Annotated in this window: 96 protein-coding genes, 5 tRNA genes and 2 pseudogenes; 61 read left to right on the top strand and 42 right to left on the bottom strand. The window is 66.1% G+C overall.

Annotation, left to right across the window (positions count from 1 at the left end; genetic code table 11):
- Nucleotides 1-115: 115 nt before the first annotated feature.
- The gene (locus ACFU4Z_RS23980; RefSeq protein WP_379066653.1) at nucleotides 116-883 is read right to left on the bottom strand and encodes a hypothetical protein; all 768 of its coding nucleotides are present in this window, start codon (nucleotides 881-883) and stop codon (nucleotides 116-118) included.
- 182 nt (nucleotides 884-1065) lie between these two features.
- On the opposite strand from ACFU4Z_RS23980, the gene ACFU4Z_RS23985 reads away from it, so the two are divergent.
- Nucleotides 1066-1677, top strand: coding sequence for a hypothetical protein (locus ACFU4Z_RS23985; protein WP_379066655.1), 612 nt, complete (start codon nucleotides 1066-1068; stop codon nucleotides 1675-1677).
- Between the two features lie 16 nt (nucleotides 1678-1693).
- Here the strand turns inward: ACFU4Z_RS23985 and ACFU4Z_RS23990 are convergent, their stop codons facing one another.
- The 3 genes from ACFU4Z_RS23990 to ACFU4Z_RS24000 all read right to left on the bottom strand — a co-directional run bounded on the left by ACFU4Z_RS23990 (nucleotide 1694) and on the right by ACFU4Z_RS24000 (nucleotide 2514).
- Nucleotides 1694-1960: a hypothetical protein gene (locus ACFU4Z_RS23990; protein WP_379066657.1), complete on the bottom strand. Its 267-nt coding sequence runs from the start codon at nucleotides 1958-1960 to the stop codon at nucleotides 1694-1696.
- Nucleotides 1960-2166, bottom strand: coding sequence for a hypothetical protein (locus ACFU4Z_RS23995; RefSeq protein ID WP_379066659.1), 207 nt, complete (start codon nucleotides 2164-2166; stop codon nucleotides 1960-1962). Before ACFU4Z_RS23995 ends, ACFU4Z_RS23990 begins: the two co-directional genes overlap by 1 nt.
- Nucleotides 2167-2289: 123 nt before the next feature.
- Complete coding sequence (locus tag ACFU4Z_RS24000) at nucleotides 2290-2514, bottom strand: BldC family transcriptional regulator (RefSeq protein WP_328406605.1); 225 nt, start codon at nucleotides 2512-2514, stop codon at nucleotides 2290-2292.
- A 181-nt stretch (nucleotides 2515-2695) separates the two neighbouring features.
- Between ACFU4Z_RS24000 and ACFU4Z_RS24005 the strand changes: the two genes are divergently transcribed.
- The 5 genes from ACFU4Z_RS24005 (at nucleotide 2696) to ACFU4Z_RS24025 (ending at nucleotide 5566) form a co-directional block, all read left to right on the top strand.
- Nucleotides 2696-3058 carry a DUF4229 domain-containing protein gene (locus ACFU4Z_RS24005; protein WP_379066661.1) on the top strand — a complete coding sequence of 121 codons (363 nt, stop codon included), beginning with the start codon at nucleotides 2696-2698 and terminating at the stop codon, nucleotides 3056-3058.
- Entirely contained in the window at nucleotides 3055-4140 is a 1086-nt protein-coding gene (locus tag ACFU4Z_RS24010) for a PLP-dependent cysteine synthase family protein (RefSeq protein WP_379066663.1), read from the top strand. The genes ACFU4Z_RS24005 and ACFU4Z_RS24010 overlap by 4 nt, the downstream gene beginning before the upstream one ends.
- A 159-nt stretch (nucleotides 4141-4299) precedes the next feature.
- Complete coding sequence (locus ACFU4Z_RS24015) at nucleotides 4300-4521, top strand: helix-turn-helix domain-containing protein (protein WP_379066666.1); 222 nt, start codon at nucleotides 4300-4302, stop codon at nucleotides 4519-4521.
- Complete coding sequence (locus ACFU4Z_RS24020) at nucleotides 4521-5105, top strand: Clp protease N-terminal domain-containing protein (protein WP_379066668.1); 585 nt, start codon at nucleotides 4521-4523, stop codon at nucleotides 5103-5105. Before ACFU4Z_RS24015 ends, ACFU4Z_RS24020 begins: the two co-directional genes overlap by 1 nt.
- 77 nt (nucleotides 5106-5182) lie before the next feature.
- The gene (locus ACFU4Z_RS24025; RefSeq protein WP_379066670.1) at nucleotides 5183-5566 is read left to right on the top strand and encodes a phage holin family protein; all 384 of its coding nucleotides are present in this window, start codon (nucleotides 5183-5185) and stop codon (nucleotides 5564-5566) included.
- A 95-nt stretch (nucleotides 5567-5661) separates the two neighbouring features.
- On the opposite strand, the gene ACFU4Z_RS24030 is transcribed toward ACFU4Z_RS24025, so the two are convergent.
- Nucleotides 5662-6534, bottom strand: a complete 873-nt coding sequence (locus ACFU4Z_RS24030) for a 1,4-dihydroxy-2-naphthoate polyprenyltransferase (RefSeq protein WP_379066672.1) — start codon at nucleotides 6532-6534, stop codon at nucleotides 5662-5664.
- 60 nt (nucleotides 6535-6594) lie between these two features.
- The gene (locus ACFU4Z_RS24035; protein WP_379066674.1) at nucleotides 6595-7050 is read right to left on the bottom strand and encodes an SRPBCC family protein; all 456 of its coding nucleotides are present in this window, start codon (nucleotides 7048-7050) and stop codon (nucleotides 6595-6597) included.
- A gap of 130 nt (nucleotides 7051-7180) precedes the next feature.
- On the opposite strand from ACFU4Z_RS24035, the gene ACFU4Z_RS24040 reads away from it, so the two are divergent.
- Nucleotides 7181-10642: a BTAD domain-containing putative transcriptional regulator gene (locus ACFU4Z_RS24040; RefSeq protein WP_379066676.1), complete on the top strand. Its 3462-nt coding sequence runs from the start codon at nucleotides 7181-7183 to the stop codon at nucleotides 10640-10642.
- A 134-nt stretch (nucleotides 10643-10776) separates the two neighbouring features.
- On the opposite strand, the gene ACFU4Z_RS24045 is transcribed toward ACFU4Z_RS24040, so the two are convergent.
- The 5 genes from ACFU4Z_RS24045 to ACFU4Z_RS24065 all read right to left on the bottom strand — a co-directional run bounded on the left by ACFU4Z_RS24045 (nucleotide 10777) and on the right by ACFU4Z_RS24065 (nucleotide 15530).
- On the bottom strand, nucleotides 10777-11613 hold the full coding sequence (locus ACFU4Z_RS24045; protein ID WP_379066894.1) for an ABC transporter permease: 837 nt from the start codon (nucleotides 11611-11613) through the stop codon (nucleotides 10777-10779).
- Nucleotides 11614-11618: 5 nt separating this feature from the next.
- On the bottom strand, nucleotides 11619-12608 hold the full coding sequence (locus tag ACFU4Z_RS24050; RefSeq protein WP_379066678.1) for an ATP-binding cassette domain-containing protein: 990 nt from the start codon (nucleotides 12606-12608) through the stop codon (nucleotides 11619-11621).
- Nucleotides 12609-12696: 88 nt separating this feature from the next.
- Nucleotides 12697-13833 (bottom strand): o-succinylbenzoate--CoA ligase, encoded by a 1137-nt coding sequence (gene menE / locus ACFU4Z_RS24055; protein ID WP_379066896.1) that lies wholly within the window; start codon nucleotides 13831-13833, stop codon nucleotides 12697-12699.
- 363 nt (nucleotides 13834-14196) lie between these two features.
- Nucleotides 14197-14589: a VOC family protein gene (locus ACFU4Z_RS24060; RefSeq protein WP_379066680.1), complete on the bottom strand. Its 393-nt coding sequence runs from the start codon at nucleotides 14587-14589 to the stop codon at nucleotides 14197-14199.
- A 47-nt stretch (nucleotides 14590-14636) separates the two neighbouring features.
- A complete protein-coding gene (locus tag ACFU4Z_RS24065) occupies nucleotides 14637-15530 on the bottom strand; it encodes a 1,4-dihydroxy-2-naphthoyl-CoA synthase (RefSeq protein ID WP_379066682.1) in 894 nt (297 codons plus the stop codon).
- Between the two features lie 114 nt (nucleotides 15531-15644).
- Here ACFU4Z_RS24065 and ACFU4Z_RS24070 point away from each other — a divergent pair, with 114 nt between their 5' ends.
- The 3 genes from ACFU4Z_RS24070 to menD all read left to right on the top strand — a co-directional run bounded on the left by ACFU4Z_RS24070 (nucleotide 15645) and on the right by menD (nucleotide 18651).
- Nucleotides 15645-16301: a PaaI family thioesterase gene (locus tag ACFU4Z_RS24070; protein ID WP_379066684.1), complete on the top strand. Its 657-nt coding sequence runs from the start codon at nucleotides 15645-15647 to the stop codon at nucleotides 16299-16301.
- A gap of 86 nt (nucleotides 16302-16387) precedes the next feature.
- Nucleotides 16388-16834, top strand: a complete 447-nt coding sequence (locus ACFU4Z_RS24075; protein ID WP_379066686.1) for a DUF6918 family protein — start codon at nucleotides 16388-16390, stop codon at nucleotides 16832-16834.
- Nucleotides 16835-17007: 173 nt separating this feature from the next.
- Nucleotides 17008-18651 (top strand): 2-succinyl-5-enolpyruvyl-6-hydroxy-3-cyclohexene-1-carboxylic-acid synthase, encoded by a 1644-nt coding sequence (menD, locus tag ACFU4Z_RS24080; RefSeq protein ID WP_379066688.1) that lies wholly within the window; start codon nucleotides 17008-17010, stop codon nucleotides 18649-18651.
- A gap of 4 nt (nucleotides 18652-18655) precedes the next feature.
- On the opposite strand, the gene ACFU4Z_RS24085 is transcribed toward menD, so the two are convergent.
- The 3 genes from ACFU4Z_RS24085 to ACFU4Z_RS24095 all read right to left on the bottom strand — a co-directional run bounded on the left by ACFU4Z_RS24085 (nucleotide 18656) and on the right by ACFU4Z_RS24095 (nucleotide 19938).
- Nucleotides 18656-18880, bottom strand: a complete 225-nt coding sequence (locus ACFU4Z_RS24085; RefSeq protein ID WP_379066690.1) for a hypothetical protein — start codon at nucleotides 18878-18880, stop codon at nucleotides 18656-18658.
- A gap of 113 nt (nucleotides 18881-18993) precedes the next feature.
- Nucleotides 18994-19230, bottom strand: coding sequence for a hypothetical protein (locus ACFU4Z_RS24090; protein WP_379066692.1), 237 nt, complete (start codon nucleotides 19228-19230; stop codon nucleotides 18994-18996).
- Between the two features lie 87 nt (nucleotides 19231-19317).
- Nucleotides 19318-19938 (bottom strand): TetR/AcrR family transcriptional regulator, encoded by a 621-nt coding sequence (locus ACFU4Z_RS24095; RefSeq protein WP_379066694.1) that lies wholly within the window; start codon nucleotides 19936-19938, stop codon nucleotides 19318-19320.
- 82 nt (nucleotides 19939-20020) lie between these two features.
- On the opposite strand from ACFU4Z_RS24095, the gene ACFU4Z_RS24100 reads away from it, so the two are divergent.
- A complete protein-coding gene (locus tag ACFU4Z_RS24100; RefSeq protein WP_379066696.1) occupies nucleotides 20021-21055 on the top strand; it encodes an aldo/keto reductase in 1035 nt (344 codons plus the stop codon).
- 49 nt (nucleotides 21056-21104) lie between these two features.
- Here ACFU4Z_RS24100 and ACFU4Z_RS24105 read toward each other — a convergent pair whose 3' ends face one another.
- The 4 genes from ACFU4Z_RS24105 to ACFU4Z_RS24120 form a co-directional block, all read right to left on the bottom strand.
- Nucleotides 21105-25352 (bottom strand): molybdopterin-dependent oxidoreductase, encoded by a 4248-nt coding sequence (locus ACFU4Z_RS24105; RefSeq protein WP_379066699.1) that lies wholly within the window; start codon nucleotides 25350-25352, stop codon nucleotides 21105-21107.
- 224 nt (nucleotides 25353-25576) lie between these two features.
- Nucleotides 25577-26287 (bottom strand): demethylmenaquinone methyltransferase, encoded by a 711-nt coding sequence (locus tag ACFU4Z_RS24110; protein ID WP_379066701.1) that lies wholly within the window; start codon nucleotides 26285-26287, stop codon nucleotides 25577-25579.
- Nucleotides 26288-26574: 287 nt separating this feature from the next.
- Nucleotides 26575-27717: a glycosyltransferase family 4 protein gene (locus tag ACFU4Z_RS24115; RefSeq protein WP_379066703.1), complete on the bottom strand. Its 1143-nt coding sequence runs from the start codon at nucleotides 27715-27717 to the stop codon at nucleotides 26575-26577.
- 90 nt (nucleotides 27718-27807) lie between these two features.
- Complete coding sequence (locus tag ACFU4Z_RS24120; RefSeq protein ID WP_379066898.1) at nucleotides 27808-28236, bottom strand: DUF3592 domain-containing protein; 429 nt, start codon at nucleotides 28234-28236, stop codon at nucleotides 27808-27810.
- 73 nt (nucleotides 28237-28309) lie between these two features.
- Here ACFU4Z_RS24120 and ACFU4Z_RS24125 point away from each other — a divergent pair, with 73 nt between their 5' ends.
- Nucleotides 28310-28816 carry a DUF2505 domain-containing protein gene (locus tag ACFU4Z_RS24125; protein WP_379066705.1) on the top strand — a complete coding sequence of 169 codons (507 nt, stop codon included), beginning with the start codon at nucleotides 28310-28312 and terminating at the stop codon, nucleotides 28814-28816.
- Nucleotides 28817-28883: 67 nt separating this feature from the next.
- On the opposite strand, the gene ACFU4Z_RS24130 is transcribed toward ACFU4Z_RS24125, so the two are convergent.
- The 3 genes from ACFU4Z_RS24130 to ACFU4Z_RS24140 are packed head-to-tail and all read right to left on the bottom strand — an operon-like array spanning nucleotide 28884 to nucleotide 31076.
- Nucleotides 28884-29321, bottom strand: a complete 438-nt coding sequence (locus tag ACFU4Z_RS24130) for a VOC family protein (protein WP_379066707.1) — start codon at nucleotides 29319-29321, stop codon at nucleotides 28884-28886.
- Nucleotides 29322-29377: 56 nt separating this feature from the next.
- Nucleotides 29378-29791: a helix-turn-helix domain-containing protein gene (locus ACFU4Z_RS24135; protein WP_379066710.1), complete on the bottom strand. Its 414-nt coding sequence runs from the start codon at nucleotides 29789-29791 to the stop codon at nucleotides 29378-29380.
- A gap of 4 nt (nucleotides 29792-29795) precedes the next feature.
- Nucleotides 29796-31076: a geranylgeranyl reductase family protein gene (locus ACFU4Z_RS24140; protein ID WP_379066712.1), complete on the bottom strand. Its 1281-nt coding sequence runs from the start codon at nucleotides 31074-31076 to the stop codon at nucleotides 29796-29798.
- 334 nt (nucleotides 31077-31410) lie between these two features.
- Here ACFU4Z_RS24140 and ACFU4Z_RS24145 point away from each other — a divergent pair, with 334 nt between their 5' ends.
- Together ACFU4Z_RS24145 and htpX are read left to right on the top strand one after the other, a co-directional pair.
- Entirely contained in the window at nucleotides 31411-32418 is a 1008-nt protein-coding gene (locus ACFU4Z_RS24145) for a polyprenyl synthetase family protein (RefSeq protein ID WP_379066714.1), read from the top strand.
- Between the two features lie 225 nt (nucleotides 32419-32643).
- On the top strand, nucleotides 32644-33525 hold the full coding sequence (gene htpX / locus ACFU4Z_RS24150; protein ID WP_379066716.1) for a zinc metalloprotease HtpX: 882 nt from the start codon (nucleotides 32644-32646) through the stop codon (nucleotides 33523-33525).
- Between the two features lie 12 nt (nucleotides 33526-33537).
- Here the strand turns inward: htpX and ACFU4Z_RS24155 are convergent, their stop codons facing one another.
- Nucleotides 33538-34023 (bottom strand): MarR family winged helix-turn-helix transcriptional regulator, encoded by a 486-nt coding sequence (locus ACFU4Z_RS24155; protein ID WP_379066718.1) that lies wholly within the window; start codon nucleotides 34021-34023, stop codon nucleotides 33538-33540.
- Nucleotides 34024-34148: 125 nt separating this feature from the next.
- Here ACFU4Z_RS24155 and ACFU4Z_RS24160 point away from each other — a divergent pair, with 125 nt between their 5' ends.
- Nucleotides 34149-35195, top strand: coding sequence for a nitroreductase/quinone reductase family protein (locus ACFU4Z_RS24160; RefSeq protein ID WP_379066720.1), 1047 nt, complete (start codon nucleotides 34149-34151; stop codon nucleotides 35193-35195).
- Nucleotides 35196-35273: 78 nt separating this feature from the next.
- Here ACFU4Z_RS24160 and ACFU4Z_RS24165 read toward each other — a convergent pair.
- A tRNA-Tyr gene (locus tag ACFU4Z_RS24165) sits at nucleotides 35274-35356 on the bottom strand.
- A 175-nt stretch (nucleotides 35357-35531) separates the two neighbouring features.
- On the opposite strand from ACFU4Z_RS24165, the gene ACFU4Z_RS24170 reads away from it, so the two are divergent.
- The 11 genes from ACFU4Z_RS24170 (at nucleotide 35532) to ACFU4Z_RS24220 (ending at nucleotide 41561) form a co-directional block, all read left to right on the top strand.
- Complete coding sequence (locus ACFU4Z_RS24170; RefSeq protein WP_379066722.1) at nucleotides 35532-36023, top strand: YajQ family cyclic di-GMP-binding protein; 492 nt, start codon at nucleotides 35532-35534, stop codon at nucleotides 36021-36023.
- 141 nt (nucleotides 36024-36164) lie between these two features.
- Nucleotides 36165-36237, top strand: a tRNA-Thr gene (locus tag ACFU4Z_RS24175).
- Nucleotides 36238-36308: 71 nt separating this feature from the next.
- A tRNA-Met gene (locus ACFU4Z_RS24180) sits at nucleotides 36309-36384 on the top strand.
- 42 nt (nucleotides 36385-36426) lie between these two features.
- Nucleotides 36427-36597: a 50S ribosomal protein L33 gene (gene rpmG, locus ACFU4Z_RS24185; RefSeq protein ID WP_014988500.1), complete on the top strand. Its 171-nt coding sequence runs from the start codon at nucleotides 36427-36429 to the stop codon at nucleotides 36595-36597.
- A 186-nt stretch (nucleotides 36598-36783) separates the two neighbouring features.
- The gene (locus ACFU4Z_RS24190; RefSeq protein WP_379066900.1) at nucleotides 36784-37851 is read left to right on the top strand and encodes a fused (3R)-hydroxyacyl-ACP dehydratase subunits HadA/HadB; all 1068 of its coding nucleotides are present in this window, start codon (nucleotides 36784-36786) and stop codon (nucleotides 37849-37851) included.
- A gap of 270 nt (nucleotides 37852-38121) precedes the next feature.
- Nucleotides 38122-38194, top strand: a tRNA-Trp gene (locus ACFU4Z_RS24195).
- 29 nt (nucleotides 38195-38223) lie between these two features.
- The gene (secE, locus tag ACFU4Z_RS24200; RefSeq protein WP_364905676.1) at nucleotides 38224-38613 is read left to right on the top strand and encodes a preprotein translocase subunit SecE; all 390 of its coding nucleotides are present in this window, start codon (nucleotides 38224-38226) and stop codon (nucleotides 38611-38613) included.
- Nucleotides 38614-38766: 153 nt separating this feature from the next.
- Nucleotides 38767-39561 (top strand): transcription termination/antitermination protein NusG, encoded by a 795-nt coding sequence (gene nusG / locus ACFU4Z_RS24205; protein ID WP_379066903.1) that lies wholly within the window; start codon nucleotides 38767-38769, stop codon nucleotides 39559-39561.
- 117 nt (nucleotides 39562-39678) lie between these two features.
- On the top strand, nucleotides 39679-40113 hold the full coding sequence (gene rplK, locus ACFU4Z_RS24210) for a 50S ribosomal protein L11 (protein WP_328406571.1): 435 nt from the start codon (nucleotides 39679-39681) through the stop codon (nucleotides 40111-40113).
- A gap of 80 nt (nucleotides 40114-40193) precedes the next feature.
- Complete coding sequence (gene rplA / locus ACFU4Z_RS24215) at nucleotides 40194-40907, top strand: 50S ribosomal protein L1 (RefSeq protein ID WP_328406570.1); 714 nt, start codon at nucleotides 40194-40196, stop codon at nucleotides 40905-40907.
- A 96-nt stretch (nucleotides 40908-41003) separates the two neighbouring features.
- Entirely contained in the window at nucleotides 41004-41561 is a 558-nt protein-coding gene (locus ACFU4Z_RS24220) for an NADPH-dependent FMN reductase (RefSeq protein WP_379066725.1), read from the top strand.
- An 83-nt stretch (nucleotides 41562-41644) separates the two neighbouring features.
- Here ACFU4Z_RS24220 and ACFU4Z_RS24225 read toward each other — a convergent pair whose 3' ends face one another.
- Nucleotides 41645-43267: an MFS transporter gene (locus ACFU4Z_RS24225; protein ID WP_379066727.1), complete on the bottom strand. Its 1623-nt coding sequence runs from the start codon at nucleotides 43265-43267 to the stop codon at nucleotides 41645-41647.
- Between the two features lie 441 nt (nucleotides 43268-43708).
- Between ACFU4Z_RS24225 and rplJ the strand changes: the two genes are divergently transcribed.
- The 16 genes from rplJ to ACFU4Z_RS24305 all read left to right on the top strand — a co-directional run bounded on the left by rplJ (nucleotide 43709) and on the right by ACFU4Z_RS24305 (nucleotide 65361).
- The gene (gene rplJ / locus ACFU4Z_RS24230; RefSeq protein ID WP_379066729.1) at nucleotides 43709-44254 is read left to right on the top strand and encodes a 50S ribosomal protein L10; all 546 of its coding nucleotides are present in this window, start codon (nucleotides 43709-43711) and stop codon (nucleotides 44252-44254) included.
- A 76-nt stretch (nucleotides 44255-44330) separates the two neighbouring features.
- The gene (gene rplL / locus ACFU4Z_RS24235; protein WP_378686325.1) at nucleotides 44331-44705 is read left to right on the top strand and encodes a 50S ribosomal protein L7/L12; all 375 of its coding nucleotides are present in this window, start codon (nucleotides 44331-44333) and stop codon (nucleotides 44703-44705) included.
- 276 nt (nucleotides 44706-44981) lie between these two features.
- Entirely contained in the window at nucleotides 44982-46058 is a 1077-nt protein-coding gene (locus tag ACFU4Z_RS24240; protein WP_379066731.1) for an ABC transporter ATP-binding protein, read from the top strand.
- A gap of 11 nt (nucleotides 46059-46069) precedes the next feature.
- The gene (locus ACFU4Z_RS24245) at nucleotides 46070-46864 is read left to right on the top strand and encodes an MlaE family ABC transporter permease (RefSeq protein ID WP_379066733.1); all 795 of its coding nucleotides are present in this window, start codon (nucleotides 46070-46072) and stop codon (nucleotides 46862-46864) included.
- 81 nt (nucleotides 46865-46945) lie between these two features.
- Nucleotides 46946-47734 carry an MlaE family ABC transporter permease gene (locus ACFU4Z_RS24250; RefSeq protein WP_379066905.1) on the top strand — a complete coding sequence of 263 codons (789 nt, stop codon included), beginning with the start codon at nucleotides 46946-46948 and terminating at the stop codon, nucleotides 47732-47734.
- 34 nt (nucleotides 47735-47768) lie between these two features.
- Nucleotides 47769-49118 carry an MCE family protein gene (locus ACFU4Z_RS24255; protein WP_379066735.1) on the top strand — a complete coding sequence of 450 codons (1350 nt, stop codon included), beginning with the start codon at nucleotides 47769-47771 and terminating at the stop codon, nucleotides 49116-49118.
- On the top strand, nucleotides 49115-50191 hold the full coding sequence (locus ACFU4Z_RS24260) for an MCE family protein (protein WP_379066737.1): 1077 nt from the start codon (nucleotides 49115-49117) through the stop codon (nucleotides 50189-50191). The genes ACFU4Z_RS24255 and ACFU4Z_RS24260 overlap by 4 nt, the downstream gene beginning before the upstream one ends.
- Complete coding sequence (locus ACFU4Z_RS24265; RefSeq protein WP_379066739.1) at nucleotides 50192-51211, top strand: MCE family protein; 1020 nt, start codon at nucleotides 50192-50194, stop codon at nucleotides 51209-51211.
- A 1-nt stretch (nucleotide 51212) separates the two neighbouring features.
- On the top strand, nucleotides 51213-52481 hold the full coding sequence (locus tag ACFU4Z_RS24270) for an MCE family protein (protein WP_379066741.1): 1269 nt from the start codon (nucleotides 51213-51215) through the stop codon (nucleotides 52479-52481).
- On the top strand, nucleotides 52481-53722 hold the full coding sequence (locus ACFU4Z_RS24275) for an MCE family protein (RefSeq protein WP_379066743.1): 1242 nt from the start codon (nucleotides 52481-52483) through the stop codon (nucleotides 53720-53722). The genes ACFU4Z_RS24270 and ACFU4Z_RS24275 overlap by 1 nt, the downstream gene beginning before the upstream one ends.
- Complete coding sequence (locus ACFU4Z_RS24280) at nucleotides 53719-54960, top strand: MCE family protein (RefSeq protein WP_379066745.1); 1242 nt, start codon at nucleotides 53719-53721, stop codon at nucleotides 54958-54960. The genes ACFU4Z_RS24275 and ACFU4Z_RS24280 overlap by 4 nt, the downstream gene beginning before the upstream one ends.
- A 130-nt stretch (nucleotides 54961-55090) precedes the next feature.
- Complete coding sequence (locus ACFU4Z_RS24285; protein WP_379066747.1) at nucleotides 55091-55864, top strand: hypothetical protein; 774 nt, start codon at nucleotides 55091-55093, stop codon at nucleotides 55862-55864.
- Between the two features lie 12 nt (nucleotides 55865-55876).
- A complete protein-coding gene (locus ACFU4Z_RS24290; RefSeq protein ID WP_379066749.1) occupies nucleotides 55877-56641 on the top strand; it encodes a hypothetical protein in 765 nt (254 codons plus the stop codon).
- A 428-nt stretch (nucleotides 56642-57069) separates the two neighbouring features.
- On the top strand, nucleotides 57070-60579 hold the full coding sequence (locus tag ACFU4Z_RS24295) for a DNA-directed RNA polymerase subunit beta (RefSeq protein WP_379066751.1): 3510 nt from the start codon (nucleotides 57070-57072) through the stop codon (nucleotides 60577-60579).
- A 105-nt stretch (nucleotides 60580-60684) separates the two neighbouring features.
- The gene (locus tag ACFU4Z_RS24300; RefSeq protein ID WP_379066753.1) at nucleotides 60685-64638 is read left to right on the top strand and encodes a DNA-directed RNA polymerase subunit beta'; all 3954 of its coding nucleotides are present in this window, start codon (nucleotides 60685-60687) and stop codon (nucleotides 64636-64638) included.
- A 252-nt stretch (nucleotides 64639-64890) separates the two neighbouring features.
- Nucleotides 64891-65361 (top strand): PaaI family thioesterase, encoded by a 471-nt coding sequence (locus ACFU4Z_RS24305; RefSeq protein ID WP_379066755.1) that lies wholly within the window; start codon nucleotides 64891-64893, stop codon nucleotides 65359-65361.
- Nucleotides 65362-65420: 59 nt separating this feature from the next.
- Here ACFU4Z_RS24305 and ACFU4Z_RS24310 read toward each other — a convergent pair whose 3' ends face one another.
- Complete coding sequence (locus tag ACFU4Z_RS24310; protein ID WP_379066757.1) at nucleotides 65421-66431, bottom strand: aldo/keto reductase; 1011 nt, start codon at nucleotides 66429-66431, stop codon at nucleotides 65421-65423.
- A 100-nt stretch (nucleotides 66432-66531) separates the two neighbouring features.
- Here ACFU4Z_RS24310 and ACFU4Z_RS24315 point away from each other — a divergent pair, with 100 nt between their 5' ends.
- The gene (locus tag ACFU4Z_RS24315; protein ID WP_379066759.1) at nucleotides 66532-67386 is read left to right on the top strand and encodes a helix-turn-helix transcriptional regulator; all 855 of its coding nucleotides are present in this window, start codon (nucleotides 66532-66534) and stop codon (nucleotides 67384-67386) included.
- 52 nt (nucleotides 67387-67438) lie between these two features.
- Here the strand turns inward: ACFU4Z_RS24315 and ACFU4Z_RS24320 are convergent.
- A tRNA-OTHER gene (locus ACFU4Z_RS24320) sits at nucleotides 67439-67557 on the bottom strand.
- Between the two features lie 131 nt (nucleotides 67558-67688).
- On the opposite strand from ACFU4Z_RS24320, the pseudogene ACFU4Z_RS24325 reads away from it, so the two are divergent.
- Nucleotides 67689-68009 (top strand): annotated as a pseudogene (locus tag ACFU4Z_RS24325) (ArsR/SmtB family transcription factor); the annotation flags it as partial.
- A gap of 183 nt (nucleotides 68010-68192) precedes the next feature.
- On the opposite strand, the gene ACFU4Z_RS24330 reads toward ACFU4Z_RS24325, so the two are convergent.
- The 6 genes and pseudogenes from ACFU4Z_RS24330 to ACFU4Z_RS24355 all read right to left on the bottom strand — a co-directional run bounded on the left by ACFU4Z_RS24330 (nucleotide 68193) and on the right by ACFU4Z_RS24355 (nucleotide 71335).
- Nucleotides 68193-69182 (bottom strand): pirin family protein, encoded by a 990-nt coding sequence (locus tag ACFU4Z_RS24330; protein ID WP_379066761.1) that lies wholly within the window; start codon nucleotides 69180-69182, stop codon nucleotides 68193-68195.
- On the bottom strand, nucleotides 69179-69526 hold the full coding sequence (locus ACFU4Z_RS24335) for a GNAT family N-acetyltransferase (RefSeq protein ID WP_379066907.1): 348 nt from the start codon (nucleotides 69524-69526) through the stop codon (nucleotides 69179-69181). The genes ACFU4Z_RS24330 and ACFU4Z_RS24335 overlap by 4 nt, the downstream gene beginning before the upstream one ends.
- Nucleotides 69503-69973 (bottom strand): annotated as a pseudogene (locus tag ACFU4Z_RS24340) (carboxymuconolactone decarboxylase family protein); the annotation flags it as partial. The gene ACFU4Z_RS24335 and the pseudogene ACFU4Z_RS24340, both read right to left, overlap by 24 nt.
- 77 nt (nucleotides 69974-70050) lie before the next feature.
- Nucleotides 70051-70344, bottom strand: a complete 294-nt coding sequence (locus tag ACFU4Z_RS24345) for a putative quinol monooxygenase (protein ID WP_379066763.1) — start codon at nucleotides 70342-70344, stop codon at nucleotides 70051-70053.
- 43 nt (nucleotides 70345-70387) lie between these two features.
- Nucleotides 70388-70846: a MerR family transcriptional regulator gene (locus ACFU4Z_RS24350; protein WP_379066765.1), complete on the bottom strand. Its 459-nt coding sequence runs from the start codon at nucleotides 70844-70846 to the stop codon at nucleotides 70388-70390.
- Nucleotides 70847-70966: 120 nt separating this feature from the next.
- On the bottom strand, nucleotides 70967-71335 hold the full coding sequence (locus tag ACFU4Z_RS24355; protein WP_379066767.1) for a VOC family protein: 369 nt from the start codon (nucleotides 71333-71335) through the stop codon (nucleotides 70967-70969).
- 58 nt (nucleotides 71336-71393) lie between these two features.
- On the opposite strand from ACFU4Z_RS24355, the gene ACFU4Z_RS24360 reads away from it, so the two are divergent.
- Complete coding sequence (locus tag ACFU4Z_RS24360; protein ID WP_379066769.1) at nucleotides 71394-71597, top strand: hypothetical protein; 204 nt, start codon at nucleotides 71394-71396, stop codon at nucleotides 71595-71597.
- A gap of 71 nt (nucleotides 71598-71668) precedes the next feature.
- Here ACFU4Z_RS24360 and ACFU4Z_RS24365 read toward each other — a convergent pair whose 3' ends face one another.
- Nucleotides 71669-72160 carry a SixA phosphatase family protein gene (locus ACFU4Z_RS24365; protein WP_379066771.1) on the bottom strand — a complete coding sequence of 164 codons (492 nt, stop codon included), beginning with the start codon at nucleotides 72158-72160 and terminating at the stop codon, nucleotides 71669-71671.
- Nucleotides 72161-72339: 179 nt separating this feature from the next.
- On the opposite strand from ACFU4Z_RS24365, the gene ACFU4Z_RS24370 reads away from it, so the two are divergent.
- Nucleotides 72340-74010, top strand: a complete 1671-nt coding sequence (locus ACFU4Z_RS24370; RefSeq protein WP_379066773.1) for an FAD-dependent oxidoreductase — start codon at nucleotides 72340-72342, stop codon at nucleotides 74008-74010.
- A 79-nt stretch (nucleotides 74011-74089) separates the two neighbouring features.
- Here the strand turns inward: ACFU4Z_RS24370 and ACFU4Z_RS24375 are convergent, their stop codons facing one another.
- Entirely contained in the window at nucleotides 74090-74863 is a 774-nt protein-coding gene (locus tag ACFU4Z_RS24375) for an acyl-[acyl-carrier-protein] thioesterase (protein ID WP_379066775.1), read from the bottom strand.
- Between the two features lie 140 nt (nucleotides 74864-75003).
- Here ACFU4Z_RS24375 and ACFU4Z_RS24380 point away from each other — a divergent pair, with 140 nt between their 5' ends.
- Nucleotides 75004-75219, top strand: coding sequence for a hypothetical protein (locus tag ACFU4Z_RS24380; protein WP_379066777.1), 216 nt, complete (start codon nucleotides 75004-75006; stop codon nucleotides 75217-75219).
- Here the strand turns inward: ACFU4Z_RS24380 and ACFU4Z_RS24385 are convergent.
- Both ACFU4Z_RS24385 and ACFU4Z_RS24390 read right to left on the bottom strand, forming a co-directional pair.
- Nucleotides 75213-76364 carry a transglycosylase SLT domain-containing protein gene (locus ACFU4Z_RS24385; protein ID WP_379066779.1) on the bottom strand — a complete coding sequence of 384 codons (1152 nt, stop codon included), beginning with the start codon at nucleotides 76362-76364 and terminating at the stop codon, nucleotides 75213-75215. The genes ACFU4Z_RS24380 and ACFU4Z_RS24385 overlap by 7 nt on opposite strands.
- Entirely contained in the window at nucleotides 76361-76657 is a 297-nt protein-coding gene (locus ACFU4Z_RS24390) for a type VII secretion target (protein WP_379066781.1), read from the bottom strand. The genes ACFU4Z_RS24385 and ACFU4Z_RS24390 overlap by 4 nt, the downstream gene beginning before the upstream one ends.
- Before the next feature lie 160 nt (nucleotides 76658-76817).
- On the opposite strand from ACFU4Z_RS24390, the gene ACFU4Z_RS24395 reads away from it, so the two are divergent.
- Together ACFU4Z_RS24395 and ACFU4Z_RS24400 are read left to right on the top strand one after the other, a co-directional pair.
- A complete protein-coding gene (locus tag ACFU4Z_RS24395) occupies nucleotides 76818-77792 on the top strand; it encodes an NADPH:quinone oxidoreductase family protein (RefSeq protein WP_379066784.1) in 975 nt (324 codons plus the stop codon).
- 88 nt (nucleotides 77793-77880) lie between these two features.
- The gene (locus ACFU4Z_RS24400) at nucleotides 77881-78987 is read left to right on the top strand and encodes a winged helix DNA-binding domain-containing protein (RefSeq protein WP_379066786.1); all 1107 of its coding nucleotides are present in this window, start codon (nucleotides 77881-77883) and stop codon (nucleotides 78985-78987) included.
- Nucleotides 78988-79014: 27 nt separating this feature from the next.
- Here ACFU4Z_RS24400 and ACFU4Z_RS24405 read toward each other — a convergent pair whose 3' ends face one another.
- Nucleotides 79015-79539, bottom strand: a complete 525-nt coding sequence (locus tag ACFU4Z_RS24405) for an Lrp/AsnC family transcriptional regulator (protein WP_379066788.1) — start codon at nucleotides 79537-79539, stop codon at nucleotides 79015-79017.
- Between the two features lie 148 nt (nucleotides 79540-79687).
- Here ACFU4Z_RS24405 and hppD point away from each other — a divergent pair, with 148 nt between their 5' ends.
- A complete protein-coding gene (gene hppD, locus ACFU4Z_RS24410; protein ID WP_379066790.1) occupies nucleotides 79688-80890 on the top strand; it encodes a 4-hydroxyphenylpyruvate dioxygenase in 1203 nt (400 codons plus the stop codon).
- 50 nt (nucleotides 80891-80940) lie between these two features.
- Here hppD and ACFU4Z_RS24415 read toward each other — a convergent pair whose 3' ends face one another.
- Nucleotides 80941-81120: a hypothetical protein gene (locus ACFU4Z_RS24415; protein ID WP_379066792.1), complete on the bottom strand. Its 180-nt coding sequence runs from the start codon at nucleotides 81118-81120 to the stop codon at nucleotides 80941-80943.
- A 130-nt stretch (nucleotides 81121-81250) separates the two neighbouring features.
- Between ACFU4Z_RS24415 and ACFU4Z_RS24420 the strand changes: the two genes are divergently transcribed.
- From ACFU4Z_RS24420 to tuf, 6 genes are all read left to right on the top strand, one after another.
- Complete coding sequence (locus ACFU4Z_RS24420; RefSeq protein ID WP_379066794.1) at nucleotides 81251-81778, top strand: DUF3558 domain-containing protein; 528 nt, start codon at nucleotides 81251-81253, stop codon at nucleotides 81776-81778.
- Between the two features lie 11 nt (nucleotides 81779-81789).
- Nucleotides 81790-82356, top strand: coding sequence for a DUF3558 domain-containing protein (locus ACFU4Z_RS24425; RefSeq protein ID WP_379066796.1), 567 nt, complete (start codon nucleotides 81790-81792; stop codon nucleotides 82354-82356).
- A gap of 295 nt (nucleotides 82357-82651) precedes the next feature.
- Nucleotides 82652-83026: a 30S ribosomal protein S12 gene (gene rpsL / locus ACFU4Z_RS24430; protein ID WP_019049359.1), complete on the top strand. Its 375-nt coding sequence runs from the start codon at nucleotides 82652-82654 to the stop codon at nucleotides 83024-83026.
- 1 nt (nucleotide 83027) lies between these two features.
- Nucleotides 83028-83498: a 30S ribosomal protein S7 gene (gene rpsG / locus ACFU4Z_RS24435; RefSeq protein ID WP_040739280.1), complete on the top strand. Its 471-nt coding sequence runs from the start codon at nucleotides 83028-83030 to the stop codon at nucleotides 83496-83498.
- Nucleotides 83499-83636: 138 nt separating this feature from the next.
- Complete coding sequence (gene fusA, locus ACFU4Z_RS24440) at nucleotides 83637-85739, top strand: elongation factor G (protein ID WP_379066798.1); 2103 nt, start codon at nucleotides 83637-83639, stop codon at nucleotides 85737-85739.
- A gap of 113 nt (nucleotides 85740-85852) precedes the next feature.
- Nucleotides 85853-87043 (top strand): elongation factor Tu, encoded by a 1191-nt coding sequence (gene tuf, locus ACFU4Z_RS24445; protein WP_379066800.1) that lies wholly within the window; start codon nucleotides 85853-85855, stop codon nucleotides 87041-87043.
- 75 nt (nucleotides 87044-87118) lie between these two features.
- Here the strand turns inward: tuf and ACFU4Z_RS24450 are convergent, their stop codons facing one another.
- Nucleotides 87119-87670: a hypothetical protein gene (locus ACFU4Z_RS24450; RefSeq protein ID WP_379066802.1), complete on the bottom strand. Its 552-nt coding sequence runs from the start codon at nucleotides 87668-87670 to the stop codon at nucleotides 87119-87121.
- A 389-nt stretch (nucleotides 87671-88059) separates the two neighbouring features.
- On the opposite strand from ACFU4Z_RS24450, the gene fusA (ACFU4Z_RS24455) reads away from it, so the two are divergent.
- Complete coding sequence (gene fusA / locus ACFU4Z_RS24455; RefSeq protein WP_379066909.1) at nucleotides 88060-90132, top strand: elongation factor G; 2073 nt, start codon at nucleotides 88060-88062, stop codon at nucleotides 90130-90132.
- 125 nt (nucleotides 90133-90257) lie between these two features.
- Nucleotides 90258-91067 carry an alpha/beta fold hydrolase gene (locus ACFU4Z_RS24460; protein ID WP_379066804.1) on the top strand — a complete coding sequence of 270 codons (810 nt, stop codon included), beginning with the start codon at nucleotides 90258-90260 and terminating at the stop codon, nucleotides 91065-91067.
- Nucleotides 91068-91100: 33 nt separating this feature from the next.
- On the opposite strand, the gene ACFU4Z_RS24465 is transcribed toward ACFU4Z_RS24460, so the two are convergent.
- The 3 genes from ACFU4Z_RS24465 to ACFU4Z_RS24475 form a co-directional block, all read right to left on the bottom strand.
- Nucleotides 91101-92315 (bottom strand): lipase family protein, encoded by a 1215-nt coding sequence (locus ACFU4Z_RS24465; protein WP_379066912.1) that lies wholly within the window; start codon nucleotides 92313-92315, stop codon nucleotides 91101-91103.
- 67 nt (nucleotides 92316-92382) lie between these two features.
- On the bottom strand, nucleotides 92383-93012 hold the full coding sequence (locus tag ACFU4Z_RS24470) for a TetR/AcrR family transcriptional regulator (protein ID WP_379066806.1): 630 nt from the start codon (nucleotides 93010-93012) through the stop codon (nucleotides 92383-92385).
- The gene (locus ACFU4Z_RS24475) at nucleotides 93012-93368 is read right to left on the bottom strand and encodes an SPW repeat protein (RefSeq protein WP_379066808.1); all 357 of its coding nucleotides are present in this window, start codon (nucleotides 93366-93368) and stop codon (nucleotides 93012-93014) included. The genes ACFU4Z_RS24470 and ACFU4Z_RS24475 overlap by 1 nt, the downstream gene beginning before the upstream one ends.
- A gap of 244 nt (nucleotides 93369-93612) precedes the next feature.
- On the opposite strand from ACFU4Z_RS24475, the gene ACFU4Z_RS24480 reads away from it, so the two are divergent.
- From ACFU4Z_RS24480 to ACFU4Z_RS24490, 3 genes are all read left to right on the top strand, one after another.
- Nucleotides 93613-94815, top strand: a complete 1203-nt coding sequence (locus tag ACFU4Z_RS24480; protein WP_379066810.1) for an NAD(P)/FAD-dependent oxidoreductase — start codon at nucleotides 93613-93615, stop codon at nucleotides 94813-94815.
- Nucleotides 94816-95097: 282 nt separating this feature from the next.
- Entirely contained in the window at nucleotides 95098-95859 is a 762-nt protein-coding gene (locus ACFU4Z_RS24485) for a glutamate racemase (protein WP_379066812.1), read from the top strand.
- Between the two features lie 69 nt (nucleotides 95860-95928).
- Nucleotides 95929-96672, top strand: coding sequence for a DNA alkylation repair protein (locus ACFU4Z_RS24490; protein WP_379066814.1), 744 nt, complete (start codon nucleotides 95929-95931; stop codon nucleotides 96670-96672).
- The last annotated feature ends 292 nt before the right edge of the window (nucleotides 96673-96964 follow it).

A 96964-nucleotide genomic window follows, 5' to 3' on the forward strand; every position in this document is an offset into this window, starting at 1 on the left:
TTCGACTGCGGTACCAAGGCTGTGCGATTTCGCTGGGTCGTTGATCGGCCTACCCGTGCGCTGACCCGAGCGGCATCGAACACGCGGCGTCGCGCGGAGCGAACGGGCAGCATCCTCACATGCGTGCGACGCAGACGACGAATTTGCGCTCTTGGTAGACGATTCCGCGGTCACCCTTCGAGCAGGTGTTGACGTCGACGGTGCGCTGTTTGATCTCCACCACGCGCGCGCCGTTGGGGGTGCCTCGGGCGGCGCAGTCGATGCGCTTCGTTTCGTTGGGGACGAGTTCCATGCAGCCGCCTACCACCCAGTCGATGTCCAGGCAGAGGGCGGATTCCGGGGTTTGGTGGAAGGTGCGGTCGGCGTCGCTCGGGCACTGGGCGGTTTTGTCGATGATCTTGTAAGTGGAGCTTCCGCTGCCGCAGGCGACTTTGCCGAGGGTGGCGGTGTCGCCCGCGCCGGTGACCTCCACGCAGTCGCCGGGATTCACCTGTAGTCGAATGAGCTGTTTGCCGGTCTCGCCGCGAGCTCCCGCGGTGGTGGGCGGCGGGGTCGTCGACGGGAACTCTTCGATGGACGGTGCCGCCGATGTGGTTGCTGTGCTTTTGCTTTCGTTGGCTTGCGCCTGTTCTTTGACGTCGGGATCGTGGTCGTTCATCGATACCGCGATCATCGCGACGAGGGCTGCCGTCAACGCGGTCGCAGCAACGAAGACCGTCAGTACGACAGCAGCACGGATACGTTGGCGCGACACGTGAGATCCTCCAGAGCTGTTGCGCTTCGAACATACCCCGCCGAGGTTCGAAGTTGTGAAACTTGCAGTTTGCAGATCACGCAATGCATACACTATCCGGCGGGTGCGCGTCGAGTTGTTGTCCCGCATCGTATTTCGCTCGGTGTCGCAATCTTCGCAAAACCGGGACATTGGTCGAACGACCAGGTCACGATGGGGCAACGATGACTTACGGTATGTATATCTATTGCCATGTATGGCAACAAGATACTGTCGCTGTACACGTCATCCGGCTGCACGAGCCGGAGGTCTCGTGAGAAGGAAACACCTGAATGAAGTTCGGCATGTTCGCCGCCACCACTGTTTTAGCCGTTGCTGCGGTGGGAATCGCTGCGGGAACGGTTAATGCGAAGCCTGCGGAAGAAGTCATCCGAGAGGTTTCGGCATCGGGAGTCGAGCAAGGAATCAGCTACCGTACGGTCCTCTCCGATGTCGCGGGCGTGATCACCACCGCCGTCGACGGCGGCGCCTTCGAGCTTGTCGACAACGGCGCGAAGGTTGCGTTGAAATCCGCGAGCGGCGCGGTTGTCGCCGAGGTGCCGCTGGCCTTCGACATCTCCGGAAGCCGGATGGCGGTCGCGCACGAAATCAGTGACAACGGCCGAAAGCTCGCTCTCACACCACAAGTGAGCGCCAAGAACATCGGCGAGATGCAGTCCATCAGCTCCATGGCCAGGTTCGTCACCGAGCTCAACAAGAATGTCGTCGGCTTGGTCGCGGGCGGTCTGATCGGCGGTCTGATCGGCGCCGTGGTCGGCCTCGGCTTCTTCAGCATCATCACCGGCCCGATCGGTCTGCTGGTCGGCGCGATCGCCGGCGGCTACATCATGGGCGGACAGTCGTTCGTGGATGCCATGGGCGCGGTCGTCCGGGGCGAGCCCTGATCGAGAGCGGCGCGCGTCACGCCTGAAGCGGCGTGAGCTCGCGGCGGTCGTTGTGTTCGAGAGATATACGCGGATCCCGACCGACGATCCGTTGTGCGGGAGTGGTTCGCCAGCCGCGCAACGGTCGTCGGGTCGGTGGCGTCGGGTGATCCATCCCCGGTAATTCGCGCAATGCGGCGATCTGTCCCCCGAGCCCCGCCGGTACCTCGTCCTGGTCGCCGACCGTTTCCGGATCGACGCGGGACATCCGCTGTGCGGGGACGAACTCCAGCACGCGGTTCATCAGCGCTCGATGGGCCCCGAGTCGCCGTCACGGTGCTGCCGGGACAGCCGCCACAGGAATTCGGGGTCATCGTCGGGACCCTTGATGGGCTTGCGCCGTGGTGATCGCGTGGGTGGGGTGGTCGGACCCGACTTCTCCGGGCCGAACGCCTTCCAGCACAACACCGCGACAGCCACAACTGCGATGAGTGCCAACAGGTACGTCACGTCGCTCACCTCCTGATATCGAGGGTAGCCGCGTACGTAGTCTTCGGACACCCCGTTGACGCGAAATTGGTGCGACGGCCTTGCACGGGCCCCTGGACAGCGGGCCCGAGCGGGGCCTGCGGATCAGCGCGCGTTGACCGCGGTGCTGGTGGCCTCTGTGGTCAGCGACCTGAGCAGTTGTAGAACTTCGGACTCACGGAACCGGCGATGTCCGCCCGGCGTGCGCAGCGACCCGAGACGCCCGGCGTGGGCCCAGCGGGTGACGGTCTTTGGATCGACGTGGAACATGGCGGCCACTTGGCCCGGTGTCAGCAGGGTGTCCTGGCCGCCGACGGTAAGCGCAGTCATAGCAAACCTCTCCGTTCTCGACAGTTCCCTCATCAGTGGCGCCATCGTTGCACTGCAACCCCTACGTAGTCGAACCACCTACAGTTGGTAAAGGGGAAGTAATAGACAAATCGGATACGCCGTCCACCTCGGCACGAGGTCTCGCCGTGGGTGGCCGATAGCTTCGCATAGGCTGATCGACGTGAGTGACGCAACTCCACCGGATGGTGCAACTGGACAGCAAACCGCTGGCGCCGGCCGACGGCTGGCCCGCAATCTGGCGCTCTACACCCTCGCGAGGCTGGGTCTGGTCGTCGTCATCACGGTGGTGATCATCGGGATCGCCCGGCTGGTGTCGGTGGACATTCCGCTGGTGGTCGCCGCCCTCTTCGCGCTGCTCATCGCGATGCCGCTGTCGCTGACGCTGTTCAAGAAGCTGCGCACCCGGGTCAACGAAGACATCGCGCTGGTGGACGAGAAGCGCCGCAGGGACAAGGCGCAGTTGCGGGCCAGGCTGCGCGGCGAGACCCCGGACGGGGACGGGGACGGGGACGGCGACGCATGAAGCAGTGCGACCGCAGCACCCCGCGCGACTGGGTCGACAACGCCGTGCGGCTGATCGACGCCGACACCCAGCGCAGCGCCGACACCCATCTGCTGCGCTACCCGCTGCCCGGCGAATGGCGCGTCCAGCTGTACCTGAAAGACGAATCCACCCACATCACCGGCAGTCTCAAGCATCGGCTCGCGCGATCGCTTTTTCTGTATGCGATTTGCAACGGCCGGGTCGGTGCGGGCACCACGGTGGTCGAGGCGTCGTCCGGTTCGACCGCGGTGAGCGAGGCGTATTTCGCGAAGCTGCTCGGCCTGGATTTCGTCGCGGTGATGCCTGCGAGTACCTCGCCGCAGAAGATCGCACTCATCGAAGCCCAGGGCGGCCGTTGTCATTTCGTGCAGCGACCACCGGACATGTACACCGAGGCGGCCCGGCTCGCCGCCGAATGCGGCGGCCACTACATGGACCAGTTCACCCACGCCGAGCGAGCGACCGACTGGCGCGGCAACAACAACATCGCCGAATCCGTCTTCGAGCAAATGGCTTTGGAGACCAACCCGGTGCCGGACTGGATCGTCGTCGGCGCGGGCACCGGCGGCACCAGTGCCACCATCGGCCGCTACATCCGCTACCGCAGGCATGCGACGAAGCTGGCCGTCGTCGACCCGGAGAACTCCGCGTTCTACGGCGGCTACGAAACCGGTGACGTGGGCTACGAGACCGGAATGTCTTCGCGCATCGAGGGAATCGGCCGTCCGCGGGTGGAGCCGTCGTTCGTCGGCCAGGTGGTCGACCGCATGATCGAGGTTCCCGATGCCGGGTCCATCGCGGCCGCGCGGCACGCGAGTGGTGTCATCGGCCGCCGGGTGGGCGGTTCCACCGGGACGAACCTGTGGGGAGCGTTCGCCCTCATTGCCGAGATGATCGCCGCTGGGCGCTCCGGCAGTGTGGTGACGCTGCTCTGTGACGGCGGAGATCGTTATGCCGGAACGTATTTCAACGACGAGTGGGTCGCGGCTCAGGGAATGAGCCTGGCCGAGCCCGCCGCGATCCTGGCCGAGTTCCACAGCACCGGCGTCTGGAGCGGATAACACCACGTTCCCTTTCGCTCTTGTTCTCGCAACCCCGCCACCCGAGCTACCTCGGATGGCGGGGTTTCCTGTTCTTCCAGGAGTGAACTGCCGGTGTCCGGCGCCGCCGATCGTCAATTTTTGTTGACAGAATCGATGGCGTCAATCAAAATTGACGACATGACTGAGGCAACCACACTGGCGGCCGCCGCGGGCAGCCCCGACCCCAAGGTCGGGCTGCGCGCCGTGCTCGCACTGCGTCGGCTGCTCGAACGTCTCGAAGCGATCCAAGTGGCCAATGCCAGGGGACAGGGCTGGTCGTGGCAGCAGATCGCGGAGGCGCTCGAGGTCAGCAAGCAGGCGGTCCATCACAAACACTCTCGGAGAGGCGGGAACCTCTGATGTTCGAACGGTTCAGTAGGGCGGCGCGAACGGCCATCGTCATGGCGCAGGAGGACGCCCGTGAGCTGCGGTCCTCGACCATCGATGTAGAGCACGTGCTGCTCGGCGTGCTGTCGCAGGGCGAGCCGGAGTTGCGGGAACTGCTGGCGGAAGCCGGCATCACCCACGAAGGGGTGCAGCGCAGACTGGCGCAGACAGGCAAGAGTCAGCCGCTCGGTGAGGAGGACGCCGAGGCGTTGCGTTCCATCGGGATCGACCTCGACGCGGTGCGTGAGAGTCTGGAGGCCAACTTCGGCGAGGACGCGCTCGACCGGGCTATGCCGGAGCAGGAGCGGCGCGGACTGTTCGGCCGTAGCCGCGGTGGAAACTTCGGGCACATTCCCTTCGCTCGCGATGGGAAGAAGGTAGTGGAGCTGTCGCTGCGCGAAGCCCTCGCGCGCAAGGACAAGACCATCGAATCCACGCACCTGCTGCTCGGCATCCTGCGTGCCCCCAACGCCACGACCACCCGCCTGCTCGGTGGTTCCGCGGCGATCGCCGAACTGCGACCGAAGGTACACGCCCTGCTCGATCGTGCCGCCTGACCCGATGTGCGGGTGCTGCCATCACGATTCGCGTTGTGGGTCAGCACACGTGCACCCGTCGGGCCTAGCATTGGGCCATGCAGCTTCTGATTCGGTTGATCATCAATGGCGTGGCCATCTGGCTGGCCGCGGCCTGGGTCGACAAGATCGAGATCCTAAGTCCCGACAACAGTACGACGCAGAAGGTCATCACCGTGCTGGTGATCGCCGCGATCTTCACGGTGATCAACGCACTGGTCAAGCCGATCGTCAAACTACTGTCGCTGCCGCTGGTGATCGTGACTCTCGGCCTGTTCCTGCTGGTCATCAACGCACTGATGCTGTGGCTCACCGCGAAGATCACCGAAACCACCGAGTACGGCCTGCGCGTCGATGGCTTCTGGGCCGCCGTCTGGGGCGGCGTCATCATCTCGGTGGTCAACTGGGTGCTGGGAATCCTGGTCCCGGACGGCGACGACTAGCCCGCCGCGCTGAAGGCTCGGGGCGGCTGACGGGTAGTGCCGGATGGGGCCCGTCGGCAGCCCTGCGCTCGGACGAGCGCAGGCTAGAGCTCCGCTCAGCCCGCAATCCCCAGGGCGAGCGCGCTCGCCGCGGACCACACCAGCAGCGCAAGGCCCGAATCGCGGAGGGCCGGTATGAGTTCCAGCCCGCCCTTGCCGGAGCGCACCGGCGCGTTGGCGCGGACCGCGAGCGGGATCGCGACCAGTCCGGCCAGCGCCCACGGTGTCCTGGCCACCAGGATCAGCGTGGCGAGGAACGGGATCGCCAGCATCGCCAGGTGCAGGGTGCGGGTGCGTGGGTCGCCCAGCTTGACCGCAAGGGTCACCTTCCCGGATTCGGTATCGGTCGGGATATCGCGCAGGTTGTTCGCGACCAGCACCGCGCTGGAGAACGAGCCGACCGCGACGGCGAGCACCACACCGGCCCAGTCGATCCGGTCGGCCTGCACGAACTGGGTGCCGAGCACACCGATCAGACCGAAGAACACGAACACCGCGATCTCGCCGAATCCGCTGTAGCCGTAGGGCTTGCTACCGCCGGTGTAGTACCACGCGCCGGCCAGGCAGGCGGCGCCGACGAGAATCAGCCACCAGGCCGACAGCGCGACGAGCACCAGACCGAACACCGCACCGATGGCCAGGCTGATGATCGCGGCGTTGCGAACCGCGGCGGGCGAGGCGAGCTTCTGCCCGACCAGCCGCAGCGGGCCGACCCGCACGTCATCGGTGCCGCGGATGCCATCGGAGTAGTCATTGGCGTAATTCACGCCGATGATCAGTGCCAGCGAAACCAGCAGCGCGAGAACCGCTTTCCACCACACCGCGCCGTCGATGGACGCGGCGGCGCCGGTACCGGCGATAACAGGGGCGATCGCGTTCGGCAGGGTGCGGGGCCGTGCGCCCTCGATCCATTGCGCTGCTGTAGCCATGCCCGCAGCCTAATAGGTACCGGCGCACCGAGTCCGTCGAGCGCCGAGCGATCGGTTCGCCTACGCCTCGGCGACCGCCTTCAGCCGGCCGAGACCCTTCTCGAAGTCCTTCCCGATCATGTTGTCGATCGGAAACACCTTCCCGATCAGCCCCATCAGGCCTTGATGCTGACCGGTCATCCGCCACACCACCTCGGTGCCGCCGTCGACTGGATTCAGCTCGAACGTGGTCTGGTTGACGGCCTTGAACGGCTTCTCGAACGCGAGCCTGATGCCGATTTCGCGATCGTCGCTGGAGGTGATCTCCATAGCGCCGCGCCCGGCTTTGCGGTTGCCGTCCCAGGCGTATTTGGCGCCGACACCGGCGTCCGACCCGGTATAGCTCCGCTGCAACTGCGGATCGATGTCCTCCCACGGCGACCACTTCGTCCACTCGTGGAAGTCATCGATCAGCCCATGAATACGCGACGGCTCGGCCGTGATGACGGCCTGCCGAACTACCTCGAACTCAGCCATGTGCTCAGCGTAGGCGACCGGCCTGCCGGAACGGGGGCCAAAAACCATGACGACCTGGTCGGCGTCGCTCGCATACGATGACCACGGAATGTTTCCGGATCAGAACGGCCCCGACGGCCGAAGTCGGACTGTGACAACGCCCGCAGGCGCATCGGTCGTGGTGGCCCTGCTGGGCGAAATCGCGCTACGCAGGGACGGTGCGCTCGCGGCGCTGCCCGGCGCCAGGTCGCGGCTGCTGCTGGCCGCCCTTGCCCTGCGGCCCGGCCGCAGCCGCAGCGCGCAGGCCCTCATCGACGACGTCTGGGGTGAACAGCCACCGCGCGCGCCGATGAACGCGTTGCATACTCAGGTGTCGCGGCTGCGGTCGGCGCTGCCCGACGGTGCGCTGGAGATCGGGCCCGCGGGCTATCGGCTCACCCTGCGCGCCGATCAGGTCGATCTGACGTTGGCCGATGCCTTGCTGCGCACGGCACGCCGGCGGCAGTCCGAGGGTGACCACGCCGCGTGCTCGGCCGCGCTGGCGCAGGCCAGGTCGTTGTGGCGTGGTGAGCCCGGCGCGGATCTGCCCGCGGGCGAGCTGGCCGGCGAACTGCGTACCGCGGCGGCGCAACGATTCGCCGATCTGGAGGCTGTCGAGGTCTCGGCCCTGGTGTCCGGTGGTGACCTCGACGGTGCGGTGGCGATCACCCGCCGAAGGGCCGCGGCCAACCCCGTCGACGAGGCCGCGCACGCGATGCTGATGCGGCTGCTTGCCGCGGCCGGTCGGCCGAACGAGGCGCTGGAGGTGTTCGCGTCCATCCGTGGTCGGCTGGTCGAAGAACTCGGCGCAGATCCGGGGCCCGCGCTTGTCGAATTGAATACCGCGATCCTGCGCGGCGACCCGACTCCCGGTCTCTCGCCGCGCTCCGATCACGCGCCGCGCGCGCCGAGCAATGCCGCGGAGAATGGTGCCGTGCCCGACGGGCCGATGCGGGACGGGGCTGCCGATCCGGCGGCCGCAGGCGGACGAAATTCGGCTGTGCGGTTGGGCGGTTCGGCCCCGAGTGCGGTGACCGCGATCGGGCTGCGCGCGGCGCCCAACACCTTGCTCGGCAGGGCCGCCGACCTGGATGCCCTCGAGGAACTGCTGCGCCGGTCGCGGGTGACCACGGTGCTCGGCCCCGGCGGCACCGGAAAGACCAGGGTGGCCAACGAATTGGGCGCTCGGGTGGCGCACAGCATGCCGGTGGTGCTGGTGGAACTCGCGTCGGTGCGCACCGACGCGGATGCCGATGCCCGTTCGGAGATCGAAGGCGCGGTCAGCACCACCCTCGGCTTGGGTGAGGTCGTGCTGGAAACGGGTCGCATGCGCCCCGGGCAACCGGTCGATGCGCGCAGACGGCTTCGGGATGCGCTCTCGGCCCGTCCGATGCTGCTGATCCTGGACAACTGCGAGCACCTGATCGACGCGGTCGCCGAGGTCGTCGCCGACCTGGTCGGCAGCTGTGATCAGCTCACCATGCTGACTACCAGCCGCGCGCCGCTCGCGATCACCGCCGAGACGGTGTATCCGCTGTCGCCCTTGGCGATCGATGCGGCCGGATCGCCCGCCACCGACCTCTTCATGGCGCGAGCCCGTGCGGTGCGACCGGCGGTGCGACTGAATTCGGAGGCGGTCGCCCGGTTGTGCGGAACGCTGGACGGCTTGCCGCTCGCCATCGAGCTGGCCGCGGCGCGCGTGCGCACGATGAGCGTGGAGGAGATCGAGTCCAGGCTCGAGCACCGTTTCGCCCTGCTGCGCAGCGGGGATCGTTCCTCACCCCCTCGGCATCGCACTCTGCACGCGGTGATCGCCTGGAGCTGGAACCTGCTGGACGAACCGCAACAGGTGACCCTGCGCCGAATGTGCCGGATGCCGGGCGGTTTCACGCTCGCCGCCGCCGAAGCGGTGGCAGGCGGCCCCGAGGTGGACGATGTCGCCGGCGCCGTGGACGGCCTGGTCGGCCAGTCTCTGCTCACGGTGCTCGAGGACGATGACGCCGAGGTCGGCACGCGCTACCGGATGCTGGAGACTGTCCGCGAATTCGGTGAGGAACAGCTCGCGCTTACCAAAACCGAAGCGGTGGCGGGTGTTCCGGGAGCAGTCGACGAGGGCGCGCTTGTCATGTCCCGAATGTCACGCTGGGCCCGCGATTTCGCGGTCGCCGCGGCGGTTCGGTATCGGGCAGGCGAGCAGGTTCCCACGGTGCTCGCGGTGGCGGCGGACCTGGACAACTTGGTCGCGGTCCTGCGTCACGCGGTCGAGCACCGCGACTCGCGCACGGTGTACCGGGTGTTCCCAGTGGTCGCGATTCTGTGGGTGATGCGCGGCGCGCACATGGAACTGACAGGCTGGGCGAGCCGGATCGTGGGGCTGCCGCCCGAAAAGCAGCCGGTGCGCGGTACGGTCGCCGATCTGCAGATGCTCGCCCACCTGGTGATGGCTTTGCACATGTTGTACATGAGCACCGACCTGCGCCCGGTTGCCACCGTGCGAGCGCGCGTACGCCGATTGGCGCGCACCGGCACCGATTTCAATGCCGGCATGCGGTATCTCGCCGAGATCCTGTGTGTGGATCCGTCCGGGGCCGGGGTAGCCAGGCTGCTCGCCGAGGGTGCGCGCTCCTCCGACGACGATGTCCGCGCCTCCGCGCTGATCGTCCGGATGAACGCGCAGGAGCACTCCGGACTGGTCTACGGCTCCACTCGAGATGCGCTGAAGGTCTTGAAAATCATGGACGGCCGCGATCCGTGGGGCACCTCGATGGTGAGCCAGCATCTCGGGCAGCTGTCCGGCCAGACCGCGCATTACGCCGGTTCCGTCCAGCACTTCCGCAGGGCCGCGGATCTCTTGCGGGAATTGCGCGCTCACGAAGAAATGCTGGAAATGAGTAGCTACCTCGCGATCTCGCTGATCGGCGCGGGGCGGCTCGGGCAGGCGCGGCAGGTGCTGGACTCCGCGCTCGGATCCGCGGATTCGGATCCGTCCTATCGATATCCGGTCGACGACCCGTCGGTTCGACGCAATCCGCGTTTGGCCGCCGTGGTCGGCGGGGTCGCGGAACTCGAACTCGCCGAGGGAGATATCGACGCCGGGATGCGCCACTTCTACCGGGCGCTCGACCTGCTCGGCTGGCCGGAGGACTCGCTCGCGCCAGGACCCACGGCATTGATGCTGGCCAGCGCGGTCGTCGATGCTCATATCCTGCACGGCCGTGCGGCGACGGTGGCCGGACTGGTGCACGAGCTCGCGGGCAGTGCGGCGGATCGCCTTCCGCAGTTCTACGACCTGCCGCAGATCGGTGCGGTCGGATGTGCGGTTGGTTCCTATCACCTCGCCACCGGCGAAGAATCGGACCGTGGTCTGGAGCTGCTCGCGCTGGCCACCAAGGTCGTTGCCCGACAGGACTATCCCTCGATGGAATGGCGGCGCCACATTCGGCTGCATCGAGCAGTGACCGGTGCCGAGCGATTGGACGCGGCCTTGTCCCGAGCGGCGGCGCTGCGGCGCAAAGACGCGGCGCAGCGAATCATCGAACTGCTGCGCGAATTCTCAGGCCTCGCCGCGGATTGAGTGCACGCCCTGGTCGATGATCGACCTCGCGAGGGCGCACCGCTCGGCACGAAAAAGCCGAATGCCGTGGTGAGTGACTTCGCGTCTCTCACCACGGCATTCGGCTCGGGATGCTTACCTCCGGTGCCGGATGCTCACGCCCTGCGCATGTACGCCCTGATGCTCAGCGGGGCGAAAATCGCGATCACGACGACCGAGCCGACCAGCGACCAGGCCAGATCACTGCCGTAATCGTTCCCGTTCATCAGCGCTCGGGCCGTATTCACCATGTAGTAGACCGGGTTTGCGTGATTGATCGCCTGCAACCAGCCCGGCATGGTGCTCACCTGGGCGAAAGCGCCCGACATGAAGGTCAGCGGGAACATCACCATCATCGAAATGCCCTGCACGCCCGCGGCGCTCTTGCCGGTGACGCCGACCAGCGCCCAGATCCAGCTGACCGCGAACGAGCACACCACGATGACCAGACCCGCGGCCACCACACCGATCACGCCGCCTTCGGGCCGGTAGCCGAGGCAGAGGCCGACAATAATGGTCAGGGTGGTCGCGAGAACGTAGCGGACCATATCGGCGATCAACGCGCCCGCCAGTGCTGAAATACGGGCGATGGGCAGCGATTTGAACCGGTCGAAGACGCCCTTGTCCATGTCCTCACGCAACTGGGTGCCGGTCACCACAGAGGTCAGGATCACCGTCTGCACCAGGATGCCGGGAATGAGGATCGGCAGATAGTCGTGCACGTTGTGGGAGATCGCACCGCCGAAGATGTAGGCGAACAGCGCGGTGAACAGGATCGGCTGCACCGTCACATCGAACAGTTGCTCCGGATTGTGCTTGATCTTCAGGATGCCGCGATAGGCCATGGTGACCGAGGTCGACACGGTCTGCCGGAGGCTGATCCTGTTGCTGGCCTCCGGGATCGAGCGGTCCGCCGCGTGCTGCCCGGCGGCAGCCGTGCTCGGGGTGGTCATGGTGGTCATGCCGCGCTCCGTTCGGAATCGTTGTCGTCGTCGGCCGGGTGGCCGGTAATGGTGAGGAAGACCTCGTCGAGGGTCGGCTTGCTCACGGTGATCTCGTCGACCGCGATCTCCCACTCGCGCAGGCGAATCAGCAGATCGGCGGTCATACCCGCATCCGCGAGCGGAGCCGTGAGCCTGCCCGCCTCCGGCGTGATCAAGGCTTCGGCGCCGAGGAAATCGCCGACGATGCGGCGCGCCTCTTCGAGCTGGGCCCGATCGACAAGGGTCAGGTGCAGCGAGGAGCCGCCGACCGAGGCCTTGAGCTCGTCGGCGGTGCCGTCGGCGATCACCCTGCCGTGGTCGATGACGGCGATCCGGTCGGCCAGCTGATCGGCCTCGTCCAGGTACTGGGTGGTGAGCAGCACCGTCGCGCCCGCACGGACCAGCCGGCGGATGGTCCCCCACATCTGGGCGCGGGTGCGCGGGTCGAGGCCGGTGGTCGGCTCGTCGAGGAACAGCAGCGGCGGCGTCGCGATCAGGCTGGCGGCCAGATCGAGGCGTCGGCGCATGCCGCCGGAGAAGTTCTTCAGCGGCTTGTTCGCCGCCTCGGTGAGGTCGAATTCCTCGAGCAGTTCGGCGGCCTTGCGGCGCGAGTCGATGCGGCTCAGGCCGAGCAGGCGGGAAAAGATGATCAGGTTCTCGGTGGCCGACAGGTCTTCGTCGACCGAGGCGTACTGGCCGGTGACGCCGACGAGGGAACGCACGGCCGTCGGTTCGGCGACGACATCACGGCCGAAGATGCGGGCGCTGCCGCCGTCGGGCCGCAGCAGGGTGGCGAGCATCTTGATGGTGGTGGTCTTGCCCGCGCCGTTCGGTCCGAGCACGCCGTATACCGAGCCCTGCGGAACCGCCAGGCTCACACCGTCGACGGCGCGCTGTTCCCCGAACACCTTGACCAGGCCGTCCGCCTCTACGGCGAGCGCTGAAGTTGGTGCGAAAGAAGTCATGCGGAGAACTCTGGGGGGCCGATCTTGCACGGCCCTTGCATGACGGTGTCACGCGCACTTGCAGCGGCACACACCGCAGGTCGTGAGCCTATTGTCGCGTCGACTCGGCCTGTAGATAGGCGCGCAGTTCGGTGCGATTGGGCTTGCCGGGGCCGATCAGCGGCAGCTCGTCGAGCAGCGCCAATTCCCGGGGGGCCGCGATGGAGTCCAGCTCGCGCACGACGTGCTCGCGCAATTCCTCCAGGGTCGGTGTCGCGCCCGCGGCAGGCACCACCACGACGGCGACGCGCTGCCCTAGTCGTTCGTCGGGCAGTCCGAGCACCACGCATTCGCTGATCGAGGGATGCGTCCCCAGCACGGCCTCGACCACCTGCGGTATCACCAGCAGGCCACCGGTCATGATCGCCTCGTCGAGACGGCCGCTGACGCTGAGCACGCCGTCGTCGAAGGCGCCCGCGTCCTCGGTGCGGAACCAACCCGGTTCGGCGAACGCGGGATGATCGGGCTGATTGCGGTAACCCGCGGCGATCATGGCCCCGCCGAGCAGTACCCGGCCGTCCTCGATGCGCACGTGGGTGCCGGTGAGCGGCACACCGTCGTAGACGCAGCCACCGCAGGTCTCGCTCATGCCGTAGGTGCGAACAACGTTGATACCGGCGGCTTTCGCGCGTTCGTAGAGCGGTAGCGGAGTGGCCGCGCCGCCGACGAGCACCGCGTCCAGTTCGGCCAATGCGGCCGCGGCGGTGGGAGTGTCGAGCGACTTGACCAGCTGGGTCGGCACCAATGCGGTGTACCGGCGTGGTCCGCGCATGCTCGCGACCGCGCCCGCCAAGGCTTCGGGCAGGAAACCGCCCGAGACGTCGAGCACGGTGGGTTCGGTGCCTGCCTGGATGCTGCGTAGCAGCACCTGGATGCCGGCGATGTGATGCGTCGGCAGGGCGAGCAGCCAACTGCCCGGCCCACCGAGCCGGTCGTGGGTGGCCGCGCCGCTGGCAAGCAGCGCGGATGCGCCGAGCATCGCGCCCTTCGGCACCCCGGTGGTGCCCGAGGTGGTCACCACGAGCGCGATGCCGTCGTCGATCGGCTCACCGGGGGAGAGGGCGTCGCTGAGGCGCTGGGCCTCGCGACGATCGCTGGTCGGGATCGGCAACCACGCGGGGCCGTTGCCCTCCAGCGCTTCGCGCAGATGTGGCAGCACGTCGCCGACCCGGGATCCGGTCGGCATCGGCAAAGTCCGCAAGGTCGTTGTCACGACTCCACCTCGCTGACGCCGGGCTCCGTCGTGCCCAGAGGCGCTGTGCCCATGGCTCGCTCGCTCCGCTCCCTCACGCGTCTGATCGTGTCATGCCCGCGCCGCTACACACGGAACGGGTCGGTTTGCTGGATCGACGCGCGCGGGGTCCGCGCGCTCCATGGGATCGGGGTTGGGGTACGCCAGGCATCGAGACTGCGATTCACTCGTCGGACGGGGTACACAGCGGCGAGCCCGGACATCGGCGGTCGGGCGGCCATCCGAGCGTTATCGTCCTCGCCGGGCTCGGCATTGGCAACTCGGGCCACCGGTCCCGGCCCGTGGCTTATCCGGCCTTCAGTCCGGTGACCAGCGCGAATCCCGTCGGATCGGATGCTCGGCGGGCACCTCGACCAGCACGATCGGCACACCGTCGGGGTCTTTCACCCACATTTCGATCAGGCCCCATGGCTCGCGCACCGGCGGTCGGTCGATCGCGATCCCAGCCAGCGCCAGCTCGGCGGCGGCGTCGGAAACGTCGCGGACCTGCAACCAGATCGCGCCGCTGAAGGCCGTCGAACTTCCCGTTCCGCCGTGCGCGGCCACCTCAACCAGCGACTGCCCAGCGAAGAACACCGTGCCGCCCGGATACTCCCTGGCAATGGCGAGCCCGAGTCCCTCCCGATAGAACGCGAGCGTTTTCGCGTGGTCGGCCGGACGCAGGATTATCCGGCTGCTCAGAATGTCCATTTCACACCATCCGTCCGATTAGTCCGATAAATGCGACCCGGCGATGGTCAGAAGTACCAGGGATACGGGGTCCAGTCCGGCTTCCGCTTTTCCAGGAACGCATCACGGCCCTCGACGGCCTCGTCGGTCATGTAGGCCATGCGGGTGGCTTCACCGGCGAACAGCTGCTGGCCGACCAGGCCGTCGTCGAGGAGATTGAACGCGTATTTCAGCATGCGCTGGGCCTGTGGGGATTTGCCGTTGATATCGGCAGTCCATTCCAGCGCAACGTCTTCCAGTTCGGCGTGGTCGACGACCTTGTTCACCGCGCCCATCTGATGCATTTCCTCCGCGGTGTACGGGCGGCCGAGGAAGAAGATTTCCCGTGCGAATTTCTGGCCGACCATTTTCGCCAGATAGGCGCTGCCGTAGCCGCCGTCGAAACTGCCGACATCGGCATCGGTCTGCTTGAACTGCGCGTGTTCGCGACTGGCCAGCGTCAGGTCGCAGACCACGTGCAGGCTGTGCCCGCCGCCAGCGGCCCAGCCGTTGACCAGTGCGATGACCACCTTCGGCATGAAGCGGATCAGCCGCTGCACCTCCAGGATGTGCAACCGGCCCGCACGCGCTTGGTCGACGGTGTCGGCGGTCTCGCCGCTGGCGTACTGGTAACCGTTGCGGCCGCGGATGCGCTGATCGCCGCCGGAGCAGAAGGCCCAGACGCCGTCCTTCGGTGCGGGCCCGTTGCCGGTGATCAGCACCGCGCCGACGTCCGGGGTCATCCTGGCGTGGTCGAGCGCGCGATAGAGCTCGTCGACGGTGTTCGGCCGGAACGCATTGCGGACCTCCGGACGATCGAACGCGACACGAACGGTGCCTTGCTCGATATGCCGGTGGTAGGTGATGTCGGTCAGGTTCTCGAACCCGGGAACGGGCCGCCACAGCTTCGGATTGAACGTCACGTCAGTGATTATTGCCCCCGGCCTCGCTCCGGGTGCCAGCGACTTCCCGTGGCCGGAGCCAGGTCACCGGATTGTTCGACTTGACGGTGTAAAACTACGCGTTACCGTGCAGGTATGAGCGAGCGAGTGAAACCGGTTATCGACCGGAGCGCGGTGGACGAATCCCGGTACGAGAAGCACGGGGGCTTTCCCAAGGTCTCCCGCGCGAAGATCGGGTCCAATTTCGGGCCGTTCGTCGAGGCGATGCGCACGTTGCAAGATCTGGCCGTCTCCGTCGACGCCACCGACGAGGTCTTCGGTGAAGCGCTCGCGCAAGTGCGGCAGCTGATCGATCTACTGGAGCCCTACGGGGCGCCCGAGCTACAGGGGCCCGCGGGCCGCGCGGTCGAATTGCCAGGGCGCGGCAGCCTTTTGCTGCTGCCGTGGCAGGTCGCCGAGGCCGGACCCGACGGTATCCGGATGACCGGTGAATTTCGTCGCTTCCATCTCGGCGGCAACGGCGCCGCGCACGGCGGCGTGCTGCCGCTGCTGTTCGACGACCTGCTCGGCATGATCGTGCACTACGCGGGCAGACCGATAAGCCGAACCGCATATCTGCACGTCAACTACCGGAAAATCACTCCGCTGGAGACGCCGCTCACGGTGCGGGGGCGGGTCGATCGGACCGAAGGGCGCAAGACTTTCATCACCGCGGAGCTGCTCGATGAGCAGGACAATGTGCTCGCGGATTGTGAAGGACTCATGGTGCAGTTGCTGCCCTGGCAGCCCTGAGCCGGGTCAGTACCGTGTGACCTTCCGCACCAGTGCGTATAGTTGCCAGCGCTCGTTCATCGACATCAATCCGGAGGAACCTGAAAGTGGTTGCAGCACTGTCTGAATCCCTGCTCGACGACGCCAAGCGGACGGCCTTCCTTGCCGACGCCAAGGAGGTTCTGGACGCCGAGGTGTCGGACAAGGGTGGTGCGTCTGGCCTGGCAGTCAAGGGTGGATACGCGGCGGTCAAGAAGATCAGCCCGTCCATCGTGCCTGATGCGCTGGAGTCCTTGGCGCCCAAGCTTGTCGCGCAATTGGAGCCGTTCTGGCAGGAGTACACGGCCAACGGCGCGGGCACCTTCGCCGAGCTGCTGGTCGCCAAGTCCGACGAGGTCGCCGAGGCGTTGCTCAGCGTCACCGACGAGCGGGCCGACTCCTCGACCAGGCCCGCGCTGAAGAAGGTCTACTCCTCGATGCGTTCCTCGGCGAAGAAGAACGTCATCGAGGCCCTGCCGCGGCTGGGCGATCTGGTTCAGAAGCACGCCAACTGATTTCGGCAGCGCGCGTCGCACATCGACCGATATCGGCATCGCCGATTCGGGGTGTGCGCGCTTCTGCGCCGCCCGCGTCCGGTGGTGGACGCGGGCGGCGAAAACCCACTCGAACACACGTGTGTGAGCAGGGCGACGGAGACGTCGGGGCAACTGTCTGAGAGGCTGGAGTCGTGAATCCGTCTACAGCACAAGCGCAGGTGGTCGTCGACGAACTCGCGCGCGGGGGTGTGCGGGACGTTGTTCTGTGTCCGGGGTCACGCAACGCTCCGTTGGCCTTCGCGCTCCAAGCGGCCGACGCGGCGGGCCGGCTCCGGCTGCACATGCGCATCGACGAACGGACCGCCGGATTCCTCGCGATCGGACTCGCGGTCGCGAGCAGGCTGCCGGTGCCGGTTGTCATGACGTCGGGGACCGCGGTGGCCAATCTCGGGCCCGCGGTGCTCGAGGCCAATTACGCCCGGGTGCCGCTCGTGGTGCTCAGTGCGAACCGGCCCTACGAGATGCTCGGTTCCGGCGCCAACCAGACGGTGGAACAGCTCGGCCTGTTCGGTAGCCAGGTCCGTGCCACCATCAGTCTCGGCCTCGCCGAGGACGAATCCGCCACTGCCGACTGCGCGCCCTACGGGCACCAGAACAGCCTGTGGCGCTCGGCGGTCTGCCGGGTGCTCGCCGCGGCCCGCGGCACCCGCTCCGGCAACGCGGGCCCGGTGCATTTCGATATTCCGCTGCGTGAGCCGCTGGTGCCCGACCTTGCGCCGGGCGAATCCGCGCCTGCCGGTCGCGCGGGCGGGCGAGCCTGGACACTCACCCAGTACGCGACGCTCGATGTGCCGCTCGATATCGACCTGACGCCCGACACCGTAGTCATTTCCGGGCATGGTGCGGGCCTGCGACCCGAGTTGTCCGAACTGCCGACCGTCGCCGAGCCGACGGCCCCCATGCACGGCCCCGCACTGCACCCGCTCGCGCTGCCGCTGCTGAAACCGCAGCAGGCCATCATCACCGGCCGTCCCACTCTGCACCGGCAGGTCTCGCGGGTGCTCGCCGACCCGGATGTCACCGTTTTCGCGCTGACCACCGGGCCGCGCTGGCCCGATGTCTCAGGCAATGTCGTCGGGACCGGCACTCGCGCGCTGGTCACCGGCGCACCGAGGCCGGAATGGCTGGCGCACTGCCGGGAATTGAACGCGCGGGCGAACGAGGTGGTGCGCGCCGAACTCGCCGTGCACCCGAAGCCGACCGGCCTGCATGTGGCGGCGGTGGTGATGGATGCGCTGCGCGAGGGCGATCAACTACTGCTCGGCGCGTCGAACCCGGTCCGCGACGCGGCGCTGGTCTCGTCGCCCCGCCCCGGCGTCCGGGTGCTGTCCAATCGCGGCGTCGCGGGCATCGACGGCACCGTGTCCGCGGCGGTCGGCGCGGCACTGCACCACGAAGGCCGCACCATCGCGCTGATGGGTGACCTCACCTTCTTGCACGACGCGTCCGGCCTGCTGATCGGGCGTGGTGAACCGCGCCCCGCCGACCTCACCATCGTGGTCGCCAACGACGACGGCGGCGGCATCTTCGAACTGCTCGAACAGGGCGACCCGCAGTACGCCGGTGTCTTCGAGCGAGTGTTCGGCACCCCGCACGGGATGGACCTGGCCGCGCTGTGCGCCGCGTACCGCATTCCGCACCGGCAGGTCGACCCCGAGCAGTTGGCCGTCGAGCTGAGCGGACGAGCACACGGAACACGGGTGCTCGAGGTGGTGACCGAACGGTCCAGCCTGCGCGAGCTGCATGCCACGGTGCGCGCCAAGATCGCGCCTTAGCGCGTCAGTAGGCGGGGCCGGTGTCGTGGTCGTCGTCCAGCGGCACCGGGATCAATTGCTCGACGATGTCGGCGGGGTCCGCGCTCAGCGCATCCCGATCGACCGCTGCGGCGATCTCCTGTTCATCGGTCTCGTCGACGATTTCGTCCGGATAGGCCGGCATGGATTGTTCGGCGAGATCGGCTTCCGGAACCACGTCCATGGCGCGGGACGTGTTGCGATCGGTCATTCGTTCGCTCCTCTCCGCTGGTGCCTCCTGCGTGGATCACCCACGACGGAGTAGGACAACAGTCGGATACGCATCGAGAATGCTCCGCCGCGCGCGATGCGGCAACCCCGCTGCTACTCGCCTTCGATCGCGCCGGTTCCCTTCGCCGGGTATTCCACCAGCGCCAGCGTCCGGTTCGCCATGAACCGCGCGGTGCGGACCACGACTCCGGTCCTCGTAACTTCGCTGACTTCGACGACGCCGCGCGCGATCCGGACGTCTACGCGCCTGCCCGCTCTCGTCGCGACCACTTCATAGCTTCGAGATCCGTCACCGAAGTCGACGACCACCTCTACACGATCACCCTTCATCTCCCAATTATCCTCTTTTCCAGCACTTTTCGCCGCTACGACTTGGTTGCGACGGCGGGCGCGGGGAGCGCGGCGCACCGGGCCGGATCACCGAGGGGCGGCCATGAACAAGCCCGCGGCCGCGGCGCTCGTCGCGGCTCGGGCGGCCGTTGTCGCCGCGAGGTCGTCGATGGGGTCGCCCGAGGCGAGCAGGCGGTAGTAGAGCGGCGCCGAGACCGCGGAGAGGACCGCGCGCGCGTCGGTGCCTTCGGGAATCTCGCCACGGGTGATCGCGGCCTGCACGCACGGGGACCATTCGGTGAGGCGGATGTCGTAGAAGCGGTGCAGCGCGGTGGCGGCGGTGTCGTCACAGGTCGCGGCGGAGATGACGGCCTGGAAGAGCCTGCCTTGGCGCGGGTCGGTCAATGTCTTGGCCACCAGCCGGGCGTTCGCGGTCAGATCGCCGAGTAGGGAGCCCGTGTCGGCGTGCGGCAGCGACTGCTCGGCCATGTCCGCGAGCAGGTCGATGACCAGTCCGGTCGGGGTGCGCCAGCGGCGGTAGGCGGTGGTCTTGCCGACCTCGGCCCGTGCGGCGACCTCGGCGAGGTCCAGGTGGGCGAAGCCGCGTTCGGCCAGCAGATCGCCTGCCGCTCGCAGTACCGCCTCGCGCACGCGCGCGGTGCGTCCACCAGGGCGGACCGAGCCGGGGGTGAGCTCTTCGGAGGTCATAACGGGACTCCAGTTTCATTTATGGCGCGACGGGTGTACTGTTCCAGATGTTAACGGAACTATAGACCCTTTAGGAGTCATCATGGAGTACCGGCGGCTCGGCGCGTCAGGTCTGCTCGTCCCGGCCTTGAGTTTCGGCGCGGGCACCTTCGGCGGTCGCGGCGAACTCTTCAGCGCCTGGGGCGACACCGATGCCGAACAGGCACGGCGCATGGTGGACATCAGCCTGGAGGCAGGTGTCACCATGTTCGACACCGCCGATGTCTACTCCGACGGCGCCTCCGAAGAGGTGCTCGGCGCGGCCATCAAGGGACGCCGCGACCAGTTGCTGCTGTCGACGAAGGCGAGTCTGCCGACCGGTCCCGGCCCCTACGACGCGGGTTCGGGGCGGGCCCGGCTCATCAGCGCGGTGGAGGGATCGCTGCGCAGGCTTGGCACCGACTACATCGACCTGTTCCAGCTGCACGCGTTCGACGCGCACACCCCGGTCGAGGAAGTCCTTGCCGCACTGCACGATCTGGTGCGCGCGGGCAAGATCCGCTACCTCGGCGCATCCAACTTCGCGGGCTGGCAGCTGATGAAATCCCTTGCCGCGGCCGACCGCAACGGCCTGACCCGCTACGTCGCGCACCAGGTGTACTACTCACTGGTCGGCCGCGACTACGAATGGGAGCTGATGCCCCTCGGCCAGGATCAGGGTGTCGGCGCGGTGGTCTGGAGCCCGCTGGGCTGGGGCAGGCTGACCGGCAAAATTCGTCGTGGACAACCGCTTCCGGATGGCAGCCGACTGCATCAGACAGCCGAGGCGGGCCCGCCGGTCGACGACGAGCACCTCTACAACGTGGTCGACGTGCTCGACGAGCTCGCCATGGAAACCGGCAGGACCGTCCCGCAGATCGCCCTCAATTGGCTGCTGAGCCGACCCACCGTCGCAACGGTGATCGTCGGTGCCCGCAACGAGGAACAGCTGCGCCAGAACCTCGGCGCTGTCGGCTGGCAGCTGTCCGCGGACCAGATCGCCCGGCTCGACAAGGCCAGCGCGACCACGCCGCCGTACCCGTACTACCCGTATTACCGCTTGCCCGACTTCGCCCGGCTCAACCCGCCCGCGGTCTAGGAGAAACGTATCGGGACACTCTCCAGCCGGTGTCCCGACGCAGGGCGTATCAGTAGACGTCGCGGACGTAGCGCTTCTCGGCGACGAGTTGCTTCTTGAAGGCCAGCGCGCCGTCCTCGTCGAGCTTGCCGTGGATACGGGCAATGCGCAGCAGGGCGTCGTCGACGTCCTTGGCCATCCGCGCGGCATCGCCGCAGACGTAGAAGTACGCACCCTCGCGCAGCCAGGACCACAGCTCCGCGCCGTGCTCGATCATCCGGTGCTGCACGTAGATTCGCTCACGCTGATCGCGGGAGAAGGCGAGATCGAGCCGGGTGAGGAAGCCGGAGCGGAACATGTCTTCCCACTCGGCGCGATAGTAGAAGTTCTCGGCGGCGTGCTGGTCGCCGAAGAACAGCCAGTTGCGGCCGGTGCAGCCGAGTGCGCGCCGCTCTTGGAGGAAGCCGCGGAACGGGGCGATGCCGGTGCCGGGGCCGACCATGATCATCGGCGCGGTCGGGTCGAGCGGCGGTCGGAAGTGCGGGGACCGGTGCAGGAAGATCGGGACCGCGGTGCCGCGATCGGCCAGGAACGTCGAGCACACCCCGCCGCGGCGGGCGGCGGATCCGGCCGCCGCCGGATCGCCGTAGCGGACGATCCCCACGGTGAGCTGCACCTCGTCCGGGCTGACCAGCGGGCTGGAGGAGATCGAATACTGGCGCGGCTGCAGCTTTTTCATGACACCGAGCCATTCGACGAGATCGGCGCGCACCGGGAAGTCGCGCAGCACGTCGACGCCCTGCCTGTCCCACAGGTATTTGTCGAGCTCGTTGCGATTGTCGCGGCGCAGCAGCTTGGCGAGCTGGATGCTGTGGTTGCGTTCGGCGATGAAACCGAGCAGATCCTGGCCGACCCTGGTGATGTCGTAGTGGGTGTGCAGCGCCTCGGCCAGCGGCAGTTCCCTGTTGTCGATTTCGATGATCCTGCGGCCGTCCAGCCCGGTCGTCTCGAGCCACTCCGCGACGAGCGACTCGCAGTTGGCAGGCCACACCCCCAGCGAATCGCCGACCTCGTAACCGGCCTCCAGCTCGCGCAGATCGAATCCGAACTGCCGCACCTCTTTCGATGACCCGGCGCGCGAAAGCGGTTCGTTGCGCACTAACGGGGCGGCGACAGGCGCATTGCGGGTGAAGGGCGCGGGCTCGGCGCGCTGGGTGCGGTCGGGCGCGGGCGTACGGGTCAGCAGCAGCGTGCCCGCACCGCCTGCGCGCAGCGCGGTCCGAGCAGGGGGAGGAGCGCTCGGCCCCGGCGCCGGCGGTATGCCCGTCTCGGACGGTCCGCCGGTCGACGAGCCGCCGAGTGCGGCAAGCACAGTGTCGAGCCACTGCGCCGCGGGCTCTTCGAAGTCGGGTTCGGTGTCGACGCGCGGAAGCAGCCGGGTCGCACCGTGTTCGGCGAATTTCTGATCCAGGTTGCGTCCGTACCCGCAGAAGTCGTCGTAGGAGGAGTCGCCGAGCGCGAGCACCGCGTACCGCACGCCGGTCAGCCGGGCCGCACTGTCGTCGAGGCGGCTCCAGAAGTCGGCGCCGTTGTCCGGTGGTCCGCCGTCGCCGAAGGTGCTGGTGATCAACAACACATCGCCGGTCAGCGCGCTCAGCTCGCACGAGTCCATATCCAGCAGCCTCGGGAGATAGCCGTTGTCGGCGAGGCGTGCGGCCGCGGTCGCCGCGAGTTCCTCGGCATTGCCGGTCTGCGAGGCCCACAGAATGGTGATCGGCGGATGGGCGGTGATGTCGTCGGTCGTCGTGGCGGCGGCCTCGGCGCGGGAGTACATGCCTGCGAGCAGTCCATCGATCCAGAGCCGACTGTGCCGCGACAGCGGTGCGGACTCGGGCAGCACCGGCTGTCCGGTGACCGGAATCGATTGCAGCGCCGAGAGGTATCCGGCGAGGTAGATGCGTTCGTACTCGGTGAGGGTCGGCGTCGTGGCCGCGTCGAGTCCGAGTGCGGCGGCCAACGGGTGGGCGCCGCCGACAGCGGCTCCTTCGAGCGCGTTGGACAGGGCGGGCCGCGATCCGGACATGTCCGGCGTCGCGGGAGATTCGGGCGCGGCGGGTGATTCGGACCGCGGCACCGGCGCGACCCGGCGCAACGACACCGCGCACGCCTTGAACTCCGGCTGCAGCGATGCCGGGTCGACAGCGTCATTGGTGACCGCGTTGATGGTCAGGTACTCACCCTGCTCGTCGTTCCAGTGGAAGGGCGCGAAGCAGTCGCCGGGCCGCACCCGGTCACTGATCTGCGCGGGCAGCACCGCACGCCCACGTCGCGAGGTTATTTCGAGCTGATCGCCTGCCTGAATCCCCAGCCGTTGCGCATCCGCCAGATGCACCTCGACGAACGGCTGCCCGTTCAACTTGGTCAGTGCGGCGATCTTGCCGGTCTTGGTCATGGTGTGCCATTGATGCTGCAACCGGCCGGTATTGAGGACGAACGGATAGTCGTCGTCGGGCATTTCCGCCGGAGCCAGATGCGGGCGCGGCCAGAACACCGCGCGACGACTCGGCGTCGCGAACGCCAGTCGCGGCCGATGGCCCGACTCGTCGACGAAAAGTTCTTGGCTGACACCGTCGTTGAGATACCGGATCGGGTTGCGCCGTGCGCCCGGCTCGGCGCACGGCCACTGCATCGGTCCGGCACGCAGCTGCTCGAAACTCATCCCGCGCAGGTCGTAGCCGGTGGCGGGATTGGCGAACCCGAGAATCTCGGCGAAAACCTCCGCACTGGAGGCGAAGTCGAAGCCGTCGAATCCCATCGCGGTGGCCACCTGCGCGATCAGCAGCCAGTCCGGCCGCGCCTCGCCGATCGGATCGACCGACCGCTGCAACAGCGTGACGTTGCGTTCGGAATTCACCATCACCGCATCCGCTTCGGCCCACAGTGTGGCAGGCAGCAGCAGATCGGCATAGGCATTGGTCGCGGTCTCGGTGTAGGCGTCCTGGGCGATCACCAGCTCGGCGGCCTCGAGTCCCGCGATGACCGTCTTCCGATTGGCGACGGTGGCAACCGGATTGGTGCAGATGATCCACGCGGCCTTGATGCTGCCCTCCGACAGCTGACGGAACATATCGATGGTGCCCGGCCCCGCCTCGCTACGCAGCGTGCCGGGCTCGATGCCCCACGCGGTCTCCACGAAGGCCCGGTCGGCGGGAGAGAGCAGGCTGCGCTGGCCGGGCAAACCCGGACCCATGTAACCCATTTCGCGACCGCCCATGGCATTCGGCTGCCCGGTGAGCGAGAAGGGTCCGCTGCCGGGACGGCAGATGGCGCCGGTGGCCAGGTGCAGGTTGCAGAGGGCGTTGGTGTTCCAGGTGCCGTGGGTGGACTGGTTGAGCCCCATCGTCCACAGCGTCATCCATTCGCCTGCCTCGCCGATCCAGCGTGCGGCGGTGCGGATGTCGGCCACGGCGAGGCCGGTGATCTCGGCGACCTTCTCAGGGGTGTAGTCGGCGAGGAATTCGGGCATCGCCGCCCAGCCTTCGGTGTGCTCGGTGATGAATTCCTCGTCGATGTCGCCGTTTTCGACGAGCAGATGCAGCAGCCCGTTCAGCAGCGCCAGATCGGTGCCCGGCGCGAGCTGCAAGAACAGGTCGGCGCGTGCCGTGGTGTCGGTGCGCCGCGGATCGACGACGATCAGCTTCGCGCCCGCCTTGATCCGATCGACCATCCGCAGATACAGGATCGGATGGCAGTCGGCCATATTCGCGCCGATCACGAAGAACAGATCGGCGTGCTCGAAGTCGTCATAGGATCCGGGCGGCCCGTCGGCGCCGAGCGACTGCTTGTACCCGGTACCGGCACTGGCCATGCACAGCCGCGAATTGGCCTCGATGTGGATGGTGCGCAGGTATCCCTTGGCAAGCTTCGTCGCCAGGTATTGCGCTTCCAGCGACATCTGTCCGGACACATACAGCGCGATCGCGTCCGGTCCGTGCTCGTCCAGGATGGCCCGCAGTCGTGCGGCCGCCTCGCGCACGGCCTCCTCGACCGGCACCGGCACCGGCGCCTGGTCGCGCGCGGGCCGCCGGTAGGCGGTTTCCATCCGCCCCGGCGTCCGCATCAGATCCAGGTGGGTGGCGCCTTTGGTGCACAGCCTGCCCGCGTTCGCGGGATGCAGTTTGTCGCCGCTCACCTTCGCGATCACCGTCGCACCGCTAGCATCGGTTCGCGTCTGCACCGTGATGCCGCAGCCGACGCCGCAGTACGAGCACGCCGTCCTGGCCGTGCCCGGCGCGCTCCCTGTCACTGCGTCCGACATGCCTCGATCATGGCGATCACCGGTTGCGGCCTATTTACCCAGCGTTATCGCTAGATGACAATCTTCCTCACAGTGCGAGCCGAGAGTGGTGAGGTGTGCGTCCTGGTGTCTCGATAGAGCCCGTCCAGCTGGGCGAATGCCACATTTCACCGGCGATATCGGCGGTAACCGCACCGTAACCACCCCGTCCGAGACGCGGTGTGAGTGCGGTCACCTCACGACCGTCAGAGCTTGTATCCGCGGTGCATCGCGACAATGCCGCCGGTCAGATTGCGCCATTTCACCGCCGACCAGCCCGCGTCGGCGATCCGCACGGCCAGCTGCCGCTGATTCGGCCATGCGCGGATGGATTCGGCCAGGTACACGTAGGCATCCGGATTGCTGCTGACCGCTCGCGCCACCTTCGGCAGCGCCTTCATCAGGTACTCCATGTACACGGTGCTGAAGACCGGAATGATCGGCGTGGAGAACTCGCAGACCAGCAGCCTGCCGCCGGGCTTGGTGACCCGGAGCATCTCGCGCAGCGCCTGCTCGCTTTCGGAAATATTGCGGAGTCCGTAGGAGATCGTCACCGCATCGAAGGAATTGTCGGCGAAGGGCAGCGCGGTGGCGTCGGCCGCGACCATCGGCACATTGCGGAACTTGCCTGCGGCGAGCATGCCCTGGGAGAAGTCGGCCGCCAGACACCAGGCGCCGGATTTCGCCAGGTCGAGTGTGGAGATCCCGGTGCCTGCCGCGAGGTCGAGTACGCGCTCACCCGGCCGCGCCGCCAGCGCCTTGCGCACCGCCCGGCGCCAGTATCTGTCCTGGCCCAGGGAAATGACGGTGTTGGTCAGGTCGTACCGCTTCGCGACCCCGTCGAACATCGACGCGACCTCGCGCGGCTGCTTGTCCAGCGAGGCCCGAACCGATTCCCGCTGCTCTGTTTTCGCCACCCCCCGACAGTAACGCGCCGTCCAGTCCGCACCGGCCATGATCCCGGGCACAACTGCCGCGGACCACGGCCGCGGCCGGTTCCCGCGGGTCAGGCGGCTGCCTCGCCTTCGCTCGGCCCGGCGCGATTGTCGACGGACTGTGTCCGGCGGTGTCATCAGGCGGCTGCCTCGCCTTCGCTCGGCCCGGCGCGATTGTCGATGGACTGTGTCCGGCGGTGTCATCAGGCGGCTGCCTCGCCTTCGCTCGGCCCGGCCCGATTAGCGATGGACTCCGTCCGGCAGTGCCATCAGGCGGTGTGCGGCAGTCGGATCTGCTGTCCCGTCACGGCCGCGTAGTGGCCCATCAATTCGGTGCAGATCGCGGGCCAGGTGCGGCGCAGCACCGACTTGCGGGCGGCGGCGGCGAATCGGGTTCGCAACGTCGGATCGTGCAGCGCGCCGATGGCGCTCGGCAGCAGTTCGGTGAAGCGATCGACCGGGAGCAGGTATCCGTTGCGGCAGTGCGCGATGAGGTCGCGTGGACCGCCCGCGTCCGGGCCGATCACCGGAACCCCGGCGGCCAGCGCTTCCTGCACGCCCTGGCAGAACGTCTCATGCTCTCCGGCGTGCACCATCACATCCAGGCTGGCGTATGCCTGCGCCAATTCGGCGCCGCCGAGCTCGCCGGTGAACACCGCGGTCGGCATCATCCGGGCCAGCCGGGCCCGTTCCGGACCGTCGCCGACGATCACCACCTGGATATCGAGGTCGCCCGCAAGCACCGCGAGTCGTTCGACGTGCTTTTCCGGAGCCAGCCGCCCGACGAACCCGACGATCAGCTTCTGCTGCCCCGACAGCCAGGCTTCGCGCAGCTCTTCCCGCCGCGCCGACGGTGTGAACCGGGCGATATCGACGCCGCGACCCCACCGGTGCACCCGCGGAATACCGTGCCGCGCGAGATCTTCCGCGGCCGCCCGCGACGGCGCGAGCGTGCGGGTGGCGCCCTCGTGGATGCGCCGAGTCCAGCCCCATGCCGCGCGGCTGGCCAATCCGAGCCCATAGCTCTTGGCGAACCCGGCCACATCGGTCTGATAGACGGCCACCGCGGGCAGGTCCAAGCGCAGTGCGGCGGCCAGACCACCGGCACCGAGCAGGAACGGCGAGGCCAGGTGCACCACGTCCGCGTCGAAATCGGCGATGGCGGCGGTGATGCCAGGTTGCGGCAGGCCGACCGGCAGCGAGCTGATCTTGGGCACCATCACCGCGGGGACCCGGTGCACCGGGAAGCGACCGTAGAAGCGCGGGGCGGTCGGCTGCCCGCGCGGGGTGTCGGGGGCGACCACGAGCGCCTCATGGCCGTGCTGGTCCAGATGGTCCAGCACCTTCAGCACGGAATTCACGACGCCGTTCATACTCGGCAGGAACGACTCCGCAACGATGGCTACTCGCACCACTCGAGACTGACCGGTACACCGCGCCGTGCCGTCACGCCGACGTGACCAGGACGGAAAGTTCCGGCGAAATGTCGGGGGCACGGCCGGTCAGCGAGCCGGGACGGGTCTCGCTCTGCGCCGGCCGACGCGCAGCAGTATCCACAGCGTCGGCAGCGCGATCAACCACACCACCACGATCACCGAGAGCGCGGGCAGCACGGCGACGCTCGCGTCGCGTCCGGCCACTCGGACCAGATCCGGATCGCTGCGGTTGTACTCCACATTGATCCGCTCGCCGGCGGTGAGATTGGTCGGATAGAGCACCCCGACCTTCGGATTATGGGTCTCCCCGTCCGGTGTGACGTACATGACCGCCGAGCGCAACCGGCCAGCGGAGAGCACTTCGGCGGTGGTCACGCCTTTGTCGGAGCTGATCAGATAGTCGTTGCGCCAGGCCGCGAGCACGAGCAGGACAACGAGGGTGGTGAGGACGATCGCGACCGTGAGGATGCTGATCCTGGCCCGCCGCAGGCGGATCGACCGCCTTTCAGACTGGCTGGTTTCCGACACCGCAACAGGCTACTTGCCGCCTCGGATACCGTGTGCGCCCATGTCCCGAAAATTCAGCTTCACCGTGCAGTACACAGTCCCGGTCGAAGATCTTCACCGGGCACTCACCACCGACGCCGTCTGGGCGGCGCGCTTCGCGGACGCCCAGACCGCCACGATCGATCTTTCGCACCCGGACGGCGAGGGCACGATCCGCATTCATATGACCGAAAAGGCAAGCCGGGACAAGGTTCCCAGCATTGTCGGCAAGGTGCTCAAGACCGAGCTGGTGCTTTCGCGCACCGATAACTGGCAGGCGCTCGACGGCGAGATCGCCAAGGGTACTTTCGAAGGCGCCACCGGTGGCATCAGCACAGAGATGTCGGGGAGCTATGAGCTGCGCCCGACTGCCGAGGGGGCCGAGATCGAGGTCGTCGGCACCGTGCGGGTGAAGGTGCCGCTGGTCGGCGGCGCCATCGAGCCGCTTGCCGAGCAGTTGTTCCATCGGGTGCTCAACAGCGAGCGCAAGTTCTGTCAGGAGTGGTTGGCCGCCCAGGCCACTGCCTGATTCGACCCGTTCGCCGCCCGACGCCCTGGCGCGAGCCGGGGCCAGTCGGGTCCTCGCCCCACCTTCGCTACGCGAAGGCCTGCGGGTCGAATTCCTTCGGTTCCACCAGCACCAGCCAGTTGCCGGAGTTGTCGCGAATGATCGCCTCGGTCCCGTAGGGCCGTTCCGCGGGCGGCTGGATGAACTCGACGCCCTTGGCGGTGAGCTCCTCGAAGGCCTTCTGGCAGTCCTCGGTCTTCAGGCCGAGCGCGCCGTGGGTGCCGTTGGCAAGCGCCCGCCTGATCGCCTCGGCGAGGTTATCGTCCAGCGGCGGGCCGGGAATCATCAGCGTCACTTCGAGTTCGGTGTGATCGGGGTGTGCGACGCTGACCCAGCGAAAGCCGTTGTCGCCCATGGTCACGTCGCTGACCTCGACGAATCCCAGCTTGTCGAGGTACCACTGCTTTGCTGCGTCCTGGTCGGTGACGTACACGGTGACCAGTGAGACGTTCGAAATGCTTGTCATGAATACAGGCTATTGCCGCACCACACGCCTGGGCTTCTCCGAAATTGCGGTGTTGGTCAGCTCGGCGGTCTGCGATCGGACAGCCCGTGCATGAACACGTAGCACCCCGGAATCCGCGGCGCCCCGTCGGCGAATTTGGCCTGGTACTGCGACGGCGTCGAGCCGACCAGCTGCCGGAACTTGCTGCTGAAGGACCCGAGACTGCTGTAGCCGACCAGCATGCAGACCTCGGTCACCGTCAGATTCGTCGCGCGCAGCAGGTCCTGGGCACGCTCGATGCGCCGCTCGGCCAGATACGCCGCGGGCGTCTTTCCGTACACCGCCGCGAACGCCCGCAGGAAATGAAACTTGGAAACCCCTGCCGCAGCGGCCAGTTCATCGAGATTCAACGGCTCGGCATAGTGCCGATCCGCAAGGTCCCGCGCCCGCCGCAGGTGCGGCAGCAGATACAGCGCAGGCAGCCCGGTCATGGCGTCAGCTGAACGGCGCGAGCTCGTCGAAGCGCATGGACGCCCGGCCCGCGGCACGCCAGGCCCGGGCCGTCAGGTCCACGTCCTCGTCGGTGACCAGATTGCCCATCACCCGAACCGCGGTGCGCTGCAGATACTTCGACCGCATCACCGGCGGACCGCCCACCGGAACCATGCGCGGATGGGTGGCGAGCCCGGCGATCCGCCGTGCTACCGAGAAGGTCCGCCCGTAGCGGGCGCGCAGCAGCTCCGGCCAGAGCCTGGTGAGGTCCGGCTCGTCGAGCAGACCGGCAAGCATGTGCCCGCCTTCGAGGCCGTAGTCGATGCCCTCGCCGTTGAGCGGGTTCACGCAGCCCGCCGCATCCCCGATCAGCACCCAATTGCGCCCCGCCACATTCGAGACCGCGCCGCCCATCGGCAGCAGCGCCGAGGCGACGGCGCGCAGCGACCCTTCGAATCGCCATTCGTCGCGTCGCAGCGAGGTGTAGTGCTCCAGCAGCGGTTTCAGTGCGATGTGGGAGGGCCGCTTCTCCGTCGCCAGCGATCCGACGCCGATGTTCACCTCGCCATTGCCGAGCGGGAACACCCACCCGTAACCCGGGACCAGTTCGTTGTTCGCGTCGCGCAGCTCCAGATGCGAGGTGATCCACTGATCGTCGCTGCGGGCGGACTTGATGTAGGCGCGGGCGGCGACACCGTAGGCGTACTCCCGATGCCAGGTGCGGCCGAGTAGTTTGCCGATCGGCGAACGCACACCGTCGGCCACGATCAGCGTGCGGCAACCGATCGACCGGGCGCCCTCGGCCGTCTTGACCGTCACAGCGGTGACCCGGTCACCCTCGCGGGTGACATCGACCACTTTCGTGCCGTCCAGCATCCGCGCGCCGGATTTGATCGCGGTCTCGCGCAGTTTGTCGTCGAGTTCGGTTCGGGGAACGGCACTTCCGTAGGTCGGGAAGGACCCGCTCGGCCACGGCAGCAGCGCCTCGCGACCGAAGCCGGCCATACGAAGGCCATGATTCACCGTGTGCGCGCGCACCCAGTCGCCGAGGCCGAGATGCTCGAGCTCCGCCGTCGCGCGCGGGGTCAGGCCGTCGCCGCAGGTCTTGTCACGTGGGAAGACGGCGGAATCGGTGAGCAGCACGTCGCGGCCCGCCCGCGCGGCCCACGCCGCGGCCGCGGAACCGGCCGGTCCCGCACCGACGACGAGTACTTCGGTCCTTGCGGGCAGCGCGGCCTGCGCGTCCCCGTCGCGGCCAGCGGGTGTGACATCCGGTGAACCCATGCGCTCAATACTTGCAGGGCAGTCCCGTCGGTGTGCGGCGACCGGGCATTCGCTTGTTCGCGCGCGCCCGATACTGCCCGCGTCACGGCGGAACCCCAGCTGAGACCATGCGGTGCTCGCGCGCGGAAAACAATGTGCAAAAGTGTCTGATACACCGCATAGTGACGGTGTTCATGGGGCCATCGGGCGGGGACACGCTAGGTTCTCTACCGTGGGGTCGGACGCATCGCTGGGAGAAGAAATGAGCACATCTGCAATGAGCGAGCGGAGCGAGCGAATCAATGACGCGTCGCGCCTCGCGAACAGCGGATCCGAGCGCCCGCGAGGAGGAACAGTGAGCGACGTCAGCACGGTAGTGGCCGGGGTCGATCTCGGTGACACCGAACTCGCGGCGACGGTGCGAAACGGCCTGGAAAACGTCGAGAAACTCCTGATCGACGAGCTGTCCGACGGCGAAATCTTCCTACAGGAAGCGGCGCTGCATCTGGCCAAGGCAGGCGGCAAGCGGTTCCGTCCGCTGTTCACCATCCTCACCGGCCAGCTCGGCCCGCGCCCGACCGACCCGGCGCTGGTCACCGCGGGGACCGTGGTGGAGCTGGTGCACCTGGCGACCCTCTACCACGACGATGTGATGGACGAAGCCTCGATGCGCCGCGGTGCGCCGAGCGTGAATTCGCGCTGGGGCAACAACATCGCGATCCTGGCAGGCGACTATCTCTTCGCGCACGCCTCCCGGCTGACCTCCACCCTCGGCCCCGACGCGGTGCGGATCATCGCCGAAACCTTCGCCGAACTGGTGACCGGCCAGATGCGCGAGACCATGGGCGCGCAGAACTCTCAGGACCCGGTCGAGCACTACCTGCGCGTGGTGTGGGAGAAGACCGGCTCGCTGATCGCCGCCGCAGGCCGTTTCGGCGGCACCTTTTCCGGCGCCGACGACGAACACGTCGAGCGGCTGGCCCGCCTCGGTGACGCGGTCGGCACCGCCTTCCAGATCTCCGACGACATCATCGACATCTCCTCGGCGTCCGAGCAGTCCGGCAAGACGCCGGGCACCGACCTGCGCGAGGGCGTGCACACCCTGCCGGTGCTCTACGCGCTGCGCGACGAGGGCTCCGAGGGAGATCGTCTGCGCAAGCTGCTGGCCCGCCCGCTGGCGACCGACGACGAGGTCGAGGAGGCGCTCGGCCTGCTCGCCCGCTCGCGCGGCATGGTGCTCGCGAAGGAAAAGCTGCAGGGTTACGCCGACATCGCACACGCCGAACTGTCCGCGCTGCCCGCGGGCCCAGCCAATGACGCACTCGAGCGTCTGGTCCGCTACACCATCGAACGCGTCGGCTGAGCTGCGCTCACCCGCCGTCGGCGAGCATTCGGGCCGGACTGGGGTGCCGCGAGGTTGTCGTCGGCGGCCGGCGGCTCGGTGAGTTACCCATGTTCGCGCGAGATCAGTTTGTCGCCGGTGAGTGCCGCGAATGTGGGCGTGGACTCCCCGTGGAACCTGTGGTGCGCTTATATCGTTGAGCTGCTGTAAGGCACTCAATGGACGGGGGAGTGGGCAAGGAGACGTATGCACGGGCACGGGTATGCGAATGGGCTTAAGACGTTCGGGCTAATGGTCGGTCTCTCGGCCTTGATCGTGTTCGCAGGGGCGATGTTCCGGAGCCCGACGATCCTGATCCTGGCGATAGTGCTCGCCGTCGGCATGAACGCCTACGCGTACTTCAACAGCGACAAGCTCGCGTTGAAGGCCATGCACGCGCAGCCGGTCAGCGAGCTGGAGGCGCCGGTGATCTACCGCATCGTGCGCGAGCTCGCGACCACCGCGCGTCAGCCGATGCCACGGCTCTACATCAGCCCGACGAACGCTCCGAACGCGTTCGCCACCGGCCGCAGCCCTCGGCACGCGGCGGTCTGCTGTACCAGCGGCATCCTGCAGATCCTCGACGAACGCGAATTGCGCGCGGTGCTCGGCCACGAACTGTCGCATGTCTACAACCGCGACATCCTCATCTCCTCGATCGCGGGCGCGCTCGCCGCGGTCATCTCCGGCTTGGCCAACCTGGCCTTCTTCGCGTCGATGTTCGGCGGCAATCGCAATGGCGGCGGCCCCAACATGCTTGGCGTGCTGCTGATTTCGCTGCTCGGTCCGATCGCGGCGACCCTGGTCAAACTGGCCGTCTCACGTTCACGCGAATATCAGGCCGACCAATCCGGCGCGGAGCTGACCGGTGACCCGCTGGCCCTCGCGTCGGCACTGCGCAAATTGGAGCGCGGTGTCCAGGCCGCGCCGCTGCCTCCTGAGCCGCAACTGACCGCCCAGTCGCACCTGATGATCGCCAATCCCTTCCGCGCAGGCGAGAAGGCCGCCCGCTGGTTCTCCACCCACCCGCCGATGGCCGAGCGCATCGCCAGGCTGGAGGAAATGGCGGGCGGCCCGCGCAACTACTAGCTCGGGGTCCGCTTATCCGAGTTCCCGTTCGTAGGCGTGCAGGGTGTCGACGAACAGCCTGCGTTGCTCGGGGGTCAGCGGCCCGAGGACTGCTCGCCATGCCCGTGCGCTGCCGCCGAGCCAGTCGTTGACCGACTTCTCGTGCGCCGCCGCGATACCCACGATGGTGCGGCGCCGGTCGGCTTCGTCGGTGCGTCGTTCCAGCACGCCCTGACGGCTCAGGTCGCCGACCATCAGGCTGACCGTCGTCGGCGCCACCTCCAGGCGCGCCGCGAGATCGTTCACGGTCATCGGCCCCTCGAAGACCAGGTTCGCCAGCAATGACAGATGTCGCGGCGCGAGCGAGAACGACTGCAGCTCTTCGGGAACGCGCATCTTCTTCGCGCGGCCCACTACCCGCGGCATGAGCAGCAGCAGGCTGCGGATGCCCTCTTCCACCGCGATACCCGCGGCGTCGTGCGCGCGCTCGTCCGCGCGGCCGCGCCCCTCGGTTGACATCCCGGACACCTCCAAATAGCCTTTGGCTGCAAAGTTAATTTGCTTGCAAAGCAAACTCTATTCTCTCCGGCAAGGCTATTACCGGCGGCCGCCGAACCATGGAGGCGGCCCGGAAGGACCAGGAAATGACAGACTCGCAGCCGACCTCCGCCGCCGACTTCAACGCGGCGATCATCACTGAGTTCCGCGCCAATGCGGGCAAGGTCGGCGGTATGTTCGCGGGCGCACCGCTCGTGCTGCTGACGACGATCGGCGCGAAAAGCGGGCGCAGCCACACCACTCCTCTCGTGTATCACCGACACGACGATCACCTCCTGGTGTTCGGCTCGAATGGCGGGTCCGACAGCCATCCCGCGTGGTTGTCCAACGTGCGCAACAACCCCGAGGTGACAGTAGAGATCGGCGCATCCGGCGCCGTCGAGACCTTTCAGGCGACCGCGGTCGTGCTGAGCGGTGCCGAGCGGGATCGTCGCTATGCCGAACAAGCCTCTCGCGACCCGGCCTTCGCGGCGTATCAAGCGGGAACCGAGCGGGTCATTCCGGTGGTCGCCCTGCACAAGGCCCGGCGGCCATCGGTCGGTCGACGCGCCATCGTCCTCGGTGCGGCGATCCTTGCCGGCGGTGCCGGAGTCCTCGCCACGCGTGGTTTCACCGAGAAGGCGACACCCACCACGGCTTCGGCGACCGCCACGGCGCGAACAACGGCGATCGGCGACCATCTCCGGCAGGTACACGCGCAGCTGAGGCGCGACCTCGGTGCGGTACGCGCCGAGTTGGCGGCGCAGGTGGGCGATTCGGTGACGCTGCCGAGTCTGCCGCGCGATTTACGCGCCCATTGTGTCGGCTTCTGTAGCGCGCTGCATGAACACCACACGTCCGAAGACGGTGTCTTTCCGGTCCTCGCGAAGCAATTTCCGGAATTGTCGCCCGTCTTGGCCCGGCTACAGCGTGAGCACGGCGAGGTCGCGAGGGTGATCGCCGAGTTGCAGCAGGTGCTCGACGGTGGCGACACCGCCGATCCTGCTCATATCCGAGCTGAATTCGACAGGCTCGCAAGCGAATTGGAGGCGCATTTTGTCTATGAGGAGAGCACGATCATCGACGCGCTGAATGCGATGGACACCTCCGCGCTGCCGTCGCGCCCTGGCACCGACCGGCCCGGCGGCCGCTGACCAATCGAATATCGTCCTGCCCGCGGCATGGCGGAAAAGGGAAACCCCCGTCGATCGTGATCGACGGGGGTTATTCGGTGGCAGATGTAGGATTCGAACCTACGTAGGCTTTCACCGACAGATTTACAGTCTGCTCCCATTGGCCGCTCGGGCAATCTGCCGTTGCGCTTCTCGGCGCGCAGAGCAGCTTACAACGAACCCCGACCCCTAATGCAAACCGGCTGGCCAACGGCCGTGCGACGCGACTACGGTCGTGCTTCCGGGTAGAACTGACGATGACCGGGAGCACCCGGCGTGCGTCAGCACCGTAGGACCGTCACCGAACAGGAGCGCAGTGTGGCCGATTCGTCTTTCGATGTCGTCAGCAAGGTCGACCGTCAGGAGGTCGACAACGCTTTGCATCAGGCGGAGAAGGAGCTGACCACCCGCTACGACTTCCGTGGCACGGGCGCGACGATCGAGTGGTCCGGCGAGGACAAGATCGTGCTGACCGCGGAGGCGGAGGAGCGGGTCAAGGCCGCGCTCGACGTTTTCAAGGAAAAGCTGATCCGTCGCGACATCTCCCTCAAGGCTTTCGACGCGGGCGAGCCCATCGCCTCCGGCAAGATCCACAAGATCACCGGAACGCTGGTGCAGGGCATCGACACCGAGCATGCGAAAAAGATCACCAAGAAGATCCGCGACGAGGGCCCGAAGGGCGTGAAAGCGCAGATCCAGGGCGAAGAGCTCCGGGTGAGCAGCAAGAAGCGTGACGACCTGCAGGCGGTCATCGCACTGCTGAAGGGCGATGACTTCGGCATCGCACTGCAGTTCGTCAACTATCGGTAGTGCGGTCGGCGGCCCTCGACAGGTCGCCGCAAAACCGCTCTGACCACGCGGTTTGGAAGTGCGACCGGTGAGTGTGTAATCTCGTTCAAGACTTCGCCGCGCCGGGGTTGCGATTGGTAATCTTGGTGCGGAAGTAGTCATGCCCCCTTAGCTCAGTCGGTAGAGCGTTTCCATGGTAAGGAAAAGGTCAACGGTTCGATTCCGTTAGGGGGCTCGCCGGATTGCCGGTGGTGACCGACTCGGCATCTCCTAGGTTGGGCGCGGCACCAGGCAATGCGACCCCGTGGCGGTGTAGCTCAGTCGGTAGAGCAAACGACTCATAATCGTTGTGTCGCCGGTTCAAGTCCGGCCATCGCTACCAAAACCGATCAGACCATCTGGTTGACCCGAAAGAAGGAATATCGTGGCCGCGAAGTCCACCGATGTCCGGCCAAAGATCACCTTGGCCTGCGAGCAGTGCAAGCACCGCAACTACATCACCAAGAAGAACCGGCGTAATGACCCCGATCGGCTGGAACTGAAGAAGTTCTGCCCGAACTGTGGCACGCACCGGGGACACAAAGAATCCCGTTAGTCCGCCACGCGTGCCGCTGCCGCGTGGATCGATTCCGGGAGATCGAATCCCGGTTACTCGGGCTGTGACAAATGCGAGGGCCGGACTAATGTCCGGCCCTGACGCATTTTCACGGTGCGAGTGCGGTGGTCGAACGCTCCGCCGACTCCGGCAGCGGGGTCAGATAGGTACAGTCCTCCCGTGACAATCAACACCGGTACAGACGAAGCGATCGCCATGGACGAGACTTTCGATCCTGCGGCACACGCGGCATCCATGGTGGGTCACCACTACCGCGTCGACGACTACTACGAGGTCGGCCGCGAGAAGGTCCGCGAGTACGCCCGCGCCGTGCAGGATTATCACCCGTTGCACTGGGAAGAGGACCTCGCGCAGGAGTACGGCTACGACGGCCTGCTCGCCCCGCTGACCTTCATCTCCCTTGTCGGCATTCTGGCGCAACGCAAGCTCTTCGAGCAGATCGTCACAGGCTATGACCTGAGCCAGATCATGCAGACCGATCAGATCCTGGAATTCCACCGGCCGATCAAGGTCGGCGACCAGCTGACCTGCGATGTCTTCCTGCATTCGTTCCGGCAGGCATTCGGTGGCGACATCATCGTGACGAAGAACATCGTCACCGATCAGAACGATGAGCTGGTGCTCACCACCTACACCACCCTGATCGGGCGCAGCGGTGGCGACATCGACCCGAATCTGCAGGGCGCGGTGCGCAACGTGCTGATGCACGGCATCGGTGAGGATGCTCCCGAGCACCACCCGCGTACGCCTGCCGCGGATGCACCGACGCCCGCGCCGGTGGCCACGATTCCCGATATCGCGCCGAGCAAGCACGCGCTCGACTTCGACGAGGTGTCCGTCGGCGACGAGCTGCCGCCGCGTACCGTCCGGCTGACCCGTGGCGACCTGGTGAACTACGCGGGCGTCTCCGGCGACGCGAATCCGATCCACTGGAGCGACGAGGTCGTCAGGCTCGTCGGCCTGGACAACGTGGTCGCGCACGGCATGCTCACCATGGGCCTCGGCGGCGGTTTCGTCACCTCGTGGCTCGGCGATCCCGGTGCGGTCAAGGAGTACAACGTCCGCTTCACCAGCCCGGTCTACGTGGGCTCCGACGAGCCTGCCGAGATCGAGTACACCGGGAAGGTGAAGTCGGTGGATCCGGAGACGCGGACCGCGGTCATCGCCATTGTGGCGAAGTCGGTCGGTCGCAAGATCTTCGGCCGCGCGACCGCAACGGTGCAGCTGGCATGAGCGGTCGTGGTCCCGAGCTGGACCCGGCCTGACCTGGTCGGCTGACCCTGATTGGCAAATGGCGCGGACGGTAACGTACACTCAGGTCTCTGGGGTCACCAGCCGTTGCGCGCTGCTCTGTAGGGCTGGTTCCAGGCGGTCCGGAGGGACGTACTCCGAAGGATCGCCGACGGGGCCGGCAACTGCTGGAGCGGCGCGCGTGTTGTGTGACACCAGAAATGCACAACTGAATACCGAACAGTGGTTGGACAGCCAACACGGTCCAACCAAAGGGGCGTAGCTCAACTGGCAGAGCAGCGGTCTCCAAAACCGCAGGTTGCAGGTTCAAGTCCTGTCGCCCCTGCCCTGGATGCCAGCGACGAAAGGATCGACGTGAGCGACGAGCGGGATACTCGCCACGGCGCGCATGCGGCCGACGATGGCGATGACACCGCCGCAGTGAGTCGGCCGAGCGGCAAGCGGTCCGCCCGGCGGACCCGCAACGCGTCCGATTCGGGCACGGTCGCCACTATCGAGCGGCCGTCGCTGAGCAAGGCAGCCAAGAAGACCGATCGGGCCGAGCGTAAGACGGGCAACCCGTTCAAGCGCTTGATCAAGTTCCTCCGCGAAGTTGTCGCGGAACTGCGCAAGGTGATCTGGCCCAATCGGAAGCAGATGGTCACCTATACGAGCGTTGTTCTGGTGTTCGTGATTTTCATGGTCGCGTTCATCAGCGGGTTGGATCTGGCGTTCATCAAGGGTGTCAACTGGCTGTTCGGCTAACCGAACGTCGCAGGCGACTGCTCGCAGGTCGCTCGAAACGATCGGTCGAAGCCGGTAGCCGATCCCGGGGCGGACGCGGGCGGAGCGATTCCGCCGGACGCCGGCCCCGGCACGCAGAGGATGTACGTGACGACACAGGAAGCGAGTGCCCCAGTGAGCACCCCGGAGAACGACACAACCGACGAGTTCCCGGTCGACGACGCGGTGGTCGACACCACCGACTCCGTCGAGGAATCCGCCACCGCCGAAGCGTCGGTGGTCGAGGAATCCGAGTCCGCTGACGAGCCCGCCGCCGAAGCCGCCCCCATCGATGCCGAGCCCGCCGATCCCGTCGCCGAGATGAAGGCCGCGCTGCGGCGCGCCCCTGGCGACTGGTATGTCATCCACTCCTACGCGGGCTACGAGAACAAGGTCAAGGCCAACCTCGAGACCCGTGTCCAGAACTTGGACCTGGAGGAGTACATCTTCCAGGTCGAGGTGCCGACCGAAGAGGTCACCGAGATCAAGAACGGCCAGCGCAAGCATGTCAACCGCAAGGTGCTGCCCGGCTACATCCTGGTCCGGATGGAGCTCAACGACGAGTCGTGGGGCGCGGTGCGCAACACCCCCGGTGTCACCGGATTCGTCGGCGCGACCTCGCGCCCGTCGCCGCTTTCCATCGATGACGTGGTGAAGTTCCTGGTCCCGGCCGCGCAGCAGCAGAAGAAGCCCGCTGCCGCCGCTGCCGCGAGCGCCGAAGGCGGCGCCGCCGACATCGTCGCCAAGCCGACCATCGAGGTCGACTTCGAGGTCGGCGAGTCGGTGACCGTGATGGACGGCCCGTTCGCGACGCTGCCCGCCAGCATCTCCGAGGTCAACGCCGAGCAGCAGAAGCTCAAGGTGCTCGTGTCGATTTTCGGCCGCGAGACTCCGGTCGAGCTGGCGTTCACCCAGGTCGCGAAGATCTAAGACCACCTCCGTCGGCCCGGAACACGATCCGGGATGATGGGATGGATCTGCCCGGGAAACGGGCAGATTCACCAGGACTTGCAAAGAGCAAGGAAAACAGACACCTAGGAAAGAAAGATGCCCCCCAAGAAGAAGAAGCTCGCCGGGATCATCAAGCTTCAGATCCAGGCCGGCCAGGCGAACCCCGCCCCCCCGGTGGGCCCCGCGCTCGGTCAGCACGGCGTCAACATCATGGAGTTCTGCAAGGCGTACAACGCCGCGACCGAGTCGCAGCGTGGCAACGTCATTCCGGTCGAGATCTCGGTGTACGAGGACCGGTCGTTCGACTTCAAGCTGAAGACCCCGCCCGCTGCCCGGTTGCTGCTCAAGGCCGCCGGTATCCAGAAGGGTTCGGCCGAGCCGCACAAGACCAAGGTCGCGAAGATCACCATGGACCAGGTCCGGGAGATCGCCAAGACCAAGGCGGAAGATCTGAACGCGACCGACATCGATCAGGCGGCGAAGATCATCGCGGGTACCGCTCGCTCGATGGGTATCACCGTCGAGGGCTGAGCGAACTCGCTCCTCCACCCGGGTGGGAGGGCCGGCCAGGCCCGATAACCACTTCTGAACCAGAACAAGGACAGAGAATCATGGCAAAACGAAGCAAGGCGTATCTCGCCGCGGCCGAGAAGGTCGATCGCGATCAGCTGTACTCCCCGCTCGCCGCCGCGCGGCTGGCCAAGGAGACCGCCACCACCAAGACCGACGCGACCGTCGAGGTTGCCGTTCGTCTCGGTGTGGATCCCCGTAAGGCCGACCAGATGGTCCGCGGCACGGTCAACCTGCCGCACGGCACCGGTAAGACCGCCCGCGTCATCGTGTTCGCGGCCGGCGAGAAGGCCGCCGAGGCCGAGGCCGCCGGTGCGGACGCCGTTGGCGCCGAGGACCTGATCGAGCGGATCCAGGGCGGCTGGCTCGATTTCGACGCCGCGATCGCCACCCCGGATCAGATGGCGAAGGTCGGCCGGATCGCGCGTGTCCTCGGACCGCGTGGCCTGATGCCGAACCCGAAGACGGGCACGGTCACCAACGATGTGACCAAGGCCGTCAACGACATCAAGGGCGGCAAGATCAACTTCCGCGTCGACAAGCAGGCCAACCTGCACTTCGTCATCGGCAAGGCGTCCTTCGACGACACCAAGCTGGTGGAGAACTACGGTGCCGCGCTGGACGAGATCCTGCGCGCCAAGCCGTCGACCGCAAAGGGCCGCTACGTCAAGAAGGTGACGGTGTCGACGAACACCGGACCGGGCATCCCGGTGGACCCGAACCGCACCCGCAACCTCCTCGACGAGGACGCGTAAGTAGCACCAGGCAGCAACCGCAACGGCGGGAACGCGAATCGCGTTCCCGCCGTTGCGCGTTTCCGGGGAGGGTGCGGCCGGACTATTCCCTGCGCGATGGTCGTTGCTTCTCGGGTGACCGTTGTTCTGTTGATTTCCGGAAGCACGCGCAGTGCTTCGACCAATTCCGCCGCGCTGCGCACCGTGATGGCTATCGCTGCGCAGGGCGTGGAGACCACCTGGTACGACGGTCTGACCGACCTGCCCGCCTTCAGCCCCGATGATGACGGCACGGGTCACCCCGCCGTTGTCGCCCTGCGCGAACAGCTTTCGCGCGCCGACGCGGTGCTGCTGTGCACCCCCGAATACGCGGGCACGCTGCCGGGTAGCTTCAAGAACCTGCTGGACTGGACCGTCGGCACCGGCGATCTCTACGAGAAGCCGACGGCCTTTCTGAATGTGGCCGCACCGGGTCGCGGTGAAGGAGCTGCCGCGACCCTGGTGACTGTGCTGGGCTATGTCGGCGCGGTCGTCGACCCGGATATTTGCGCCAGACTTCCGGTGGCGCGCGAGTCCGTCGGCCAGGACGGCCTAGTCGGTACCGCCGAATTCCGGGCCGGCGCACGCGAAGCGCTCGATCGGTTGGTCGAGCAGGCAGCGAGGTCGTCGGTCTGACGCTGTTGTCGGGTGATCGGGAATGCCCCGCCATCCCGGCGCAGGCCGGAACGACGGGGTGTTCGCTGGGGTGAGCGAGTTGCCTAGTCGGACGAATCTTCTTGATTCCCCGCCGTTTTCCGCCAGCCGAGCAGCACCGACTCGCCTTCTTGCACGCCCCACGGCAGGAATATCGCGACGATCACCGCGCACACGACCACCGCACCGGCGGCCACCAGGGACGCCGCGTGCGAACCTTGCAGCGCCGCGGTCTTCATCGCCGTGATCAGGTTCTCGCGCTGTGCCTCGAAGAATGGGGCCAACTCCCGTTTGCGCATCTCGAGCACGCTGAGCGGGCTCGCCTTCACCAGGCTCCGCTCGTTGGCGTCCATCATTCCGGCGGGCACCCGGTCGATGAGCGGCGCGACGCGAGTGGTGTAGTACGAGGCCACGATCGAGCCGAGAACCGCGACGCCGAGGGTGCCGCCGATTTCGCGGGTGGTGTCATTGACCGCCGAGCCTGCGCCTGCCTCGTCGAGCGGCAGCGACGACATGATGGATTCGGTCGCGGGCCCCTGCACAATGGCAAGGCCGAGCGCCATCGACACCATGGACGGCAGCACATCGGTGAGGTAGGGGCTGTCGACTGTCACCTGGCCGCCGAGGTAGAGGCCGAGGCCGGTGAGCAACAGGCCGAACACGATGACGGGCGTGGTGCCGAGTCGTTGTGCGAGCAGGGTCGCGATCGGTGCGCCGATCGCGACCGAGAATGCGAACGGTAGTGAGGCGATGCCGAATTCGAGCGGTGTGTATTCGCGCACGCCTTGGAAGTATTGCGTGATGAGGAACAGGAATCCGAACATCGAGAAGTAGCCGATCGCAATCGACAAGGCGGGCAGCGAGAATCGCCGATTGCGGAACAGCGTCATATCGAGAATCGGTGCGCTGGTGCGCAGTTCCCAGGTGACGAAGGCGGCAAGCAGCGCTACGCCCAATGCGCCTGTGCCCAGCGTGGTCACTGATGTCCAGCCGAAGCGCGGCGCCTCGATGATGGACCAGACCAGCAGCGTGATGCCCGTGATGGACAACCCGATGCCTGCCGGATCCAGCCGTCCTACCTGCGAGGAGCGCGATTCGGGCACCCAGATCAGCGTCGCGGCCATGGCCAGCAGTGCCACCGGAACGTTGATCCAGAAGACCGAATGCCACGAAAAGTGTTCCAGCAGCCAACCTCCCGAGATGGGGCCGATGGCGATGGCGAATCCGGCCATCGCGGTCCACGCGGCGATGGCGAGGGCCCGTTCGCGCCGGTCGGTGAAGATATTGATGATGAGCGCGAGAGTCGCGGGAAAGACGGCCGCGGCGAATACGCCCATGGCGGCCCTGGCGGTGATGACGCTTCCCATGGAATCCGACAGCGCGCCGCCGATCGACATGACGGCCACGCCGGCCAGGCCGATCATCATCACCCGGCGGCGGCCGTAGCGGTCGCCGAGGTTTCCGAAGGCCAGCAGTAGTCCGGCGAAGGTCAGCGTGTAAGCGTCGACGACCCATTGCAGTCCGCTGACGCCGGTCGCCAGCTCGACGCCGAGAGAGGGCAGGGCCACGTTGACGATGGTGTTGTCGAGGACGACCAGCAGTTCTGCCAGGCAGATCACGGCGAGGGCGGCGAAGCGGTGCGTGCGTCGTTCCAGCAGCACCGGTGGATCGACTATGGAGGTTGCCATAGCTCAGCAGTCAAGCAGTATCTGTCACCGTAAGTAACATCTTTTGATAGCGATATCGACCACAAAACGCCATGAATTGTGAGCTGGCGCACAACGATTCGACGTCGACGCGGAGCCGATTCGGCCCGCGGAGAGCCCGTTTTGGCAGATGGCGACCCCGGCAGGTACTCTGGGCGACAGTTATCGACAAGTTCGATCGCTACCCAATCCGTTCTACCGAAGACCGTTGGTCGCCGTTCCCGTCTGGGATCGGTCGAAGGTCCGGCAATAGCCGGCGGCCCACGCAGGGAGATCTGAGGCTGGGAATCGGTCCGAGTATTACTCGGGTCGATCCTGTATCGCGCCCCGGAACGCTCTGCGTTCGGGGCGTTTGCTTTATCGCTGGCCCCTGGTGCTTGGTAGTTCGTGTATACGAACCGACATCCAGAGAGGAGGCGAAGTATGGCAAAACCCGAGAAGGTCACTGCGGTCGAAGAGATCGCGGAGCAGTTCAAGAGCTCGACCGCCACCGTTGTCACGGAATACCGTGGTCTTTCGGTCGGCAAGCTCACCGATCTGCGTCGCGCGCTCGGCGCGGGCGCCACGTACTCCGTCGCCAAGAACACCCTGGTCAAGCGTGCGGCCGCGGAAGCGGGCGTCGTTGGCCTGGACGACTTGTTCGTCGGACCGACCGCCATCGCCTTTATTCAGGGCGAGCCGGTCGACGCAGCGAAGGCCATCAAGACCTTCGCCAAGGACAACAAGGCGCTCATCATCAAGGGCGGCTACATGGACGGCAATGCGCTGTCGGTAGCCGAGGTCGAGAAGATCGCCGACCTCGAGTCCCGCGAGGTGCTGCTGGCCAAGCTGGCAGGCGCCATGAAGGGCAACCTGGCGAAGGCCGCCGGTCTGTTCAACGCTCCCGCATCGCAGGTGGCTCGCCTTGCCGCCGCGCTCGTGGAGAAGAAGCAGGCCGAAGCCGGTGGCGAAACCGCTGCCGCTGAATAACCCCCGCGGCGTGAGCGACGTGTGATTCGCGTGCGGCTCGCCCTCGAAGACAACATTTACCGAAAGGAACAACATCATGGCCAACGTTGACGAACTGCTCGAGACCTTCGGCAGCATGACCCTGCTCGAGCTGTCGGACTTCGTGAAGAAGTTCGAAGAGAAGTTCGAGGTCACCGCGGCTGCCCCCGTCGCCGTCGCCGCCGTCGGCGCCGCGCCGGTCGAGGCCGCTGAAGAGCAGGACGAGTTCGACGTCATCCTCGAGGGTGCGGGCGACAAGAAGATCCAGGTCATCAAGGTGGTCCGTGAGATCGTCTCGGGCCTGGGCCTGAAGGAAGCCAAGGACCTGGTCGAGGGCGCCCCGAAGCCGATCCTGGAGAAGGTCGCCAAGGACGCCGCCGAGGCTGCCAAGGCGAAGCTGGAAGAGGCCGGCGCCAAGGTCTCCGTCAAGTAATTCGCTCGTCGTTTCGAGCAACCCGCGAACAGTCGCCAGCGACTACTTCGCCGAACGGGCGGTCCCCATTGGGGGCCGCCCGTTTGCTGTGTTCGAAGGCCTGCGACCGTGGTGCGATTATCGCGAGCGTTTCAGGGTTACTCTTCAGTCAGGTTGGGGTGTGCCGCGTCTCGCCCATGGGTTACAGTGACCGAACCCACTGTGATGCGACACACCGCGACAGCCGAATTGCGTGGTACGCCGGTGGGCTGCTCGCTGAGAATTGTGGAGGTTGGCGTGGGCGTCGAGGTCAGGACCGAGGGTGTTACCAAGTCTTTCGGTTCGCAGCGAATTTGGCAGGATGTCTCGCTGACACTGCCTTCGGGCGAAGTCAGTGCCCTACTCGGTCCCTCGGGCACCGGTAAGTCCGTCTTTCTCAAGTCGCTGATCGGTTTGCTGCGCCCTGAGCGAGGCTCCATCTATATCGGCGGCACCGACATCACCACGTGCTCCAATAAGGAGCTCTACGAGATTCGTAAGCTCTTCGGCGTGCTGTTCCAGGACGGCGCGCTGTTCGGCTCGATGAATCTGTATGACAATGTCGCCTTCCCGCTGCGCGAGCACACCAAGAAGTCCGAGTCGGAAATCCGCAAGGTCGTCATGGAGAAGCTGGAGCTGACCGGTCTGCTCGGGGCCGAGAACAAGCTGCCCGGCGAGATCTCCGGCGGTATGCGCAAGCGAGCGGGCCTGGCCCGCGCTCTGGTGCTGGACCCGCAGATCATCCTGGTCGACGAGCCCGACTCCGGCCTGGACCCGGTCCGCACCTCGTACCTGAGCCAGCTGTTGCTCAATATCAACGCGCAGATCGACGCGACGATCCTGATCGTCACGCACAACATCAACCTGGCGCGCACGGTGCCGGACAACATCGGCATGTTGTTCCGCCGTCAGCTGGTCATGTTCGGCCCGCGCGAGGTGCTGCTCACCAGCGAGGAGCCGGTGGTCAAGCAGTTCCTCAACGGCCGCATGATCGGCCCGATCGGTATGAGCGAGGAAAAGGACGAGGCGCAGATGGCGCGCGAGCAGGCGCTCGTCGACGCGGGCCATCACCACGGCGGCGCCGAAGAGGTCGAGGGCATCATCCCGCAGATGAAGGCCGAGCCCGGCATGCCGGTGCGACAGGCCGTGCTCCGCCGCAAGGAGCGGGTTCGCGAGATCATGCACACCTTGCCGCACCAGGCGCAGGTCGCGATTCGTGAGTCACTTGCGGAGAACGACGACACGCAGGTACTGACCTATAACAACGGCGACCCAGCAGGTTATCAGGGCGGCACTTACGACACAACGGTGCGCCACAACACAACTAACGGGTAACATCTGCGATCGTGAACTCCACCCTGGCGCGATTGCGGACTCCGTTGGAGTCAGGGTTTGCTCAGGCCGGCAACATCTTTGCGCTCTTTATCGACGTGCTGCGCAAGACGTTCAAGCGGCCTTTCCAGTTGCGCGAATTCATCGAGCAGTCGTGGTTTATCGCGAGTGTTTCGATTTTGCCGAGCGCACTGGTGGCAATCCCGTTCGGCGCAGTTGTTGCGCTACAGACCGGCTCGCTGATCAAGCAGCTCGGAGCTGAATCTTTCACCGGCGCGACCAGCGTGCTCGCTACCGTGCAGCAGGCCGCCCCAGTCGTCACCGCGTTGATCATCGCGGGCGCGGCCGGGTCGGCGGTCGCTGCCGACCTCGGTTCGCGCACCATCCGTGAGGAGATCGACGCGCTCGAGGTGCTCGGCGTCGATCCGGTCCAGAAGCTGGTGGTGCCACGCGTTCTCGGCATGACCCTGGTGGCCCTGCTGCTCAACGGTCTGGTGTCGGTGGTCGGCATCGCGGGTGGCTATTTCTTCAATGTGCTGCTGCAGGGCGGTACGCCGGGTGCCTATCTGGCCTCGTTCTCGGCGCTGGCGCAGTTGCCGGATCTGTGGATCGGTGAGATCAAGGCGCTCGTGTTCGGTCTGCTCGCCGGCGTGATCGCCGCGTACAAGGGCTTGCATCCCAAAGGGGGCCCGAAAGGAGTCGGTGACGCGGTGAACCAATCGGTGGTGATCACGTTCCTGGTGTTGTTCTTCGTGAACCTGGTTCTGACCCTGGTGTATCTCCAGGTCGTCCCCGCCAAGGGCGCCTGACCCGTGGCCACCTCGTACCGCAGCCCGGCCCTGGCCAAGACCGCCCGCCGGGCGGGCGAAATCGTCCGTATGCCACTGAATATGGTCGATCGCGCCGGTGAGCAGATGTCGTTCTACTCCCGCGCCATCGCCTGGATTCCGCGTACCGCGGTGCATTACCGCAAGGAGGTCATGCGGCTGCTCGCCGAGGTGACCTTCGGCAGCGGCGCGCTCGCGGTGATCGGCGGCACCATCGGTGTCATCGTGTTCATGTCCGGCTCGGTCGGCGTCGTGGTCGGCCTGCAGGGCTTCAAGGCGCTCGACTCACTCGGCAGCTCGGTGCTGACCGGCTTCCTCACCGCCTACATCAACACCCGCGAGATCGCGCCGCTGGTGGCGGCACTGGCGCTATCGGCGACAGTGGGTTGTGGTTTCACCGCCCAGCTCGGCGCGATGCGCATTTCCGAGGAAATCGACGCGCTCGAGGTGATGGCGGTGCCCGGTGTGCCGTTTCTGGTCTCCACGCGTGTGATCGCGGGATTTCTCGCGGTCATTCCGCTGTACATCGTCGGCCTGCTCGGCACATTCCTGGCATCGCGAATGATCAGTATTTGGTTCAACGGGCAATCCAGCGGCTCTTACGACCACTATTTCAGCCTTTTCCTGCCACCAGAGGACGTGTTGTATTCGTTCCTCAAAGTGCTGATATTCGCGTTCGTGATCATCATGGTGCATTGCTATTACGGCTTCCACGCCACCGGGGGTCCCGCCGGCGTGGGTGTCGCGGTCGGCCGGGCGGTGCGTGCGGCGATCGTGCTCGTGAATGTGCTCGACTTCTTCCTGAGCCTGGCGATCTGGGGAACAACCACGACAGTGCGGGTCGCGGGATGAGCCGCGTCCGTGGCGAGCGAAGCGAGGCTCGGTCATGAGTTCCGTTCAGGCCTGGCGGTCCACCGAGAAGGTGCGCGTCCGGGTTCTCGGTATCGCGTTCTTCGTGCTCTGCGCGCTGTTCCTCTGGACCACCATCGCGATCTACAACAAGCAGTTCGTGAAGACCGTCGAGGTCAACCTGATCACCGACAGCGTCGGCAACGCGCTCACCCGCAATGCCGACGTCAAGGTTCGCGGCGTCCATGTCGGTGAAGTCCGCTCCAGCGAGTCCGACGGCGGCAAGGTGACCTTGGCGCTGGCGCTGGATCCCGGCAAGGCCGAACAGATTCCGGTGAACGCGACGGCCCGGCTGCTGCCCAAGACGCTGTTCGGTGAGCGATACGTGGATCTGGTGATCCCGGACGAACCCAGCGCCGAGCATCTGACCAACGGTGTCACCCTGCACCAGGACACCAGCGGCAATGCGATCGAGATCAGCAAGCTGCTCGACGATCTGCTGCCGCTGCTGCAGGCGATTCCGCCGCAGGATCTGGCCGCTACCCTCGGCTCGCTGTCGCAGGCGCTGTCAGGGCAGGGTCTCGCGCTCGGCGAGACGATCGACAAGCTGGACACCATCTTCCGCGAGGTCAACGTGGTGATGCCGGATCTGCAGCAGGATCTTGCGAGCTTCGCCGACGTGGCCGCGACCTACTCCGATGCCGCGCCGCAGCTGATCGACGCGCTGAACAATCTGCGCACCACCAACGCGACCATCGTGCAGAAGCGCTCGCAGATCGACACGTTGATGGCCTCGCTGACCCCCACCGCGGCCACCACCGCCGACTTCTTCCTCGCCAACCACGACAACATCATCGATCTGGCCGCCGACTCCCGGCCCGCGCTCGAACTGCTGGCGACCTACTCGCCCACCTACGCGTGCGCGCTGGCGAACTTCGCCAAGATGAAGCCACGCATCGACCGGCTCTTCGGCAAAGGCACCGACCGGCCGGGCTCGCGGGTGACCATCGAACTGGTCAACACCCGCGGCAAGTACCTGCCCAACCAGGACGAACCGCGCTGGCTGGACACCAGGGGGCCGTGGTGCGTTCCGGAGTACCCGCTCGGCGTCGACCCAGGTCAGTACACCGGCGGTTCCGCCAACGATGGTTCGTATCAGGTGCCCAGCCGCAACCCGGGCGATCAGACCACCGGATACCTGGAGACTCCGCAGTTCGGCGTCTACCCGGCAGGCAGTGCGCCGACCGCGGCGAATTCGCCGCTGGAGCAGCAGACTCTCGGCGCGATCTACGGTGCGGCCAACGGTGTTTCGCCGGATCAGGTGCCCAGCTGGGTGACTCGAATCGGAGCGCCCGCATTCCGCGGAAGTGAGGTGAGCGTGCGATGAAACAGAAGCTGCGTGGCGTGGGATCGCCGCTGACCAAGCTGATCATCTTCATCATCGTCACCCTTTTCGCGACCGTGGTGCTCGGCTTGTCCATTGCGAACTACAGCGGTGGCGGTACCGAGTTCAAGGCCAGGTTCACCGATGTCACCTCACTGAACCCGGGCGACGAGGTGCGCATCGCGGGTGTGCGGGTCGGCAAGGTCACCGATGTCTCGATCGTGGACAAGCGGCTGGCCGAGGTGAAATTCGAAATGGCCGACCGCAATTGGCTGCCCGCCTCCACCACGGCGACCATCCGCTACCGGAACCTGGTCGGCCAGCGCTATATCGCGCTCGAGCAGGGCGCGGGCGAGCAGGGTCGCAAGCTCAATAAAGGTGCGACGATTCCGCTGGAGCACACGCGTCCGGCATTGAATTTGACCACTCTGTTCAATGGCTTCCGCCCGCTGTTCCACACGCTCACCGCCGACGATGTGAACAAGCTGTCCTTCGAGATCATCCAGGTGTTCCAGGGCGAGCAGGGCACCATCAAAGATCTGGTGACCAGCACCGCGAGCCTGACGAACAAGATCGCGGACAAGGACGCCGTCATCGGGGAACTCGTGAAGAACCTGACCATCGTGCTGGAAACGGTCAACCAGCGCGAGGACAACTTCGACCAGCTGATAGTCAATACCGAGGCGCTGGTCAGCGGGCTCGCCGCCGAGCGCGACACGATCGGCCGTTCGGTGACCTCGCTGGGCAACCTTGCCTCGGCGACCTCGGATCTGCTTGTCCCGACCCGGCCGTCGCTGCAGGGTTCGATCGCCGGGCTCAACCAGCTCACCGGCACCCTCAACGAACGCAAGGACGACGTGAACGAGGTGCTGCACAACCTCCCGATCAAGATGGAGAAGCTCGGTCGCGTCGGCAGTTACGGCTCGTGGTTCCAGTTCTATCTGTGCGGTATCGACATCGTCGTCGGGCCGGGTGTGCCGGATGCGCCGCAGCTCAACCTCCCGGCCGGGATGCCGACGATCAACCAGCCGCTCTACACCAACGCCGCGCCGCGCTGCCACGGGAAGGGCCGCTAGATGGACGACCGGATCCTGCTCGGCAAGCGCAGCCCCGCATTCATGGGTGTGCTCGGCCTCGTGATTGTGCTGTTGGTGACGATCTCCGCGTTCTTTCTGGACCGGCTGCCGATCATCGGCGCAGGCACCAAGTACACCGCCGAGTTCACCGAGGCGGCGGGCATCAAGAAGGGCAACGAAGTCCGCATCGCCGGCGTCAAGGTCGGTGCGGTGTCGGATGTCCGGCTGGCCGGTGACCGGGTGCTCATCGACTTCCGCACCAAGGACGCCTGGGTCGGCAACGAGACGACCGCCTCCATCCAGATCAAGACCGTGCTCGGGCAGAAGTATCTGGCGCTGGACCCGAAGGGCTCCGAGCCCGCCGATCCGAGCAAGCGAATCCCGTTGTCGCGCACGCTTTCTCCGTACGACGTGGTGGACGCGTTCAGTGATGCGGCAAGGAACATCGAGGACATCGACACCGCGCAGCTGGCTACCAGCATGCGGGTGCTGTCGGAGGCCTTCGCCACCACGCCACCGGAGATCCGCAGCTCCATCGACGGTGTCGCCAGGCTCTCGGAGACCCTCGGCAAGCGCGACCAGGAACTCAAGCGGATGTTCGCCGCGACCAAGCAGACCACTCAGGTGCTCGCGGATCGCAACGCCGAGTTCGAGCGGCTGCTCGCCTCGGGCGGGCAGCTGCTGACCGAGCTCAATGTTCGTCAGCAGTCGATCTCGCAGTTGCTCACCGGAGCCAAGACGGTGGCGGCGGAACTCAGCGCGCTGGTGCACGACAACCAGCAGCAGATCGGCCCGGCCCTGACCAATCTGAAGGCCTCCATCGACCTGCTCAACGACAACCAGCAGAACATCTCCAAGACATTGGAGCTCGCGGCGCCGTTCTACGGCCTCTACGCCAACGTGCTCGGTACCGGTCGCTGGTTCGACGCGGTGATCGTCAACCTGCTTCCGCCGGGCCTGCCGGAGATTCCCGGTGATCGGCCGCCGGTGCGTTCTTTCGGCCCTCTGGAAGGTAACTGACATGGCGACGAGCTGGCGCGGTGAGCCGTTGACCGCACTGCGGTCCTCCAGTCGCGGCACCAAGGCGGCCATCGCCGTGGTGGTGGTCGCTGCCCTGCTGGCGGCCGGTGTGCTGTGGTGGCTGTTCGATCGGATGACCACCACCAAGATCACTGCCTACTTCGATCGGTCCGTCGGCATCTACGAGGGCTCCGACGTGCGGGTGCTCGGGGTGCCGGTGGGACGGGTCGCCTCGGTCGAGCCGCTGGGCGACCAGGTCAGGGTCGTCATGGACGTCAACCGGAAATATGACGTGCCCGCCGACGCCAAGGCCGCGCAGATCACTCCCTCGGTGGTCTCCGACCGATTCATCCAGCTGACGCCGGTGTACACCGGCGGGCCGAAAATGGGCCGCACCGCGACCATTCCGCGGGACCGCACGGTCACCCCGGTGGAGGTCGACCAGCTCTACAAGTCCATCACCGAACTGTCGGATGCGTTGGGCCCCAACGGCGCCAACGCCGAGGGCGCGGTGAACGAGCTGGTGCGCACGTCGGCGGCGAACCTGGAAGGCAACGGCGAGGCGCTCGCCAACAGCATCACACAGCTCTCGCGGGCGGCGCGCTACCTGTCCGACGCGCGCGGAGACATCTTCGACACCGTCAAGAACCTGCAGAACTTCGTGACCATGCTGGCCCAGAACGACTCGCAGGTGCGGCAATTCAACGTGCAACTCGCGGATCTGTCCGAGTTCCTCGCCGGCGAACGGCAGAACCTCGGTGAAGCGTTGAACCTGCTGTCGATCGGACTCGGCGATGTCGCCCGGTTCATCGACGACAACCGCGACCTGATCGCCGACAACGCGCAGGCACTCACCGAGCTCACCAAGACCCTCGCCGACAAGCGCGATGATCTCGCCGCCGCGCTTCCGGTGCTGCCGCTGGCGCTGAGCAATCTGATCAATGTGCACAACGGCGAGGCGGGCACACTCGACATGCGCGCCAACTTCACCGATCTGCAGGATCCGTTCGGCGCGGTGTGCAAGATGCTCGATCTGAGCAAGCTGATGCCGGGCGACCCGAAGTTCGAGGCCATCGGCAAGCAGATGCGTCCGTTGCTCGACCACTGCAAGGAAATCACCGATCAGATCACCGCGGGCGTGAAGACGCCGACGCTGATCCTGCCGTTCGGCATCCTCAGCGGGGAGAACGAGCAGCGTGCCCCGGTGCCGGGGACCGTGCCGGGCACCCCGTCCGATCGGCTTCCGCCGTCGCAGGGAGGTGGCCGGTGATGAGCCGCAACACGATTCGCAAGGCCGTTTCGGCCGTGGCGCTGAGCGCGGTCGGCTTGCTGGTGGCCTCGTGCGCCTCCAACGGCATCTACAGCATTCCGCTGCCGGGTGGCGCCGATGTGGGCGCGCACCCGATGCACATCGACATCCAGTTCGACGATGTGCTCGACCTGGTGCCGCAGTCCGCGGTCAAGCTCGAAGGCGTGCCGGTGGGCCGGGTGGAGGAGATCGTCATCGGCGAGGACCAGTGGACCGCGAGCGTGCGGACCCTGGTGAACTCCTCGGTCGACCTGCCCGCCAACGCGAAGGCGGAGGTGAAGCAGACCAATCTGCTCGGTGAGAAATTCATCGAGCTGTCCAGGCCTACCACGGATCCGGACCCGAAGAAGCTCACCGACGGCGCGGTGATCCCGGTCGCCAACACCAGGCACGCCACCGAAATCGAGCAGGTGCTCGGCGCGATGTCGCTGCTGCTCAACGGTGGTGGCGTCGCACAGCTGCAGCCCATCGTCACCGAGCTGAACCGGACGCTGGGCGGCCGTGAGGACAAGGTGCGTTCGCTGCTCGAACAGGCGAACACGCTCATCGCGGGACTGGACGCGCAGGTCGAGAACATCACCAGGGCCATCGATGGTCTCGCGACGCTGAGCAGCCGGGTGTCCACCCAGACCGATCAGATCGGCAAGATCCTCGACGAGCTGCCAGAGGGCATCAAGATCCTCAACGAGCAACGCCCGCAGCTGATTTCGATGCTGGCCCAGCTCGATCGGGTCGGGCAGGCCGGTTTCGAGGTGCTGGACCGCTCCAAGAACGATCTGATCACCGATCTGCGTGCACTGCGTCCGACACTCCAGGAGCTCGGCCGCGCGGCGCCGGATCTGGTGACAGCGCTGCCGCTGGTGCCGACCTACCCGTTCCCCGACTCCTCGCTGGAGGGCACCTTCGGTGGTCAGGTGAACACCTGGCTGTCGGTGGACCAGCAGATCGGCGTGACGCTGAGCAATCTCGGCGTCGGCAAGGGCGATCCGGTATACATCCCGCCGAAGACGGGTCCGACGCCGGTGATCAACCCGACCAACCCGTACTACAACGGGAACGGTCCGCGACCGGGCTGGCCGACGGTGTCGATCCTGCCGCTGCCGCCGAACATGGCGTTCGCGCCCGCGAACGGCGTTGCGCCGCCGACGAATCCGCTCGGTGCGATTCTCGACCAACTCGGTGTGGGAGGTGGTCCGAGATGACCCGCCTAGTCCGTAATCAGCTGATCTTCTTCGTCGTGCTCGCCGTGGTGGGCGTGGTGCTCGTCAGCGCCAAGTACATCCGCCTCGACAATATGTTCGGCTTCGGTCTGTACACCGTGAAGGTGGAGACGGCGCACACCGGCGGCATCTACAAGGGCGCCGAGGTGACCTATCGCGGCGTTCCGGTCGGCCGGATCGGCGATTTGGAGCTCTCCGACAAGGGCGTGGTGATGAACCTCGTCATCGACTCGAGCTCGCCGCGCATTCCGGCCTCGGCCAAGGCCGTCGTCGCCAACCGCTCCGCCATCGGCGAGCAGTACCTGGATCTGCAGCCCGATTCCGATCGCGGTCCGTATCTGCGCGACGGTTCGGTGATCACCTCGGCGACGACACCGGTATCGATCGAGGAACTGATCGGCAGTGTGGACTCGTTCACCAGCTCGGTCGACCTGGACGCGCTGAACACCACCGTCACCGAGCTCGGCAAGGCGTTCAACGGCAAGGGCGACGATCTCCAGGTCTTCGTCGACTCGCTGAACAAATTCACCGTCACGTTCCATGAGACGCTGCCGCAAACGATTCAGCTGATCAAGGACGGCCGCATCGCGCTCGGCACCCAGGCCGAGCAGGACGGCGCCATCCGCCGATTCAGCAATGGTCTCGATCTGCTGACCGCTCAGCTGCGTGCCAGCGACCCCGATCTGCGCAGGCTGATCGGGACGGGAACCGACGCGAGCGACCAGATCGGCGCGCTGCTGAGTGAGAGCGGCCCCGCGCTGACCGAGGACCTGGCGAACCTGCGCCAGCTGTTGCAGTCCATCTCGCCGAAGTTCTACGCGCTGCGGCCGCTGCTGACCATGCTGCCGTCGCTGTCCATCGGCGCCTCCTCCACCGCTCCCGGCGACGGCACCACCCACTTCGGTCTCGTCCTCGAAGCCAATAACCCGCCCGCGTGCACGCTGGGCTACGAGGGGACCCAGCGGATCCTCGAGCAGATGAAGCGGGAGAACCCGGATTTCGACGACACGCGTGACGAGTTCCCGTTCAACCGGGACGCGAAATGCACTGTGCCGTTTGGTAATCCGACCGCGGTGCGCGGTGGTGAACGGGCCGATCTCGCCGACCCGAGCATCGTGCAGCCGTGGGATTCCAACCCGAAGACCGACCCGGAAAAACTGAACCTCAACCCGATCGCCGTCCAGATGGCCACCCTGCTGGGGGTCACGCCGAAGCGGTGACCAGGACCGACGCGGCGTCGCCGCAATAATTACTGACGTTAGGGTGTGCTGTCGTGAGTGAGCGCAGCGAGCGAACTATGGGCACAGCGCCACGGGGCGCGACGGAACCGAGCGTCAGCGAGGTGCAGTCGTGAGTCCCGATCTTTCCAAGGAACAGCCGGAACCCATCGAGCCCGATTACACGGATTCCGACGTCGTGGCGGCTGTCCCTGTGGATGCTGCCGCCGAGTCGCCGACCGCTGAGCAGTCCATCGCGGAGCCGGCCGCGCGTGCGGTCGATTCCGTGCCCGCCGATACCGCGGCGGGGCGGCCGCCGTTCGTGGTCGCCGTGGCGGCCGCCGCCGCGCTGGTGATCGCGCTCGCCGCCGCGGCTTGGTTCGGCGCGGGCTGGGTGCGTGCCGCGTTCTTCACCGACGGTCCGCGCGCCGAGGCGCGCGATGCCGCGCTCACCGACGCCAGGCAGGCCGCGATCAACCTGATGTCGATCAACCCGGCCGATGTGGACGGCTCGATCACGATGATCCAGTCCTCGATGACCGGCCAGTTGCTCGACGAGGCGACCAAGGGGCAGGAACAGCTGCGGACTACGGCTTCGGAGTCCAAGACCAAGCTGGAGTCGAAGGTGCTCGGCGCCGCGCTGACCTCGTTGAACTCCGAGCGCGATCGGGCCTCGGCGCTGGTGGTGCTGCAGGTGACGCGCAGCGTGCCCGATACCGCGCCGGTCAGCTTCCGGCAGTCCTGGACGCTGAACATGATCAAGGAGGGCGAGGTCTGGAAGGCGGAGAAGGCGGAATCGCTCGGGCAGCCGGTGCCGCTGGACGCACCGAACCCGGGCGGTGCGCCCGGTGCGCCGCAAGCGCCCGGTGCTCCCGCATCAGCGCCCCCGACCAAGCCCGGCTCGTAGGAGGACCGATTCATGGCATCCAAACGACCCGTCAACCGCGTTACGCCCAAAAATCGGGCTGCCACCGACCGTGCGGTCGCAGGCGCGGGAGCGCGCAATCGGCGGGCCGCAGAGCCGGCCGCGTCGAACCGCAGGCCGACCGGCAAGGCTCGGGTCGCCGATGAGCCGCGCACCGCGAGCACCCGCCGTCCCAAGGTCGCGGGCAACACCGAGACGGTCGAACCCGGCACGCCACCGCAGCACGGCGGCGAGCGGCGGCCTGCTCGGCGACCGCTGCGGCGCTCGACCACCGGCTGGTGGGCGGTCGTCGCGTGTGTCCTCGCCACGGTGCTGCTCGCCGGTTTCGCGGTGCTGGCGGCCTTGCGTCCCGGCGTCGACGATTCGAACCAGGCGTTCGTGCGGACCAAGGCCACCGAAGAAGTGAGCGCCGCCGCCGAGCACGCGCTGCGCACCGTGTTCGCCTACGACGTGAAGAAGCTCGACGGCTACAAGGACGCGGTGCGCCAGGTGGTCACCGGGCAGATGCTGACCGACTTCGACAAGTACGCCGACACCAATATCGCCGCCATAAAACAGGCCCAGACCAGCGCGGATGTCGACGCCAAGCCGATCGGAGTGACCTTGCTCACCGAGGACAAGGCCGAGCTGCTCGTCAATATGGTCGTCAGTGCGAACAAGGACGGCGTCGCGCAGGAAAGCGCCTCCGGTCCGATCGTTTTGCGCATGCAAAAAAAGGACGGACGTTGGCTGGCCAGCGACATCGTCGATCGCAATTGAGCCGCTCGACCTGGTGATCTTGTAGCGCGGCAGGCGATCTCGGTGCGCCCCTGGTCGGCGCTGCCACTTGACGAGTTTCGCCCGACCCGTCACGCTATTCACAACAGCGGCAGCTGTCACAGTGGCTCCAAGCGCCCCGTGGCTCCCGACGCAGCCAGCGATTCGGACACGGCGCGCCAGCCATATCGGTCGCGGCGCGCCGCCACGCGGAGGCTCGTTCGGGTGGTACTTTGACACCTCGGCGTATATAGGTGTAGGTTTGGACGTTGCGCTGGCTGCCTCCTGTCCATACCTCGATTCGCACACGTGAGTTCCACCCTTTCCGGTGTTACTTCCGTTGTCGCTTGTTCGGGTTTCGTTCGGGTTGTAACCAGCGGAATTCGTAGCAGACAAGCGACGGTCGCGGACCACCACGCGACGCGCGTGAGGTGCTGGAAGGACGCATCTTGGCAGTCTCCACCCAGACCAAGGCACTTGCCGGAATCCCCGGAGCCCCATTGAGGGTGTCTTTCGCGAAGATCCGTGAACCCTTGGAGGTGCCCGGACTTCTCGATCTACAGACGGACTCATTTGCATGGTTGATCGGTTCGCCTTCATGGCGTGAAAAGGCCGCGCTCCGCGGCGACGGCGGACTAACGGGGGGTCTCGAGGAGGTGCTCGAGGAGCTCTCGCCGATCGAGGACTTCTCGGGCTCGATGTCCCTGTCTTTCTCGGATCCTCGTTTCGAAGAGGTCAAGGCCTCCATCGACGAGTGCAAAGACAAGGACATGACCTACGCGGCGCCGCTGTTCGTCACCGCTGAGTTCATCAACAACAACACCGGTGAGATCAAGAGCCAGACGGTCTTCATGGGTGACTTCCCGATGATGACCGACAAGGGCACGTTCATCATCAACGGCACCGAGCGCGTCGTCGTTTCGCAGCTGGTGCGTTCGCCGGGTGTCTACTTCGACAACAGCGTCGACAAGAGCACGGAAAAAGACCTGCACAGCGTGCGCGTCATTCCGAGCCGTGGCGCGTGGTTGGAGTTCGACGTCGACAAGCGCGACACCGTCGGTGTCCGCATCGACCGCAAGCGTCGCCAGCCGGTCACCGTGCTGCTGAAGGCGCTGGGTTGGACGACCGAGGAGATCGTCGAGCGTTTCGGCTTCTCCGAGATCATGATGTCGACCCTGGAGAAGGACAACACCGCCGGTCAGGACGAGGCGCTGCTGGACATCTACCGCAAGCTGCGTCCGGGCGAGCCGCCGACCAAGGAATCCGCGCAGACCCTGCTGGAGAACCTGTTCTTCAAGGAGAAGCGCTACGACCTGGCGCGCGTCGGTCGCTACAAGATCAACAAGAAGCTGGGCATCCACCTCGGCGAGCCGATCACCGCGTCGGTGCTCACCAAGGAAGACATCGTCACCACGATCGAGTACCTGGTGCGCCTGCACTCGGGTGATCGAGTGATGACCGCGCCGGGTGGCGCGGAGGTTCCCGTCGAGGTCGACGACATCGACCACTTCGGTAACCGTCGCCTGCGCACTGTCGGCGAGCTGATCCAGAACCAGATCCGGGTCGGTCTCTCGCGCATGGAGCGCGTGGTCCGCGAGCGGATGACGACTCAGGACGTCGAGGCGATCACGCCGCAGACCCTGATCAACATCCGTCCGGTGGTCGCCGCGATCAAGGAGTTCTTCGGAACCTCCCAGCTGTCGCAGTTCATGGACCAGAACAACCCGCTGTCGGGTCTGACCCACAAGCGCCGTCTTTCGGCCCTTGGCCCGGGTGGTCTGTCCCGTGAGCGCGCCGGTCTGGAAGTCCGTGACGTCCACTCCTCGCACTACGGCCGCATGTGCCCGATCGAGACCCCGGAAGGCCCGAACATCGGCCTGATCGGTTCGCTGTCGGTGTACGCGCGGGTCAACCCGTTCGGCTTCATCGAGACCCCGTACCGCAAGGTCGTCGACGGCAAGGTCACCGACGACGTCGTGTACCTGACCGCCGACGAGGAGGACCGCCACATTCGTGCGCAGGCCAACTCGCCGGTCGACACCGATGGTCGCTTCCTCGAGGACAAGGTCCTGGTCCGTCGTCTCGGTGAAGAGGTCGAGTTCGTCTCGGCCGCCCAGGTCGATTACATGGACGTGTCGCCGCGTCAGATGGTGTCGGTCGCGACCGCGATGATTCCGTTCCTCGAGCACGACGACGCCAACCGTGCCTTGATGGGTGCGAACATGCAGCGTCAGGCTGTGCCGTTGATCCGTTCGGAGTCCCCGATCGTGGGCACCGGTATGGAGCTGCGCGCCGCCGTCGATGCCGGTGATGTCGTCGTGAACGAGAAGTCCGGTGTGGTGGAAGAGGTTTCGGCCGATTACATCACCGTGATGGCCGATGACGGCACCCGCAAGTCGTATCGGATGCGTAAGTTCGCTCGTTCGAACCAGGGCACGTGTGCCAACCAGCGTCCGATCGTGGACGAGGGTCAGCGCGTCGAGCAGGGGCATGTGCTCGCTGATGGTCCGTGCACCGAGAACGGTGAGATGGCTCTCGGTAAGAACCTGCTCGTGGCGATCATGCCGTGGGAGGGCCACAACTACGAGGACGCGATCATCCTGTCGCAGCGCCTCGTGGAAGAGGACGTCCTCACCTCGATCCACATCGAGGAGCACGAGATCGATGCTCGCGACACCAAGCTGGGCGCGGAGGAGATCACTCGGGACATCCCGAATGTCTCCGACGAGGTCCTGGCCGATCTCGACGATCGTGGCATCATCCGCATCGGTGCGGAGGTCCGCGACGGTGACATCCTGGTCGGCAAGGTCACCCCGAAGGGTGAGACCGAGCTGACCCCGGAGGAGCGGTTGCTGCGCGCGATCTTCGGTGAGAAGGCCCGCGAGGTGCGTGACACCTCGCTGAAGGTGCCCCACGGTGAGTCCGGCAAGGTCATCGGCATCCGGGTGTTCTCGCGTGAGGACGACGACGATCTGCCTCCTGGTGTGAATGAGCTGGTGCGCGTGTATGTGGCGCAGAAGCGCAAGATCCAGGACGGTGACAAGCTCGCCGGTCGCCACGGCAACAAGGGTGTTATCGGCAAGATCCTCCCCACCGAGGACATGCCGTTCATGCCCGATGGCACCCCCGTCGACATCATCCTGAACACCCACGGTGTGCCGCGTCGTATGAATATCGGTCAGATCTTGGAGACCCACCTCGGGTGGATCGGCAAGGCAGGCTGGGATGTCGGGGCCGACGCGGACGGCACGAACCGTCCGGATTGGGCCAAGGCGCTGCCGGAAGAGATGCTGGCGGCTCCTGCCGACTCCAACATCGCGACCCCGGTGTTCGACGGCGCCCGCGAAGAAGAGCTGACCGGTCTGCTCGCGTCGACCCTGCCCAACCGCGATGGTGAGCGCATGGTCGACGAGAACGGCAAGTCGACGCTGTTCGACGGTCGTTCCGGCGAGCCGTTCCCGTACCCGGTCGCGGTCGGCTACATGTACATCCTGAAGCTGCACCACTTGGTCGACGACAAGATCCACGCCCGTTCGACCGGCCCGTACTCGATGATCACCCAGCAGCCGCTGGGTGGTAAGGCGCAGTTCGGTGGTCAGCGCTTCGGTGAAATGGAGTGCTGGGCCATGCAGGCCTACGGCGCGGCCTACACGCTGCAGGAGTTGCTCACCATCAAGTCCGATGACGTCGTCGGCCGCGTGAAGGTCTACGAGGCGATCGTCAAGGGCGAGAACATTCCGGAGCCGGGCATCCCGGAGTCGTTCAAGGTGCTCCTCAAGGAACTCCAGTCCCTGTGCCTCAACGTCGAGGTGCTGTCTTCCGACGGCGCCGCGATCGAGATGCGCGATGGCGACGACGAGGACCTGGAGCGCGCGGCGGCGAACCTGGGCATCAACTTGTCCAGGAACGAAGCAGCCACCGTCGACGATCTGGCGAACTAGGCGGTCGGCCGGATGCCGTTCACTTCGAACGGCATTCGGCCCCGCGTTCCACCAACTAGTGAACTTTTTGCTCGAATTCGACCCGAATAGGGGAAAGGAAGTTACGTGCTAGACGTCAACTTCTTCGATGAACTCCGGATCGGCCTGGCCACCGCCGAAGACATTCGGCAGTGGTCCTTCGGCGAAGTGAAAAAGCCGGAGACCATCAACTACCGCACGCTCAAGCCGGAGAAGGACGGGCTCTTCTGCGAGAAGATCTTCGGTCCGACCCGGGACTGGGAGTGCTACTGCGGCAAGTACAAGCGCGTCCGCTTCAAGGGCATCATCTGTGAGCGCTGTGGCGTCGAGGTGACTCGCGCCAAGGTGCGTCGTGAGCGGATGGGCCACATCGAGCTGGCCGCTCCCGTTACCCACATCTGGTACTTCAAGGGCGTGCCTTCGCGCCTGGGCTACCTGCTCGACCTGGCGCCGAAGGATCTGGAAAAGATCATCTACTTCGCCGCCTACGTGATCGTCGGCGTCGACGACGAGCTGCGCCACAACGAGCTCTCCACTCTCGAAGCCGAGATGGAGGTCGAGAAGAAGGCGGTCGCCGACCAGCGCGACGCCGACCTGGAGGCCCGCGCCCAGAAGCTCGAGGCCGACCTGGCCGAGCTCGAGGCCGAGGGCGCCAAGTCCGACGTCCGCCGCAAGGTCAAGGACGGCGGCGAGCGCGAGATGCGACAGCTGCGCGATCGGTCCCAGCGTGAGCTGGACCGGCTCGAGGAGATCTGGACCACCTTCACCAAGCTGTCGGTCAAGCAGCTCATCGTCGATGAGGTGCTCTACCGTGAGCTGGTCGACCGTTACGGCGAGTACTTCACCGGCGCCATGGGTGCGGAGTCCATCCAGAAGCTGATGGAGAACTTCGACATCAGCGCCGAGGCCGAGAACCTGCGGGAGACCATCCGCAGCGGCAAGGGCCAGAAGAAGCTGCGCGCGCTCAAGCGGCTCAAGGTCGTCGCGGCGTTCCAGACCAACGGCAACTCGCCGATGGGCATGGTGCTCGACGCTGTCCCGGTGATTCCGCCGGAGCTGCGTCCGATGGTTCAGCTCGACGGTGGCCGTTTCGCCACCTCCGACCTGAACGACCTGTACCGCCGCGTGATCAACCGCAACAACCGCCTCAAGCGACTGATCGACCTCGGCGCGCCCGAGATCATCGTCAACAACGAGAAGCGGATGCTGCAGGAGTCCGTCGACGCGCTGTTCGACAACGGCCGTCGCGGCCGTCCGGTCACCGGACCGGGTAACCGCCCGCTGAAGTCCCTGAGCGATCTGCTCAAGGGCAAGCAGGGTCGTTTCCGTCAGAACCTGCTCGGCAAGCGCGTCGACTACTCGGGCCGTTCGGTCATCGTCGTCGGTCCGCAGCTGAAGCTGCATCAGTGTGGTCTGCCCAAGCTGATGGCGCTCGAGCTGTTCAAGCCGTTCGTGATGAAGCGTCTGGTCGACCTGAACCACGCGCAGAACATCAAGTCCGCCAAGCGGATGGTCGAGCGTCAGCGTCCCCAGGTGTGGGATGTCCTCGAAGAGGTCATCGCCGAGCACCCGGTGCTGCTGAACCGTGCGCCCACCCTGCACCGCCTCGGCATCCAGGCGTTCGAGCCGCAGCTCGTCGAGGGTAAGGCGATCCAGCTGCACCCGCTCGTCTGTGAAGCGTTCAACGCCGACTTCGACGGTGACCAGATGGCCGTGCACCTTCCGCTGTCCGCGGAGGCGCAGGCCGAGGCCCGCATCCTGATGCTGTCCTCGAACAACATCCTGTCGCCCGCCTCGGGTCGTCCGCTGGCCATGCCGCGTCTGGACATGGTGACCGGCCTGTACTACCTGACTCGCCTCGTCGATGGCGCGAAGGGTTCCTACCAGCCGGCCTCCAAGAACGCTTCCGAGCAGGGCGTGTACTCCTCGCCTGCCGAGGCGCAGATGGCGGTCGACCGTGATGAGCTGACCGTGCGTTCGCTGATCAAGGTGCGGCTCACCGAGCAGCGTCCGCCGAAGGACATCGAAGCGGAGCAGTTCCCGGAGGGCTGGAACCGCGGTGACGCGTGGCTCGCCGAGACCACGCTGGGCCGGGTGCTGTTCAACGAGTTGCTGCCCGCGGACTACGCGTTCATCAACGAGCAGATGCCGAAGAAGCGTCAGGCGACGATCATCAACGATCTGGCCGAGCGCTACCCGATGATCGTGGTCGCGCAGACCGTCGACAAGCTCAAGGACGCCGGCTTCCACTGGGCCACGCGTTCGGGTGTGACGGTCTCGATGTCCGACGTGCTGGTGCCGCCGGAGAAGGCCGAGATCATGGAGCGCTACGAGGCGCTTGCCGATCAGATCGAGAAGAAATACCAGCGTGGCGCGCTCGATCACACCGAGCGCAACAGCGCCCTGGTCAAGATCTGGCAGGAAGCGACCGAAGAGGTCGGTACGGCGCTGCGTGCGCACTACCCGCCGGACAACCCGATCATCACGATCGTCGAGTCGGGCGCGACCGGTAACTTCACCCAGACTCGTACCCTCGCCGGTATGAAGGGCCTGGTTACCAACCCGAAGGGTGAGTTCATCCCGCGGCCGATCAAGTCCTCCTTCCGTGAGGGCCTGACGGTTCTGGAGTACTTCATCAACACCCACGGTGCCCGTAAGGGTCTGGCCGACACCGCGCTGCGCACCGCCGACTCGGGTTACCTGACCCGTCGTCTGGTGGACGTCTCGCAGGACGTCATCGTGCGTGAGCACGACTGTGGCACCGAGCGCGGCATCATCGTGACGATCGCCGACAAGCAGGCGGACGGCTCGCTGATCCGGGACGCGCACGTGGAGACCTCCGCGTACGCGCGCACCCTGGCATCGGATGCGGTGGACGCCAAGGGCAACCTCGTCATCGCCAAGGGCGCCGACCTCGGCGACCCGGCCATCGAGGCGCTGCTGGAGGCCGGTATCACCGAGGTGAAGGTCCGCTCCGTGCTGACCTGCACCACCGGCACCGGCGTGTGTGCGACCTGCTACGGCCGCTCGATGGCGACCGGCAAGCTCGTCGACATCGGTGAGGCCGTCGGTATCGTCGCCGCGCAGTCCATCGGTGAGCCCGGTACTCAGCTGACCATGCGTACCTTCCACCAGGGTGGTGTCGCGGGCGAGGACATCACCGGTGGTCTGCCGCGTGTCCAGGAGCTGTTCGAGGCCCGTGTGCCCAAGGGCAAGGCTCCGATCGCCGAGGTCTCCGGCCGCGTGCGGATGGAAGACGACGATCGCTTCTACAAGATCACCATCATCCCGGATGACGGTGGCGAAGAGGTTGTCTATGACAAGCTCTCGAAGCGTCAGCGTCTGCGTGTCTTCAAGCACGACGACGGCACCGAGCGTCTGCTCTCGGACGGTGACCACGTCGAGGTCGGCCAGCAGCTGCTGGAAGGCGCGGCGGATCCGCACGAGGTGCTGCGCGTGATGGGCCCCCGTCAGGTGCAGATCCACCTGGTCCACGAGGTCCAGGAGGTCTACCGCTCGCAGGGTGTGTCGATCCACGACAAGCACATCGAGGTCATCGTGCGCCAGATGCTGCGTCGCGTGACGATCATCGATTCCGGTGCCACGGAGTTCCTGCCCGGCTCGCTCACCGAGCGTTCCGAGTTCGAGGCCTCCAACCGTCGCGTCGTCGCCGAGGGCAATGAGCCCGCGGCCGGTCGCCCGGTGCTGATGGGTATCACGAAGGCGTCGCTCGCGACCGATTCGTGGCTGTCGGCGGCATCCTTCCAGGAGACCACTCGAGTCCTGACCGACGCGGCCATCAACTGCCGCTCGGACAAGCTCATCGGCCTCAAGGAAAACGTGATCATCGGCAAGCTGATCCCGGCCGGTACCGGTATCAACCGCTACCGCAACATCACGGTGCAGCCGACCGAAGAAGCCCGTGCCGCGGCGTACGCGGTGCCGTCCTACGACGACACCTACTACAGCCCGGACAGCTTCGGCGCCACCACCGGTGCCGCGGTCCCGCTGGACGATTACGGTTTCAGCGACTACCGGTAATTCGGTAGCCCTGCAACAGCATTCGGCCCCCGCTCCTACTGGAGCGGGGGCCGATGTGCGTTTCGGGACAGTCCCGTCAGCCCAGGAACGGCTGGCTTCGTCCTTCGGTGTGATACGGCGGGCGGAGTCGGACAGTGTGACGAGAAGATCCCGTTCAGCATTAGTTTTCGTGTGTCCATCGCATGGACAACAGCGAACGCCCGAGGTATGAAAGTAGAACACGTTTCAGTTTGAGGGCTGGTGGGAGATTCGATGGACAGCGCGACCATGGGCGATCTGGTGATGGCCGGGTTTCAGAAGCTGGGATTCATTCAGTACACCGGCATCGAAGGTGTGGAGTTCGGTTCTGGACGCAATGTTGTGTCGATCGCGCCGCGCACGGAGCACTTCAACCACAACGGGGATGTGCATGCCGCGGTGTTGTTCGGACTGGCGGAGACGGCGGCGATGGGGGCGTCCATCTCCGGCATCGTTGATCTGATGGGGGAAACGTTCATCGTCGCCAGGGATGGGCGGATCGAATATCTGGCGCGCGCGAAGGGCGCGGCGGGGCCGTTTCTGGCGACCTCTGAGGTATCGGCCGACACCCTCGCGAAGGTCCGCGCGGATATCGCGGCCCGTGTCGCTATCGAACTGGAGGTGCCCGTGCGCATCACCGACAACACCGGAAAAGCCGTCGCCACCGCGGTATTCACCGCTGTTATCAGACCGAAGCGGTCGTAGGCGAGCCATCGGGAGGGTGCGATCGCCGGTGCTGCGGGCGCATCCTCCCGATGCGCGGCTCAGCGCTCGCTGTCGAGCAATGCCATCTGGGCGCTGGCGTAGCGGTCGCCCGCGATTCGATCGGCGGGCACGGCCGCCTCGATGACGGCCAGATCCTCGGCGCTCAGCCGCACGTCCAGTGCGCCGAGGGTTTCGTTCCAGCGCTCGCGGCGGCGCGCGCCGATGACCGGGACGATGTCCTCGCCTCGGGTCAGCGCCCACGCGATGGCCAGCTGTGCCACCGAAATACCCTGTTGCGCGGCGATTTTCGCGAGCCCATCGACCAGTGTCAGGTTCTGGGTGAGATTCTCGCCCTGGAAGCGCGGGCTGTGGGCGCGGAAGTCGTTGGCGGCGAAGGTCGTTTCCCGGCGCACGCTGTCGCTGAGCAGGCCACGGGACAACACGCCGTAAGCGGTGACGCCGATGCCGAGCTCGCGGGCGACGGGCAGGATCTCGGCCTCGATGCCGCGGGAGATCAGCGAATACTCGATCTGCAGATCCGCGATCGGATGCACGGCCGCGGCCCGGCGGATGGTGTCCGCACCGACCTCGGACAGTCCGATGTGGCGGACATACCCGGCCTCGATGAGCTCGGCGATCGCGCCGATGGTGTCCTCGATCGGGACGTTCGGGTCGAGGCGGGCGGGGCGGTAGATGTCGATGTAGTCGACGCCGAGGCGCTGCAGGCTGTAGCTGAGGGAGTTGCGCACCGCGGCGGGGCGGCTGTCGAAGCCGTCCCAGGTGCCGCCTGGACCGCGCAGCGCGCCGAACTTCACGCTGAGCACCACGTCCTCGCGGGGACGCTCGGCGATGGCCTTGCCGATCAGCATCTCGTTGTGGCCTGCGCCGTAGAAGTCGCCGGTGTCGATGAGGTTGGCGCCGGAATCGAGTGCGGCGTGGATGGTCGCGGTCGACTCGGCGTCGTCGGCGGCGCCGTACATGCCGGACATTCCCATCGCACCAAGGCCGATCCGGGCGACGGTCGGTCCGGTGCTGCCGAGCCGGGTGGCGGAGATCTTCGATGTCGTCATGGGACAAGCCTGACGCCCTGGCCGCGACCGCGGCAGAGATCGCTTATCGGGGGAGCGGTGATCCCTGGCTCGCGGTGCCGGGTTCGGGGACAGTGGAGACATGGACCGATCCGAACTGGCCGATTTCCTACGCCGTCGCCGCGAGCAATTGACGCCGGCCGACGTCGGCCTGCCACCGGGCGTCCGGCGTCGCACGCCCGGGCTGCGCCGCGACGAGGTGGCGTTGCTGGCGGGCATGTCCACCGACTACTACACCCGGCTGGAACAGTCGCGAGGTCCGCGACCCTCCACCCAGGTGCTGGCATCGCTGGCGCGAGCATTGCGGTTCAGCAGCGACGAGCGCGATCACCTCTACCACCTCTGCGACCAGGCGCCGCCCGGCGGCGACCTCGGCGACAAGCACGTCGGCCCCGGCCTGCTGCACGTGCTGGCCAAGCTCGACGACACCGCGGCCGCGGTGGTCACCGACCTCGGCGAGGTGCTCGTGCAGAACCGGATGCACCTGCTGCTCGTCGGCGACCACGGAAATCGCCGTGGCATGGATCGGTACTACGCGTGGCGCTGGTTCACCGAGCCGGGGGCGAGGTCCATCTTCCCGGAGGACGACTGGGATCGGCTGGGCCGCAACCATGTTGCCGACCTGCGGGCCACCGCGGCGCGTCGGTCCGGCGATGCCGACGTCATCGAGTACGTGAGCAAACTGCGTGCCGCGAGTGCGGAATTCGAGCGACTCTGGAACGAACACGAAGTGGCGGTGCGGGTCGCCGACACCAAGCGGGTTCTGCATCCCGAGGTCGGCCTGATCGACACCGTCTGCGAAACCTTGCTGACGCCGAACTCGGCCCAGCGCCTGCTCGTCTATTTGCCGCGCCCCGGCACGGATGCCGCCGACAAGCTGGACCTGTTGCGTGTCATCGGAACCCAGACCCTGGTGTCCGACGACATTCACGGCTAGCCATCCGGGATCGACGTCGAAGTAGTCACGCCGGTGACATGCTGGGCGGATGCGGTGACCGGCGGGATTCGAACCCGCGGACGGATCGGAGCAGGACCGCTCGTCTCCCTCACACCGGCAGTCGAGGTTCCTCCGGCTGCCGGTCTGCATTGGGCCGCTCTGCCACGGTCCGCATCCTGCGGGATTGCGCGATCCCGCTAGCGACATCCTAGGAACCGGCCACACCACTTGTAGAGCGATTTTCCGAGCGCGGGTGCGACGAGGCATTGACAGGGCAGTTCGTCGCGCTAATACTGAACTAGATGGTTCAGTATGACTTCCTCGACGAATCGTTCGGAGCGCTCGCGGATCCCACCAGGCGCGGGATTCTGCAGCACCTCGGGCGGGGCCCCGCATCGGTCAGTGAATTGGCGGAGCGCTTCGAGATGACCCTCACCGGCATCAAGAAGCACATCCACCTGCTGGAGGGAGCGGGCATGGTTGTCACGGAGAAGCGCGGACGGGTCAGGTACTGCAGGCTCGGCGCGAATGTCTTCGATCGCGAGCTGGCGTGGATGCAGGAACATCGGCGCATGGTGGAAGCCCGGATGGACCGTCTCGGTGAATTTCTCGAGCGAACGGAGCATGACCCGCAGGAGCGCGACGGAATGCTGCAGTCCGGCATGGAGACCGGGCTCAACGCGAGCTACCGGGCGCTGGACGCGCTGCTCGCCAAGGGTGCGTGAACCGTCCGAAAGACGTTCCTGCGCCGCGCGGTCCAGCCCTGTCTCCTCATCGAGGCCGGGCCGGACTGTCGAACGACGAGATCAGGTGCGCGCAGGGCCGATTCGACGCTTGCGCGGCTTCAGGTGTAGCCCGGGCAGGGGCGGCGCCGGGATCCGCTGCTCGGGTGGGTGGCCCGCGATATCGGCGAACCGCTCGACGTTCCGGTTCTCCCAGTCATTTCGGGCCGCGACGATGTCCTCATGGCTGCGACCCACGAAGTTCCACCACATCACCAGATCCTCGCCGAACGGCTCGCCGCCGATCAGCGCGAAATGCGCGCCGTTGGCGCTGCTGAGCGGCAATTCGGTGCGCTCGGTACCGAGGTACAGCAGGGGGCCGGCACCGACCTCGGCGCCCGCGACGGTGACGTCGCCCTCGATCACCATCACCGCGTATTCGAAGCTGGGTTCGAGTGGAAGGGCGGTCTCGGTGCCCGGCTCGATCCGCACGTCCGCGCCGACGATGGGCGTGTAGGCGACCGCCGGTGACGTGCGATCGCCGAGCGAGCCGATCAGCACAATCGCACGCACGCCGGGCGTCGCGTACACCGGCAGGTCGCGATGCTGCTCGAAGTGCGGTTCGATCCTGGTTCGGTCGCCGGGCAAAGCGATCCACAGTTGCAGCCCGTGCCCCGAGTGCGCGCCCGCGACCTTGTATTCGGAATGCGCGATGCCGCGTCCGGAAGTCATCAGGTTCAGCTGACCCGGCTCGATCTCCACATCGGACCCGACCGAGTCGCGATGCCGGATCCGGCCGTCGAACGGCCAGGTCACTGTCTGCAGGCCGATGTGCGGGTGCGGGTCGATATCGGGGGAGGCCCCCGTCTTGGTGACAGTCGGCGACCCGAAATGATCGAGGAAACACCAGGCCCCGACGGTCGGTAGATCACGTTGCGGCAGTACGCGTTCGACGAAAACGCCGCGCACACCGCCGAGTGGCACCTCGCGCGCGGGGAAGAATTCGGTCACCGGACCCGGACACGGACCCGCCTCGCACAGCGCTTCCTCGGGGTGCGGATCCAGATCGCTCACCGCGTGATGCCCTTGCCGACCACGTGTTCGTCGTACTGCGGGTGCTTCTCGAGGTAGGCCTTGATGAACGGGCACAGTGGCCGGATCACCCGGCCACGCGCGATGACGTCCTCGATGGCCTGCCCGGCGAGAATGCTGCCGAGGCCCTTGCCGGAGAAAGCGCCATCGATCTCGGTGTGGATGAACACCGTCTCGTCGTCGCGCTCCTCGTACTCACTGAAACCGGCGAGTTCGCCACTGTAGAAGACCTCGTAGCGGTTCTTCTCGTCATTGCGGACGACCTTGCTCTCCGGAGCCGATTCGGTCATGTTCGCCTTCTCCTTCCGCGTGCGCACCGGGTGCATGCTCATGATCGACACGCGGTTGAACGCGCTGATCGTCGTCGCGACCCAGATGACGGTGGAAACCTGATCATCCGACAAATGCTTCCGTGCGAGAGCGTACTCACGCTCCATCGTCGGCTGATCCGGCAACGTGGTGGTGAGCTCCGCGAGCGCGAGGGCGGCGCATTCGAATGGAGTGAACAGTTCGGTGCGCCGCCAGGCTGGCAGCACGGCGAGTTCGCGCTCGGTGGCGCCTGCGGCGATCGCGGCACGATGGTGCACGTCCAAGCAGAAGGCGCAGCCGTTGATCTGCGAAACGCGAACGTTGAGCAGCTCGATGAGCCTGCGATCGAGCCCCGCTGCGGCGCCGGCGGCGCGGACCGCGCTCGCGACGGTGTTGAGTGCGCGAAACGCGTCGGGTGTTTGCTTGTCGATCCAGACGCGCTCGTCGTAGCCTCGGGACTCCATGAGTCCGGATAGTAGAGCAGCACGGCGACCTGGTCGGGCTGTGCTCCAGATCGCCCGTGCTGCCCCGGTATTCGAGCTCAGGAGATCTCGTTGAACCGCCGAATCTGGAACGGCTCGGCCAGGATCTCCTCGAGCGCCGCCGCGCCCTGCTTCAGATGCGGTGTCGCGAAATGCTCCGCAAGGGCCGCCGCGTCGACCCACTCCTCGAGCAGCACCATCCGGCTCGGATCGGTCGGGTGCAGGTAGAGCTCGTAGCGCAGGCAGCCCGGCTCGGCGACGGTCGGTGCGACAAGGGCTTCGAGCGTCTCGCGCAGGTCGGCCTCCCGACCCGGCTTCGCGTGGAATCGGACATTGAGCGTCAGCGTGGACACAGGTGTTCTCCTGCTCTGTTGTGCGGGTCGATGGTCGCGGAGGTCACGCCTCGAGTCCCCCGCTGTGGTGCGCGGTGAGAATTGCCGGTCGGATCGCCGCGGTTTTGCCCTCGTACACGTCGATCTTGTAGTCCAGCACGGCTACGGTCTGGCGCAGTTCATCGATCGTGGCGAGTACCTCGGCACGAGTATTGCGGAACATTTCCAGCCGTTGCGGGAACGTGGAGTCGCCTGCCCGGACGAGTTCGGCGTAGCGGACCATATCGGCCACCGACATGCCGGTGGTGCGCAGTCTGCCGATCAGTGCGAGCCACTCCAGGTCGCGGTCGCTGAACCGCCGTTTCCCGGTGTGATCGCGCCCGATGTAGTTCATCAGCCCGATCCGCTCGTACCAGCGCAAGGTGTCACGGCTCAGGCCCGAGCGTTCGGCAGCATCGCCGATCGAGTACCTCGGGTGCTCCCTGTCAGCACTGACAACGCCCTCACGTGCGGTTTCGCTCATTGCACTCGCCCTTCCCATGGAACATCGACGACGCTACTCACCTGGAGTGCACTCCAACCAAGGCTATTCTTCCGGCAATTCGGATCGTCGTCGAACGGGCGATGCGCCGCCGCGGACAGGTCAGTCGCGCTTCGGCAGTTCCTGGATGGCCCACTTGTTGCCGTCTGGATCGGCGAAGAACGTGAACAGGCCCCAGCCCATGTCTTTGACCGGCGACGCTTGCACACCGGCCGCGACCAGCTGCTCGAAGGCCGCTTGGGCGCTGGCGACGACGACCTGCATGCCCTCGACGCTGCCGGGCGCTGCCTCGGTGATGCCCCTGCCGATACAGATCGAACAGCCGGAACCGGGCGGGGTCAGCTGTACGAAACGGATGTCCTCGGTGGGGCTTTCATCGAAGTCGGCATTGAAGCCGATCTTGGTGTAGAAATCCTTGGCCCGGTCGACGTCGGTGACCGGAATGGCGACGAGCTCGATTTTCCAATCCATGGTCCGAGCATCCCACCGAGGCCCGACAAAGTCCGGGATTCGCGCCTACTCTGGGAGCATGCCAGGTAAGGACATCGATCGGGTCAGGGCACGTGCGGCCTGGGCCACGGTCAAGGAAAGCCCGGTGATCACCGCCATCGTGGTGGCGCCGTTCGTCGTCGCGCTCGGTCTCGTCTGGTGGCTGGTCGGCGGGTTCGCCGCCTTCGTGCTGCTCGTCGTGCTCGGCGTTGTCGTTGTTGTCGGCGGCAAGCTGCTGCACTGACATCGAGGCCGATGCCGTCGGGCGTCGGCGACGTGTCCGGGGAGCTGGTCAGCGTGGCACCGAGGAAATCCTCACCGCGGAATATGGAAGCGCACGAGCTCTCCGGTGCCCGGGTCGATGTCCGCCCACGGGCGGTCGAACTCGAGCACCGCGAGTGCCGAGGTGGGGAACTTCCTGCTGAGTTCGACCGCCTGCATCGAGTCGCGGTTGCCCGCCAGCTCCCATGCCGTCCACGGCATTCCGGGCGCGTGCCCGATCACCAGCAAGGTCGAGACAGCGTCGTCGCTGAGCTGGACCAGTTCGATGAGAGTCCGTGGCGAGGCTTCGTAGATGCCGGATTCATAGACGACCGGCGCGTCGATCCCGGTGGCGGCCAGTGTTTCCCGGGTGCGTGCCGCGGTCGAGCACCGCACGGCATCGATCGGCGGCTGAGTGTCGCGCAACCATTGCCCCGCCAAGCCCGCTTCGCGTTGTCCGCGCGGCGCGAGCGGGCGTTCGTGGTCGGCGACACCGTCCGGATAGGCCGATTTGCCGTGCCGCATGAGGATCAGAGTCCGCACCATAGGGATACCGTAGGGCCTCCGGTCGAGAGGTATGAACCACACTCGAGGCAAACTGAAAGCGGCGTCACAACGCGGCGCCCTGCGGGACACACCCGCGGGTCCACTGTCGTCACGCTTCTGCCCACCTTCAACCCTTGGGTGGCCTACAGCCCACGCACATTTTCGAGGATCTGCACACTATGGCCTACGTAATCACGCAGCGTTGTTGCAACGACGCCAGCTGCGTCTCCGAGTGCCCGGTCGATTGCATTCGTCCCACACCGGATCAGCCGGAGTTCGCGACGACCGAGATGCTCTACATCGACCCTGACACTTGTATCGATTGCGGTGCCTGTGTCGACGCGTGCCCGGTGGAGGCCATCTTCCCTGAAGATGATCTGACTGCGTCGCTAGCCAGGTATCGCGATATCAATGCCGCGTACTTCCAACGGCACCCGCTCGAATCGAACTTCGATCCGATCGTGACGCCTGCGCGGCCGCCGAAGGACCTCGGCACCCTGCGGGTCGCGATCGTCGGCGCCGGACCCGCGGCCTGCTATGCGGCCGACGAGCTGCTGCGCCGGGCCGACGTGGAGGTCGAGATGTTCGACCGGCTACCGACGCCGTGGGGTCTGGTGCGCGCGGGTGTCGCCCCCGACCATCCCGGCACCAAAACCGTCTCGGGCCTGTTCGAGTCCGCGTTCCGGCGGGAGACGTTGCAGTACTACCTCAATGTCGAGGTCGGCACCCACATCACGCACGAGGAACTGCTGGCCCACCACCACGCCGTCATTTACGCTGTCGGCGCTGCCACCGACCGCCACATGGGCGTGCCGGGTGAGAACCTGCCGGGCAGTCACTCCGCGACCGAGTTCGTCGCCTGGTACAACGGCCACCCCGACTACGCGGACCGCGAGTTCGACCTCTCCGGCGAGCGAGCGGTGATCGTCGGCAACGGCAATGTCGCCCTCGATGTCGCGCGCGTGCTGACCGTCGATCCGGACGAGCTCGCCAAGACCGACATCGCCGACTACGCCCTCGACGCGCTGCGCCGCAGCAATATTCGCGAAGTGGTCGTGCTCGGCAGACGTGGCCCGCTGCAAGCGGCGTACACCTCGTCGGAATTCCTGGCGCTGACCCACCTGAAGGGTGTGGACATCGTCGTCGACGAGGCCGATCTCGCACTCGACCCGGGCAGTCAGGCACTGCTGGACGACCCGAAGATCGAGCCGTCGCTGCGGCTCAAGTACACCTTGGCGAAGGAATACGCCGTGGGCCGGCGCGATCCGGCCAACAGGCGGATCGTGTTCCGCTACCTGGGCTCGCCGACCGCGCTCACCGGCGCCGAGCACGTCGAGACGGTCGAATTCGTGCACAACGAATTGGTCGACGAGGGCGGCCAATTGGTGGCGCGGGCGACCGAGCGCACCGACAGCGTGGACGCCTCGCTGGTGCTGCGATCCATCGGCTACAAGGGCGAACCGATCAAGGACCTGCCCTTCGACGAGCGGCGCGCGGTGGTGCCCAATGAGCACGGACGAGTGCTCGGCGACAACGGCGTCCCGATCCCGGGCGTGTACGTCAGCGGCTGGATCAAGCGTGGTCCGCGCGGCGTGATCGGCTCGAACCGGATCGACTCGGAGGAGACCGTCGAGCAGCTGATCGCCGACTTCACCGCCGGCAAACTCGGTGTGCCGCAGGCCGATCGAGCCGCGCTGAAGGCGCTGGTCAGCGAGCGTCAGGCCGACTTGGTCGACCGGCAGGGCTGGAAGGCGATCGATCTGGCGGAGAAGTCGGCGGGCAAGGCTTCCGGCCGCCCTCGGGTCAAGTTCACCACCCGCGAGGATCTGATCAAGGCCGCACGCGGCTGAGGAAACAACGCCGGTCGGGTTTGCCGCGATCCGACCGGCCTTCTCGACACCGCAACAGCAGCGCGGCGGCGGGGGAGCCTCAGGCAGGCAGCGGCATGATGCGCACCACCGTGGTGGTGGTGCCGCCGACGACGAACCACAGCCGCAGCACCGGATGACCGGACCGGTCACCCGGCTCATAGCGGCTGCGCACTGTCACATGCTGGCGCGCGAGTACCGGCGCCACGTACTCGATCACCGCGCGGTGCGGCGCGGCGACCAGCTTGGGGTACTCGGCGAGGTACTGCTCCACCGCCTGCCAGTAACAGGCGTTGTTGACGTGGTTGTACTGGTCGATATCAGTGGCGCGCACCGGGAACGGCATGTCCGTATCCGACTCCGCCGGTGTGGTGTCGGTGAGATACGGCCGCCAGCGCAGCCGATGCTCGGTGGTGGTCTGCGCCAGGTAGGCCAGGCCGTCATCGCTGATCCGGGCCGGCATGTTGTTCGACTCACTGATATTGATCCAGAAGCCCTCTGACTCGATCAACCCACCGTTCGAGCTGGTCACCCGCACCCGCATGTTCGTCCACCTGGTCGACATGCTCGAACACCACCGCAGCAGCTGCACCCTGTCCGGCCAGAGAATCGGCCGAATCACGTCGATGACGGTGCGCCGGACGATCCAGTTCGGATCGGTCCGGTTGAGGAAGGTCTGCTCCAGCTCTTCGCCCGCGATGTCCTGCAGATAGCGGGCGACCGCATCGAATCGCAAGCGGTTGTACGGATCGACATCGCCAGCCCGGATGGGCCACGCCGAAGCAAACCCCATGCCCTCCTGGGGAAGCGGGGCGAGTGGCTGTTCGAGTGACACTGGTGCTCCTCGCGCTGCACGTTGTGCCGCGTTCTCGTGCGTTGCTTGTTCTGAGATGACTTTACGGGTCGTACGTCACACCCTCGCGGCGAGTCGCCCGTACTCCCGCATATGACGTCTCATCAGGCAAAATAGGGACTATGACCGACTCCGACCTCCCCGGGAAACTCGGCAGACCCGCCGAACGAGCCCTCGCCGCGGCCGGAATCCAGCGCCTGTCCGACCTCACCGCGTGGACCGAACGCGACGTGGCCGCCCTGCACGGTGTCGGGCCCACCGCCATCGTCAAGCTCCGCGCCGCCCTCGCCGCGAACAATCTGACCTTCGGCCACCCAGGTGGCACGGTCGGTCAGTAACCCTGATAGGCCCCACCGCTGTTGACGGCTGCCACACCGGGAACATTGGACAGCGAGCCGTACCGGTCGATCGCGTATCGCGTACCGGCGATGATGTTGTCGACCGGGTCGTAGATATCGTCGTGGCCGGGCGCTTTGTATGCGTTGAACGTGCTGTCGATCGTCTGCATCAGCCCCTTCGAGGGGTGACCGGCTGCCGCATTGCTGTCCCAGTTGTTGACGATCTGCGGATTGCCGCCGGACTCGTGCTGGATGATCATCGCGAGCGCGCGCTCATCGATCTGATCGGGGCTGTAGCCCATCGCGATCAGCTTCTCTTTGGCCTTCTTGATCCATTCGGCGACATCGCCGGACGGCATCGGCCCGGTCGCGGAGCCGGAACTGACCGGGGAGCCGGAACTCGGGCTGCCGGTAGCGGGCGTTCCCGAGGACGAATGGGAGTTGCCGCTGCTGTTGTGATTGCCGCCGGTCGCATAGTTGGGCTTGTTCGAGGAGACAGGTGTCGCGGTATTGGTCGCGGCCGGTGTGGTCGGCGTCGGCGCGGGTGCGGTACCGGATTTCGGTTCGCCGAGGGCGTCGTAGGCGGCCTGGAGACTCCCCACAGCCTGGGCGACCTGCGTTTTCGCCTGTTCCGCAACGCTTTCCGCCTGCTGCAGCGCGTTGGTGATGTCGACCTGCCAGGTTGCCGCGTCCCGCAGAATTCGCAAGGACTCGTCCACCCGCTGCTGGCCGTTCATCAGTGCGCAGACCTTGGCGATCCGGTCGTCGGCAGTGACGGCCCCATTGGGCTCGACCTTGAAACCGGGTATGGGTTCCGCGCCCTGCTGGGTGGAACTCGGTGCGGTGGCGAGGTCGCGCAGCTGCAGCACCTTGGTTTTGGCGTTCTTCAGGTTGTCCACCTGCGAGGTGAACGCGGTATGGAGGCCCTGTAGCGCGGTGCTGACGGCGCCTGCCCGCGTCTTTTCGATGTCCATCCGCGCGTTCGCCGCGGTGGCTGCGGCGCCGGACCAGGTCAGCGCACGGGTCTTGTCGGAGCCGCCCTTGACCGCGGCGTCGAGCTGGGTCGCCATTCCGTCGGCGTGATTGCCCGCGGTGGTCAGCTGGTCGGGCTCCCACTTCTCTACATCAGGAATGGTCAGCGTCATGACACCTGCAGCCCGATGGTGCGGAGTTTCGCGGCGAAGTCGTCTTCGGTCAGCTCGTACGCGCCCGCCGCATTGTGCATGTTATCCGCGACGGTCGTGAGACGTTCGCCGATTCGCTGCAGGCAACGGTTGACCACATCGGTTGCCTGCTGCACAGTGCCGCCGAACTCGGTGCCCGGCAACGCATTGCTCGCGACGCCGAAGCCCGCCCCCTCGTTGAACTTCTGAATGGCGCCCGCTTCGGCGCCCAGGTTCGACGCGAACGATTTCAGCGTTTCCGGATTGACCTGCATAGGAAATCCCCCTTCCCGCCCGACCATAAGTCGCGGCCAGCATAGCAAAATGCGATCCTGCGGACAGGTGCACCGAAGCGGGTAAAGGGTGCTGCCCATTATGTTGGTCACAGCGTCGCCGGCGAGTTCCGCGTCGGCGAGTGGACAGAGAGGTCGGCACATGCGCGCAGCCCAGATCAGCAAGTTGGAGGGGCCCGAAGCGATCGAGATCGTGGAGATCCCGGAGCCCGCGGCATATCCGGGGGGCGTGGTCATCGACGTGCACGCGGCCGGGGTGGCTTTCCCCGATGTCCTGATGACGCGTGGGCTGTACCAGATGAAGCCGGAGCTGCCGTTCGTCGTCGGTGGCGAGGTGGCGGGCATTGTTCGTGAGGCGCCGGAGGGCGCGCACGTCAAGGCGGGCGATCGTGTGGTGGCGCTGACGCTGCTCGGCAACGCTATGGCCGAGGTCGCTGTCGCGCCCGCGCAGATGGTGTTCCGCCTGCCCGGCAATGTGTCGCTGGAGGCCGGGGCAGGCATTCTGTTCAACGACCTGACCGTGCACTTCTGCCTGCGCAACCGCGGCAGGCTCGCCGAAGGCGAGACCGTCCTCGTGCACGGCGCCGCGGGCGGCATCGGTACCTCGACGCTGCGCATGGCCGTCGCGCTCGGCGCGGGCCGGGTGATCGCGGTGGTCAGCACCGAGGAGAAGGCGGCGGTGGCCCGCGCCAACGGCGCCACCGATGCGGTGCTGACCGAGGGCTGGCTCGCCGCGGTCAAGGAACTGACCGGCGGCCGCGGTGTGGACATCGTGCTCGATCCGGTGGGCGGCGACCGTTTCACCGACAGCATCCGATCGCTGGCCTCGGCAGGCCGCCTGCTGGTTGTCGGCTTCACGGCCGGGGAAATCCCGACGGTCAAGGTGAATCGGCTGCTGCTCAAGAACGTCGAGGTGACCGGCGCGGCCTGGGGCGAATGGGTGATGACGCATCCCGGTTACCTGACCGAGCAGTGGGCCGAGGTCGAACCGCTGCTGGCCTCCGGCGAGATCGCGCCGCCGGACCCGGTGCTGTACCCGCTGGAGCAGGCCGCCGCGGCGGTCACGTCGCTGGACAACCGCACCGCCACCGGCAAAGTCGTCGTCACGGTGCGCTGAGGCTGTCGGTGCGGCGACGTACCCTGAGCGAGTCATGAAGCCGGCCCACCCGCCGCTCGACCACCACCTCTCATAGAATCGCGGCACGATGCTGTCCAATCGGGTATTGAACCGGACCCTGCTCGCCCGCCAGCATCTGCTGGAACGCTCGTCGCTGCCCGTGCCCGAGATGTGTGATCACCTCGTCGGGCTGCAGGCCCAGGACTCGACGCCGCCGTTCGTCGGATTGTGGAGCCGCATAGCGGATTTCGATCCGGCGACGGTGTCGACAGGGCTCGAGGACCGCTCGCTGGTTCGCATCACGTTGATGCGCGGCACGATTCACCTGGTCACGCCGCCGGATGCCTTGCGTATCGCACCGCACGTGCAGCCCGAGCTCGAAAAGATCCCGTTCCGTAAGGGATTCAACTACGGCGCGATGGTCGGACTCGATCCCGAGGAAGTTCGCGCGCGTGGCGAGCGGGTGCTCGGGGACCAGCCGATGTCGGCGGCGGACATGCGCGCACAGGCGGCCGAGCTGTGGCCCGATCGGGACGCGGGCGCGGTCGTGCAGACCTGGCTCTATCAGCTGCCGGTGCTGCAGACTCCGCCGCGCGGGAAGTGGAAGGACAACAGCAGACCGGTCTGGTCCCGGGTCGAGCCGTGGCTCGGCGCGCCACTGGATCCGACGTATCCGTTGGCGGAGTTGATTTTCCGGTACCTGCGCGCTTTCGGTCCCGCCAGCACCATGGACATGCAGACCTGGTCGAAACTGACGGGCATGAAGAAAGCGGTCGAGCAGCTGGGCGACAGGTTGCGCACCTACACCGACGAGCGCGGCCGCACCCTCTATGACGTCGCCGACGGTGAACTGGCCGACGCCGAGCTGCCCGCCCCGGTGCGCCTGCTCGGCTGGTACGACAATGCGATTCTCTCGCACCAGGATCGCAGCAGGATCGTGGCCGACGGCCCGGTGCCATTGCGCGCGTTTGCCACCGCGGTTTCGCCGGTGTTGCTCGACGGCTACCTTTCCGGGTTCTACAAGATCTTCCCGGAGAAGGGCGTTGCCCGCCTGCGCATCACCCCGACCAGGAAGTGGTCGGCGGCGGAGAGCCGGGCTGTCGAGGCCGAATCGCATGCGCTGCTCGCGTTCTTGGAGGCCGACAAGCAGCCGCGCGTCGAAATCCTCGAGGTGGATGCCGACCTGCGCCCCTGATCGGCGCTCCCGCGACCCGGCAGTCGGCTATCGCTCGTGGGCGTCGCGGTAGGCGGGAGCCTTGGTGGTGCCGGTGGGGGTCAGGGTGCGCAGCAGCGGCAGTGTGCGGCGCCGGATCACTGTCGACAACACGATGACGCTGTGTGAGCGCACCACCGAGCTGGTCCGATCGATGCTCAGCAACACCGATTGCAGGCCGGCGTGCGAGTCGGCGCCGATCCGGCACAGCACATCGCCGGATCCGGTAGTCGCGTAGGCCTCGAGCACGCCGGGGATCGCGTCGAGCTCGGCGGCGACGGTGTCGAGCGCACCTTGCGCGATCTCCAGCGTGACGAAGGCCTCGACATCGAAACCCGCAGCGGTGACGTCGATTTGCGGGTCGTAGGAGGCGATGACCCCGGATTCCTCCATCCTGCCGATCCTGGATTGGACGGTGGCCCGTGCGACCCGGGTGCGGCGCGACAGTTCGAGGATTCCCGCCTTCTGATATTCGTGCATCGCGGTCAGGATGGCGAGATCGAGTTCGTCGAGTTTTGCCGGCGTGTGCGACATGTCGGCCTCCGTTCGTGGCGCGGGCTGTGCTCGGTGATGCTATTCAAATTGTCCAGCATCTTGTGGGTCTTGCTAGCCGAATTCGCCAGAGTGTCTATCGGAATCCACCGCTATTGCCTACCGGCATGGGTGGCGATTTCCTTGGACCATGACCATCGAGAAGCTGCCGGACTCCCGGCCGACGGCCCTGCCCACCGACGGTGAGTTGCGCAGGCTCGTCGGACTCGTCGAGCACGACGACCGCGTCGATCCGTTCCCCGTCATCGGCTGGGACGCCCTGGTCTGGGTGGTCGGCAACGCGACGCAGACCGCGCACTTCCTGGAGTCCGCCTTCGGCATGCGGCTGGAGGCCTACGCGGGACCGGAGACCGGCAATCGTGACCACAAGGCGTTCGTGCTGCGCAGTGGCGGCGCGCGGTTCGTGATCACCGGTGCTGTCGATCCGGGCAGCCCGCTGGTCGGCCATCACGACCGGCACGGTGATGGCATCACCGATATCGCACTCGAGGTCCCCGACGTGGACCGCTGCATCGACTGGGCGCGCACCCACGGCGCGACGATTCTGGTCGAACCGCACGACGAGTCGGACGAATTCGGCACGGTCCGCTCGGCGGCCATCGCCACTTACGGCGAGACGCGGCACACGCTGGTCGACCGTTCCAAGTATTACGGGCCCTATCTGCCCGGCTATATCGTCCGCCGCTCCCGCTATCAACCGCGCGCGGGCACGCCGGTCCGGCTGTTCCAGGCGATCGACCATGTCGTCGGCAACGTCGAGCTCGGCATGATGGACGAGTGGGTCGAGTTCTACCGCCGTGTCATGGGTTTCACGAATATGGCCGAATTCGTCGGTGACGACATCGCGACCGAGTACTCGGCACTGATGAGCAAGGTCGTCGCCAACGGCAATCACCGGGTGAAGTTCCCGCTGAACGAGCCCGCGGTGGGCAAGAAGCGTTCGCAGATCGACGAATACCTCGAGTTCTACCGCGGGCCCGGCGTGCAGCACATCGCGCTGGCCACCAGCGACATCCTCACCTGCGTCGACACGCTGCGCCGTGAGGGCGTCGAATTCCTGGAAACGCCGGACACCTACTACTCCGACCCCGAACTGCGCGCCCGCATCGGCCACGTCCGCGTGCCGGTCGACCAGTTGCAGCGTCGCGGCATCCTGGTCGACCGGGACGAAGACGGCTACCTGTTGCAGATCTTCTGCAAGCCGCTCACCGATCGCCCGACCGTCTTCTTCGAACTGATCGAGCGACACGGTTCGCTCGGCTTCGGCAAGGGCAACTTCAAGGCCCTGTTCCAGGCGATCGAACGCGAACAGGAAGCCAGAGGCAACCTCTGAAATCGCGCCGAGTTATGACGCCAGGAGGTTGTAGATCTCTTTGCCGTTGATCACGATCGGCTCGCAACGAGCATGGGGATTTCCATGGTTGTGATACCAATCGCGTGATCGAGGCAGTCGCTCAGCCAGTAGTAGCGGCCGAGGAAGTTTCCTCTCGCGGAGGCTGTTCCCGCGAGGCCGCCCCATAGCCCCGCAATGATCAAGACAGCAACGGCCAATTTCTTCAGCATTGGTTTCCCCTCCCAATTGCTCACGTAGTGAAGCACTTTCATCCATAGCCAGCGCGGCAGCGCCGCGGAACCCGTCGCGGCCCGCGGTCGTGTCCGGCCGTGCCGGGCGCCGATGGGTAGAGTTCACGGCATGCGGATTCCGTCGGCAATCGTCATCGGTGCGTCCTTGGCGTTGGCACTGTCGGCATGCGGTTCGGGCGGCGACTCGGATTCGTCGAATACGCCGCTGCGTCCCCCGCCGAAGGTCGCCACCCTTGGTCCGTTCGCCGGTGAGTGCGGTCATGTCACCGACGACGAGGTCCGCGACATCGCGGGCTTGGCGCAGCTGTCGCGGGTGTTCAAGAACTCGGTCGGCTGCAATTGGCAATCCGCGGGACAGGGTTCGACCAGCGTCACCTTCGCCGCGTATCGGGGCAGCCCCATCGATCGCGAAAGGGCGTGGGTGACCACCCAGGGGCGCGGGGTGGACAAGATCGAGGTCGGTGGCCGCGTCGGATTCCAGGCGCTGGAGACCAACAGCTCGGTCTGCGATCTCGCCGTGCAGCTCGACGACGATTTCTTCGAGTGGTCGATGTCGTTCGGCCTCTTCGCGGCGACGGGCAATCCATGCGACCGGATGCGCAAGCTCGCCGAGTTGACCGTGCAGCGGCTGCAGTGAGGGAGTTCGCGATGAATCTTCGTGCCCGTTCGGCGACTCGCGGCCTGATCGCCGCGCTGGCAGTGCTCGGCGTCGCCGTTTCGGTCGCCGGCTGTGGGCGCACGGTGCCCGGATCCGCGTATCCCGCGGGGTCGGGGACCGGATCGTCGGTCAACACGAACTTCGACAAACTGTTGCGCGAGTGCGATGTCGTCTCGATGGACCAGATCGGCAGTGCGGTGGGCGAGGGCGCCTACGCCCAGGCGTCGTTCTACGGCGCGGTGTGCATGTGGGACGTGGACAATGCGCCCGGCGGCACCGCCATGGTGACCCTGAACTGGTACGAGGTCGGCTCGCTGAACAACGAGAAGACCAACAACGACAAACTCGGCTACCTCACCAACAACATCACCGTGCAGGGCCAGCGGGCGCTGCAGACGCACCGTCCCAACGATCCCGACTCCTGCGGTGTCAGTGCCAGCGCGGCCGACACCGGGGTGATCGGCTGGTGGATCAATTACCGTCCAGGCTCCGGTCATCCCGATCCGTGCGTCGGTGCGCAGAAGCTCGTCGAATTGACCCTGAATCTCGCGAGGTAGGTACGCTGGCATCGAACTGTCGGTCGTGGTGGTTACCCACCCCACTTTGACCCTGTGTCGCGACCACGAGTATCGTGGATCGCTGTGCCCGGAAGCATGCGGGCAAGTTCGTGTGTGGACGTAAGCCAGCGAAAGCGGCTGACCTTCCTGGCGTGCCCGGAAAACCGGTCCTGCTCCGCGCGCGACACGCCCGACCTCGGGACGCGAGAAACGCGGCTGGGCGTGCGGGTGAAAGCTCGATGACAAAGACATGAAGTTCCAGACACCGCGTTAACTAATTAAGGAAAGCCGGTCTATGCCAACCATCAACCAGCTGGTCCGCAAGGGTCGTCGCGACAAGGTCTCCAAGACCAAGACCGCGGCCCTCAAGGGGAGCCCGCAGCGCCGTGGCGTGTGCACTCGCGTGTACACCACGACCCCGAAGAAGCCGAACTCCGCGCTGCGTAAGGTCGCGCGTGTTCGCCTGACCAGCGCGGTCGAGGTCACGGCCTACATCCCGGGCGAGGGCCACAACCTGCAGGAGCACTCGATGGTGCTCGTGCGCGGCGGTCGTGTGAAGGACCTCCCCGGTGTCCGCTACAAGATCATCCGTGGCTCGCTCGACACCCAGGGTGTGAAGAACCGCAAGCAGGCCCGCAGCCGTTACGGCGCCAAGAAGGAGAAGAGCTGATATGCCACGCAAGGGCCCCGCACCCAAGCGTCCGCTGATCAACGACCCGGTCTACGGGTCGCCGCTGGTCACTCAGCTGGTCAACAAGATCCTGCTGGACGGCAAGAAGTCCACCGCCGAGCGCATCGTCTACGGCGCGCTGGAGCAGGCGCGCGAGAAGACCGGCACCGATCCGGTCGTCACCCTCAAGCGCGCGCTGGACAACGTCAAGCCCGCGCTCGAGGTGAAGCCCCGTCGTGTCGGTGGCGCCACCTACCAGGTGCCGGTCGAGGTTCGTCCCGGCCGCTCCAACACCCTGGCGCTGCGCTGGCTGGTCAACTACTCGCGGGCTCGCCGTGAGAAGACGATGGTCGAGCGTCTCGCCAACGAGCTGCTCGATGCCAGCAACGGCCTCGGCGCTTCGGTGAAGCGTCGCGAGGACACCCACAAGATGGCCGAGTCCAACCGGGCCTTCGCGCACTACCGCTGGTGACGTCTGCCCGGCCCGTCGTTATTGGGTCGGGAGGCACAGCCGGATGCGGCACTTACCCGCCGCTTCCGGCGTTGACATAGTGACGACCACAGGGTCGTCCCCGAAAATCCCAACTAGCTACGAGCGGGGAAGATTTCCGTGGCACAGGACGTGCTCACCGACCTGAACAAGGTCCGCAACATCGGCATCATGGCCCACATTGATGCGGGCAAGACGACCACAACTGAACGCATCCTCTTCTACACCGGCATCACCTACAAGATCGGTGAAGTCCACGATGGCGCGGCCACCATGGACTGGATGGAGCAGGAGCAGGAGCGTGGTATCACCATCACCTCCGCGGCCACCACATGCTTCTGGAAGAACAACCAGATCAACATCATCGACACCCCCGGGCACGTCGACTTCACCGTCGAGGTGGAGCGGTCGCTGCGCGTGCTCGACGGCGCCGTTGCGGTGTTCGACGGCAAGGAAGGCGTCGAGCCGCAGTCCGAGCAGGTGTGGCGTCAGGCCGATAAGTACGACGTGCCGCGTATCTGCTTCGTCAACAAGATGGACAAGCTCGGTGCGGACTTCTACTTCACCGTGCAGACCATCAAGGACCGCCTCGGCGCCAAGCCGTTGGTCATCCAGCTGCCGATCGGCGCTGAGGACACCTTCGAGGGCATCGTCGACCTGGTCGAGATGAACGCCAAGGTCTGGAAGGGCGAGACCAAGCTCGGCGAAGAGTACGAGGTCGTCGAGATCCCGGCCGACCTCGCGGACCAGGCGGAGATCTACCGCCAGGAGCTGCTGGAGACGGTCGCGGAGTCCGACGAGGCGCTGCTCGAGAAGCACTTCAGCGGCGATGAGCTCACGATCGATGAGATCAAGGGCGCCATCCGCAAGATGACGGTCAACTCCGAGCTCTACCCGATCCTGTGTGGCTCGGCGTTCAAGAACAAGGGCGTGCAGCCCATGCTCGACGCCGTGATCGACTACCTGCCGACCCCGCTGGACGATGGTGGCACCGACGGCCACGTCCCGGGCAAGGAAGAAGAGATCATCCACCGGGACGCCAGCACGACCGAGCCGTTCTCGGGTCTGGCCTTCAAGATCGCCGTGCATCCGTTCTTCGGCAAGCTGACCTACGTGCGGGTGTACTCGGGCAAGGTCGACTCCGGCGCCCAGGTCATCAACTCGACCAAGGGCAAGAAGGAGCGTCTGGGCAAGCTGTTCCAGATGCACTCCAACAAGGAGAACCCGGTCGGCGAGGCCGTGGCCGGCCACATCTACGCGGTCATCGGCCTGAAGGACACCACCACCGGTGACACCCTGTGCGATCCGCAGAACCAGATCGTGCTCGAGTCCATGACCTTCCCGGACCCGGTCATTCAGGTTTCCATCGAGCCGAAGACCAAGTCCGACCAGGAGAAGCTGGGCACCGCGATCCAGCGTCTCTCGGAAGAGGACCCGACCTTCTCGGTCAAGCTGGACCAGGAGACCGGCCAGACCGTCATCGGCGGCATGGGCGAGCTCCACCTCGACATCCTCGTCGACCGTATGCGTCGCGAGTTCAAGGTCGAGGCGAACGTCGGCAAGCCGCAGGTGGCCTACCGCGAGACCATCACCAAGAAGGTCGAGAAGCTCGAGTTCACCCACAAGAAGCAGACGGGTGGCTCCGGCCAGTTCGCGAAGGTCATCATCGCCCTCGAGCCGTTCATCGGCGAGGACGGCGCGACCTACGAGTTCGAGAACAAGGTCTCCGGTGGTCGCGTTCCGCGCGAGTACATCCCTTCGGTGGACGCCGGTGCGCAGGATGCCATGCAGTACGGTGTGCTCGCGGGCTACCCGCTGGTGAACCTGAAGGTCATCCTGCTCGACGGCGCATACCACGACGTCGACTCGTCGGAAATGGCGTTCAAGATCGCCGGCTCCCAGGCCCTCAAGGAAGCGGCTCGTAAGGCCGGTCCGGTGATTCTCGAGCCGCTGATGGCGGTCGAGGTCATCACGCCCGAGGAGTACATGGGCGATGTGATCGGCGACCTGAACTCCCGCCGTGGCCAGATTCAGGCCATGGAGGAACGCAGTGGTGCCCGTGTCGTCAAGGCGCTGGTTCCGCTCTCGGAGATGTTCGGTTATATCGGTGATCTGCGGTCGAAGACCCAGGGCCGGGCGAACTACTCCATGGTGTTCGATTCGTACGCGGAGGTTCCGGCCAACGTGTCGAAGGAGATCATCGCCAAGGCGACCGGCGAGTAATACCGACGGGGCAGGCCACCAGGCTTGCCCCATCAGCCGGGAGTCAGCACGACCCCCAGTAATAACCGCACTGCTGCAACTGCACGCACCAACAAGTCCAGGAGGACACCACAGTGGCGAAGGCGAAGTTCGAGCGGACGAAGCCGCACGTCAACATCGGCACCATCGGTCACGTCGACCACGGCAAGACCACGCTGACTGCAGCGATCACCAAGGTGCTGGCTGACAAGTACCCGGATCTGAACGCCGCGTTCGCGTTCGATCAGATCGACAAGGCGCCGGAGGAGAAGGCTCGTGGTATCACGATCAACATCTCCCACGTCGAGTACCAGACGGAGAAGCGCCACTACGCGCACGTCGACGCCCCGGGTCACGCTGACTACATCAAGAACATGATCACCGGTGCGGCGCAGATGGACGGTGCCATCCTGGTGGTCGCCGCCACCGACGGCCCGATGCCGCAGACTCGCGAGCACGTGCTGCTCGCCCGTCAGGTCGGCGTGCCCTACATCCTGGTCGCGCTGAACAAGTCGGACATGGTCGACGACGAGGAAATCCTCGAGCTCGTCGAGATGGAGGTCCGCGAACTGCTGGCCGCCCAGGAGTTCGACGAGGACGCGCCGGTCGTGCGTGTTTCCGGTCTGAAGGCGCTCGAAGGCGACGAGAAGTGGACCGAGTCCATCGTCGAGCTGATGAACGCAGTCGACGAGTCGATCCCGACCCCGGTTCGTGAGACCGACAAGCCGTTCCTGATGCCGGTCGAGGATGTCTTCACGATCACCGGTCGTGGCACCGTCGTCACCGGTCGTATCGAGCGCGGCATCATCAACGTGAACGAGGAAGTCGAGATCGTCGGCATCCGCGAGAAGGTCACCAAGACCACCATCACGGGCATCGAGATGTTCCGCAAGCTGCTCGACAACGGCCAGGCGGGCGACAACGTCGGTCTGCTGGTTCGTGGCATCAAGCGTGAAGATGTCGAGCGTGGCCAGGTCGTCGTGAAGCCGGGCACCACCACCCCGCACACCGAGTTCGAGGGCCAGGCCTACATCCTGTCCAAGGACGAGGGCGGCCGCCACACGCCGTTCTTCAACAACTACCGTCCGCAGTTCTACTTCCGTACGACTGACGTGACGGGCGTTGTGACCCTCCCCGAGGGCACCGAGATGGTCATGCCCGGTGACAACACCGAGATGTCCGTCAAGCTGATCCAGCCGGTCGCCATGGACGAGGGCCTGCGCTTCGCGATCCGCGAGGGTGGCCGCACCGTCGGCGCCGGTCGCGTCACGAAGATCGTCAAGTGATTCTCTGACTCACTGAGCAGACGGCGTCGCCCCGAAAGGGGCGGCGCCGTTTGTGTTTTCGCGGGTGTGTGCCGGTCAGGCGTTGTTTCGAGCCTGGGCCAGCCGCTGCTCGAGTTCGGCGATTCGCTGCCGGTAGGCGTCCAATTCGCTGAGCCTGCCTGCCATTTCGTCGGTCAGTTGCGCGATCCGGCCGAGGTACCGGTGCGCGGGCCGGTCGATCCAGTACGCGCCTGCCCGGCCCTGCTCGACGGCGAGCCGGATGTCCGAGGCGGCGATGCCCGCGGCCGCGGCATCCGTCGTCGCGGCATCGAGGGCGGACTCCAGCTGCCGCACGCGCAGCTGGTCGGTCTGATTATGACCTCGGACCGCCGCGAACGCCGCGACCCGCGCGAGTTCGGCCGCCAGATCCTGTATCTCCCTCAGATATCCGGCGTTCTGCGCGTCCTGGACGGCGAGCAACTCGTAATCGTGATTGATCGGCGCGGCGCGGATCCGGTCGGGAATGAGCGCGGTGCGCAGCTGCATGTCGTTGCCGAACACCGGAACTCGGTCGGGCGAAGGAGGATTGCGCCGCAGCCGCTGTGTCGGTATGGCGTAATCGGCGTCTTCGGCGAAGGTGTTCGTCATCGTGAGTCGACCTCACATTCCGTGGCCGCGTGGGTCACTGCCGCGGCCGACCGTGGGCCGCATTCATGCTTATCGGATATCGTGGCTTCTCCGGTCCGCGATTGTCGCCCAGATCTATCCCCAGCGCCGAGAAGGTCATCTCGGCAACCGGTTGTCCGGCGGGATATTCGATGGACGCGGGCGAGGGTGGGGGGTACATATGAGGCATGTTTCCCTCAGGCCCGCGTTCGCGGTAGGTGTCGGCAGAGCCCTCTCGGCGTGCCGTTCGCGCCGCGTGGACGATGCTCGCGCCGTTGCCGGAACGCACCAACTAGGCGAGCGTCTTTCTGGCGAAACTAGTTGAGGGAGTGGGGATTACCGTGACACGTGGTGTGCTCGGCAATCTGAGTATGGTTCGGAATATCGGCATCATGGCCCATATCGATGCCGGTAAGACTACGACCACCGAGCGGATTCTTTTCTATACCGGCGTCACCCACAGGCTGGGCGAGGTGCACGACGGCGCTTCGACGATGGATCGGATGGTGCAGGAGCAGGAGCACGGGATAACGATCGCTTCGGCGGCGACCACCTGCTTCTGGAACGGCCACCAGCTCAACATCATCGATACGCCGGGGCACGTCGACTTCACTGCGGAGGTGGAGCGGTCGCTGCGCGTGCTCGACGGCGCGGTCGCGGTGTTCGACGGCAAGGAAGGCGTCGAGCCGCAGTCCGAGCAGGTGTGGCGTCAGGCCGATAAGTACGACGTGCCGCGTATCTGCTTCGTCAACAAGATGGACAAGCTCGGTGCGGACTTCTTCTTCACCGTGCAGACCATTAGGGACCGTCTCGGTGCTGTGCCGCTGGTGATCCAGCTGCCGATCGGCGCTGAGGACACCTTCGAGGGCATCGTCGACCTGGTCGAGATGAACGCCAAGATATGGCGCGGTGATACGGAACTCGGTGAGCGGTACGAGGTCGTCGAGATTCCGGCCGAGCTTCGAGAGCGCGCCGAGCGCTACCGCGCGGAGCTAGTGGAGGCTATTGCCGAGTCGGATGAGGCGCTGCTGGAGAAGTTTCTCGGTGGAGTGGAAATATCCGTCACCGAGATGAAGGTCGCCATCCGTCACTTGACGGTGAATTCCCTTGCCTACCCGGTGCTTTGCGGTTCGGCGTTCAAGAACAAGGGCGTGCAGCCGATGCTCGACGCGGTGGTCGACTACCTACCGACACCGCTCGACGCCGGCGGCATCGACGGTCGCGCGCCGGGCGACGCGGCGGAGATCATCCGCCGCGCTGCCGATGCGGACGCACCGTTCGCGGCGCTGGCGTTCAAGATCGCCGCGCACCCGTTCTTCGGCGAGCTCACCTACATCCGGGTGTACTCGGGCCGGGTCGAGGCGGGCGCGGTGGCGATCAATCCACGCACGGGACGAAAGGAGCGGTTGGGCAGGCTTTTCCAGATGCACTCGAACAAGGAGACTCCGGTCGATGTGGCCGCTGCGGGACACATCTACGCCGTGATCGGGCTGAAGGACGTCACCACCGGTGACACCCTGTGCGATCCGGACCACCAGCTCGTGCTGGAGTCGATGACGTTCCCCGACCCGGTCATCCAAGTTTCGATCGAGCCGAAAACCATGTCGGATCAGGAGAAGCTCGGTGCCGCGATCCACAAGCTGGCCAGGGAGGATCCCACCTTCTCGGTGACGCTGGATAAGGAGACCGGCCAGACCGTCATCGGCGGCATGGGCGAGCTCCACCTCGACATCCTGATCGACCGTATGAAGCGGGAGTTCAAGGTCGAGGCGAACATCGGCACGCCGCAGGTGGCCTATCGCGAGACGATCACCACCGCGGTGGCTCGGCTCGAACACACCCACCGCAAGCAATCCGGTGGCAAGGGTCAGTTCGCGAAGGTCGTTATCGCGGTGGCGCCGTTCGCTGGTGCCGGCGGTGCGATCTACGAGTTCGAGAGTCGGGTGACCGGTGGCCGAGTGCCGAAGGAATTCATTCCGTCGGTCGATGCCGGTGCGCAGGACGCCATGCAGTCGGGTGTGCTCGCGGGCTATCCGCTGGTGAACCTGCGGGTGGTTCTGCTCGATGGTGCTGTGCACGAGAAGGATTCCTCCGACTTCGCCTTCCGGACCGCCGCTGCTCAGGCGGTACGCGAGGCGGTCGGCAAGGCGCGCCCTGCGCTTCTCGAACCCGTCATGGCCGTCGAGGTCGTGACGCCGGAGGAGTACCTGGGTGAGGTGATCGGCGACCTGAACTCCCGCCGTGGCCAGATTCAGGCCATGGAGGAACGCAGTGGTGCCCGTGTCGTCAAGGCGCTGGTTCCGCTCTCGGAGATGTTCGGTTATATCGGTGATCTGCGGTCGAAGACCCAGGGCCGGGCGAACTACTCCATGGTGTTCGATTCGTACGCGGAGGTTCCGGCCAACGTGTCGAAGGAGATCATCGCCAAGGCGACCGGCGAGTAGGACGCGGACGGCGCCGCCCCGAACGGGGCGGCGCCGTTTCGGCGGACATCACCTCGGAGGTCATGGACTTCATCGGCAATCCGACGCACTGTCGTAGCGTGAGATCGCGACGATTTGGAGGATCCATGGCCAAGAACGTGCAGTTGAACGTCACCGAGGGCACGCTAGAGCACAAGCTGCCCTATCTGGCGCTCGGCTCCGGGCGGCCGCTGGTGTTCCTGCGGTGGTTCACCCCGGACCACGCCAACCCGCGCGGGTGGATGCGTGACTCGGAGATCGCCACGCTCGCGCCGCTGGCAAGGCACTACCGGGTCTACGCGGTGAACCGTGCGCCGGACATGCCCGAGGGCACGACGATGGCCGATATCGCCGCCCAGCACGCGGCGGCGTTGCGTGCGGAATTCGGGGGTCCGGTAGACGTGCTCGGGGTTTCCTCGGGAGGTTCGCTCGCGCTGCAACTGGCGGCGGACCATCCCGCGGCCGTGCGCAGGTTGGTGATCGCCTCCTCGGGCTACCGACTGGAGGACCATGCGCGCGAATCCCAGCTGCGCTACGCGGTGGCGGTCGCCGAGGGCCACCGCGCGTTGCATCACATGGCCCCCATCACTGCCTCCTCGCCGATCCTCGGACGTCTCGCCGTGGCGGCCATGTGGTTGGCCGACCCGTTGGCACGCCCGAAGAATCCCGCGGACACCCTTGCCTTCGTGCTGGCAGAAGACGTCTTCGACCTCTCCGGCCGCCTCGGCGACATCACGGTCCCGACCCTGGTGATCGGCGGCGAGCGCGACACCGCCTACAGCACGGCGACATTCCGCACCACCGCCGATGGCATCCCGAATTCCCGCTTGATCATCTACCCTGGCGCCGGCCACATGGGTGCGATCAAGCACCCACGCTTCGCCCGCGATATCACCGACTTTCTCGACGCGGCCTGAGCGGTCCTGCGGGCCGCGCGGCACCGGTGTCGCTCAGCAATTCGTCGGCGCGGGCTCGCCGCGGAAGCGGGCCTCCAGCCAGGCGAGCGCCGCGGGGATGCCGAGGACAGCGGCTGTGAGGTGTTCGGGGGAGGCGGTGAGCTCGGTCTGCAACCGAACGCCCGCCTGGCAATAGCGGCGGTTGGTATTGTCGGTCGCCTCGATCGGAATGAGCGGGTCGGTCGGTGAATGCCATTCGAATATCGGCATTTTCGGCACGCCGTCGAACAGTTCCAGACTGTTTTCCTCGACGACGCTTCGCGCGTTTCGATTTTCGGTGAGTGACATGTTGCTCGCGAAATCGCGCGCGCTGCGCCACGCTCCGGCGGCCAGGATGTCATTGGTGCAGCTGTTGGCAATGCGGTCGCGGGCTGCCATCCCCTGGGAATTGAGGTAGTCGCTGATCGGGAATCGGTCCGGGTATTCGCGTTCCAGCCCAATGGCCGCCGCCATCAACAGCCCGAAGGCCGGATGTGGATCGAACTGGATGCCTTCCAGCATTTTCACCATGTTTGTCGGCACGCCGCCGGCCGCGGCGCCCGCGATGTCGAGTTCGGGTGCGTAGCGCGGTGCGAGTGCGGCGGCCCACGCGGTGGCCATGCCACCGCCGGAATAGCCTGCCATCGCGACCGGGCTGTGCTGCACACCGAGCTCGGGAATCTGACGCACCGCGCGGATTCCATCGAGGGTGATCTGGCCGCCGAGCCGGGCCGCACCGTAGGCGAAGGTCGGACCGAGGTGATCGGGCAGGGCGACGCTCCAGCCATGGAGCAGCACCGCGTTCAGCGCCACCGCTTCCTTGATCTGCAGATTGAAATCGTCGGAGTAGAGCTCCCTCGAGATCGAGCACTTGGTTCCGAGCGCGTTGATGATGTGCTGGTAGGACAGCAGCGGCCCGTCCGGAGGACGGCTGTGCGGTGACAGCACGGTGGTTGTCGCCGCGATGGGCAGTCCGCGGGAATTCGTCGAGCGGAATTTGACCAGCGTGACGTCGGTATCCGGGAAGGTCAGCAGCGGCGGCAGCGACCGGGTCTCGATCACCTCACCCGGCCGCTTTGCCGCGATACCGGCCGGCGCGGCATAGAAAGGATCGGGATCCGCGACCGGATAGATCGGTACTGCCGGCGCAGTGCCGGTACCGATCAGAATCGTCGCTAGAACTCCGGTCAGTAAGCCGGTTGTCAGTGTGCCTCGCGTGGTTAAACCAATGTGCACACAAATACTTTTAGCACGCCCTCGCTGCCCAATTGTGAAGGCGCGGCCTTTCAGAATTTCGTCAGCCGAGCTGCGTCATGCCCGCGGCGACGACCTGTGCCACATTCAACAGCTCGTCCGTCGTCGGCAGCGGCAGGCCGTCGAGCGCGTGCAGTCGGTCGGTGCTGGCGATCGCGAACATGGCCGAAACCCAGGCGGCCGCACACGCGCGCAGGGTGCCTTGCTGAACCGGCGTCGGGGTGCTCGCCTGGAGGACTCGGGCGGTGACATCGAGCATTTGGTCGCGCAGGTGGCGCAATTGGCGCCGGACGTCCGGGTGGGTGTCGGCTTCGCGCCACATGATGACGCGCAGCACCGAGGAATGGTTGTCGCGCAGATTGAGCGCGGCATCGAGATTGACCAAGCTGGCGGCCGGATCGCCGGGCGTGACCACTGTGCCGATGTCGTCGATCGGATGGTTGGGCACCCGTTCGGCCATCAGCGCGGACAGGATCGAATCTTTGGTCGGGAAGTAATAGAAGACCAGGCCCTTGGGAACGCCCGCAGCGCCTGCGATTGCCGCGGTCGCGGTCGCATCGAATCCTTGTGCCGCGAAAAGCTTTTCGGAGGCATCCAGGATGAGCTGCCGGGCGTCGCCGTCCATCTTGGCGCTACGGCGACGCCCTGCTCGATGCGGTTTCGGCATCTGCATCAGTGGTGTGGAGCCATGTCGTGCAGACGCGCCGACATTGCCGGCAGCGCCGCGATCGCGACCACTACCGTCACTACCCCGACTACCCATGCGGTCCAGGATGCGCCGCGGTACTCGGTGAAGTCCATTGCCCATGGGGAAATGAACAGCAATGCGCCGAACAGGCCCATCGCGTAGTCGGTGGCCTGCATGGCGGGCCGATAGATCTGCGCGAGTCCGGTGAGAGCAATGAGAACGCCCAAGACGATCAGTGACCACTGGCCGTTGTCGTTCGTCTCTACCCAGAGGGGTGACAGCGCGGCAAAGACTCCCAGCACGATGGCCAGGTAGTCCTGTGTGCGACTTTCGGTGAACATGGAGTGCCTCCTCGGGCTATGGAATGTTCTCCTGCCTCCGATTCAACTCTGATTGACCGCCCGATCAATATCGATTCGAACACGATTGCGCACCAATCGGCGGTGGTACTGGCCTGGTCGGCATAGTGATGGCCCTCACTGTGAGTATCGACCAAGCGGAAGTTAGGGTGAGCTGCGTGTCACCTTCAGTTACGGATGCCCACTCGACCCGGCCACTGCCCGGCCGCACCGAAGGAGAGGCCGCATGAACGGGCCGATCGTGATTGTCGGCGCTGGGCTGGCCGGCCTGCGCACCGCCGAGGAACTGCGCCGCGCGGGATACGAGGGTGACTTGATCCTCGTCGGCGAGGAGTCGCGGCTGCCCTACGACCGCCCGCCGCTGTCCAAGCAGTTCGTGCGCGGCGAGACCGACGACACCACACTCCGCCCGGAGGAATTCTTTGTCGAAAAGCAGATCGATCTGCGTCTGAACACCCGGGCGGTCGGCGTCGACACCGCGGCGCGGCAGGTGGCGCTTGCCGACGGCAGCGCGCTGGACTACGCCCAGCTGATCATCGCGACCGGCCTGCGGCCGCGCCGACTGCCGGGCCTGCCCGACTTGAAGGGTGTGCACGTGCTGCGCGGGTACGCCGACGCCGCCGCGCTGCGGGCCGAATTGTCCGGTGCGAGTAGGGCGCTGGTGGTCGGTGCGGGGTTCATCGGATGTGAGCTCGCGGCCAGCTTCCGTGCGGGCGGGGTGCAGGTGGTGCTGATCGAGCCCCAGCCGACGCCGCTGGCCTCGGTGCTGGGCGAGCAGGTCGGTGCGCTGGTCGCCAGGATGCATCGCGCCGAGGGCGTGGATCTGCGCTGCGGAACCGGCCTGGACACCTTCCTCGCCGCCGACGACGCCGACCGGGTGCGCGGTGCGCGGCTGTCCGATGGCAGTGAGGTGCACGCCGACCTGGTGGTCATCGGGGTCGGCTCGCGCCCGGTCACGGAATGGCTCGCCGATTCCGCCATCGCGCTCGCCGAGCCCGCCGCCGGCGGCGGCGTTCTCGCCGACGAGGTGGGCCGCACGTCCGTCGAGGGTGTGTGGGCGGTCGGCGACGTCGCCGCGTGGCTGCACGAGACCGGTCAGCGCAAGCGGGTCGAGCACTGGACCAACGCGGGCGAGCAGGCAAAACTGCTGGCCTGCGCGCTGCTGGGCGCGCAACCGCCGACCGCGGCGCGGGTGCCGTACTTCTGGAGCGACCAGTACGACGTGAAAATCCAGGCTCTCGGCACCCCGACCGCGACCGACGAGGTCCACATCGTCTCTGACGACGGCCGCAAGTTCCTCGCCTACTACACCCAGGACGGCAACCTGACCGGCGTGGTCGGCGCGGGTATGACCGCACAGGTGATGAAGGTTCGCGCGAAAATCGCGGCGGGCGCCCCGGTGGCAGAGCTGCTCGGCACGGCGCGATAGGCGGCTGCCTCGCCTTCGCTCGGCCCGGCGCGGCTATAGGCGGACTTCGTCCGACTGTGTGTAGTAGGCGGCTGCCTCGCCTTCGCTCGGTCCGGCGCGGGTGTGGGCGGACTTCGTCTATTGGGCGGCTGCCTCGCGTGCGCTCGTGCCCGGCGCGGCGATAGGAGGACTTCGTCCGGCTGTGTTTATTGGGCGGCTGCCTTGCCTGCGTTCGGTCCGGCGTGGCTGTTCGCGGGCGGTGTCCGGCGGTGTTCTCCAGGCGGCCTACTAAGGTTGGACCACGTGATCGTCGCGCTCATCGATTCCGGCCTCGGGTTGCTGACCACAGCTGCGTGGCTGCGCAAGCTTCGACCGGATGTGGACCTGCTGCTGCAACTGGATCCGGAGGGTGCGCCGTGGGGGCCGAAGCCGGAGCAGTGGACGGTCGATCGGGTGGTCGGTGCCGCGCGTACTTCGGTCGAGTTCGGCGCGGAGGTGATCGTGCTGCCATGCAATACCGCAAGCGTCACCGCGCTGGATCAGGTGCGCGCCGAGGTCGGTCCCGGGGTGCCGGTGGTCGGCACCGTGCCCGCGATCAAGCCCGCGGCCGCCGTTTGCTCGTCGGTGGCGGTATGGGCCACCGCGGCGACGACGGCCAGCCGCTATCAGGCGGACCTGATCGCCCGGTTCGGTGGCGCGGCCGACGTGGTCGGCGTCGCCTGCCATGGCTTGGCCGATGCCATCGACGCGGGCGATCTCGCCGGAGCCAAGGAATCGATCGCACGGGCCGCCGAGCAGACCCCCGCCGATGTCGAGGGCGTAGTCCTCGGCTGCACGCACTACCCGCTGGTGATCGATGCCATCCTCGCCGCGCTGCCCGACGGCGTCCGCCTCTTCGACAGCGCGCAAGCCGTCGCCACACAAACGATTCGGCGCATGGACGCGCTCGGCCGGCCCAGCACCGGGAACGGGGCGGTCCGGGTGCTCAACAGCGGCCGTCCCGGTGATCTGCCTGCCAGCGCCGCCGCTTTCGAGTCGGGCCGAATCCTCGGCGCACAGAGCTGATTCCCACAGCTCTCCGCCACCGCGCCCGTCGACTCGACAAGCCGACCGGCTGACAGGGAAGGTTCGCTGATGACGGCAGTTACCGGAACCGCTGAGCAGCTGCGGGCGGCGCTGGCGGAGGTCGCCGATCCCGCCGATGCGTTCCATTTGCAGCGGTTCTTCAAAACCGGCCCCGGTGAGTACGGTGTGGGCGACGTCTTCATCGGCGTCCGGGTGCCGGTAACCCGCTCGATCGCGAAACGCTTTGCGACACTGCCGCTCACCGAAATCGACGCTCTGCTCGACAGCCCGGTGCACGAGCACCGGCTCGCGGCGCTGGTCATCCTCAACGGCAGATTCGCCGCGGCATCCAAGCCGCGCACCTTCGACGACAACGCCCGCGCGGCCATCGTCGAGCTGTATCTCGCCGCCGTGCGCCGTGGCCGCGTGAACAACTGGGACCTCGTCGACGTGTCGGCGGAGAACATCATCGGCCCCTGGCTGCTGGACAAGCCGCGCGACCTGCTCTTCGAGCTGGCCGCCGCCGAGTCGCTGTGGGAGCGCCGGGTCGCCCTGCTTTCGAGCTTCGCATTCATCAAAGCCGGCGACGCCACCACGACTTTCGAACTGTCCGAGCGATTGTTCACCGACCGCCGCGACCTCATCCAGAAGGCGCTCGGCTGGATGCTCCGCGAGATCGGCAAGCGCATCGATGAGCAGCTGCTGACCGACTTCCTGGACAAGCACGCGCCCGAAATGGGCCGCACCGCACTGAGTTACGCCGTCGAACGCCTCGCCCCCGCGCAACGCGTCACCTACCGCGCAGCACGCTGAAACAAGAGAAGCCGCAACTCACACCCACCACGGAGCGAGCCCGGCAAACGACCACTTACGACCCACTCAACCCCGACAGCGCACCAAAGTCCGAGCCTCTCCACCAAGCCACCCACCACGGAGCGAGCCCGGCAAACGACCACTTACGACCCACTCAACCCCGACAGCGCACCAAAGTCCGAGCCTCTCCACCAAACCACCCACCACGGAGCGAGTCTTACGAGCGACCGTGGGGGGCCCGGCGGGGGGGCGCGGTGGGGGCGGCGCGTGGCACAAGAAGGGGAGGCTGTGT

The sequence above is a fragment of the Nocardia sp. NPDC057440 genome (assembly GCF_042802915.1).
In the GTDB taxonomy this organism is placed as follows: Bacteria; Actinomycetota; Actinomycetes; order Mycobacteriales; family Mycobacteriaceae; genus Nocardia.

Coding starts and splice junctions, on each gene's coding strand:
- ACFU4Z_RS24250 (WP_379066905.1), top strand. CDS start 46,946: ATGGTCGATCGCGCCGGTGAGCAGATGTCGTTCTACTCCCGCGCCATC.
- ACFU4Z_RS24020 (WP_379066668.1), top strand. CDS start 4,521: ATGTTCGAACGGTTCAGTAGGGCGGCGCGAACGGCCATCGTCATGGCG.
- ACFU4Z_RS24025 (WP_379066670.1), top strand. CDS start 5,183: ATGCAGCTTCTGATTCGGTTGATCATCAATGGCGTGGCCATCTGGCTG.
- ACFU4Z_RS24370 (WP_379066773.1), top strand. CDS start 72,340: ATGGCCTACGTAATCACGCAGCGTTGTTGCAACGACGCCAGCTGCGTC.
- ACFU4Z_RS24380 (WP_379066777.1), top strand. CDS start 75,004: ATGACCGACTCCGACCTCCCCGGGAAACTCGGCAGACCCGCCGAACGA.
- ACFU4Z_RS24335 (WP_379066907.1), bottom strand. CDS start 69,526: ATGCACCCGGTGCGCACGCGGAAGGAGAAGGCGAACATGACCGAATCG.
- ACFU4Z_RS24100 (WP_379066696.1), top strand. CDS start 20,021: ATGGAGTACCGGCGGCTCGGCGCGTCAGGTCTGCTCGTCCCGGCCTTG.
- ACFU4Z_RS24390 (WP_379066781.1), bottom strand. CDS start 76,657: ATGCAGGTCAATCCGGAAACGCTGAAATCGTTCGCGTCGAACCTGGGC.
- ACFU4Z_RS24360 (WP_379066769.1), top strand. CDS start 71,394: ATGCCAGGTAAGGACATCGATCGGGTCAGGGCACGTGCGGCCTGGGCC.
- rplJ (WP_379066729.1), top strand. CDS start 43,709: ATGGCAAAACCCGAGAAGGTCACTGCGGTCGAAGAGATCGCGGAGCAG.
- ACFU4Z_RS24265 (WP_379066739.1), top strand. CDS start 50,192: ATGGACGACCGGATCCTGCTCGGCAAGCGCAGCCCCGCATTCATGGGT.
- ACFU4Z_RS24085 (WP_379066690.1), bottom strand. CDS start 18,880: ATGACCGATCGCAACACGTCCCGCGCCATGGACGTGGTTCCGGAAGCC.
- ACFU4Z_RS24450 (WP_379066802.1), bottom strand. CDS start 87,670: ATGACGAACACCTTCGCCGAAGACGCCGATTACGCCATACCGACACAG.
- ACFU4Z_RS24425 (WP_379066796.1), top strand. CDS start 81,790: ATGAATCTTCGTGCCCGTTCGGCGACTCGCGGCCTGATCGCCGCGCTG.
- ACFU4Z_RS24415 (WP_379066792.1), bottom strand. CDS start 81,120: ATGCTGAAGAAATTGGCCGTTGCTGTCTTGATCATTGCGGGGCTATGG.
- ACFU4Z_RS24305 (WP_379066755.1), top strand. CDS start 64,891: ATGGACAGCGCGACCATGGGCGATCTGGTGATGGCCGGGTTTCAGAAG.
- ACFU4Z_RS24015 (WP_379066666.1), top strand. CDS start 4,300: ATGACTGAGGCAACCACACTGGCGGCCGCCGCGGGCAGCCCCGACCCC.
- ACFU4Z_RS24400 (WP_379066786.1), top strand. CDS start 77,881: ATGCTGTCCAATCGGGTATTGAACCGGACCCTGCTCGCCCGCCAGCAT.
- hppD (WP_379066790.1), top strand. CDS start 79,688: ATGACCATCGAGAAGCTGCCGGACTCCCGGCCGACGGCCCTGCCCACC.
- ACFU4Z_RS23985 (WP_379066655.1), top strand. CDS start 1,066: ATGAAGTTCGGCATGTTCGCCGCCACCACTGTTTTAGCCGTTGCTGCG.
- rplK (WP_328406571.1), top strand. CDS start 39,679: ATGCCCCCCAAGAAGAAGAAGCTCGCCGGGATCATCAAGCTTCAGATC.
- ACFU4Z_RS24475 (WP_379066808.1), bottom strand. CDS start 93,368: ATGTTCACCGAAAGTCGCACACAGGACTACCTGGCCATCGTGCTGGGA.
- ACFU4Z_RS24405 (WP_379066788.1), bottom strand. CDS start 79,539: ATGTCGCACACGCCGGCAAAACTCGACGAACTCGATCTCGCCATCCTG.
- ACFU4Z_RS24480 (WP_379066810.1), top strand. CDS start 93,613: ATGAACGGGCCGATCGTGATTGTCGGCGCTGGGCTGGCCGGCCTGCGC.
- ACFU4Z_RS24280 (WP_379066745.1), top strand. CDS start 53,719: ATGACCCGCCTAGTCCGTAATCAGCTGATCTTCTTCGTCGTGCTCGCC.
- ACFU4Z_RS24045 (WP_379066894.1), bottom strand. CDS start 11,613: ATGACCACCCCGAGCACGGCTGCCGCCGGGCAGCACGCGGCGGACCGC.
- htpX (WP_379066716.1), top strand. CDS start 32,644: ATGCACGGGCACGGGTATGCGAATGGGCTTAAGACGTTCGGGCTAATG.
- ACFU4Z_RS24225 (WP_379066727.1), bottom strand. CDS start 43,267: ATGGCAACCTCCATAGTCGATCCACCGGTGCTGCTGGAACGACGCACG.
- ACFU4Z_RS24030 (WP_379066672.1), bottom strand. CDS start 6,534: ATGGCTACAGCAGCGCAATGGATCGAGGGCGCACGGCCCCGCACCCTG.
- ACFU4Z_RS24420 (WP_379066794.1), top strand. CDS start 81,251: ATGCGGATTCCGTCGGCAATCGTCATCGGTGCGTCCTTGGCGTTGGCA.
- ACFU4Z_RS24130 (WP_379066707.1), bottom strand. CDS start 29,321: ATGACAAGCATTTCGAACGTCTCACTGGTCACCGTGTACGTCACCGAC.
- menE (WP_379066896.1), bottom strand. CDS start 13,833: ATGCCGACCGGATCCCGGGTCGGCGACGTGCTGCCACATCTGCGCGAA.
- ACFU4Z_RS24090 (WP_379066692.1), bottom strand. CDS start 19,230: ATGAAGGGTGATCGTGTAGAGGTGGTCGTCGACTTCGGTGACGGATCT.
- ACFU4Z_RS24140 (WP_379066712.1), bottom strand. CDS start 31,076: ATGGGTTCACCGGATGTCACACCCGCTGGCCGCGACGGGGACGCGCAG.
- fusA (WP_379066909.1), top strand. CDS start 88,060: ATGGTTCGGAATATCGGCATCATGGCCCATATCGATGCCGGTAAGACT.
- ACFU4Z_RS24050 (WP_379066678.1), bottom strand. CDS start 12,608: ATGACTTCTTTCGCACCAACTTCAGCGCTCGCCGTAGAGGCGGACGGC.
- ACFU4Z_RS24160 (WP_379066720.1), top strand. CDS start 34,149: ATGACAGACTCGCAGCCGACCTCCGCCGCCGACTTCAACGCGGCGATC.
- ACFU4Z_RS24070 (WP_379066684.1), top strand. CDS start 15,645: ATGAGCGAGCGAGTGAAACCGGTTATCGACCGGAGCGCGGTGGACGAA.
- ACFU4Z_RS24355 (WP_379066767.1), bottom strand. CDS start 71,335: ATGGATTGGAAAATCGAGCTCGTCGCCATTCCGGTCACCGACGTCGAC.
- ACFU4Z_RS24395 (WP_379066784.1), top strand. CDS start 76,818: ATGCGCGCAGCCCAGATCAGCAAGTTGGAGGGGCCCGAAGCGATCGAG.
- ACFU4Z_RS24470 (WP_379066806.1), bottom strand. CDS start 93,012: ATGCAGATGCCGAAACCGCATCGAGCAGGGCGTCGCCGTAGCGCCAAG.
- rplA (WP_328406570.1), top strand. CDS start 40,194: ATGGCAAAACGAAGCAAGGCGTATCTCGCCGCGGCCGAGAAGGTCGAT.
- ACFU4Z_RS24385 (WP_379066779.1), bottom strand. CDS start 76,364: ATGACGCTGACCATTCCTGATGTAGAGAAGTGGGAGCCCGACCAGCTG.
- ACFU4Z_RS24270 (WP_379066741.1), top strand. CDS start 51,213: ATGGCGACGAGCTGGCGCGGTGAGCCGTTGACCGCACTGCGGTCCTCC.
- ACFU4Z_RS24255 (WP_379066735.1), top strand. CDS start 47,769: ATGAGTTCCGTTCAGGCCTGGCGGTCCACCGAGAAGGTGCGCGTCCGG.
- ACFU4Z_RS24315 (WP_379066759.1), top strand. CDS start 66,532: ATGGACCGATCCGAACTGGCCGATTTCCTACGCCGTCGCCGCGAGCAA.
- rpsL (WP_019049359.1), top strand. CDS start 82,652: ATGCCAACCATCAACCAGCTGGTCCGCAAGGGTCGTCGCGACAAGGTC.
- ACFU4Z_RS24220 (WP_379066725.1), top strand. CDS start 41,004: ATGGTCGTTGCTTCTCGGGTGACCGTTGTTCTGTTGATTTCCGGAAGC.
- ACFU4Z_RS24275 (WP_379066743.1), top strand. CDS start 52,481: ATGAGCCGCAACACGATTCGCAAGGCCGTTTCGGCCGTGGCGCTGAGC.
- ACFU4Z_RS24310 (WP_379066757.1), bottom strand. CDS start 66,431: ATGACGACATCGAAGATCTCCGCCACCCGGCTCGGCAGCACCGGACCG.
- ACFU4Z_RS24035 (WP_379066674.1), bottom strand. CDS start 7,050: ATGGCTGAGTTCGAGGTAGTTCGGCAGGCCGTCATCACGGCCGAGCCG.
- ACFU4Z_RS24095 (WP_379066694.1), bottom strand. CDS start 19,938: ATGACCTCCGAAGAGCTCACCCCCGGCTCGGTCCGCCCTGGTGGACGC.
- rplL (WP_378686325.1), top strand. CDS start 44,331: ATGGCCAACGTTGACGAACTGCTCGAGACCTTCGGCAGCATGACCCTG.
- ACFU4Z_RS24460 (WP_379066804.1), top strand. CDS start 90,258: ATGGCCAAGAACGTGCAGTTGAACGTCACCGAGGGCACGCTAGAGCAC.
- ACFU4Z_RS24155 (WP_379066718.1), bottom strand. CDS start 34,023: ATGTCAACCGAGGGGCGCGGCCGCGCGGACGAGCGCGCGCACGACGCC.
- ACFU4Z_RS24290 (WP_379066749.1), top strand. CDS start 55,877: ATGGCATCCAAACGACCCGTCAACCGCGTTACGCCCAAAAATCGGGCT.
- ACFU4Z_RS24105 (WP_379066699.1), bottom strand. CDS start 25,352: ATGTCGGACGCAGTGACAGGGAGCGCGCCGGGCACGGCCAGGACGGCG.
- ACFU4Z_RS24490 (WP_379066814.1), top strand. CDS start 95,929: ATGACGGCAGTTACCGGAACCGCTGAGCAGCTGCGGGCGGCGCTGGCG.
- ACFU4Z_RS24365 (WP_379066771.1), bottom strand. CDS start 72,160: ATGGTGCGGACTCTGATCCTCATGCGGCACGGCAAATCGGCCTATCCG.
- ACFU4Z_RS24010 (WP_379066663.1), top strand. CDS start 3,055: ATGAAGCAGTGCGACCGCAGCACCCCGCGCGACTGGGTCGACAACGCC.
- ACFU4Z_RS24000 (WP_328406605.1), bottom strand. CDS start 2,514: ATGACTGCGCTTACCGTCGGCGGCCAGGACACCCTGCTGACACCGGGC.
- ACFU4Z_RS24350 (WP_379066765.1), bottom strand. CDS start 70,846: ATGAGCGAAACCGCACGTGAGGGCGTTGTCAGTGCTGACAGGGAGCAC.
- ACFU4Z_RS23990 (WP_379066657.1), bottom strand. CDS start 1,960: ATGAACCGCGTGCTGGAGTTCGTCCCCGCACAGCGGATGTCCCGCGTC.
- rpsG (WP_040739280.1), top strand. CDS start 83,028: ATGCCACGCAAGGGCCCCGCACCCAAGCGTCCGCTGATCAACGACCCG.
- ACFU4Z_RS24125 (WP_379066705.1), top strand. CDS start 28,310: ATGTCCCGAAAATTCAGCTTCACCGTGCAGTACACAGTCCCGGTCGAA.
- ACFU4Z_RS23980 (WP_379066653.1), bottom strand. CDS start 883: ATGCGGGACAACAACTCGACGCGCACCCGCCGGATAGTGTATGCATTG.
- ACFU4Z_RS24135 (WP_379066710.1), bottom strand. CDS start 29,791: ATGACCGGGCTGCCTGCGCTGTATCTGCTGCCGCACCTGCGGCGGGCG.
- ACFU4Z_RS24060 (WP_379066680.1), bottom strand. CDS start 14,589: ATGGACATTCTGAGCAGCCGGATAATCCTGCGTCCGGCCGACCACGCG.
- ACFU4Z_RS24260 (WP_379066737.1), top strand. CDS start 49,115: ATGAAACAGAAGCTGCGTGGCGTGGGATCGCCGCTGACCAAGCTGATC.